104 protein-coding genes and 3 pseudogenes (1 of these 107 only partly in view) are annotated in these 110,794 nt (G+C 72.6%); 49 read left to right on the forward strand and 58 right to left on the reverse strand.

Features of this window, described 5'->3' with window-relative positions; all coding sequences use genetic code 11:
- The 4 genes from ACIBBH_RS15735 to ACIBBH_RS15750 all read right to left on the reverse strand — a co-directional run.
- Nucleotides 1-1,328 carry the 5' portion of a phytoene desaturase family protein gene (locus ACIBBH_RS15735; RefSeq protein WP_399404796.1) on the reverse strand. The gene continues 262 nt to the left of window position 1, outside the view, so only the first 1,328 of its 1,590 coding nucleotides appear in the window; its start codon is at nt 1,326-1,328; the stop codon falls past the left edge of the window.
- A gap of 275 nt (nt 1,329-1,603) precedes the next feature.
- Nucleotides 1,604-3,820, reverse strand: a complete 2,217-nt coding sequence (locus ACIBBH_RS15740) for a tetratricopeptide repeat protein (protein WP_399404797.1) — start codon at nt 3,818-3,820, stop codon at nt 1,604-1,606.
- Between the two features lie 121 nt (nt 3,821-3,941).
- On the reverse strand, nt 3,942-4,739 hold the full coding sequence (locus ACIBBH_RS15745; protein ID WP_399405112.1) for an oxygenase MpaB family protein: 798 nt from the start codon (nt 4,737-4,739) through the stop codon (nt 3,942-3,944).
- Nucleotides 4,740-5,082: 343 nt separating this feature from the next.
- Nucleotides 5,083-6,267 (reverse strand): PucR family transcriptional regulator, encoded by a 1,185-nt coding sequence (locus tag ACIBBH_RS15750; RefSeq protein ID WP_399404798.1) that lies wholly within the window; start codon nt 6,265-6,267, stop codon nt 5,083-5,085.
- A 206-nt stretch (nt 6,268-6,473) separates the two neighbouring features.
- On the opposite strand from ACIBBH_RS15750, the gene ACIBBH_RS15755 reads away from it, so the two are divergent.
- From ACIBBH_RS15755 to ACIBBH_RS15765, 3 genes are read left to right on the forward strand one after another with little or no spacing between them, the layout of a single operon-like run.
- Entirely contained in the window at nt 6,474-7,055 is a 582-nt protein-coding gene (locus ACIBBH_RS15755) for an SDR family NAD(P)-dependent oxidoreductase (RefSeq protein WP_399404799.1), read from the forward strand.
- Nucleotides 6,965-8,065 carry an SDR family oxidoreductase gene (locus tag ACIBBH_RS15760; RefSeq protein WP_399404800.1) on the forward strand — a complete coding sequence of 367 codons (1,101 nt, stop codon included), beginning with the start codon at nt 6,965-6,967 and terminating at the stop codon, nt 8,063-8,065. Before ACIBBH_RS15755 ends, ACIBBH_RS15760 begins: the two co-directional genes overlap by 91 nt.
- 4 nt (nt 8,066-8,069) lie before the next feature.
- A complete protein-coding gene (locus ACIBBH_RS15765) occupies nt 8,070-8,879 on the forward strand; it encodes an SDR family NAD(P)-dependent oxidoreductase (protein ID WP_399404801.1) in 810 nt (269 codons plus the stop codon).
- Nucleotides 8,880-8,946: 67 nt separating this feature from the next.
- Here ACIBBH_RS15765 and ACIBBH_RS15770 read toward each other — a convergent pair whose 3' ends face one another.
- Nucleotides 8,947-10,125, reverse strand: coding sequence for an acyl-CoA dehydrogenase family protein (locus tag ACIBBH_RS15770; protein ID WP_399404802.1), 1,179 nt, complete (start codon nt 10,123-10,125; stop codon nt 8,947-8,949).
- 381 nt (nt 10,126-10,506) lie between these two features.
- On the reverse strand, nt 10,507-10,884 hold the full coding sequence (locus ACIBBH_RS15775) for a four-helix bundle copper-binding protein (RefSeq protein ID WP_399404803.1): 378 nt from the start codon (nt 10,882-10,884) through the stop codon (nt 10,507-10,509).
- 129 nt (nt 10,885-11,013) lie between these two features.
- Here ACIBBH_RS15775 and ACIBBH_RS15780 point away from each other — a divergent pair, with 129 nt between their 5' ends.
- From ACIBBH_RS15780 to ACIBBH_RS15790, 3 genes are all read left to right on the forward strand, one after another.
- Nucleotides 11,014-11,379, forward strand: a complete 366-nt coding sequence (locus ACIBBH_RS15780) for a DUF6479 family protein (protein ID WP_399404804.1) — start codon at nt 11,014-11,016, stop codon at nt 11,377-11,379.
- Between the two features lie 62 nt (nt 11,380-11,441).
- A complete protein-coding gene (locus tag ACIBBH_RS15785) occupies nt 11,442-11,792 on the forward strand; it encodes a hypothetical protein (protein ID WP_399404805.1) in 351 nt (116 codons plus the stop codon).
- A 45-nt stretch (nt 11,793-11,837) separates the two neighbouring features.
- Complete coding sequence (locus tag ACIBBH_RS15790; RefSeq protein WP_399404807.1) at nt 11,838-13,313, forward strand: cytochrome bc complex cytochrome b subunit; 1,476 nt, start codon at nt 11,838-11,840, stop codon at nt 13,311-13,313.
- On the opposite strand, the gene ACIBBH_RS15795 is transcribed toward ACIBBH_RS15790, so the two are convergent.
- Genes ACIBBH_RS15795 through ACIBBH_RS15805 form a run of 3 tightly spaced genes read right to left on the reverse strand, consistent with a single transcriptional unit; the run spans nt 13,265 to nt 15,872 of the window.
- Nucleotides 13,265-13,699: a cytochrome c oxidase subunit 4 gene (locus tag ACIBBH_RS15795; protein WP_399404809.1), complete on the reverse strand. Its 435-nt coding sequence runs from the start codon at nt 13,697-13,699 to the stop codon at nt 13,265-13,267. The genes ACIBBH_RS15790 and ACIBBH_RS15795 overlap by 49 nt on opposite strands.
- Complete coding sequence (gene ctaD / locus ACIBBH_RS15800) at nt 13,699-15,360, reverse strand: cytochrome c oxidase subunit I (protein ID WP_399404811.1); 1,662 nt, start codon at nt 15,358-15,360, stop codon at nt 13,699-13,701. Before ctaD ends, ACIBBH_RS15795 begins: the two co-directional genes overlap by 1 nt.
- A gap of 44 nt (nt 15,361-15,404) precedes the next feature.
- Entirely contained in the window at nt 15,405-15,872 is a 468-nt protein-coding gene (locus ACIBBH_RS15805) for an RpiB/LacA/LacB family sugar-phosphate isomerase (protein ID WP_399404813.1), read from the reverse strand.
- 366 nt (nt 15,873-16,238) lie between these two features.
- Here ACIBBH_RS15805 and dhaK point away from each other — a divergent pair, with 366 nt between their 5' ends.
- From dhaK to ACIBBH_RS15820, 3 genes are read left to right on the forward strand one after another with little or no spacing between them, the layout of a single operon-like run.
- Entirely contained in the window at nt 16,239-17,231 is a 993-nt protein-coding gene (gene dhaK, locus ACIBBH_RS15810; RefSeq protein WP_399404815.1) for a dihydroxyacetone kinase subunit DhaK, read from the forward strand.
- Nucleotides 17,232-17,278: 47 nt separating this feature from the next.
- Nucleotides 17,279-17,878 carry a dihydroxyacetone kinase subunit DhaL gene (gene dhaL, locus ACIBBH_RS15815; RefSeq protein ID WP_399404817.1) on the forward strand — a complete coding sequence of 200 codons (600 nt, stop codon included), beginning with the start codon at nt 17,279-17,281 and terminating at the stop codon, nt 17,876-17,878.
- Nucleotides 17,871-18,281 carry a PTS-dependent dihydroxyacetone kinase phosphotransferase subunit DhaM gene (locus ACIBBH_RS15820; RefSeq protein WP_399404819.1) on the forward strand — a complete coding sequence of 137 codons (411 nt, stop codon included), beginning with the start codon at nt 17,871-17,873 and terminating at the stop codon, nt 18,279-18,281. The genes dhaL and ACIBBH_RS15820 overlap by 8 nt, the downstream gene beginning before the upstream one ends.
- A 281-nt stretch (nt 18,282-18,562) precedes the next feature.
- Here the strand turns inward: ACIBBH_RS15820 and ACIBBH_RS15825 are convergent, their stop codons facing one another.
- Nucleotides 18,563-19,267, reverse strand: a complete 705-nt coding sequence (locus ACIBBH_RS15825) for a glycoside hydrolase family 75 protein (protein ID WP_399405114.1) — start codon at nt 19,265-19,267, stop codon at nt 18,563-18,565.
- 327 nt (nt 19,268-19,594) lie between these two features.
- On the opposite strand from ACIBBH_RS15825, the gene ACIBBH_RS15830 reads away from it, so the two are divergent.
- A complete protein-coding gene (locus tag ACIBBH_RS15830) occupies nt 19,595-20,572 on the forward strand; it encodes a fibronectin type III domain-containing protein (RefSeq protein ID WP_399404821.1) in 978 nt (325 codons plus the stop codon).
- A 180-nt stretch (nt 20,573-20,752) separates the two neighbouring features.
- Complete coding sequence (locus ACIBBH_RS15835) at nt 20,753-21,292, forward strand: hypothetical protein (RefSeq protein ID WP_399404823.1); 540 nt, start codon at nt 20,753-20,755, stop codon at nt 21,290-21,292.
- A 30-nt stretch (nt 21,293-21,322) separates the two neighbouring features.
- On the opposite strand, the gene ACIBBH_RS15840 is transcribed toward ACIBBH_RS15835, so the two are convergent.
- The 4 genes from ACIBBH_RS15840 to ACIBBH_RS15855 all read right to left on the reverse strand — a co-directional run bounded on the left by ACIBBH_RS15840 (nt 21,323) and on the right by ACIBBH_RS15855 (nt 25,588).
- The gene (locus tag ACIBBH_RS15840) at nt 21,323-21,886 is read right to left on the reverse strand and encodes a PadR family transcriptional regulator (protein WP_399404825.1); all 564 of its coding nucleotides are present in this window, start codon (nt 21,884-21,886) and stop codon (nt 21,323-21,325) included.
- A gap of 30 nt (nt 21,887-21,916) precedes the next feature.
- A complete protein-coding gene (locus ACIBBH_RS15845) occupies nt 21,917-23,932 on the reverse strand; it encodes an FAD-dependent oxidoreductase (protein WP_399404827.1) in 2,016 nt (671 codons plus the stop codon).
- A gap of 299 nt (nt 23,933-24,231) precedes the next feature.
- Nucleotides 24,232-24,606, reverse strand: a complete 375-nt coding sequence (locus ACIBBH_RS15850) for a hypothetical protein (RefSeq protein ID WP_399404829.1) — start codon at nt 24,604-24,606, stop codon at nt 24,232-24,234.
- 97 nt (nt 24,607-24,703) lie between these two features.
- Nucleotides 24,704-25,588: a hypothetical protein gene (locus ACIBBH_RS15855; RefSeq protein WP_399405115.1), complete on the reverse strand. Its 885-nt coding sequence runs from the start codon at nt 25,586-25,588 to the stop codon at nt 24,704-24,706.
- A 302-nt stretch (nt 25,589-25,890) separates the two neighbouring features.
- On the opposite strand from ACIBBH_RS15855, the gene ACIBBH_RS15860 reads away from it, so the two are divergent.
- Nucleotides 25,891-27,969: a SpoIIE family protein phosphatase gene (locus tag ACIBBH_RS15860; protein ID WP_399404831.1), complete on the forward strand. Its 2,079-nt coding sequence runs from the start codon at nt 25,891-25,893 to the stop codon at nt 27,967-27,969.
- 122 nt (nt 27,970-28,091) lie between these two features.
- Nucleotides 28,092-28,778, forward strand: coding sequence for a hypothetical protein (locus tag ACIBBH_RS15865; protein WP_399404833.1), 687 nt, complete (start codon nt 28,092-28,094; stop codon nt 28,776-28,778).
- A 74-nt stretch (nt 28,779-28,852) separates the two neighbouring features.
- On the opposite strand, the gene ACIBBH_RS15870 is transcribed toward ACIBBH_RS15865, so the two are convergent.
- Entirely contained in the window at nt 28,853-29,629 is a 777-nt protein-coding gene (locus ACIBBH_RS15870; RefSeq protein ID WP_399404835.1) for a putative protein N(5)-glutamine methyltransferase, read from the reverse strand.
- A gap of 305 nt (nt 29,630-29,934) precedes the next feature.
- Between ACIBBH_RS15870 and ACIBBH_RS15875 the strand changes: the two genes are divergently transcribed.
- A complete protein-coding gene (locus ACIBBH_RS15875) occupies nt 29,935-30,336 on the forward strand; it encodes a MarR family winged helix-turn-helix transcriptional regulator (protein WP_399405117.1) in 402 nt (133 codons plus the stop codon).
- A gap of 12 nt (nt 30,337-30,348) precedes the next feature.
- Here ACIBBH_RS15875 and ACIBBH_RS15880 read toward each other — a convergent pair whose 3' ends face one another.
- Nucleotides 30,349-31,074 (reverse strand): GNAT family N-acetyltransferase, encoded by a 726-nt coding sequence (locus ACIBBH_RS15880; RefSeq protein WP_399404837.1) that lies wholly within the window; start codon nt 31,072-31,074, stop codon nt 30,349-30,351.
- A 321-nt stretch (nt 31,075-31,395) separates the two neighbouring features.
- On the opposite strand from ACIBBH_RS15880, the gene ACIBBH_RS15885 reads away from it, so the two are divergent.
- The gene (locus ACIBBH_RS15885) at nt 31,396-32,001 is read left to right on the forward strand and encodes a sulfite oxidase-like oxidoreductase (protein ID WP_399404839.1); all 606 of its coding nucleotides are present in this window, start codon (nt 31,396-31,398) and stop codon (nt 31,999-32,001) included.
- On the forward strand, nt 31,994-32,749 hold the full coding sequence (locus ACIBBH_RS15890; RefSeq protein ID WP_399404841.1) for a ferredoxin reductase: 756 nt from the start codon (nt 31,994-31,996) through the stop codon (nt 32,747-32,749). The genes ACIBBH_RS15885 and ACIBBH_RS15890 overlap by 8 nt, the downstream gene beginning before the upstream one ends.
- Nucleotides 32,750-32,777: 28 nt before the next feature.
- Here ACIBBH_RS15890 and ACIBBH_RS15895 read toward each other — a convergent pair.
- Nucleotides 32,778-35,135: pseudogene (locus ACIBBH_RS15895) on the reverse strand (phosphoketolase); the annotation flags it as partial.
- Nucleotides 35,136-35,299: 164 nt separating this feature from the next.
- Between ACIBBH_RS15895 and ACIBBH_RS15900 the strand changes: the two are divergent.
- From ACIBBH_RS15900 to ACIBBH_RS15920, 5 genes are all read left to right on the forward strand, one after another.
- Complete coding sequence (locus ACIBBH_RS15900) at nt 35,300-36,037, forward strand: hypothetical protein (protein WP_399404843.1); 738 nt, start codon at nt 35,300-35,302, stop codon at nt 36,035-36,037.
- Between the two features lie 251 nt (nt 36,038-36,288).
- The gene (locus ACIBBH_RS15905) at nt 36,289-37,257 is read left to right on the forward strand and encodes an acetylxylan esterase (RefSeq protein WP_399404844.1); all 969 of its coding nucleotides are present in this window, start codon (nt 36,289-36,291) and stop codon (nt 37,255-37,257) included.
- A gap of 31 nt (nt 37,258-37,288) precedes the next feature.
- The gene (locus ACIBBH_RS15910; RefSeq protein ID WP_399404846.1) at nt 37,289-37,549 is read left to right on the forward strand and encodes a nuclear transport factor 2 family protein; all 261 of its coding nucleotides are present in this window, start codon (nt 37,289-37,291) and stop codon (nt 37,547-37,549) included.
- Between the two features lie 247 nt (nt 37,550-37,796).
- Nucleotides 37,797-38,972 (forward strand): serine hydrolase domain-containing protein, encoded by a 1,176-nt coding sequence (locus ACIBBH_RS15915; protein WP_399404848.1) that lies wholly within the window; start codon nt 37,797-37,799, stop codon nt 38,970-38,972.
- 130 nt (nt 38,973-39,102) lie between these two features.
- A complete protein-coding gene (locus tag ACIBBH_RS15920; protein WP_399404850.1) occupies nt 39,103-39,864 on the forward strand; it encodes a GntR family transcriptional regulator in 762 nt (253 codons plus the stop codon).
- Here the strand turns inward: ACIBBH_RS15920 and ACIBBH_RS15925 are convergent.
- Nucleotides 39,842-40,585: a class I SAM-dependent methyltransferase gene (locus ACIBBH_RS15925; RefSeq protein WP_399404852.1), complete on the reverse strand. Its 744-nt coding sequence runs from the start codon at nt 40,583-40,585 to the stop codon at nt 39,842-39,844. The two genes, ACIBBH_RS15920 and ACIBBH_RS15925, sit on opposite strands and share 23 nt — an antisense overlap.
- A gap of 78 nt (nt 40,586-40,663) precedes the next feature.
- Between ACIBBH_RS15925 and ACIBBH_RS15930 the strand changes: the two genes are divergently transcribed.
- Nucleotides 40,664-41,062: a nuclear transport factor 2 family protein gene (locus ACIBBH_RS15930; protein ID WP_399404855.1), complete on the forward strand. Its 399-nt coding sequence runs from the start codon at nt 40,664-40,666 to the stop codon at nt 41,060-41,062.
- 21 nt (nt 41,063-41,083) lie between these two features.
- On the opposite strand, the gene ACIBBH_RS15935 is transcribed toward ACIBBH_RS15930, so the two are convergent.
- Nucleotides 41,084-41,404, reverse strand: a complete 321-nt coding sequence (locus ACIBBH_RS15935; RefSeq protein ID WP_399404857.1) for a histidinol dehydrogenase — start codon at nt 41,402-41,404, stop codon at nt 41,084-41,086.
- A 35-nt stretch (nt 41,405-41,439) separates the two neighbouring features.
- On the opposite strand from ACIBBH_RS15935, the gene ACIBBH_RS15940 reads away from it, so the two are divergent.
- On the forward strand, nt 41,440-41,655 hold the full coding sequence (locus ACIBBH_RS15940; protein WP_399404859.1) for an SDR family oxidoreductase: 216 nt from the start codon (nt 41,440-41,442) through the stop codon (nt 41,653-41,655).
- Here ACIBBH_RS15940 and ACIBBH_RS15945 read toward each other — a convergent pair.
- Complete coding sequence (locus tag ACIBBH_RS15945; protein ID WP_399404861.1) at nt 41,645-42,547, reverse strand: hypothetical protein; 903 nt, start codon at nt 42,545-42,547, stop codon at nt 41,645-41,647. The genes ACIBBH_RS15940 and ACIBBH_RS15945 overlap by 11 nt on opposite strands.
- Nucleotides 42,548-43,573: 1,026 nt before the next feature.
- On the opposite strand from ACIBBH_RS15945, the gene rho reads away from it, so the two are divergent.
- Together rho and ACIBBH_RS15955 are read left to right on the forward strand one after the other, a co-directional pair.
- The gene (rho, locus tag ACIBBH_RS15950) at nt 43,574-44,722 is read left to right on the forward strand and encodes a transcription termination factor Rho (RefSeq protein ID WP_399404863.1); all 1,149 of its coding nucleotides are present in this window, start codon (nt 43,574-43,576) and stop codon (nt 44,720-44,722) included.
- An 86-nt stretch (nt 44,723-44,808) separates the two neighbouring features.
- Complete coding sequence (locus ACIBBH_RS15955; protein ID WP_399404865.1) at nt 44,809-45,972, forward strand: D-alanyl-D-alanine carboxypeptidase family protein; 1,164 nt, start codon at nt 44,809-44,811, stop codon at nt 45,970-45,972.
- A 53-nt stretch (nt 45,973-46,025) separates the two neighbouring features.
- Here ACIBBH_RS15955 and ACIBBH_RS15960 read toward each other — a convergent pair whose 3' ends face one another.
- From ACIBBH_RS15960 to ACIBBH_RS16010, 11 genes and pseudogenes are all read right to left on the reverse strand, one after another.
- On the reverse strand, nt 46,026-46,955 hold the full coding sequence (locus ACIBBH_RS15960; RefSeq protein WP_399404867.1) for a glutaminase: 930 nt from the start codon (nt 46,953-46,955) through the stop codon (nt 46,026-46,028).
- A 59-nt stretch (nt 46,956-47,014) separates the two neighbouring features.
- A complete protein-coding gene (gene aspA / locus ACIBBH_RS15965) occupies nt 47,015-48,427 on the reverse strand; it encodes an aspartate ammonia-lyase (protein ID WP_399404868.1) in 1,413 nt (470 codons plus the stop codon).
- Nucleotides 48,428-48,947: 520 nt separating this feature from the next.
- A complete protein-coding gene (locus ACIBBH_RS15970) occupies nt 48,948-49,964 on the reverse strand; it encodes an asparaginase (protein ID WP_399404870.1) in 1,017 nt (338 codons plus the stop codon).
- Nucleotides 49,965-50,093: 129 nt separating this feature from the next.
- Nucleotides 50,094-50,771 carry a FadR/GntR family transcriptional regulator gene (locus ACIBBH_RS15975; RefSeq protein ID WP_399405119.1) on the reverse strand — a complete coding sequence of 226 codons (678 nt, stop codon included), beginning with the start codon at nt 50,769-50,771 and terminating at the stop codon, nt 50,094-50,096.
- A gap of 168 nt (nt 50,772-50,939) precedes the next feature.
- Complete coding sequence (locus ACIBBH_RS15980; RefSeq protein WP_399404872.1) at nt 50,940-51,776, reverse strand: undecaprenyl-diphosphate phosphatase; 837 nt, start codon at nt 51,774-51,776, stop codon at nt 50,940-50,942.
- A 76-nt stretch (nt 51,777-51,852) separates the two neighbouring features.
- The gene (gene crcB / locus ACIBBH_RS15985; RefSeq protein WP_399404874.1) at nt 51,853-52,218 is read right to left on the reverse strand and encodes a fluoride efflux transporter CrcB; all 366 of its coding nucleotides are present in this window, start codon (nt 52,216-52,218) and stop codon (nt 51,853-51,855) included.
- Nucleotides 52,215-52,583 carry a DUF190 domain-containing protein gene (locus ACIBBH_RS15990; RefSeq protein WP_399404876.1) on the reverse strand — a complete coding sequence of 123 codons (369 nt, stop codon included), beginning with the start codon at nt 52,581-52,583 and terminating at the stop codon, nt 52,215-52,217. Before ACIBBH_RS15990 ends, crcB (ACIBBH_RS15985) begins: the two co-directional genes overlap by 4 nt.
- Nucleotides 52,580-53,041: a fluoride efflux transporter CrcB gene (crcB, locus tag ACIBBH_RS15995; RefSeq protein WP_399404878.1), complete on the reverse strand. Its 462-nt coding sequence runs from the start codon at nt 53,039-53,041 to the stop codon at nt 52,580-52,582. Before crcB (ACIBBH_RS15995) ends, ACIBBH_RS15990 begins: the two co-directional genes overlap by 4 nt.
- Nucleotides 53,042-53,135: 94 nt before the next feature.
- Nucleotides 53,136-54,098 carry an SMP-30/gluconolactonase/LRE family protein gene (locus tag ACIBBH_RS16000; protein WP_399404880.1) on the reverse strand — a complete coding sequence of 321 codons (963 nt, stop codon included), beginning with the start codon at nt 54,096-54,098 and terminating at the stop codon, nt 53,136-53,138.
- Nucleotides 54,099-54,142: 44 nt separating this feature from the next.
- On the reverse strand, nt 54,143-54,448 hold the full coding sequence (locus tag ACIBBH_RS16005) for an ArsR family transcriptional regulator (protein ID WP_399404882.1): 306 nt from the start codon (nt 54,446-54,448) through the stop codon (nt 54,143-54,145).
- A gap of 195 nt (nt 54,449-54,643) precedes the next feature.
- Nucleotides 54,644-55,076: pseudogene (locus ACIBBH_RS16010) on the reverse strand (beta-galactosidase); the annotation flags it as partial.
- A 151-nt stretch (nt 55,077-55,227) separates the two neighbouring features.
- On the opposite strand from ACIBBH_RS16010, the gene ACIBBH_RS16015 reads away from it, so the two are divergent.
- Nucleotides 55,228-55,626, forward strand: coding sequence for a MarR family winged helix-turn-helix transcriptional regulator (locus tag ACIBBH_RS16015; protein ID WP_399404884.1), 399 nt, complete (start codon nt 55,228-55,230; stop codon nt 55,624-55,626).
- Here ACIBBH_RS16015 and ACIBBH_RS16020 read toward each other — a convergent pair.
- The 7 genes from ACIBBH_RS16020 to ACIBBH_RS16050 form a co-directional block, all read right to left on the reverse strand.
- A complete protein-coding gene (locus ACIBBH_RS16020) occupies nt 55,623-56,540 on the reverse strand; it encodes an MBL fold metallo-hydrolase (protein ID WP_399404886.1) in 918 nt (305 codons plus the stop codon). The two genes, ACIBBH_RS16015 and ACIBBH_RS16020, sit on opposite strands and share 4 nt — an antisense overlap.
- Nucleotides 56,482-56,889 (reverse strand): SseB family protein, encoded by a 408-nt coding sequence (locus tag ACIBBH_RS16025; protein WP_399404888.1) that lies wholly within the window; start codon nt 56,887-56,889, stop codon nt 56,482-56,484. The genes ACIBBH_RS16020 and ACIBBH_RS16025 overlap by 59 nt, the downstream gene beginning before the upstream one ends.
- A 373-nt stretch (nt 56,890-57,262) precedes the next feature.
- A complete protein-coding gene (locus ACIBBH_RS16030) occupies nt 57,263-58,231 on the reverse strand; it encodes a pyridoxal-phosphate dependent enzyme (RefSeq protein ID WP_399404890.1) in 969 nt (322 codons plus the stop codon).
- Nucleotides 58,232-58,404: 173 nt separating this feature from the next.
- Nucleotides 58,405-58,881 (reverse strand): SRPBCC family protein, encoded by a 477-nt coding sequence (locus ACIBBH_RS16035; RefSeq protein WP_399404892.1) that lies wholly within the window; start codon nt 58,879-58,881, stop codon nt 58,405-58,407.
- Between the two features lie 67 nt (nt 58,882-58,948).
- On the reverse strand, nt 58,949-59,281 hold the full coding sequence (locus tag ACIBBH_RS16040) for a hypothetical protein (RefSeq protein WP_399404893.1): 333 nt from the start codon (nt 59,279-59,281) through the stop codon (nt 58,949-58,951).
- Nucleotides 59,282-59,346: 65 nt separating this feature from the next.
- Nucleotides 59,347-59,664, reverse strand: a complete 318-nt coding sequence (locus ACIBBH_RS16045) for a DUF2795 domain-containing protein (protein ID WP_399404895.1) — start codon at nt 59,662-59,664, stop codon at nt 59,347-59,349.
- Nucleotides 59,665-59,745: 81 nt separating this feature from the next.
- Entirely contained in the window at nt 59,746-60,291 is a 546-nt protein-coding gene (locus ACIBBH_RS16050; RefSeq protein ID WP_399404897.1) for a hypothetical protein, read from the reverse strand.
- Nucleotides 60,292-60,792: 501 nt separating this feature from the next.
- On the opposite strand from ACIBBH_RS16050, the gene ACIBBH_RS16055 reads away from it, so the two are divergent.
- Together ACIBBH_RS16055 and ACIBBH_RS16060 are read left to right on the forward strand one after the other, a co-directional pair.
- Nucleotides 60,793-60,987, forward strand: coding sequence for a DUF2795 domain-containing protein (locus ACIBBH_RS16055; protein ID WP_399404899.1), 195 nt, complete (start codon nt 60,793-60,795; stop codon nt 60,985-60,987).
- A 233-nt stretch (nt 60,988-61,220) separates the two neighbouring features.
- A complete protein-coding gene (locus tag ACIBBH_RS16060) occupies nt 61,221-61,406 on the forward strand; it encodes a hypothetical protein (RefSeq protein ID WP_399404901.1) in 186 nt (61 codons plus the stop codon).
- 28 nt (nt 61,407-61,434) lie between these two features.
- On the opposite strand, the gene ACIBBH_RS16065 is transcribed toward ACIBBH_RS16060, so the two are convergent.
- The 3 genes from ACIBBH_RS16065 to ACIBBH_RS16075 form a co-directional block, all read right to left on the reverse strand.
- The gene (locus ACIBBH_RS16065; RefSeq protein WP_399404903.1) at nt 61,435-61,890 is read right to left on the reverse strand and encodes a (2Fe-2S)-binding protein; all 456 of its coding nucleotides are present in this window, start codon (nt 61,888-61,890) and stop codon (nt 61,435-61,437) included.
- A gap of 30 nt (nt 61,891-61,920) precedes the next feature.
- Nucleotides 61,921-64,011 (reverse strand): molybdopterin cofactor-binding domain-containing protein, encoded by a 2,091-nt coding sequence (locus ACIBBH_RS16070; RefSeq protein ID WP_399405122.1) that lies wholly within the window; start codon nt 64,009-64,011, stop codon nt 61,921-61,923.
- 156 nt (nt 64,012-64,167) lie between these two features.
- On the reverse strand, nt 64,168-64,758 hold the full coding sequence (locus ACIBBH_RS16075; RefSeq protein WP_399404905.1) for a TetR/AcrR family transcriptional regulator: 591 nt from the start codon (nt 64,756-64,758) through the stop codon (nt 64,168-64,170).
- A gap of 69 nt (nt 64,759-64,827) precedes the next feature.
- On the opposite strand from ACIBBH_RS16075, the gene ACIBBH_RS16080 reads away from it, so the two are divergent.
- Both ACIBBH_RS16080 and ACIBBH_RS16085 read left to right on the forward strand, forming a co-directional pair.
- Nucleotides 64,828-65,205: a hypothetical protein gene (locus ACIBBH_RS16080; protein ID WP_399404907.1), complete on the forward strand. Its 378-nt coding sequence runs from the start codon at nt 64,828-64,830 to the stop codon at nt 65,203-65,205.
- A 226-nt stretch (nt 65,206-65,431) separates the two neighbouring features.
- A complete protein-coding gene (locus tag ACIBBH_RS16085; RefSeq protein WP_399404909.1) occupies nt 65,432-65,599 on the forward strand; it encodes a hypothetical protein in 168 nt (55 codons plus the stop codon).
- A 97-nt stretch (nt 65,600-65,696) separates the two neighbouring features.
- On the opposite strand, the gene ACIBBH_RS16090 is transcribed toward ACIBBH_RS16085, so the two are convergent.
- Both ACIBBH_RS16090 and ACIBBH_RS16095 read right to left on the reverse strand, forming a co-directional pair.
- Complete coding sequence (locus ACIBBH_RS16090) at nt 65,697-66,788, reverse strand: sugar ABC transporter substrate-binding protein (RefSeq protein WP_399404911.1); 1,092 nt, start codon at nt 66,786-66,788, stop codon at nt 65,697-65,699.
- The gene (locus ACIBBH_RS16095) at nt 66,785-69,310 is read right to left on the reverse strand and encodes a SpoIIE family protein phosphatase (protein ID WP_399404913.1); all 2,526 of its coding nucleotides are present in this window, start codon (nt 69,308-69,310) and stop codon (nt 66,785-66,787) included. Before ACIBBH_RS16095 ends, ACIBBH_RS16090 begins: the two co-directional genes overlap by 4 nt.
- A 323-nt stretch (nt 69,311-69,633) precedes the next feature.
- On the opposite strand from ACIBBH_RS16095, the gene ACIBBH_RS16100 reads away from it, so the two are divergent.
- The 4 genes from ACIBBH_RS16100 to ACIBBH_RS16115 all read left to right on the forward strand — a co-directional run bounded on the left by ACIBBH_RS16100 (nt 69,634) and on the right by ACIBBH_RS16115 (nt 73,351).
- On the forward strand, nt 69,634-70,719 hold the full coding sequence (locus ACIBBH_RS16100; protein ID WP_399404915.1) for a sugar ABC transporter substrate-binding protein: 1,086 nt from the start codon (nt 69,634-69,636) through the stop codon (nt 70,717-70,719).
- Between the two features lie 61 nt (nt 70,720-70,780).
- On the forward strand, nt 70,781-71,554 hold the full coding sequence (locus tag ACIBBH_RS16105; RefSeq protein WP_399404917.1) for an ATP-binding cassette domain-containing protein: 774 nt from the start codon (nt 70,781-70,783) through the stop codon (nt 71,552-71,554).
- A gap of 5 nt (nt 71,555-71,559) precedes the next feature.
- Complete coding sequence (locus ACIBBH_RS16110; protein WP_399404919.1) at nt 71,560-72,831, forward strand: sugar ABC transporter permease; 1,272 nt, start codon at nt 71,560-71,562, stop codon at nt 72,829-72,831.
- Nucleotides 72,832-73,252: 421 nt separating this feature from the next.
- Entirely contained in the window at nt 73,253-73,351 is a 99-nt protein-coding gene (locus ACIBBH_RS16115; RefSeq protein WP_399404921.1) for an AraC family transcriptional regulator, read from the forward strand.
- A 259-nt stretch (nt 73,352-73,610) separates the two neighbouring features.
- On the opposite strand, the gene ACIBBH_RS16120 is transcribed toward ACIBBH_RS16115, so the two are convergent.
- The 6 genes from ACIBBH_RS16120 to ACIBBH_RS16145 all read right to left on the reverse strand — a co-directional run bounded on the left by ACIBBH_RS16120 (nt 73,611) and on the right by ACIBBH_RS16145 (nt 81,975).
- Nucleotides 73,611-75,848 (reverse strand): S9 family peptidase, encoded by a 2,238-nt coding sequence (locus ACIBBH_RS16120; protein WP_399404923.1) that lies wholly within the window; start codon nt 75,846-75,848, stop codon nt 73,611-73,613.
- Nucleotides 75,845-77,629, reverse strand: coding sequence for an N-acetylglutaminylglutamine amidotransferase (locus ACIBBH_RS16125; RefSeq protein ID WP_399404925.1), 1,785 nt, complete (start codon nt 77,627-77,629; stop codon nt 75,845-75,847). Before ACIBBH_RS16125 ends, ACIBBH_RS16120 begins: the two co-directional genes overlap by 4 nt.
- 240 nt (nt 77,630-77,869) lie before the next feature.
- The gene (locus ACIBBH_RS16130) at nt 77,870-79,057 is read right to left on the reverse strand and encodes a glutamate--cysteine ligase (protein WP_399405124.1); all 1,188 of its coding nucleotides are present in this window, start codon (nt 79,055-79,057) and stop codon (nt 77,870-77,872) included.
- A gap of 207 nt (nt 79,058-79,264) precedes the next feature.
- Nucleotides 79,265-80,302, reverse strand: a complete 1,038-nt coding sequence (locus ACIBBH_RS16135; RefSeq protein WP_399404927.1) for an NAD(P)/FAD-dependent oxidoreductase — start codon at nt 80,300-80,302, stop codon at nt 79,265-79,267.
- Nucleotides 80,299-80,814, reverse strand: coding sequence for an isoprenylcysteine carboxyl methyltransferase family protein (locus ACIBBH_RS16140; protein ID WP_399404929.1), 516 nt, complete (start codon nt 80,812-80,814; stop codon nt 80,299-80,301). The genes ACIBBH_RS16135 and ACIBBH_RS16140 overlap by 4 nt, the downstream gene beginning before the upstream one ends.
- Nucleotides 80,815-80,823: 9 nt before the next feature.
- Complete coding sequence (locus tag ACIBBH_RS16145) at nt 80,824-81,975, reverse strand: type III polyketide synthase (protein ID WP_399404931.1); 1,152 nt, start codon at nt 81,973-81,975, stop codon at nt 80,824-80,826.
- 37 nt (nt 81,976-82,012) lie between these two features.
- On the opposite strand from ACIBBH_RS16145, the gene ACIBBH_RS16150 reads away from it, so the two are divergent.
- Together ACIBBH_RS16150 and ACIBBH_RS16155 are read left to right on the forward strand one after the other, a co-directional pair.
- A complete protein-coding gene (locus tag ACIBBH_RS16150) occupies nt 82,013-82,873 on the forward strand; it encodes a UbiA family prenyltransferase (protein ID WP_399404933.1) in 861 nt (286 codons plus the stop codon).
- An 84-nt stretch (nt 82,874-82,957) separates the two neighbouring features.
- Nucleotides 82,958-83,233, forward strand: a complete 276-nt coding sequence (locus ACIBBH_RS16155; RefSeq protein WP_399404935.1) for a hypothetical protein — start codon at nt 82,958-82,960, stop codon at nt 83,231-83,233.
- A 62-nt stretch (nt 83,234-83,295) separates the two neighbouring features.
- Here the strand turns inward: ACIBBH_RS16155 and ACIBBH_RS16160 are convergent, their stop codons facing one another.
- Entirely contained in the window at nt 83,296-83,766 is a 471-nt protein-coding gene (locus ACIBBH_RS16160; protein ID WP_399404937.1) for an SPW repeat protein, read from the reverse strand.
- Nucleotides 83,767-84,071: 305 nt separating this feature from the next.
- Here ACIBBH_RS16160 and ACIBBH_RS16165 point away from each other — a divergent pair, with 305 nt between their 5' ends.
- The 5 genes from ACIBBH_RS16165 to ACIBBH_RS16185 all read left to right on the forward strand — a co-directional run bounded on the left by ACIBBH_RS16165 (nt 84,072) and on the right by ACIBBH_RS16185 (nt 89,567).
- Nucleotides 84,072-84,554 carry a TauD/TfdA family dioxygenase gene (locus ACIBBH_RS16165; RefSeq protein ID WP_399404939.1) on the forward strand — a complete coding sequence of 161 codons (483 nt, stop codon included), beginning with the start codon at nt 84,072-84,074 and terminating at the stop codon, nt 84,552-84,554.
- A 739-nt stretch (nt 84,555-85,293) separates the two neighbouring features.
- Nucleotides 85,294-85,497 carry a hypothetical protein gene (locus tag ACIBBH_RS16170; RefSeq protein WP_399404941.1) on the forward strand — a complete coding sequence of 68 codons (204 nt, stop codon included), beginning with the start codon at nt 85,294-85,296 and terminating at the stop codon, nt 85,495-85,497.
- A complete protein-coding gene (locus ACIBBH_RS16175) occupies nt 85,494-85,685 on the forward strand; it encodes a hypothetical protein (protein WP_399404943.1) in 192 nt (63 codons plus the stop codon). The genes ACIBBH_RS16170 and ACIBBH_RS16175 overlap by 4 nt, the downstream gene beginning before the upstream one ends.
- A gap of 941 nt (nt 85,686-86,626) precedes the next feature.
- Entirely contained in the window at nt 86,627-87,874 is a 1,248-nt protein-coding gene (locus ACIBBH_RS16180; protein ID WP_399404945.1) for a choice-of-anchor Q domain-containing protein, read from the forward strand.
- Between the two features lie 70 nt (nt 87,875-87,944).
- Complete coding sequence (locus ACIBBH_RS16185; RefSeq protein ID WP_399404947.1) at nt 87,945-89,567, forward strand: carboxylesterase/lipase family protein; 1,623 nt, start codon at nt 87,945-87,947, stop codon at nt 89,565-89,567.
- Between the two features lie 292 nt (nt 89,568-89,859).
- Here ACIBBH_RS16185 and ACIBBH_RS16190 read toward each other — a convergent pair whose 3' ends face one another.
- Entirely contained in the window at nt 89,860-90,519 is a 660-nt protein-coding gene (locus ACIBBH_RS16190) for a TetR/AcrR family transcriptional regulator (RefSeq protein WP_399404949.1), read from the reverse strand.
- Between the two features lie 251 nt (nt 90,520-90,770).
- Between ACIBBH_RS16190 and ACIBBH_RS16195 the strand changes: the two genes are divergently transcribed.
- Nucleotides 90,771-93,653, forward strand: a complete 2,883-nt coding sequence (locus ACIBBH_RS16195; RefSeq protein ID WP_399404951.1) for a helix-turn-helix transcriptional regulator — start codon at nt 90,771-90,773, stop codon at nt 93,651-93,653.
- A gap of 14 nt (nt 93,654-93,667) precedes the next feature.
- Here the strand turns inward: ACIBBH_RS16195 and ACIBBH_RS16200 are convergent, their stop codons facing one another.
- On the reverse strand, nt 93,668-93,958 hold the full coding sequence (locus tag ACIBBH_RS16200) for a hypothetical protein (RefSeq protein ID WP_399404953.1): 291 nt from the start codon (nt 93,956-93,958) through the stop codon (nt 93,668-93,670).
- A gap of 288 nt (nt 93,959-94,246) precedes the next feature.
- Here ACIBBH_RS16200 and ACIBBH_RS16205 point away from each other — a divergent pair, with 288 nt between their 5' ends.
- The 3 genes from ACIBBH_RS16205 to ACIBBH_RS16215 are packed head-to-tail and all read left to right on the forward strand — an operon-like array spanning nt 94,247 to nt 99,457.
- Nucleotides 94,247-95,026 (forward strand): hypothetical protein, encoded by a 780-nt coding sequence (locus ACIBBH_RS16205; protein WP_399404955.1) that lies wholly within the window; start codon nt 94,247-94,249, stop codon nt 95,024-95,026.
- A complete protein-coding gene (locus ACIBBH_RS16210) occupies nt 95,026-97,278 on the forward strand; it encodes a bifunctional serine/threonine-protein kinase/ABC transporter substrate-binding protein (RefSeq protein WP_399404957.1) in 2,253 nt (750 codons plus the stop codon). The genes ACIBBH_RS16205 and ACIBBH_RS16210 overlap by 1 nt, the downstream gene beginning before the upstream one ends.
- A 10-nt stretch (nt 97,279-97,288) precedes the next feature.
- Nucleotides 97,289-99,457 carry a bifunctional serine/threonine-protein kinase/ABC transporter substrate-binding protein gene (locus tag ACIBBH_RS16215; RefSeq protein WP_399404959.1) on the forward strand — a complete coding sequence of 723 codons (2,169 nt, stop codon included), beginning with the start codon at nt 97,289-97,291 and terminating at the stop codon, nt 99,455-99,457.
- A 41-nt stretch (nt 99,458-99,498) separates the two neighbouring features.
- Here the strand turns inward: ACIBBH_RS16215 and ACIBBH_RS16220 are convergent, their stop codons facing one another.
- On the reverse strand, nt 99,499-99,999 hold the full coding sequence (locus ACIBBH_RS16220) for a hypothetical protein (RefSeq protein WP_399404961.1): 501 nt from the start codon (nt 99,997-99,999) through the stop codon (nt 99,499-99,501).
- Nucleotides 100,000-100,126: 127 nt separating this feature from the next.
- Entirely contained in the window at nt 100,127-100,570 is a 444-nt protein-coding gene (locus tag ACIBBH_RS16225) for a hypothetical protein (protein WP_399404963.1), read from the reverse strand.
- A 41-nt stretch (nt 100,571-100,611) separates the two neighbouring features.
- Here ACIBBH_RS16225 and ACIBBH_RS16230 point away from each other — a divergent pair, with 41 nt between their 5' ends.
- From ACIBBH_RS16230 to ACIBBH_RS16245, 4 genes and pseudogenes are all read left to right on the forward strand, one after another.
- Nucleotides 100,612-101,742 (forward strand): saccharopine dehydrogenase NADP-binding domain-containing protein, encoded by a 1,131-nt coding sequence (locus tag ACIBBH_RS16230; RefSeq protein ID WP_399404965.1) that lies wholly within the window; start codon nt 100,612-100,614, stop codon nt 101,740-101,742.
- A 394-nt stretch (nt 101,743-102,136) separates the two neighbouring features.
- Nucleotides 102,137-102,516: pseudogene (locus ACIBBH_RS16235) on the forward strand (hypothetical protein).
- Between the two features lie 24 nt (nt 102,517-102,540).
- Nucleotides 102,541-103,593, forward strand: a complete 1,053-nt coding sequence (locus ACIBBH_RS16240; RefSeq protein WP_399404967.1) for an alcohol dehydrogenase catalytic domain-containing protein — start codon at nt 102,541-102,543, stop codon at nt 103,591-103,593.
- 604 nt (nt 103,594-104,197) lie between these two features.
- Complete coding sequence (locus tag ACIBBH_RS16245) at nt 104,198-105,586, forward strand: MFS transporter (protein ID WP_399404969.1); 1,389 nt, start codon at nt 104,198-104,200, stop codon at nt 105,584-105,586.
- A gap of 44 nt (nt 105,587-105,630) precedes the next feature.
- Here ACIBBH_RS16245 and ACIBBH_RS16250 read toward each other — a convergent pair whose 3' ends face one another.
- The 4 genes from ACIBBH_RS16250 to lnt all read right to left on the reverse strand — a co-directional run bounded on the left by ACIBBH_RS16250 (nt 105,631) and on the right by lnt (nt 110,700).
- A complete protein-coding gene (locus ACIBBH_RS16250) occupies nt 105,631-107,577 on the reverse strand; it encodes a helix-turn-helix domain-containing protein (RefSeq protein ID WP_399404971.1) in 1,947 nt (648 codons plus the stop codon).
- A 76-nt stretch (nt 107,578-107,653) separates the two neighbouring features.
- Nucleotides 107,654-108,457, reverse strand: coding sequence for a 3-hydroxybutyrate dehydrogenase (locus tag ACIBBH_RS16255; RefSeq protein ID WP_399404973.1), 804 nt, complete (start codon nt 108,455-108,457; stop codon nt 107,654-107,656).
- A gap of 54 nt (nt 108,458-108,511) precedes the next feature.
- A complete protein-coding gene (locus tag ACIBBH_RS16260; RefSeq protein ID WP_399404975.1) occupies nt 108,512-109,021 on the reverse strand; it encodes an NUDIX hydrolase in 510 nt (169 codons plus the stop codon).
- A 68-nt stretch (nt 109,022-109,089) separates the two neighbouring features.
- The gene (lnt, locus tag ACIBBH_RS16265; protein WP_399404977.1) at nt 109,090-110,700 is read right to left on the reverse strand and encodes an apolipoprotein N-acyltransferase; all 1,611 of its coding nucleotides are present in this window, start codon (nt 110,698-110,700) and stop codon (nt 109,090-109,092) included.
- Nucleotides 110,701-110,794 lie beyond the last annotated feature (94 nt).

A 110,794-nucleotide genomic window follows, 5' to 3' on the forward strand; every position in this document is an offset into this window, starting at 1 on the left:
CGGCCGTCCGCGTCGGTCGCCAGGCAGTCGGTGAGGGGCTCGGCGAGGTGGGCGTCGAGCTGGGCCAGGGTCGACTTCAGCAACTCGTCGCGGACGGCGTCGTTGTCCCGGGCGAAGAGCCGGGCGGGGGTGTGCAGGCCGAAGAGGGTGAGGGTCTGGTAGCCGCGTTCGACCAGCTCGGTCCCGAGGATGGTGGGGTCGGTGAGGGAGTGGCAGTAGATCTCCGAGGGGGGTGCGGCGGGGAGGCGGCCGGACGCGGCCTGGGCGTGGGCGGTGGCGAGTTGCTCGTAGCCCTCGGCGATGTGGAAGGTGCCGGCGAAGGCCTCGCGTGGGTCGACATCGGCGTCGCGCAGCCTCGGCAGCCGCTTGAGCAGCATGTTCACCTTCAGCTGAGCGCCCTCGGCGGGGGCCGGGGCCGGGTCGCCCATGAGGGCCGCGAGCTCCTGCGGGGAGGCGCCCACGAGGACGTGGCGTGCGGCGACGGTGCCCTCGGCATCGGCCGTGCGGTAGGTGACCTCGGCCCAGTGCCCGTCGGTGTCGATGCGGACCGCCTCATGTCCGGTGGCAAGCACCGCGCCCGCCTGGCGCGCGGCGGTGGCCAGCGCGTCGGTCAGGGCGCCCATGCCGCCGACGGGCACGTCCCAGGCGCCGGTGCCGCCGCCGATGACGTGGTAGAGGAAGCAGCGGTTCTGGGCCAGGGAGGGGTCGTGGGCGTCGGCGAAGGTGCCGATGAGGGCGTCGGTGAGGACGACGCCCCGCACCAGGTCGTCGCCGAAGTTCTCCTCGATCGCCACCCCGATCGGTTCCTCGAACAGGGCCCGCCAGGCGGCCTCGTCGTCGACGCGGCCGCGCAGCTCCTCGCGGGTGGGCAGGGGTTCGGTGAGCGTGGGGAAGACCCGCTGGGCGACGTGGCCGGTCATGCCGTAGAAGCGCTGCCACGCCTCGTACTCACGCGTTCCGCCGGTCAGCCGGGCGAAGGCCTCCCGGGTGCGCCGATCGCCGCCGCCGACGAGCAGTCCGGTGGGCCGCCCGGACCGCTCGACGGGGGTGTACGACGAGATGGTGCGCCCCCGGACGCGGAAGTTCAGGCCCAGGTCGCGCACGATCTTCTTCGGCAGCAGGCTGACCAGGTAGGAGTAGCGCGACAGACGGGCGTCGACCCCGGCGAACGGACGCGTGGACACGGCCGCGCCGCCCGTGCGGTGCAGCCGCTCCAGCACCAGCACCGACCGGCCGGCCCGGGCCAGGTAGGCGGCGGCGACCAGGCCGTTGTGGCCGCCGCCGACGATGACGGCGTCGTAGGTGCGGTGTTCCTCGCTTGCAGGCATGGTTCTTCGTAACACGCGATGATCTACGTCGGCCAGAGGCGTGCCGGGCGCTCCGCGCGGGTCGCCGGGCCGGGTCACCTCACCCGCGGCGCCGGACCACGCCGGACCGGGATCGGTGCGGGCCGGACGGCAGCCCGCCATGCCCGCCCGGCCCGGCGACCGCCGGACGCACACCTGTGGCGCGGCACCGCCACCGCCGGCACGGCTCGACGCCCGACGCGCCTGCTCCGCCGTGCCGGGCCGCACGGTGCCGTGCCGCACGGCACCGTGCCCGCTCAGCGGCCGCCCGACGCCCGCTGCTGCCGCAGCACCGCCACCCTCCGGTACAGCTCGACGGCCTCCGTACCCCGGCCCAGTTGTTCCAGGCAGTGGGCCTCGTCGTTGCGGCTGGCGAGGGTGTCGGGGTGGCCGGCGCCGAGGACGCGCTCGCGGGCGGCGGCGACGCGCTGGTACTCGGCCAGCGCGTCGGACCAGCGGCCGAGCCAGCCCAGACCGACGGCGACCTCGCGGCGGCTGACGAGGGTGTCGGGGTGGTCGGGGCCGAGGACGCGCTCGCGGAGGGCGCACACGTCGCGGGACTCGGCGAGGGCCTCCTCCCAGCGGCCGAGGCGGCCGAGGTTCACGCCGAGGCCGTGCCGGGCGCGCAGGGTCTCGGGGTGGGCCGGGCCCTGGACGCGGGTGCGGTCGTCGATCAGGTCGCGGTAGAGCCGGAGGGCTTCGGCACTGCGGCCGAGTCGGCCCAGGCTGATGCCGACCTCGTAGCGGGCGGCGAGGGTGTCGGGGTGGTCGGGGCCGAGGGCCTTCGCGCGTGCCTCGGCGACCTCGCGGTAGGTCCGCAGGGCCTCCTCCCAGCGACCCGACTGGCCGAGTGCGTAGGCGACTTCGTACCGGGTGACCAGGGTGTCGGGGTGGTGGGGGCCGAGGACGCGGGCGCGGGCGGCGGCCACCTCGCAGGCCATGCGGTAGGAGTCGTCGAGGCGGCCGAGCCGGCTGAGGTTGAAGGCGAGGTTGTGGCGGCAGCGCAGGGTGTCGGGGTGGTCGGCGCCCATGGTGCGCTCCCGGGCGGCCAGTACGGACGTGTAGGCCTGGTGGGCGTCGAAGTGGCGGTCCAACTGACCGAGGACGTACGCCACTTCCTGGCGGGCGGCGAGGGTGTCGGGGTGGTCGGCGCCCAGCAGGCGCTCTCTCGCCCGGGCGACCTCCGTGTACGCGCGCAGCGCGTCGGCGGTGCGGCCGGTGCGGCTCAGGGTGAAGGCAAGTTCGTAGCGGCTGGCCAGGGTGTCGGGGTGGTCCGGGCCGAGCAGCCGCGCGCGTTCCGCGGCGACCGCCCGGTGCTCGTCGCCCGCCTCCGCCCAGCGCCCGAGCCGGCCCAGGCCGAGGGCCGCGTGGTGCCGTCCGGCGAGCGCGGCGACGGCCTCCGGAGGCGGGCCGGAGGGAACCCGCGCCTGCGGGAGCACGGTGACCCGGCGGGCGATCCACTCGCCGGTGAGTGCCGCCCCGGGGTCCGGGGGCGGGCCGGACAGCCCGGCGCCGGCCGCCTTGTGGCCGGTGGTCATCCCCCGGGTCCAGGACGGCAGGAGTGCCTCGCGGGAGGCCGGCTCGGCTTCCCGGGGCTGCGGGCCGACCACGGTCGGCACGTACCCGGCCCGGCCGGCGATGATCCGGCGGCCCAGCTCGCGGGCGTCGCGGGGCCGCTGCTCGGGCCGCTTGGCCAGCAGGTCCAGGATGATCCTCTCCAGGTAGACCGGCAGCTCGGCGCGGTGGCCGCGCGGCGGCCGGGGCGGGGTGTCCCGGTGGCCGACCAGGATCGCCCAGGCGTCCTCCAGGTCGAACGGCGGTACCCCGGTGGCGATCTCGTACAGCACGCAGCCCAGCGAGTACAGGTCGCTGCGCTGGTCGACCTCGTCGCCGCCGATCTGCTCCGGGGACATGTAGTGCGGGGTGCCCATGGCGATGCCGGTGCCGGTCAGCCGGGAGGTGAAGCCGATGTCGTGGCCGAGACGGGCTATGCCGAAGTCGCAGATCTTCACCGTGCCGTCGGTCAGCCGCACGATGTTCGCCGGCTTCAGGTCCCGGTGGACGATGCCCTGCTGGTGGGTGCAGGCGAGGGCGGCGGCGACCTGCTCGGCGATGTCGACGACGTCGGCGACCGGCAGCGGATGGTGTTTGTTGTCCTCCAGGAACTGGCTGAGGTTGCGGCCCTGGAGCAGCTCCATCACCAGGTAGAGGAAGCCGTCGGACTCGCCGAAGTCGTGGACGACGGTGACCCCGCGGTGCGAGAGCGCGGCGGCCACCCGGGCCTCGCGGCGGAACCGCTCCCTGAGGACGCGGGTGAAGGCGTGGTCGTGCTGCGGGCCGAGCGGCTTGAGGCACTTCACGGCGACCTGCCGGCCCAGGGACTCGTCCCGGGCGCGCCACACCTCGCCCATCCCGCCCCGCCCGATCAGGTCCAGCAGTCGGTACCGGCCCTGGATCAGCCTGGAGTCCGCCATCGCGCGCCGTCGCCCCCGTCGCTGTTCGCCCAGCCCCTCCCCCAGGGGGATGGCGTCAAGGTGCGGCCGCGCGCAGCCGGCCCGGTCCGTGACACATCCCCCGCTCGTCCAGTATGGCGGCCTATCGCCCGACTTTGTACGGTGCCGGGCGCGCGCCCAGTCCGAGCCTCGCCATGGCGCGCAGGATGTGTTTGGGCGGGAGTTGCCAGCGCAGACGTGCGGGAACGCGGCGCAGCAGGGTGCCCGTGGCGCGCAGCCGCCGGGTGACGGTGGCGGGTGCGGGGGCCGGTCTGCCGTACAGCTCGTGGGCGTACGGCGGCAGGGAGGCGTACGCCAGGTGCGCCACGCGCCGCCACAGCACCTCGCGCACCGGGACCAGCAGGGGGTGCGCCGGGGGGCGGAGCAGGAAGTCGTCCACGGCGCGTGCCTCGGCTCCCGCGGCCAGCTGCGGCCGGACCTGCTCGAAGTACGCGGCCATCTCGGCTCTGTCGGTGGGTACGGTCCCGGCATCGAGGCCCACCAGGCGGGCGCTGACCCGGTGTTCGGCCATGTACCGGTCGGCCTGGGCGTCGGTGAGGGGGAAGCCGGAGCGGCGCAGCACGTGCAGGTAGGAGTCGATCTCCGCGCAGTGCACCCACAGCAGCAGCCCGGGCTCGTCGACGCCGTACCGCTCCCCCGTCTCGGGATCGGTCGCCTTCAGCATCGCGTGGATCTTCCGCACCCGGGCGCCGGCCCGCTCGGCGGCCTCGGTCGTCCCGTACGTCGTCGTCCCGACGAAGTCGGCGGTACGCAGCAGCCGCCCCCAGGCATCGCGCCGGAAGTCGGAGTTCTGCAGGACACCGCGCACCGCGCGCGGGTGCAGCGCCTGGAGGTAGAGCGCGCGGATCCCGGCGACCCACATCATGGGGTCGCCGTGCATCTGCCAGGTCACGGAGGACGGTGTGAACAGCCCCGGATCGCCTGCCCCTGATATCTCCACATCGGCAGGGTAGGCCCTGTCCGCGAATTCCCGCCCGCGCTGCACCCCTGACCCGACACCCACCGCGGCCATGGGGCACGGCGGCCCTCGTCCGTACCCCGGTCGGTGATGAATCGGCGGAACTCGCCCTCGTCCATTGCCGGGGCCGCCGCCCGCGACGAGCTTTCGGCGCCCGCTGTCTCGCGCACGTCCTTGTGGTTTCCCTCCCGGAACGTGAACGCCGATACAAGGCTGACGGCGCACAGGGCGCTGACGTATCAGGGGAAAAACCTGACAGATGGCGTCAGTCCAGCGGCGGGTGCGGTGACGGAGGCGCCGACCGCAGCTCGCGTGCCGCCAGCGCCCAGCTGATCTCAACTGTCGTATCCGGCGAGTCGAGGCGGACGCCGGTCAGTTCCTCGAAACGCCGGAGACGGTAGCGGACCGTGTTGGCATGCACGTGCGAGATCCGCGCGACCTCGCCGATACGCCGTCCTGTCTCCAGGTACAGCCGCACCGACTGCTCGATGAGCGTGCCGAACTCCCCTTCCGCGTCAAGTGGTTGCAGATAGCGGGCAAGGAGCGTTCTGGAGAGTTCCGGCTCGGCGACGACCGCCGCTCGCCAGGACAGATCGCCCAGGTCGTACACGCCGCTCAGGCCGTAGGCACCGGCCGCGTCGAGCAAGCGGCCGGCGGTCCGGAACGACCGGTGGACCTCACCCAGTTCCGTCGGCGGGCCGAGCCCCGCGGTCACCTCCAGTTCACCGATGACGGGTCTGGCCTCCACGACTCCCGCGATCGTCTCGTCCAGCACGGCGAGCATCGCGGTGCGGCCGTGCGGACGGCACAGCGTCTCCAGTGCCCGCTCCAGCCGGTCAAGGCCGAGACCGCCTCTCGGCAAGGCTCTGATGGCCTGGTAGCGCTGCGACGGGTCCAGCCCGTAGATCGCGGCACCGCTGTGGATCTCCACCGCACTGAGCGTCCCGTAGAGCAGGCCGCGCAGAAAGTCCGCGCGGCGACGGGCATCGAACAGGGCGGCGGCGACTTCCGCCTGGCGATGCACCGAGGCGATCTGCAGGCTTTCGGTGTCGGCGAGCTCCCACAAGGCCTTGGTGCGTTCGACAATCAGGAGGGGGTCGAGTCCGTGACGGGCCGCTTCCGAGATGAACAGATCGCGTATCGCTCCCAGCGCCCCTCTGAAGGCGCGCAGACCGTCGCCGAGCGGCACCCCTCGAGCCGCCCGGTCCCGGGCAACGTCCGCCTCGTCGATGTCCTCGGGCGCGGGCACCCAGCCGTCGCGCAGCACTGCGAGCGCACGCCTGAAGTGCCGGGACCACACCTCCTCGATCAGCTCGCGAGGTACGGCGCGGTAGGACGGAATGCGGTCGGCCAGGCTCGTGTGCAGCCGGTCGCCGACCTCGTCCGCCTGGGCGCGCATGGCGTCTATCACCGCGTCCAGGGCCTCTTCGGCGGCCTGCTGTCCGGCCATGGGCCTCACCTCTGACATCACACGTGCGTTGTAGGAGCGAACAATATGCCCCCCGTCAGCCTTTGCCGAAGAGCCATCGACAGTGCGCCCGCGGGACCCGCACAGTGACGTGACCGGCGGAACGTGGTCGGCAGGCGGAACGCGGTGCCGCGGGCAAAGGAGACGCTGTGGAAGAGGCAACAGGGTCCGAGGACCAGGTCGCTGTCGTGACTGGCGCCGGCTCACGGGGCGACGGCATCGGGAACGGCCGTGCCGCGGCAGTGTTGCCGGCACGCCGCGGCGCGCGGGTCGCGCTGGTCGACAGCGTGCCGGACCACGCCCGGCCAACCCGGTCCATGATCGAGGCCGAAGGCGGCACATGCCGCGTCATCGAAGCCGACGTGACGGACCCGCGGTCCTGCGCCGCGGCTGCGGAGCATGTCGCCGGAGTCCGGGGCGGGGTGGATGTACCCGTCAACAACGGCGGGGCCGGCGGCCCTGCGGGCGATGTGGTGGAGGTCGATCCGCGCGCCTGGGAGGAGTGCCACAGCGTCAACGTCACGTCCGTGATGCTGATGTCCAAGCACTGCGTACCGTATATGCGGCGGGCGGGCGCCGGTTCCATCGTCCACGTGTCGTCCGTGGCCGGGCTGATCGGTGGACACCCCGACATCTCCTGTCCGGTCACCAAGGCGCGATCATCCAGCTCACCCGCGGCATGGCGGCGCGGCACGGACGCGAGGGAATCCGGGTCAACGCCGTCGCGCCGGGCATGGCCTGCACCCCGATGGCCGCCACCGAGCAGATGACGGACGAGGTACGCGAGATCCGCCGCGAGCGGTCATCGCTCGGCACCGAAGGCACCGGCTGGGACGTCGGCGAGGCGGTCGCCTTCCTCGCCGGGCGCCGTGCCCGCTGGATCACCGGGGTGGTGCTTCCCGTCGACGCGGGCACGACCGCAGGCCGTGAGCCCTCGCCGAATCTGGTGCGGGACAGCACCCGCGTACGAGGGAAGTGCCACCGGTGGCGCACAGGGCATGACGTGCAGACACCGGGCGGCGAAAGCGCCGGCACGCCTCGGACAGGGCCCCGTCAAGGAGCCGGCCGGGACTTCGCTCAGCAGATATTTCCCGCTTTTTCTGAAGTGAACGGTATGGAGGTTGCCATGACCACGGAAGACAACGCGTTGCGCGGTGGTGCCGCCGGGGCCGGCCCCCGTCTCACCCCGCTGGCCGAGGACGACTGGGACTCCCGGACCCGCCAGCTGCTCTCCCTGGCCTCACGGGATGCGGGAGGCCGGGTCCCCAACGTCTTCACCACCCTCGTACGCCATCCCGATCTCTACGAGCGGTTCATGCCCTTCGGCGGTTATCTGCTGCGCAGCGGCCGGCTGCCGGGCCGGGTGCGTGAACTGCTGATCCTGCGTACCGCGTACCACACCCGGGCCTCGTACGAATGGGGGCGGCACGTCCCACTGGCGAAGGCGGCCGGCGTCACCGAGGCCGAGATCGAACGCATTCTCCAAGGGCCGGACGCCGACGGATGGGCGGAGCCCGAAAGCCACCTGCTGCGCGCCGCCGACGAACTCCACCGCGAAGCACGGCTCTCCGATGCCACCTGGAAGGTCCTCTCCGCCCACTATGACGATGCCGGCCTGGTGGAAATCACCATGCTGGTGGGCCAGTACCACATGGTGGCGTTCTTCTTGAACTCTGCCGGTACAGAACTCGATCCCGGTTTCGGCCCGGCGGCTTTCCCCGCATCCGCCGAGGGCACCACGGGGACCTCGAACCCGGCACACTCCACCGAAGGGATATGAGGGCATGAGCGACGTGCAGCAACCACAAACCACTGCCGCTCGCCGCTTGGCCGGCCGCAGGGTGCTGGTCATCGGCGCGGGCACCCGGCCCGGCGACGACCCGGAGGCTCCCGTGGGCAACGGCCGGGCCATTGCTGTCCTCGCCGCACGCGAGGGCGCGGCCGTCGCCTGCGCCGACATATCCTCCGACGCCGCCGCGGCCACCGCCGGGCTCGCCTGCGCGGAGGGCGCCGACGCCATCACCGTCGTGGGTGATGCCACGGACCCGAAACAGTCCTCCGAGATGGTCGCCGAGGCACGCCGCCGCCTCGGCGGCCTGGACGCCATCGTGGTCAACGTCGGCGACGGTCTGGGCTCCGGTCTGGCGAACACCTCGCCCCAGGACTGGGAACGCGTGATATCGCTCAACCTGGGTGCTCCCTTCCTGGCGGCCAAGTACGGCCTGCCCGAACTCGCCGACGGCGGCGCGATCGTCCTGATCGGCTCGGTCGCCGGACTTCGCGCGGCCACCAACTCCCCCGCGTACGACAGTTCCAAGGCGGCGCTGTTCGGTCTCATCCGTCATGTCGCCAAAGAAGGCGCACCACGCGCCATCCGTGCCAATCTGGTCATCCCTGGTCTGATCGACACTCCGATGGGCCGAAGCGCCTCCGCACGGCGGGCCTCGAGGACCGCCTCGTTCGAACGGATCCCGCTCGGCCGCCAGGGCACAGCCTGGGAAGTGGCCGAGGCCGTCACCTTCCTGCTCTCCGACCGAGCCTCCTACATCACGGGGCAGAGTCTGGTGGTGGACGGTGGGCTGAGCGCGGTCTGACGCAGTCCGCCCGCGTGGTCGATGACGCCGAGGACGTGCATGTGATCGGTCTCGTCCCCCCTGGGCGCTAACGCCGTACCCGCGGCATCCCCAGACCGATCCACGAGATGATCTCGCGCTGGATCTCGTTGTTGCCGCCGCCGAAGGTGAAGATCACCGCCGAGCGGTAGCCGCGTTCCAGTTCGCCGTGCAGGACCGCGCCCGCCGAGCCCTCCTTCAGCGGGCCGGCGGCGGCGAGGATCTCCAGGAGCCAGGCGTAGGCGTCCCGGCGGGCCTCGGACCCGTAGACCTTGACCGCGGAGGCGTCCTGGGGGGTGAGCGTGCCTTCCTGGACGGCGGTGACCATCTGCCAGTTGAGGAGCTTCAGGGCGTCGAGGCGGGTGTGGGTCCGGGCGAGCAGGCGGCGCACCCAGGGCAGGTCGACGACGCGGCGCCCGTCGACGAGTTTGGTCTCCATCGCCCAGCGCTGGACGTCGTGCAGGGCGCGGATCGCCATGGTGCCGTGGGCGGCGAGGGTGACGCGTTCGTGGTTGAGCTGGTTGGTGATCAGCCGCCAGCCCTGGTTCTCGGCGCCGACCCGGCGGGAGACCGGGACGCGGACGTTCTCGTAGTAGCTGGCGGTGGTGTCGTGCGAGGCGAGGGTGTTGATGACGGTGCAGGAGTAGCCGGGGTCGGAGGTCGGCACCAGCAGCATGGTGATGCCCTTGTGCGGCGGGGCGTCGGGATCGGTGCGCACCGCCAGCCACACCCAGTCGGCGGTGTCGCCGTTGGTCGTCCAGATCTTCTGGCCGTTGACGACGTATCCGTCGCCGTCCCGTACCGCGCGGGTCTTCAAGGCTGCCAGGTCAGTGCCCGCGTCGGGCTCGCTGTAGCCGATCGCGAAATCGATCTCCCCGGAGAGGATGCGCGGCAGGAAGTACGCCTTCTGCTCCTCGGTGCCGAACTGCATGATCGTCGGGCCGACCGTGTTCAGCGCCATCAGGGGCAGGGGGACGCCTGCCTGCGCGGCCTCGTCGAAGAAGATGAACTGCTCCATGGGCGTCAGACCGCGCCCGCCGTACTCCTTCGGCCAGCCCACGCCGAGCCGGCCGTCGGCGCCGAGCCGGCGGATGGTGTCGCGGTAGAAGCGCTTCTGGGTGGCCGGGTCGGTGTAGCGGGCGTAGGCGTTGTCCGGTACCAGGTCGGCGAAGTAGGCGCGCAGTTCGGTGCGCAGCCGCTGCTGCTCGGGCGTGTGGTCGAGGTGCACGGCGCCTCCAGGCTCCCAAGGCCGGTCGGTCCTGACGGCGCACACCGTAGAACGTGTTTCAGAAATTGGGAATGGGCTGCCTCGGGGAAGTCGAGCAGGGGCCTGTCCGGCGGATCAAGTCGCGGGAAATCGGCGGTGCCTCGTCGACGCAGGTGAGCGGGGCGAATGGGGGTGCCCCGCGCGAGCCGGTTCGGGCGTGCGGGAGCGTCCAGCCGCAGGGGCGGAGGAGGGGGTCGACGCGGAGTATCGGCGACCGACGACAACGCCGGCGGGGGCGCCGCCCGCTCGAAGCCGAGAGTGGGGGAGGGCATGCCAAGCCCCGGTGTCCGCGGCATGATCCGCCGGACAGGCCCTGGTCAGCCGGACCACGTCATCCGTACCTCAGCGCAGCGTCGCGATGAACTCCGTGCAGGCCCGCGCGCACGCCCGGCAGGCCGCCGCGCTCTCCTCCGCGCCGGGCTGCGCGTCGAAGGCGTGCGCGCACTCCAGGCAGACGGTCCGGCACAGCTCCAGCTGGACGCGGATGCCGGTCTCGTCCAGGCAGTTGTGCTCGGACAGCACACGGCAGGTCGCGTCGCACACCTCGGCGCACATGATGCCCCGGCGCCGCGCCTGCTCCTGCCCCTCGGTTCCGCCCGGGTCCAGGAGGCTCGCGCGCAGCGCACACGCCCGGGCGCACTCCGTACACGCCTGCGCACACGCGAAGCGGTCCTCCAGGAACCGGTAGAGCTCCTGTTGGGAAGTCGTCGTCGGTGTCACATTGGCCGGGTAGCCGGGGCCCGCCGGGTCAAACACGGCCGTCGGTACCGTGGCGGCCGTCGCCGAGCGTCGAAGCACAGTCACCGAAGGTGTCCGGTTCGCCCTGTTCTGGAGGGGTATTCACCTGGTATGAGTTCCGCATCGATGCAGATGGCCGCCGCGAGCGGCCTGATGAGTCTGGTTCTCTTCGTGGTGGCCGTTGCCGTGCTGGCGATACTGGGCGGGGGCTTCTGGCTGACCTCCCGCATCAAGTACAGCGAGTCGCCCCGGCCTCGCCCCGAGGAACAGCCGCACCTGCCGCCCGACGGCGCGGTGCACGAGGTCCGGCAGAACCGGGAGCCCGACGAGGTGCCCCGGACACCGAAGGGCGGTCGTCCCCTCACGCCGTACGAGCTGACCAACATGCACACCCGGCCCAGCGAGTCGAAGGACCGGCCGCGCTGGAGCAAGGGGTCGAGCGGTTCGTTCGGCGGTGGCGGGCTGGGCGCCCACTGACAGCTCCGGCACACACATACGCAACATCGCCGCGCACTCCCCGTACGAAGGAAGTGAGATACATGGCGGGCTCAGGCCACAGCGCCCTGCCCCTGCCCGACTACGACCAGCTGCCGATCGGCGGTCTGGAGAGCCGCGTGCGGTCGCTGAGCGCCGAGGAGGTCGAGGAGTTGCTCGCGCACGAGCGGACCCACGCCGACCGGCCCCAGGTGACCGAGCTGCTGGAACACCGGCTCGAGCAGCTGCAGGCGGGCGCCGCGCCCACGTCCGGTGATCCGCAGGGTCTGCGCCCCGAGCACGGCGAGGCCCGCGCGGGCTCCCCGGTCGGTCCGGCGACCTCGTCTCAGCCCCTCAGCCCGCCCCCGCACGGCACGCCGGACCAGCGGGGCAAGCCCAAGGGCGACCGTACGTAGGGCCGGCCGTGTTTTCCGGGGCGGGGCGGTGGGCACCCGTGCGCCGTGCTGCTGAGGAGATGGGGACCAGGTGCCCGGCGCGCCGCCGGCCGGCTGGACGCCCGCCTCCCTCTGTCCGAGGGGGGCGGCCTGCTGCGCAAGGCCTTCCCCGACCACTGGTCGTTCTTCCTGGGCGAGCTCGCCCTCTACAGCTTCGTCGTCCTGCTGGTGACCGGCGTCTGGCTCACCCTCTTCTTCCATCCGTCGATGACCGAGGTCGTCTACGACGGCTCGTACCGCCCGCTGGACGGAGTGCGGGTGTCGGAGGCGTACCGCTCGACGCTGCACATCAGCTTCGACGTGCGCGGCGGCCTGCTGATCCGCCAGCTGCACCACTGGGCGGCCCTGGTCTTCCTCGCCGCGATCGGCACGCACCTGCTGCGGGTCTTCTTCACCGGCGCCTTCCGCCGTCCCCGTGAGCTCAACTGGATGATCGGCGTGACGCTGTTCCTGCTGGCGCTCGCCGAGGGCTTCGCCGGCTACTCACTGCCGGACGACCTGCTGTCGGGCACGGGCCTCAGGATCGCGCAGGGCATCATGCTGTCGGTCCCGGTGGTGGGGACGTATGTGAGCATGTTCGCGTTCGGTGGCGAGTTCCCCGGGCACGACCTGATCCCCCGGCTGTACGCGCTGCACATCCTGCTGCTGCCCGGGTTGCTGCTCGCGCTGGTCAGCCTCCATCTGATCCTGGTCTTCCATCTCAAGCACACGCAGTGGGCGGGCCGGGGGCCCACCGAGCGCAATGTCGTGGGCAAGCCCATGGTGCCGCAGTTCACGGCGCGTTCGGGCGGCCTGTTCTTCATGGTGTGCGGGGTGCTGACACTGCTCGCCGGGCTCGCGCAGATCAACCCGGTCTGGGTGTACGGCCCCTACCGGCCGGACACCGTCTCGACGGGGTCGCAGCCCGACTGGTACGTCGGCTTCCTGGAGGGCGCGCTGCGGCTCGTGCCGCCGTGGGAGACGGCGGTCGCCGGGCACACCGTGATGTGGAACGTCCTGCTGCCCGCCGTGGTGCTGCCGCTGGCACTGTTCGCGGTGCTGTACGCGTATCCGTTCCTGGAGGCCCGCTTCACCGCGGATCGCGGGGAGCACCATCTGTGCGACCGGCCGCGTGACGTGCCGGTGCGGACGGGGCTCGGGACGGCGGCGATCTGCTTCTACGGCGTCCTCCTCGCGGCGGGCGGCAACGACGTCATCGCGCACACCTTCCGGATCTCGCTGAACGCGCTGACCTGGTTCTTCCGGATCGCCCTGCTGGTCCTTCCGCCGCTCGCCCTCCTCGTGACCCGGGCGGTGTGCCTGGCGCTGCGCGAGGCGGACCTGGAACGGCTGACGGAGGGCGAGGAGACGGGCGAGATACGGCAGACCATCACCGGCGGCTACGAGGAGCCGAGTCTGCCGCTGGACGACGAGCGGCGGTACGTGCTGAAGGCCTACGGGGTGCTGTCCGAGCGGGACTCCGCGGACGGCCCGGAGGACTGAGCGTCCCGGTCGGCGTACTGCAGGACCATGCCGACGACCCCGGATCCGAGCACGCCCAGGCCGATCAGGGCCAGCCACAGGCCGAAGACGACGCCGAGGGCGAGCAGGACGGCCCCGAGCGCGATGGTGACGGGCCAGGGGCTGTGCGGCGGGAAGAAGGCGACGGGCCCGGCGGTCTCCACGACCTCGGCGTCGGGGCGGTCCTGCGCCCGCTCGCCGTGCCGGCGGTGCTGGACGTGCAGGAAGAACGCGACCAGCCCGGCCATCACGCAGGCCAGGGCGAGGGCGGCGGTGCCGGCGGGTTCGGCGGAGCGCCGGCCGTAGCCGACGGCGGTGACGGCGAAGAACGCCGCCACACCGGTGAAAAGGCGGGCCTCGGTGCGCATCACGCCTCCTTCGGTATCTCCGGGTGATGCAGGTCGAACGCGGGGGACTCGGAGCGGATGCGGGGCAGGGCGGTGAAGTTGTGGCGCGGGGGCGGGCAGGAGGTGGCCCACTCCAGTGAGCGGCCGTAGCCCCAGGGGTCGTCGCCGTCCGCCCGGCGGCCGTGGTGGGCGGTGCGCCAGACGTTGTAGAGGAACGGCAGCGTGGACACGCCCAGCAGGAAGGCGCCGGCCGAGCTGATGGTGTTCAGGAGCGTGAAGCCGTCGGCGGGCAGGTAGTCGGCGTAGCGGCGGGGCATACCTGCCTCGCCGAGCCAGTGCTGGACGAGGAAGGTGGTCTGGAAGCCGGTGAACAGCGTCCAGAAGTGGATCTTTCCGAGGCGTTCGTCGAGCAGCCGCCCGGTGAGTTTCGGCCACCAGAAGTAGAAGCCCGCGAACATCGCGAAGACGACCGTGCCGAACAGCACGTAGTGCAGGTGCGCCACGACGAAGTACGAGTCGGTCAGGTGGAAGTCGAGCGGCGGCGAGGCGATCAGGACACCGCTCATGCCGCCGAGCAGGAACGTGACCAGGAAGCCGCAGGACCAGAGCATCGGCGTCTCGAAGGACAGCGAACCGCGCCACATGGTGCCGATCCAGTTGAAGAACTTCACGCCGGTCGGCACCGCGATGAGGAACGACATCAGCGAGAAGAACGGCAGCAGCACGGCGCCCGTGGCGAACATGTGGTGGGCCCACACCACCGAGGAGAGCATGGTGATCGCGATGGTGGCGCCGATCAGGCTGAAGTAACCGAAGACGGGCTTGCGGCTGAACACCGGGATGATCTCGGTGACGATGCCGAAGAACGGCAGCGCCACGATGTAGACCTCGGGATGGCCGAAGAACCAGAACAGGTGCTGCCACAGCAGCGCACCGCCGCTCGCCGCGTCGTAGATGTGCGCGCCGAACTTCCGGTCCGCCTCCAGGGCGAGCAGGGCGGCGGTGAGCACCGGGAACGCGGGCAGGACGAGGATCGAGGTGAACAGCACGTTCCAGGTGAAGACCGGCATCCGGAACATGGTCATGCCGGGGGCGCGCAGGCACAGGATCGTGGTGATGAAGTTGACCGCGCCGAGGGTCGTGGAGACGCCGGTCACCACCAGGCCCATGGTCCACAGATCGCCGCCCGAACCGGGGCTGTGCACGGCGCTGTTGAGCGGCGCGTAGGCGAACCAGCCGAACCCCGCCGCTCCCCCGGGCACCAGGAAGCCCGAGATCACCATCAGGCCGCCGAAGAGGTACAGCCAGTACGACAGGGCGTTCAGGCGCGGGAACGCCACGTCCGGAGCGCCGATCTGCAACGGCATGACCGCGTTGGCGAACCCGGCGAACATCGGCGTCGCGAACAGCAGCATCATGACCGTGCCGTGGATCGTGAACAGCTGGTCGTACTGGCTCTCCGTGACCAACTGCAGGCCCGGCCGGGCGAGTTCGGCCCTCATGAGCAGGGCCAGGACGCCGCCGAAGAGGAAGAAGGAGAAGGCGGTCGTGAGGTAGAGGTTGCCGATGACCTTGTGATCGGTCGTGGTCACCCAGCGCAGCAGCGCGCGGCCCAGCGGCGAGCGCCGCACCGGCCGCGGCGGCACCGGACGCGACCGGGCCGACGTGTTGTCCACCACCATGCGCCGCCGGGTACCCCGGGTGTTGCGCCCCCATGTGGGCCCGGTCAGGGAGTGCCGCGGTCCCCGTCGCGGTCGCCGTCCAGCCACGTCACATGGGCGACGTTCTGCCGGTCTTCGGTGTCCTCGCTGGGCCGGGCGGCGAACCACGCGTCGAGGATCTCCTTCAGGACCGCCTCGGAGGTCAGACGCAGGCTCAGGGCCAGCACGTTGGCGTCGTTCCAGCGGCGGGCGCCCTCCGCGGTGTACGCGTCCGTGCACAGGGCGGCCCGCACGCCGGGCACCTTGTTCGCGGCGATCGAGGCGCCCGTCCCCGTCCAGCAGCACACCACGGCCTGGTCCGCGGCCCCTGCGGCCACGTCCCTGGCGGCGGCCTCCGAGCAGACCGCCCACTGCGGGTCGGCGCCGGACTCCAGGGCACCGTACGCGCGCACCTCGTGACCGCGCCGGCGCAGTTCCCCGACGAGGATGCGGGCGACGGGTTCGTCCATGTCGGAGGAGACGGAGATCCGCATGCTTCCGAGCCTAACGTGCCATATCCGGGTGAAGCCCTCGCCGCCGAACGGGCACGATGTGCGGATGGCCCCCTCCGCGACATCGTCTTCGACTCCCCCCGGCCACGACGGCCCGCCTCCGGGCAGCGGCCCCGGACGGCTACGCAGTCGCTCCCTGCGCTCCCTGGGCTTCGTCTGCCAGGAGGGACGACCCCGCCGTTCTGCCTGATTCCGCTGGGGTGACCCCCGGGGCAGCGCTCGGCCGATCCCCGTCCCCCTTCCCGGGACGATCCCCGAAGGGTCCGCGCACGTGACCTTCGTCTCCCGAAGGCAGATACTTCCCAGTGAGGGACCGCCATGACCGCGCAGGCTCGCCAGGAGGTAGCCATGAAGATGCTCATCAACGTCCCGGAGACCGTGGTAGCGGACGCGCTGCGGGGTATGGCGGCCGCTCATCCCGAGCTGACCGTCGACGTCGAGAACCGGGTGATCGTGCGGCGGGACGCCCCCGTGTCCGGGCAGGTGGCGCTGGTCTCCGGCGGCGGGTCGGGGCACGAGCCGCTGCACGGCGGATTCGTGGGCCACGGGATGCTGTCGGCGGCCTGCCCGGGTGAGGTGTTCACCTCGCCGGTGCCGGACCAGATGGCGCGGGCGGCGGCCGCCGTGGACAGCGGGGCCGGCGTGCTGTTCGTCGTGAAGAACTACACCGGTGACGTGCTCAACTTCGACATGGCGGCCGAGCTCGCCGAGGACGAGGGCATCCAGGTCGCGAAGGTGCTGGTCAACGACGACGTGGCGGTCACCGACAGCCTCTACACGGCCGGCCGGCGCGGTACCGGCGCGACGCTGTTCGTGGAGAAGATCGCGGGCGCCGCCGCGGCCGAGGGACAGCCGCTGGAACGGGTGGAGTCCATCGGCCGCCAGGTGAACGAGAACTCCCGCAGCTTCGGCGTGGCGCTCAGCGCCTGCACCACCCCGGCCAAGGGCAGCCCCACCTTCGACCTGCCGCCCGGCGAGCTGGAGCTGGGCATCGGCATCCACGGCGAGCCGGGCCGCGAGCGGCGCGCGATGATGACCTCCGGCGAGATCGCCGACTTCGCGGTCCACGCGATCCTGGAGGATCTCAGCCCGCGCAGCCCCGTGCTCCTGCTGGTCAACGGCATGGGCGCGACCCCGCTCCTGGAGCTGTACGGCTTCAACGCCGAGGTGCAGCGGGTGCTCGGCGAGCGCGGCGTGGCCGTGGCCCGCACGCTCGTCGGCAACTACGTCACCTCGCTGGACATGGCGGGCGCCTCCGTCACGCTGTGCCAGGCCGACGAGGAACTGCTCAGGCTGTGGGACGCGCCGGTGCGGACGCCGGCCCTGCGCTGGGGGATGTGACACGGCGGACGAAGCGACCGACACCCCCCACCACGCAAGGAGATCCAGTGCTCGACGCCGACTTCTTCCGCCGTTGGATGACGGCGACCGCCGCGTCCGTCGACCGCGAGGCGGAACGGCTCACCGCCCTCGACTCGCCCATCGGGGACGCCGACCACGGCAGCAATCTGCAGCGCGGGTTCACCGCCGTCAGGGCCGCGCTGGAGAAGGAGGCGCCCGGCACGCCGGGTGCCGTCCTCACCCTGGCCGGGCGTCAGCTGATCTCGACGGTGGGCGGCGCGGCCGGGCCGCTGTACGGCACGCTGCTGCGCCGTACGGGCAAGGCGCTCGGGGACGCCGCCGAGGTGAGCGAGGAGCAGCTGGCCGAGGCACTGCGGGCGGGCGTGGACGGGGTGATGGCACTCGGCGGTGCCGCCCCCGGGGACAAGACCATGATCGACGCCCTGGTTCCGGCCGTCGACGCCCTCCGCGACGGCTTCGCCGCGGCCGGGGCCGCCGCCGAGGAGGGCGCCCGGGCGACCACCCCGCTGCAGGCCCGCAAGGGCAGGGCGAGCTACCTCGGGGAGCGCAGCATCGGCCACCAGGACCCGGGCGCCACCTCGTCGGCGCTGCTCGTCGCGGCACTCGCGGAGGCGGCGGGTGAGTGACGACAGGCGGGTCGGGATCGTGCTGGTGTCGCACAGCGCCGAGGTGGCCGCCTCCGTCGCCGAGCTGGCCAAGGGCCTCGCGGGGGGCGCCACGGAGGTGCCCGTCGCGCCCGCCGGCGGTACCGAGGGCGGTGGGCTGGGGACCAGCGCCGAGCTGATCTCGGCGGCAGCCGCGTCCGTGGACCGGGGCGCCGGGGTCGCCCTGCTCACCGACCTGGGCAGCGCGGTACTCACCGTGAAGGCGCTGCTGGCCGAGGGGGACGAACTGCCGGACAACTCCCGGCTGGTGGACGCCCCGTTCGTGGAGGGCGCGGTGGCCGCGGTCGTCACGGCGGCGACGGGCGCCGGCCTGGACGCGGTGGAGGCGGCGGCCGTGGAGGCGTACACCTACCGGAAGGTGTGACGCGGAAGGCCGGCCCTCGCCGTCATGGTGGCCGGACGGGAAGGATTCTCATGTCAGCCCCGCCGCGCGCGGGGCCGCGTCGAACATCGCCGCCCGGATGGTCGGACGCGGATCGTCGGGGGGCAGTCCGGCGAGTCGGCGAGGGCGCGGCGAACCGGCTCGGCCTCGTCGGGCCCGTACGTCGGCACCGTGGGCCGGGTCGCCGTGCCCGAGGAGCAGGCCGCCGCGAGCGTGTTCCTGACCTCGTGACAGCGGCGGCACACGGCGATCGGGGGCGCCGGTCAGTCGTCCCCGACGAACCGCCGCGCCAGCCGCTCCCCGGTCGCCACTGTGGCGGCGTGGTCCTCGATGGACTTGACCCGGGAGTTCTTGAAGACGATGTAGGTGACGCCGGAGGGCACCCCGCCGGTGCGCGGGTCGGGGTCGATGCCGAGGGCCTGGGCGGTGGCGTACGAGGCCTCGCCGATGATGTCGCGGGGGCCGGTGTCGCCGACGACCGCGTAGCGCACCGTGTCCCGGTAGACGACGGCGGCCACCGAGCCGCCGCGCACGCCGTGCGCGCGCGGGTCCCAGACGCGGCTCGGCCCGGGCACGACGATGTAGGGCAGCCGCTCGGCGTTCACGTGGCGGCCGTCGGACTGCTGGTAGGCGGTGGCGGCGTAGAAGAGCGGGTCGGTCCGGCGGTTGCAGCGGGCAGTGGGCCGCCCGTCGCAGTCGATGTCCATGTCGGCCTTCCAGAACACGGCGTCCCGGGTGCCGCAGACCCGGACGCCGGCTGCGGCTCCGGCGTCGGTGCGGTAGCGGCCGCGGGAGACCGGCACACAGTCACGCGTCTTGGTCAGCAGGCCCGCGGCCCGGACCAGGCCTTCGCTGCGGGGCACGGACGCCTCGCCCGGACGCAGGGCGACGGCGGCTTCGGTCAGCGAGGTCGGGACAAGCAGGGCGGCGGCGCCGGCCGCGGCCAGCGTCAGTGACTGGGCACGCACCATCAGGGACCCTCTCATGGGGGACGCGAATCCGGCATAATGTGGCATATCCGACACCGCATCAGACAGTCACGGGGGCCGGGGACCTGAGCTCGTGTCGCCCCAGGACGCCCCGGCCGCCCGCGCGGGCGCGGGATCAGCGACGACAGCGTTCCGCGCCACAGGCGTGAACTCCCCTGCCCTCCAGGGCAGTTCAGCCGTGAGGTATCTCAGCATACGTAACCCGGCCGGGCCGTCGTCCATGCAGGCCATCTTGAAGCGATCACGTCAGGCAGGCCATATTGGTACGTACCATTACCCCTGACGGCGTACCCGGGAGGCAGAGCCGTGCGACGCGTTCCCCTCCCGCCCGTCCTCGCCTGCGGCGCTCTGGCGCTGGTCGCGTCCTGCGGATGGGGCGGGGCGGCCGGTGACGAGGGCCGGATGCCCGGCGCGCCGGCAGGTGTCACCGCCGCGGCCGGGAGCGCCACCACGGTGCACGTCATGTGGAACGCGGTGACCGGCGGCGCCGGCGTCCGCGCCTACGAGGTATACCGGGGCACCACGAAAGTCACGGAAGTACCGGGTTCGGAGCACATGGTGGACGTCACCAGGCTCAGGCCGTCCACCGTGTATGTCTTCACCGTCCGGGCCCGGGACACGGCCGGGCGCACCGGCCCGCCCAGCCGTGAGGTCCGGGCGAGGACACCGGCCTCCGGGGCGGACGACCGCTCGGCGCCCAGCCGCCCCGGGCACCCCGAGGGGCGGGCGGTCGGCAGCCGGGCCGTCCAGCTGTCCTGGGGCACGTCGGCGGACGACCGCGGTGTGGCCTCGTACGACGTCTGTCAGGGCGGGACGAAGATCCACAGCGTCGGCGGCGGGCAGACCGCGACCGTGGTCACGGGGCTGCGCCCGGGCACCCGCTACGTCTTCACCGTCCGCGCCCGCGACGCGGCCGACAACCTCTCGCCCGCGAGTGCCCCCGTCCGGCTCACGACGCCGGGCATCGACGACGGCCGGGACACCGCCCCGACCGGTTTCCGCGCGGCGACCCACCGCGCCCGGGGGGCGTACTACATCGACCTGTCCTGGGTGCCGCCGCGCACCGGCGGTGTGGTCACGGAGTACCAGATCCAGCTGGACGGCCGACCGGCCACCTCCCTGGTATGGGGCGGGAGTGCGCCGCGCGCCCGGGCGACGTACAGCTTCTACGCGGGCCGGCTCGCCGGCGAGACCCACCGGGTGCGGATGCGGGCCCGGCTGCCGGACGGCACCTGGGGCGGGTTCTCGGCGGAGCGAACGGTGAGGACGGGCGGGGACGGCTGAGCACGGCGCGACAGAGTGCCGGTTTTCCCCCGCGCGCAGTACGCCCCTCACCCGCCCGGCTGCGGTCCGCATGCGGGACGGCCCCGGCGCGCGTTGGCTGGCCCCGAGGCAGCACGGACGTTTCCGACCCCCGGCGGCGCATGGGACGTACCGCCAACCGTGCCGCCGGAGGGCAGCCCAATGCGCACTACTCGACGTCTCCTCCGCTCCGGCCTCACCGCGGCGGCCGCCGCCGCGCTCCCGATCGGGCTCGCCGGGCCGGCCGGCGCGGTCTCGGGGATCTCCGTCAGCACCACCGGGTCCACGGTGTCGGTCACGACCAGCGCCTGCACACAGAACAACGGCAGCTGGGGCAACGCCTCCCTGCTCGCCGGCAGCCAGACGAACTTCGCACAGGGACGTCAGGTGGCCTTGGCGGGCACCACCATCAGCCAGTCCGCCGCCTGGTCGGGGGTGAGACCGGGGACGTACACCGTCGTGGTCGTCTGCTCCAACGGCATCACCGCGGGCAGCCAGTCGGTCATCGTCGCGCCTCCGTCGGTCCCGACGATCTCGGCCACGTCCAGCCCGTCGCCGTCGCGCGGCGTCATGGGCGGCCTGGGCGGCGCCGCCCGGGACTACGGCCCGGTCACCCTGGGGGTGGGCGCGGCACTGGTGGGCACCGGTGTCATCGCCACGGGCTGGTTCCTGCGCCGCCGCTCGAAGCCGTACCGGCTGTGAAGGGCCGTACCGGCTCCGAACGCGGCCGCGTCAGGCGCCTTCCTCGGCGGGCGCGCTCTCCGGCAGCTCGCCGAACTCCGCCAGCGCGTGGGTGAGCCACCGCGTCCAGAAGGTCTCCAGGTCGATGCCCGCCCGCAGCACCAGATGGCGCAACCGGTCCTGCGCGCTGTCCCGGTCCGGCGGGAAGTCGCGCCGCTCGATCTCCTCGTACTCGGCCAACTGCCGCCGGTGCAGCTCCAGATGGCGGCGCAGGTCGGCCTCCAGGCCGGCCGTGCCGACCACCGCCGCCGCCCGCAGCCGCAGCAGCAGCACGTCGCGGTGCGGCTTGGGGTCCTGGGACTCGGCGGTCCAGCGGGCCAGATCCGCGCGGCCCGCGGGCAGGACCTCGTAACTCTTCTTCTGCCCGCGGGCCGGCTGCTCGGCCGGCAGGGTGCGGATGAAACCCTCGGCCTCCAGCTTTCCCAGCTCCCGGTAGATCTGCTGGTGCGTCGCCGACCAGAAGTAGCCGATCGACCTGTCGAACCGGCGAGTCAGCTCCAGCCCCGACGACGGCTTCTCGAGCAGGGCGGTGAGGATCGCGTGCGGGAGTGACATGGGGTCATCCTAGGGACGCGCCGCGGGGCCCTACAGGGCCGCCGCCAGCTCGGTGCCCTGCTTGATGGCGCGCTTGGCGTCCAGCTCGGCGGCGAGGTCGGCACCGCCGATGAGGTGGGCCTTCCGGCCGGCGGCGACCAGCTTCTCGTACAGGTCGCGGCGCGGCTCCTGGCCGGTGCACAGCACGATGGTGTCGACCTCGAGGACCGTGCTCTCCTCGCCGACGGTGATGTGCAGTCCGGCGTCGTCGATCCGGTCGTAGCGCACGCCCGGGACCATGGTGACGCCGCGGTGCTTGAGCTCGGTGCGGTGGATCCAGCCGGTGGTCTTGCCGAGGCCGGCGCCGACCTTGGTGGTCTTGCGCTGCAGCAGGTGGACGGTGCGGGGCGGGGCGGGGCGCTCGGGCGCGGCAAGGCCGCCGGGCGTGCGGTAGTCCATGTCGACGCCCCAGTGGCGGAAGTACGTCGCCGGGTCCTCGCTCGCCTTGTCGCCGCCGTCGGTGAGGAACTCGGCGACGTCGAAGCCTATGCCGCCCGCGCCGAGGATCGCGACCCGGTCGCCGACGGGGGCGCCGTCGCGCAGCACGTCGAGGTAGCCCACCACGCGCGGGTGGTCGACGCCGGGGATGCCGGGGGTGCGCGGGGTGACGCCGGTGGCGACGACGACCTCGTCGTAGCCGGCCACGTCCTCGGCGTCGACGGGCGTGTTCAGCCGCACGTCCACGCCGTGCGCGTCGAGCTGGTGGCGGAAGTAGCGCAGCGTCTCGTCGAACTCCTGCTTGCCGGGGACCTTGCGGGCCACGTTGAGCTGGCCGCCGATCTCGCTCGCGGCGTCGAAGAGGGTGACCTGGTGGCCGCGTTCGGCGGCGCTCACGGCACAGGCGAGCCCGGCGGGACCCGCCCCGACGACGGCGACGCGCTTGCGCAGCCGGGTCGGCGAGAGGACCAGCTCGGTCTCGTGGCAGGCGCGCGGGTTGACCAGGCAGGAGGTGATCTGCCCGCTGAAGGTGTGGTCCAGGCAGGCCTGGTTGCAGCCGATGCAGGTGTTGATCGCCTCGGGCTGCCCGGCGGCGGCCTTGGCGACGAAGTCGGGGTCGGCGAGCATCGGGCGGGCCACGGACACCATGTCGGCGCAGCCGTCGGCGAGCAACTGCTCGGCGAGTTCGGGGGTGTTGATACGGTTGGTGGTCACCAGCGGGACGGACACCTCGCCCATGAGCTTCTTGGTGACCCAGGTGTAGGCGCCGCGCGGCACGGAGGTGGCGATGGTGGGGATGCGGGCCTCGTGCCAGCCGATGCCGGTGTTGATGATCGTCGCCCCTGCGGCCTCGACGGCCTTGGCGAGGGTGACGACCTCCTCGAACGAGGAGCCGCCCGGGACCAGGTCCAGCATGGACAGCCGGTAGATGATGATGAAGTCGTCGCCCACGGCCGCGCGCACGCGCCGGACGATCTCCACGGGGAAGCGCATGCGGTTCTCGTACGAACCGCCCCAGCGGTCGGTGCGCTGGTTGGTCCGGGCGGCGATGAACTCGTTGATCAGATAGCCCTCGGAGCCCATGATCTCGACGCCGTCGTAGCCGGCCTGCCGGGCGAGGCGGGCGGCGCGGGCGTAGTCGTCGATGGTCCGCTCGACGTCCTCGTCGGTCAGCGCCCGGGGCGGGAAGGGGCTGATCGGCGCCTGGAGGGGGCTGGGGGCCACCAGGTCCTTGTGGTAGGCGTACCGCCCGAAGTGCAGGATCTGCATCGCGATCCGCCCGCCCTCGCGGTGCACGGCGGCGGTGATGGCGGCGTGCTGCTCGGCCTCCGCCTCGGTGGTGAGCTTGGCACCGCCCTCGGCCGGGCGCCCCTCCTCGTTCGGCGCGATGCCGCCGGTGACGATGAGACCCACTCCCCCGCGCGCGCGGGCCGCGTAGAACTCCGCCATCCGCTCGAACCCGCGCTCGGCCTCCTCCAGGCCCACGTGCATGGAGCCCATGAGCACGCGGTTGGGCAGCGTGGTGAAGCCCAGGTCGAGCGGGTTCAGCAGGTGCGGGTAACGGCTCATCGGGGCCCTCCGTACGCGGTGTAGTCGCCTGTAGTTGTAGAGGAAGGGCGAGACCTTTTGCAACTAGTTGCATAACCTCGCCGCAGTGACCCCGGCCACTCTGTACCTACTAGTATGTACAATCCGGTCTGCCGGCGGTCGCCGAACTCGCGCACGCCCGCGCGGACACCGAGCCGCGCAACATGTTCGTCACCGTCACGGAGAACGAGCCGGTCGACTGGTCCTTCGGCGACCGCGAGGCGCAGTACGCCCCGGCCGCCGGTGGGGCGGCCGGGGCGTCTTGGCAGCCGGAATCCCGGTCACCTGCTTTCGAGGCGCAGGTGCAGGTCCCTCTCCTGGTCGCCGGAGGCCGTGCAGGTCTCGTGCACGTCGAACATCGAGGCCAGGGTGGACCGGAACCGGTCGACGGCCCAGTAGCCGCCCTGGACGTCCGCGACGACGGGCGAGGAGAGGTGTACCTGCGGGCAGGCCTCCTCGCTGGCGTCCGCGACGTCGTAGGTGCCGAGCCAGACCATGGGACGGGTCTCATGGAGCTGCTGCGGCACCTCGTCGGCGCCCCGGTCGGAGCTGAAGCAGTGACCCAGGGCGTCGAAGACGATCCGGGCGTCCTCTTTGGAGCACCCGCTGATCTCCACCGAGACGGTTTCCGGATGCGACCGCTCCGCGTTCCTCATGATCGCTCCTTTCGTGGCCGCGCTGCGGTGGAACGGGGTACCCCGCCGAACCGCGTCCATCCTCAGGAAAGCACCACTGCCTCCGGAGCACTACCGGTCAGCCGCGCGTGAACCTGTACGTCTTGCTGTCGGTCAGCACGCAGAAGCCCGGGGACACCACGATCACGCGCAGCGTGCCGGTACGGCGGTCGTAGTCGATGCCCTCGGCCTCGAAGGTGCCGGAACAGGCGCTGCGCAGCGGCAGCTGGCGCAGCGCCGTGACGTGCCCGGAGACGTCCGCCGTGCCGTTCGGCGCGGCCGACAGGTCCACCTGGAGGAGCGGCTTGGTGACGCCGAAGAGCGTGCCCTCGGGGTCGTCGGAGGAGCACAGCAGCGTCGTCGGGCCGGAGAAGTCGCAGCCCTGGACGTCGCGCACGGCGTGGTCGAGGTTGACGGTGGAGGCCTGCGGGAGGTTGGCCGAGGGCGAGGTGGCCGGGTTGACGCCCGGGGTCGGGAAGACCAGGAAGCGGCTCATCGTGCCGTACTCTCCGGCCAGCATCCACTGGCCGTCCGGGGAGACGGCGACCCAGGAGTTGTTCAGCGCCTCCCCGGTGCCGAGCGTGTGGACGTACTCCGACCGGGCGCCGCCGGGCGCCCGCACCCGGAACATCTTCGAGTTGCCGGAGTCCCGCTGGTACGGCTCGATGTAGTAGCCGCCGTACGAGGCGTCGGGGTCGCCGACGTGGTTCCAGCCACGGCCTCTCACGTCGGAAGGGATGGTGCCGATGCCGGTGTACTGGTTGGGGCTGCCGACCGGGACCTCGACCGAGGTCAGGCCCTGGCTCTCGGTGAGCGGATCGGCGCGGTCGGAGCCGGTCTCGGTCCAGGTGTCGACAGCGGAGGCGGGCGCGGCGGAGACGGTGAGCAACACAGCGATGGCGGTGGCGAGGACGACCAACGCGCTCGGGGTCGTGTGACAACGTTGCCGGACGGACGCGGGCAGGGGCGCGGGCATGGCCGACTCCTCGGACGGGGGGTGGGGACACTCGGTCGGCCGACAGTCTGGCCCGCCCCCGTAGTCATGTACAGACCAAATGGGCAACGGAGGTGTGAACTCCGGCGGCCCGGTCGCCTTCGCACCGCCCGGCACCGCCGTGTGGTCTTCGGCGCGCACCCGCCGCCGTGTCGAGGGTTGGTGGAGAAAGTCGGCGGCGGCGGCGGAGAGTCTGGTGTGAGCGCGGTACAACAAGGGGAGGCGGCACTGGGGAAGGCGTGCCGTGCGGACGGCAAGAGGCGGTGCGTGGCATGAGTGCAGCCGAGGCTCCCGTGGGCGGGGGCGGGGAGCCCCTCCGCGGACCCGTGCGCCCGAGCGGGCTGCTCGACGTCCTGGGCGTGGCCTCGGTGGTGCTGGACTCCGACGGGCGCATCGTGCTGTGGAGCCCCCAGGCCGAGGAGCTGTTCGGCTACTCGGCACAGGAGGCCCTCGGGCAGTACGCGGCCCGCATCATGGTCCACGAAGAGCACATCCAGCTGGTCGGCAAGCTCTTCGCCGACGTGCTGCGGACCGGCCAGAGCTGGTCCGGGGGCTTTCCCGTCCGGCACAAGGACGGCAGCACACGCCTGGTGGAGTTCCGCAACATGCGGTTGCTGGACGACCGGGGCGACGTGTACGCGCTGGGCCTGGCCGCCGACCAGTCGACGGTCCGCCGGATGGAGCAGGACCTGGCGCTGTCCGAGCGGATGGTGCAGCAGTCGCCGATCGGGCTGGCCGTGCTGGACACGCGGCTGCGGTACGTCTCGGTCAACCCGGCGCTGGAAAAGATCAACGGCGTGCCCGCCGAGGAGCACGTCGGGCGGACCATGCGCGAGGTGGTGCCGCTGCTGGACGCCGACGCGCTGGAGTCCGCGGCCCGCCGGGTCCTGGAGTCCGGGTCGCCCCTCGTCGACCAGCCCACCATGGGCCGCACCCCGGCCGACCCGGACGAGGACCACGCCTGGTCGGTGTCGATGTACCGGCTGGAGGACGCCGTGGGCACGGTGCTGGGGGTGGCCGCGTCCATGGTGGACATCACCGAGCAGTACCGGGCGGGCGTCGAGGCGGAGGCCGCGCGGCGCCGCCTGGCCGTGATCGCCGACGCCTCGACCCGGATCGGCACCACCCTTGACCTGGACCGCACCGCCCGCGAACTGGCCGACGTCGCCGTGCCGGAACTCGCCGACGTGGCCGCCGTGGACCTGCTGGAGGCGGTCGTCGAGGGCCGCCGCAGCACGCTCGGGCCGTCCGAACCGGCGGTGATCCGCGCCCTGGCCGTCCGGTCGGAGGACGGGACGGACGCCCTGCGGGCCGCCGACCCGCCCGGGCAGATCGCCCGGTACGCGCCCGACCGTCTGGTCACCGAGTGCGTACGGACCGGCAGCCCGGTCCTGGTGGCGCAGGTGAAGGACGAGGACCTCCCGCGCATCGCCCGCTCACCCGAAGCGGCCGTCCTGCTCGGCCGGGCCGGCATCCACTCATATCTTGCCGTGCCGCTGATCGCGCGCGGCGAGGTGCTCGGCGCCCTCGACCTCAAACGGACGCGGAACCCGGAGCCCTTCGGCGAGGACGACCTGCTGCTCGCCCGGGAGCTGGCCGCCCGCGCGGCCGTGCAGATCGACAACGCCCGCTGGTACCAGAACGCCCGCACCACCGCGCTCACCCTGCAGCGCAGCCTGCTGCCCAGCCATCCGCCGGTGACCACCGGCCTGGAAGTGGCCTCGCGCTACCAGCCGGCCGGGGCCACGACCGAGGTCGGGGGCGACTGGTTCGACGTCATCCCGCTGGAGGACGGCAAGACGGCGCTCGTCGTGGGCGACGTGATGGGCAGCGGCATCAGCGCGGCCGCGACCATGGGCCGGCTGCGGACGGCGACGACCACGCTGGCCTCCCTCGACCTGGATCCCGCGCTGCTCCTGGAACACCTCGACAAGATCACCCTCGGGCTCGACCATTCCATCGCGACCTGCGTGTACGCCGTCCACGACCCCCATCTGCGCCAGTGCCGGATCGCCAACGCGGGGCACCTGCCCCCGGCACGCGTACGCCCCGGCCGCGCGCCGGAGCTGCTCGACCTGCCCACCGGGGTGCCGCTGGGCGTGGGGGGCGTCGGCTTCTCCACCACCACCGTCGACTTCGCGCCGGGCGACGAGCTCGTGTTCTACACCGACGGCCTGGTCGAAACGCGCCGGCACTCACTCGACGAACGCCTGGACGTCCTGCTGTCCCTCCTCGACGACCCGGCCCGCCCGCTGGAGGAGGTCTGCGACCTGCTCCTGCGGACGATGCACCACCCCGACAACCACGACGACGTGGCGCTCCTCATCGCGCGGGCGCAGGAACTGGCGTAGGGATCCACGGGCGCGGGGATTCACAGCGACTTGTTATCGCGCCCTTATCGTCCCCGTCCGAGAATCACAGAGAGGCATGCAAGCGCCCTGCCGCGTGTCGTGGCCGATGGGAGCGAGCTGTGATGCATGAACCGAACCAGGAGCGCCGGCCTTCGGGCGCGGAGTGGGAAGTGCTCACCGGACCGGGCGGCGACCGTGACCCAAGGGGGTCCCTCCCCGCCCGGTGGCGGCGGCAGCCGGCCCGCGTGCGGGCGGTGACCGTGGCGGTCGCGGTCGGGGCGCTGGCCCTCGGCGGCACGGTCGCGTACGCCGCCGCCTCCGGCCACTCCGCCGGCGACGCCGTCCCGGCGGCCGCCGGGTCGTCCGCGCCGGCGTCACCGAGCGGGCACGGGCACGGGCCGTGGTTCGGCCTGGGCGGTGACGCCGTACACGGCGAGGCGACCGTCAAGGACCGCGACAGCGGCAAGTGGGTCGTACGGATCTGGCAGCGGGGCACCGTCGAGAAGGCGGACGGTGACCAGGTCACCGTGAAGAGCGAGGACGGCGCCGCGTGGACCTGGACCGTGGGCTCGGACGTCACGGTCCGCGGGGACGGCGTGCCGGATGCGGGGGCCGGCGCGCTGAAGAAGGGCGACGCGGCCTTCCTGATCGGCACTCGCTCCACCGAAGGCACCCGGACCGCCGCGGTCGCCTTCACGGGCACCTTCGCCGACTGGGGTCTGAGGGGCTTCCGCGGCCACGGCGGTCCCTGGGGCCGCCCCGACCGCGGCCCGTCGCCGAGTCCGTCGGGAAGCGGTGCGACGACGTGACGCCGGGGCGGCGGCAGGGCCCGCAGACCGGCCACACGCCGCCCCGGTCACCCGCCGCCGTGCGGGCCCGCGCGTCACGTCCGCACGCCGATCACCACGTTGGCGTACAACTCCTCCGACACCGCCAGGCGCGTGCTCAGCCCGGCTCGGCTGAAGGCCTCGACGGCCGTCGGGGACTGGCGTTCGCTCGTCTCGACCAGCAGGCAGCCGCCGGGGGCGAGCCAGTCGGAGGCCGAAGTGACGACGCGGCGCAGGACGTCGAGGCCGTCGAGGCCGCCGTCGAGGGCGACCAGGGGTTCGTGTTCGCGTGCCTCCGCCGGCAGCAGGCCCACCTCGCCGGTGGGGACGTACGGCACGTTGGCCGCGAGGAGGCCGACCCGGCCGCGCAGGTCGCCGGGGAGCGCCTCGAACAGGTCTCCCGCGTGGACGTGACCGCCGTAGGGGGCGATGTTGCGGCGGGCGCAGCGCACCGCGGCGGGGTCGATGTCGGCGGCGTGCAGTTCGACCGGGCCGAGGGCGGCGGCCAGCGCCGCGCCGACCGCGCCGGAGCCGCAGCACAGGTCGATGACGACGGACGCGTCCGGGGCCTGGGCGAGGGCCTGGTCGACGAGGAACCCGGTACGGCGGCGGGGCACGAAGACGCCGGGCTCCAGGGCGATGCGCAACCCGTGGAAGTCGGCCCAGCCGAGGACGTGTTCGAGGGGAAGACCGGCGACGCGCCGGTCCACCATCTCGGACAGTTCCTCCGGGGTGCGGGCGGTGGCGAGGAGCAACTCCGCCTCGTCCTCGGCGAAGACGCAGCCGGCGGCGCGCAACGCCGTGACGACGGCGGTGGGGGAAAGTGGGGGCATGGAAGCCGGGAGCCTTTCGACAAGCCTGGGGCCGAAGGGCGCTCTCGCGGTCACCTAATGCCGGTGATCCGCGCCGTTGCGAGGAGAGAGCACCCGTCCTGACACAGCGGTGATGGGTCTCACCTCCTCAGCGACTCCCGGCCGGGATCGTCCCTGACCGAAGGGCTACCCTACCCCAACGGCCGGACGCTGACGGCCTCTTCGCGATGCCGGTGATCCCTTGCAAGTTGTACTATGCAACCAGGGGCGGAGGAGGTACACCCGTGACAGCAGCGCAGACGGCCATCGAAACCATCCAGCGCGAGATGACGATCTTCGCCCGCCGGGCCCGGGCCTCGGCGGGACGCATGCACCCCGAGCTGTCGCTGGTGTCGTACACGCTGCTCGGGCATCTGGAGGAGGCCGGCGGCTGCCGGGCCACCGACCTGGCCGCGCACCACGCCCTCGACAAGTCCACGGTCAGCCGCCAGGTGACCGCGCTGGAGCGGGCCCACCTGATCGAGCGGCGCCTGGACCCGGAGGACCACCGGGTCCAGTTGCTGCACCTGACGCCGGCCGGCCGGGAGATCCTCGCCCAGGTCACCCGGCGCCGCCGGGCCGCCTTCCGGGAGCGGCTCGCGGACTGGCCGGAGGAGGACCTGACGCGGTTCGCGGCCTACCTGGAGCGCTACAACGCCAAGCCTCCGCAGGTCACCGAGCCGGAGTGAGCGGATCGCCGGTCAGCCCACCGGCGCGGCCACCCGGCCGTCCGTCAGCCGCCCGGGCGCCCGGGCCGCGAGGAAGGCGGTCCTGCGCCGGAGCCGGAAGCCCAGCGACTCGTACAGCCGGATGGCGCCCGTGTTCCCCGCCCCGGTGTGCAGGAACGGGAGCTCGCCGCGTTCCCGGATGCCGTGCGCGACGGCGCGGATCAGCCGGCTCGCCAGACCCTCGCCGCGGAAGCCGGGGTCGGTGCAGACCGCGCTGATCTCGGTCCAGCCCGGCGGACGCAGCCGCTCTCCCGCCATCGCGATCAGGGCGCCCTCGCGCCGGATGCCCAGGTAGGTGCCGAGCTCGATGGTGCGGGGCAGGAAGGGGCCGGGCCTGGTGCGTGCGACCAGGTCGAGCATCTCCGGTACGTCGGCGGTGCCGAGGCGGACCGCCTCCGCGTCCGGGGCGGCGGCCAGGCCGTCGTCCACGAGCTGTACGCCCTCGATCCGGAAGGTGATCTCCCAGCCGTCCGGGACCTGTCCCCGGAAGCCGGGCAGCGGCACCTCGGCGCCCGGCCCGGCCAGCGCCGCCAGGTCCGCCCAGTCGTCGGCGTCGGGCTCGTCGGGCAGGGCGAGCCACGGAGTTACGTCGACCGGATAGCGCAGGACCCGGCCGCGCCGCTCGGCGAAGCCGGCGTGCGGGCCGGTCAGTGAGGCGAGCGCGGGGTTGTCGAGGACGTGCCGGGTCACGGTGCTCATCGGGCGACCTCGATCACGATCTTGCCGCGGCGTGTCCGTCCTCGACGGCGCGCAGGGTCTCTCCGCCCCGTTCCAGCAGGAAGGTCCGGGCGACGTGCGGGTGCAGGTCGCCCCTGACCACCAGTCCGGAAGACGTACGCCTTGGGCATCTGCTTCCTCACTCTCCTCGCGCCGCGGTCACCGGGGCGCCGGTGCCGGCACTCAGGGCCAAGGAGCGGCCGGGGAGGGTTGTTCCCGGACCCGCGCAGAGTTCGTACGGCCGCAACAATCGGGGCACTGACCAGGGACGGAGCACCGGTGAGGACAACGTACGGTTGAACCATGAACGTCACCCGAGGTTTCACCGGGCGCCCGCGCGTCCACAACGCGGGACTGCCGCCAGGCCAGTACGACGCGGGCGACGACTGGCCCGTGCTGTCCGCCGAGGTCACCCCCGACCTCGCGCCCGCCGAGTGGACCTTCCGCATCGACGGACTGGTGGCCGAGCCCCGCACCTGGGACTGGGACCAGGCCCACGCGCTGCCCGCGTCCGCCTACGAGGGCGACATCCACTGCGTGACGAGCTGGTCGAAGTCCGGGGTGCGGTTCGGGGGCGTGTCGCTGGACGCGTTCCTTGAGGTGGTCCGCCCCCACGGGTCCGCCACCCATGCCGTCGCCTACTCGCACACCGGCTACACCACCAACCTGCCGCTGGCCGACCTCACCGGCGGACGGGCCTGGATCGCCTGGGAGTACGACGGGGAGCCGCTCGCCCCCGAGCACGGCGGGCCGGCGCGGCTGCTGGTGCCGCACCTGTACTTCTGGAAGAGCGCCAAGTGGATCGCGGGCCTCACGCTCCTCGACCACGACGAGCCGGGCTTCTGGGAGCAGAACGGCTACCACGCCCGGGGCAACCCCTGGGAGGAGCAGCGGTACTCCGGTGACTGAGACCTTCACTCCCCCCACGCGCTTCGCCGTGCCCGGGCGCATCGAGGTCGGCAGCCGGGCCGCGTCGGTGTGGCAGACGGCCACACTCACCGGGATCCGTCGGGAGACGCCCCGCGCCGCCACCTTCCGGTTCGCCGTGCCGGCCTGGGCGGGACACCTGCCCGGACAGCACCTGATGCTGCGGCTCACCGCCGAGGACGGCTATGTGGCGCAGCGCCACTACTCCCTCGCGTCCGCGCCGGACGACTCCGGGCACATCGAACTGACCCTGGACCACATCGAGGGCGGCGAGGTCTCCGGGTGGTTCCACACGGTGGCCCGGCCCGGTGACACGGTCGAGGTGCGCGGGCCGCTGAGCGGCTTCTTCGCCTGGCCCGGCGACCGGCCCGCGCTGCTGGTCGGCGCCGGCTCCGGGGTCGTACCGCTGATGTCGATGGTGCGGCACCACCGGGCGCGGGGCCTGTCCGTACCGCTGCGGCTGCTGGTGTCCGCGCGCGCTCCCGAGGAGCTGATCTACGCGCGGGAGCTGGGCGCGGAGACCACAGCCGTGTTCACGCGCCGGGCGCCGGAGGGTGTCCCGGTGGGACGTGTGGCGGCCGCACATGTGGCGCCGCTCCTGGCCGAGCAGCCTCCCGGTGGGTGGGAGGCCTATGTGTGCGGCTCCAACGGCTTCGCCGAGCACGCCTCTCGGCTGCTCGTCGCGGCGGGGCAGCCGGTCGACCGGATCCGCATCGAGCGTTTCGGCTGACCGGCGGCTGCCGTCGTACGCCGGGCGGTCAGCCCGTCCAGGACCACTCCGCCACCTCCGGCAGGTCGGTGCCGTGGTCGCGGATCCAGGCGTGGTGGCGGGTGCGCACGTCGGCCATCTGCTGGCGCAGGGCCGCCGCGCGGACGGCGAGGCCGGGCACGCGGTCGATGACGTCCATCACCAGCCGGTAGCGGTCGAGGTCGTTGTTCACCACCATGTCGAACGGCGTGGTCGTGGTGCCCGCCTCCTTGTAGCCGCGGACGTGCAGGTGGTCGTGGCCGAAGCGGCGGTAGGCGAGCCGGTGGATCAGCCAGGGGTAGCCGTGGTAGGCGAAGATCACCGGCCGGTCCGCGGTGAACAGCGCGTCGTACTCGGAGTCGGGCATGCCGTGCGGGTGCTCCTCGCGCGGCAGCAGCCGGGTCATGTCGACCACGTTCACCACCCGCACCGCCAGCCCGGGCAGATGGCGGCGCAGCAGCTGCGCGGCGGCCAGTACCTCCTGGGTGGGTACGTCCCCGGCGCAGGCCAGCACCACGTCCGGCTCGCCGTCGTTCTCGGTGCCGGCCCACTCCCAGATGCCGGCGCCGCGTGCGCAGTGGGCGCGGGCCTGGTCGAGGGTCAGCCAGTCGAAGCACGGCTGCTTGCCGGCGACGACCACGTTGACGTGGTCCCGGGTGTGCAGCACGTGGTCGGCCACCACGAGCAGCGTGTTCGCGTCCGGCGGCAGGTAGACGCGGACGATCTCGGGGCTCTTGTTGAGGACGTGGTCGACGAAGCCGGGGTCCTGGTGCGAGAAGCCGTTGTGGTCCTGGCGCCACACGTGTGAGGTCAGCAGGTAGTTGAGCGAGGCGACCGGCGCCCGCCACGGCAGCCTCCGGGATGTCTTCAGCCACTTGATGTGCTGGTTCACCATGGAGTCGACGATGTGCACGAACGCCTCGTACGACGAGAAGAGTCCGTGCCGGCCGGTCAGCAGGTAGCCCTCCAGCCAGCCCTGGCAGAGGTGTTCGGAGAGGACCTCCATGGTGCGGCCGTCGCGGGCCAGGTGTTCGTCGACGGGGGTGATCTCCTCCTGCCAGGCCCGCCCGGTCACCGAGTGGAGGGCGGACAGCCGGTTGGAGTCCAGCTCGTCCGGGCAGAGCACGCGGAAGTCGCGGCGGTGCGCCGTGTCGGCCATGACCATGGCGAGCAGCTGGCCGAGTACCCGGGTGGGCTCGTGCAGGGTGGCGCCCGGTTTGTCGACGGAGACGGCGAAGTCCTCCAGCCGGGGCAGCGGCAGGGACCTGAGCAGCACCCCGCCGTTGGCGTGCGGGTTGGCGCCCAGGCGCCGGTCGCCGTCGGGGACGTGTTCGAGGACCGGCGGCCTGGGGCGGCCCTGGTCGTCGAACAGCTCCTCCGGACGGTACGAGCGCAGCCAGGTCTCCAACTGGGCCAGGTGCTCGGGGTTCTCCCGGACCCCGGCGAGCGGCACCTGGTGGGAACGCCAGGTGCCCTCGACGGGGTGGCCGTCCACCTCGGCCGGCCCGGTCCAGCCCTTCGGGGTGCGCAGCACGATGACGGGCCAGCGGGGACGGCCCCCGGCGCGTCCGTCCCGCGCCTCGCGCTGGATGCCGGCGATCCGGTCGAGCGCCGCGTCCAGGGCGTGCGCGAGGTCCCGGTGGACGGTGCGGGGGTCGCTGCCGGAGACGTACAGCGGTTCATGGCCGTATCCGGTCAGGAGCGCGTCGAGCTCGGAGCGCGGGATCCGGGAAAGCAGGGTCGGGTTGGCGATCTTGTAGCCGTTGAGGTGCAGGATCGGCAGGACGGCGCCGTCGTGCACCGGGTCGAGGAACTTGTTCGAGTGCCAGGAGGCCGCCAGCGGCCCGGTCTCCGCCTCGCCGTCGCCGATCACACAGGCGACCAGCAGACCGGGATTGTCGTAGGCGGCCCCGTAGGCATGCGCCAGCGAGTAACCGAGCTCGCCGCCCTCGTGGATCGAGCCCGGCGTTTCGGGGGCCACGTGGCTGGGCACTCCGCCGGGGAACGAGAACTGCCGGAACAGCCGTGCCATCCCGGCCGCGTCCCGCGTGACGTCCGGATAGGTCTCGCTGTAGCTGCCCTCGAGCCAGGAGTTCGCGAGCACGGCGGGACCGCCGTGGCCGGGGCCCCACACGCAGATGGCGTCCATGTCACGTTCCTTGATCACCCGGTTGAGGTGGGTGTGGACGAGGTTCAGGCCGGGTGTGGTGCCCCAGTGGCCGAGGAGCCGGGGCTTGATGTCCTCCGGCACCAGGGGCTCGCGCAGCAGCGGGTTCGCCAGCAGGTAGATCTGCCCCGCGGCCAGGTAATTGGCGGCACGCCAGTGCGCGTCCAGCGCCGCTGTGGGGTCCTTTGCCATGGTCGGCTCCTCTGCGGTGTGGGGCGTCCCGCTCCGCTGCGGGGGCGTGCGGGACGGGTTCCACGGGTGGTGGGGATCAGTCGTCCGGCGCCGTCGTGCGCGGGGCTCGTCCGGTGGTGCGCGCGGTGCTTCCTCCAGTGGTGCGTCGGGGGGCTCATGTGGTGGTTCGCGAAGTGAGCGAGCTGCTCCGTACGGGGTACGAGAGCGGTGTGGACGCTCGCATACGTGCGACGTGCGCGAGGAGGGGCGGACCGGCCCCGGCAGGGGCCGAGCGGCCCTCCGGCTCGGGTGACGGCGAGCCCTCCGGCTCGGGTGACGGCGAGGAGGTCGAGATGCGGACCCGGGTGCGCGGCTGGCGGTGGCGGCGCAATCCGCTGCGGCGCCGGTCGGATGTCGTGGAGGCGTGGGCGGCGCTGGCCGTCGCCGTCCTGCTGTTCCTGGGCGCGCCGGTGGCCGGGGCGCTGGCGGGCCTGTGGGCCCATGACGAGGCGCGGGCGGTCGCCGTGGCACAGCGGGCGGAACGCCGTTCCGTCCGTGCCGAGGTGATCGGCGACGCACCCGAGCGGCTGCCCTCGGTGGGCGACCGGCACGCCTACCGGACGACGGTGCGCTGGACGGAGCCGGGCAAGGGCACGCGTACGGCGTCGGCGCGGGTCCCGGCGGGGGCGCGGCACGGTGACGTGGTGGACGTGTGGTTCGACTCCCGGGGCCGCAACGTGGCCCCGCCGCCGGACGACGTCGCGGTGTGGCAGCACACTGTCAGCATCGGCGTATGCGTGGCCGGCGGCACGGCGGCCGTGGTCCTCCTCGGCCACGGCATCGTCCGCCGGGTCTCGCTGCGGCACCGCCTGGAGGAGTGGGAGCGGGAGTGGGCCCGCACGGGGCCGGACTGGACACAGCGAAGGGCCTGACCACCGTAAGGGCCTCCGGCGCGGTGCCGGAGGTGCGCACCGAGGTGACCCGACCACCCGTCACGGCGTCCCGGCCGCCCCGTGTGACCCGCTCGCGCTCCACGGCGAGCAGCTCGGCTCCTTGACCAGCAGATCAGCGGCAGACGGCGTGTGCCCATCGCGGGCGCGGAGCTTCGCAGGGCCTGGCGAGTCCTCCGACCACATACGTACGGTGTGATCATCCGCACGCTCTCACTCAAAGGCGGTTGTTGATGGCCCTGTTCGATCTTCCCCTCGACGAGCTCCGCGCGTACCGCAGTGAGTCGGCCGAGCCCGAGGACTTCGACGCCTTCTGGTCCAAGACACTCCAGGAAGCCCGCGAGCACGACCTGGACGCCCGCTTCGAACCGGTGGACACGGGGCTGTCGACGGTGTCGGTGCACGACGTGACGTTCGCCGGGTTCGGCGGTCACCCGGTGAAGGGCTGGCTGACCCTGCCCGCCGGCGCGGCGGAACCGCTGCCGCTGGTGATGGAGTTCGTGGGCTACGGCGGCGGGCGCGGTCTGCCCCACGAGCACCTGCTGTGGGCGTCGACGGGCCGGGCGCACTTCGTCATGGACACCCGCGGTCAGGGCAGCGCCTCGGGCGGCGGGGGCGGCACCGCCGACCCGGTGGGCGGCTCGCCGGCGTACCCCGGCTTCATGACGCGGGGCGTCGACGCGCCCGAGAACTACTACTACCGCCGGGTGTTCACGGACGCGGTGCGTGCCGTCGAGGCGGCCCGCTCGCACCCGCTGACCGACGCGGCGCGGACCGTGGCGACCGGTGGCAGCCAGGGCGGCGGCATCAGCCTCGCGGTGGGCGGGCTGGTCCCGGACCTGGTGGCGGTCGCCCCGGACGTGCCGTTCCTGTGCGACTTCCCGCGTGCCGCGGTTCTGACCGACCGTCACCCGTACCGGGAGATCGGCCTCTACCTCAAGACACACCGCGGTCGCACGGAGGACGTCCTGCGCACGCTGTCCTACTTCGACGGCGTTCACTTCGCGGCCCGCGGCCGGGCGCCCGCCCTGTTCTCGACGGCTCTGGAGGACCAGACCTGCCCGCCGTCGACGATCTTCGCGGCGTTCAACGCCTGGGCGCACGACGACAAGAAGATCGAGGTGTACGACTTCAACGACCACGAGGGCGGCGGCCCCTACCAGGAGGCGGCGAAGCTGCGCTGGCTGCGGTCGTACGCCTGAGAGGCACGGAGGGGACTGGAGGGACAGGCGCGTGGACACGCGTGAGGCCGCGGAGCGGTTCGTCCGGGTCTGGGAGCGGGCCTGGGCCGCGCACGACGTGGCGGCGCTGCTGGAGCTGTACGCCGAGGACCGCGTGCACCGGTCGATGCCGTTCCGCGAGCCGCACCGGGGGCGGGAGGCGCTGGGGGCGTACCTGCGCCGGTCGTTCGCCGGGGAGCGGGTGACCGACGTGCGGTTCTCGGCGCCGGTCGCCGCCGGGGGCGGGATCGCGGTGGCGGAGTGCCGGGTCTAGGCGGCGGAGGACGGCGTGCCGTCCACGCTCGCGGGCTGCGTCCTCGTCCGCGCGGTGGAGACCCGGGACTACTGGCACACGGCGGACGGTCACCGGGAGCCTGCCGGCGAGCTGTTCTTCCGCTGACCTGCCTCTGCCCTGCCCCGCCCTGCCCCGCCCTTCCCTCCAGTCCGACCAGTCGGTACGTTCGGGGATGCCCGGGTCGCAGCGTCGCGGCCCGGGTTTCCCGACGGACGACGGAGGGCGCATGCCGGAAGACCAGGCACAGGACACACAGGTGCACGGCCACTGCGACGCGCGCTTCACGGCGGTGCGGCAGGCGTTCGAGGAGAACTTCCGGGAACGGGGGGAGCTGGGCGCCGCGGTGGCGGTGACGGTCGGCGGCGAGACGGTGGTCGACCTGTGGTGCGGCTGGGCGGACCCGGCCCGCACCCGCCCGTGGGAGCGGGACACCCTGGTCAACGTGTGGTCGACGTCCAAGGGCCCGGTGGCACTCTGCGCACACATCCTCGCCGACCGGGGGCTGCTGGACCTCGACGCGCCGGTGGCCGACTACTGGCCCGAGTTCGCGGCGGCGGGCAAGGACAAGGTCCTCGTACGGCATCTGCTGTCGCACCGCGCCGGGCTGTCCGGCCTGCGCGAGCCGCACTCGCTGGAGCAGCTGTGCGACTGGGAGCTGACGACCACGCGGCTCGCGGCGACGCAGCCCTGGTGGGAGCCGGGGACGCGGTCCGGGTATCACGCGCTGACGTACGGCTTCCTGGTCGGCGAGGTGGTCCGGCGGGTCTCGGGGCTGCTGCCCGGGGCCTTCCTGGAGCGGGAGGTGACGGGACCGCTGGGGATCGACTTCCGTATCGGCCTGCCGGAGACGGAGACCGGCCGGGCGGCCGAACTGGACCGTCCGCCGGCCGCGACGCGGAGCGAACAGGCCGCGATCTTCGGCCAGTTGCCGCCCGCGGTGATCGCGACGGTGGCCAACCCGGCGGTGGACGCGAGGGAGGCCAACACGCCCGAGTGGCGGGCCGCCGAGATCCCGGCCGCGAACGGGCACGGCACGGCACGGGCCGTCGCGGCGCTGTACGGCGTCTTCGCCGGGCGCGGGACGTACGGCGGCCGGCGGATCCTGTCCCCCGAGGCGGCCGAGCGGGTGCGCGAGGGGCAGGGCCGCTGCCGTGACCTGGTGCTCGGGGCGGCCCTGGCGGCGGAGACGGAGATCGGGCTCGGCCTGTGGCTGAGCGGCCCGAACGGCTCGTACGGCCCGAACCCGCGCGCTTTCGGACACGACGGCTTCGGCGGTTCCTGCGGGCTCGCGGACCCGGAGGCCGGAGTGTCCCTGGGCTACGTGATGAACCGGATGGGGCCGCACATCGCCGACGACCCGCGCAAGACGGCGCTGGTGAACGCCCTCTACCGGGCGTTGTGACCGCCGGCCCGCGCGGTCCGGTTTCGGCCGAACCGGCAGACCACCCTTCCCTGCTGGTGTAGACCAATGCTAGATGTGGTCGCGCAATGAGCCCGAACGGCTACGTCTTGTCACCAACAGGAGGCGCGGCATGGCCCGCACCACCCCGCACGACCACCCGCAGACCGACGACCACCCGGAAACCGGTGACCAGCCGCTGTACTGGCGGATCGCGACGCAGTTACTCGGCGAGCTGCGCGACGGGACGATTCCACCGGGTGAACGGCTCCCGGGCGAGCGGCAGTTGGCCGGGCACTTCGGGGTCAGCCGGGAGACCGTCCGGCAGGCGCTGGAGGTGCTGCGCCGCGATGGTCTGGTGACCACCGACCGGCGGGGCAGCCACGCGACCCTGCCCGGCCTGCCGGTGGAGGACCCGGTGTCGCTCACCTTCCCGGTGGGCGCCCGCAGCGCGGACCCGGGCGCGGCCGACCGGGCCACGGTGACCTGGGAGACGCCCCCGCCGGAGCACGCCGCCGCGCTCGGCCTCGCCCCGCACCGGCCGACGCTGGTGCACCGCTACCAGTCCGCCACGCCCGACGGCCGCGCCGTGCGGACCGCGCTGACATCCTTCTCCGCCGTGGCCCTGTCCGAGGTGGCGGAGCTGGGCCGCTACCGCGACCGGGCCGACGGCGCCGCCGCCGCGCAGTTGAGGCGGGCCTACGACTGGATGCGCAAGGCGGGCCTGACCCTGCACCACCGGGACTCCATCAGCCAGGTCGCCGACGCCTCCTCGGTCCGCGTGACCCGGCGCGTGCACGACCAGTACGCCCGGCCGCTGGAGATCACCGATCTCGTGGTGGACGCCCAACAGGACGCGCTGGTCTACGAGTTCACGGTGCCGGCGGCGGGGTGACGCCCCTGCGGGCCACGACGAGCCGCGCGCGGGGGCTGCCGTCGCGCCGCCGCCCGAACTCGGGCAGGGCGTACAGGTCCACGGCGAAGCCCGCGCGCGTCAGCTCCCGCAGGACGTCGCCGAACCGGAAGGCTCGGTAGTACATGACGAACGGCGGCCGCCACACGGCGTTGCGCACCCGCATCACCGCGTCGAAGCCGAGCAGCATCCAGTACGCCGGGCCGGACGGCCGGGGCGGGGCGAGCACGGGGAACGCGAAACGGCCGCCCGGCCGCAGCACCGAGTGCACCTGGCCGAACAGGCCGGGCAGTTCACGGGGCAGGAAGTGGCCGAGCGCGCCGAAGCTGACCACCAGATCGAAGGCGGCCGCGAACGGCAGCGCGCGGGCGTCACCGCGCACCCAGGCCACGCGGGGCCCGGCGGGAGGGGTGCGCTCCCGGGCGACGGCGAGCATCCCGGCGCTGAAGTCGACGCCCGTGACGCTCTCCCTGCACACCCTCGCCAGCACCTGCGTCCCCGCACCGGTACCGCAGCACAGATCGAGTCCGTCCGCGGCGGGGCCGAGCCGGGCGAGCAACGCCGCCACCGACTCAAGCACCTCGTCCGGCGTCCGGAAGGGAGTGTGGTCGAACTTTGGCGCGAGCAGGTCGTAGCCGCGCTCGACGGACGACAGCGCCTGGACGGCGAGCTCGCGGAGACTGGGTCCTTCGGGGCTGAACATCCGGGTCAGCCTAGGGGAAACACACGCTTGATTATGCTCATCGGCACCTGCTCAACCTACTGATCATGAGGTGATCCGATGCGCGCGTTCCGCGAGGCGGTCGAGGCCGGCGATCTCGATGCCGTCGAGGCGCTGCTGGCCGAGGACGTCGTCTTCACCAGCCCGGTGGTGTTCAAGCCGTATGCCGGGAAGGCGATCACGGCGGCGATCCTGCGCGGGGCCGCCAGGGTCTTCGAGGACTTCCGCTACGAGCGTGAACTCGCCGGCGACGACGGCCGGGACCACGCGCTAGTGTTCGCGGCGCGGGTGGGCGACCGCACGGTCCAGGGCTGCGACTTCATCCACCTGGACGAGGACGGTCTGATCGACGGGATCACGGTCATGGTGCGGCCTCTGTCGGGCGCCCAGGCGCTGGCGGAGGCCATGGGCGCGCAGTTCGGCCGGATCGCCGAGGAGGCGGAGGCGCGGTCCGCGTGAGCGCCGCGCCTCCGCCGGTTCTCACGCCCTGTGAGGGTGAGGGCGCCGGTGCAGGTGGTGGGCGGACGCGGTGAGCGGGCAGCGGACGCCGGGGAGGTACGCACCGGCCGCCCGCACGGGGATGTGCTCCTGGCCGAGCGGCACGCCCGGCAGCGTCTCCACCTCGAACTCCCGCAGCGAGTCGAGCCGGTGGCGGGCGAAGCCGACGGTCTTCCCGACCTCCTCGTCGCTCAGCCGGAAGGAGTCCAGGCTCCACTTGCCGAACTTCTCGGAGTACTCGGACACGGCCTTGTCACCGCGCTCGCGGATGTCCGCGATGACGCCGGCGACAGTCTCGCGCACCTGGCCGAGGCCGGCGGTACATCGAGACGCCCCTGATGGAGTCCGCGAACCCGGTGTTCGTGCGGGCCCGCCTCGACCTGACCCCGCAGGGCCGTCCCGGCACCGTCGACGAGGTGGCGCCCCTCATCGTCCACCTGCTGTCCGACGAGGCGTCGTACGGCAACGGCGCGGAGATCACCGTCGACGGCGGCTACGCGGCGCACGGCGGGGGCAAGGCCATCACGAGCGCGCCGGACCCGGTCAGTCCCTGAGGTTCTCCAGCGTGGACTTCGTGTCCGACTTCAGCCAGTCGGTCACCTCGTCGAGCTGCGGCGGGTCCTTGTCGTCGTCGTACGAGGACAGGTAGGCGCTGTAGCTCATGCTGTACGTCATCCAGCCGTCCCGCACGGCGAGCGTGGCGTAGCGGGAACCGCTGGAGGAGCCACTGGTGGTGTCCTCGGTGACGAGGTAGGCCTCGTCACCGATGCCCGTGACCTTCTCCACGTCGTAACCGGAGTGGCTGTCGTCGTAGTTCTTCCAGGTGGCCGTGAACTCCGGCGCCGGGTCGGTCTTCTTGTGCAGGTCCAGCTGGATGGAGAGGTAGGCGTCCGCGTAGCTGGAACCGGTCTTCTTCAGGCTGAGGCTGCAGGAACCCTCGTCGAGGGCGGCGTCCTTCAGCGTGTTGTGCGTCGGGGAACTGTCGTTCTCGGGGTACTCGTCCTTGAAGGAGGAGTAGTCCGCGCCGGAGCAGAGGTTCGACGGCGAAGAGTAACCGCGCAGGTCCGCGCTGTCCTTGCCGCCGACCACGAAGACGCCGACCGCCCAGGCCGCGGACGCGACCACCGCGCCGACCACGGCCCACAGGACCGCCCGCCCGGCCCCGCGGTTGCCGCCGGGCGGCGGGACGGGCACGGGGCCGTACGGGCCCTGCTGCACGTACGGGTTGCCCGGCTGGGGCGGCTGACCCGGCTGCGGCTGGACCGGCTGGCCGACCAGTGTGGGATGGGCGTAGAAGCTCTGCTGGGCCGGGACGGCCGGGGACGCCGGCGGCGGGAAGCCGGTCGGCCCGCCGGGCGGCGGAGACTGCGGATTCGGGTAGGGATACGCGGTCGGCTGGGCGGGCGCGTCCGACGGCTGGTCGGGCTGCTGCGGCGGCGTGGACATGACGTGAAGATAATGCACGTGGGCGGTCAAGTCCCCCGACGTCCGGGATCGTTATGGTCTGGGGACATCTGGTGCGGGCCGGTGACATACACAGGAGGCCGGGGTGAACACCCCGGCCTCCTCGGTGCCGTAGCGCCTCACGCGGACGCGGCCTGCCCGGCGGATTCGTCGGCCCCGGCGGTCGCACGCGCCGTGTCCCGCGCACGAGCGGCAGGGTGAGGATGTCGAGCCCGCCGAAGGCCTCGGTCCCGGCCCGATCCACTGTGCGCCGGTCTCGGTGGACAGGTCGACGGGCGCGAGGGAGCCCATGACTCCGCCGGACTTCTCGACGTGTTCCACGGTTTCCGCCGCGCTCTTCTCGGCCGAAGTCGCAGCCGAATACGCGGGCCCCCTCTGCTGCGACCAGTTGTGCCGCGGCCCGCCCTGTTCCGGCCCCCGTCCCACTGATGGAAGCGATCTTCCCGGCCCGTCGACCCATGATTGCCAAGTCCCTTGTCCTGTGCCGCCCGAGTGCGGTGGTGGCAGCGTCGGGAGGGGTTGGCCGGAACAAGAAATGCGTCGGGGAAGGCCATCGGGGTTCGTGTGGCTGGAATGCGGGTCAGGACCCGCCGCCGTCGGCCGCGGTGGTTACCACGACACCGGCGGCGTCGAAGTCGATCACCCCTCCCGGCTCCGCGTGCTGTGCCTCTCGCCTGAGGGAGCACGTGGAACGGCGCGGGAACAGGGTCGGGCCACGCCATGTTGACGGACTCGGGGTCACTGGTACAGTGCGACCAGCACTTGTGTACGCCCCCGTTTCGGGCTCCGGTGCCGGTTCCCCTTCGTTCAGCTGACCACCGCGTCGCGCACAGACCCGGTGCACAGCTTCCCCACACACCTCGTGAGCAGGACGTTCGTGCCGTAGGTGCGTCGTAGCCGAGGTGCTGTTCCGCCGCCCGGAGGCGTGTTCGTACACCCTCCCCGCGCGCCTCTTCCCCACCCCTTCCTCATGCCTTCCGACCCTGACAGTCCGTGAAAGGACTTCCCATGACCACCACACTCGAACACCCTCCCGTACAGCAGCGGCCCGCGGCCCCCCAGCTCGTCACCGGTGTCCTCGACATCGACGCGCACGGGAAGGGGCATCTGCGCGCCGAGAGCTGCCTGCCCTCGCCCGCCGACCCCCAGGTCTCCCCCGCGCTGATCCGCCGTCACGGCCTGCGCAGGGGCGACCTCGTCGAAGGCGTCCGCGGCGAGCGGCGCACGCCGGCCGACGTGACGCGCGTCAACGGGCGCACGCCCGAGGCGCTGCGCGGGCGCCGCCACTTCCATGACCTCACCCCGCTGCACCCGCGCGAGCGGATCCGGCTCGAACACCGGGCCTCCGGGCTCGCCGGACGCGTCGCCGACCTGTTCACGCCCGTCGGCAAGGGCCAGCGCGGGCTCATCGTGGCCCCGCCGAAGAGCGGCAAGACCGTGCTGCTCCAGCAGATCGCCGCCGCCGTCGCCGGCAACCACCCCGAGTGCCACCTGATGGTGGTGCTGCTCGACGAGCGGCCCGAGGAGGTCACCGACATGCGGCGCTCCGTGCGCGGCGAGGTGTACGCCTCGACCTTCGACCGAGCGCCCAAGGACCACATCGCCCTCGCGGAACTCGTGATCGAACGCGCCAAGCGACTCGTCGAGGACGGCGAGGACGTCGTCATCCTGCTGGACTCCCTGACCCGGCTGTGCCGGGCCCACAACAACGCGGCCGCCGCCGGCGGCCGCACCCTCAGCGGCGGCGTCGACGCCGGCGCCCTGATCGGGCCCAAGCGGTTCTTCGGCGCCGCCCGGCACGCCGAGGAGGGCGGCTCGCTCACCATCCTCGCCACCGCGCTGGTGGACACCGGTTCCCGGGCCGACGGCCTGTTCTTCGAGGAGCTGAAGAGCACCGGCAACATGGAACTCCGCCTGGACCGGGAGCTCGCCTCCCGCCGGCTGTTCCCGGCCGTCGACCTCGACCCGTCCGGCACCCGTCGCGAGGAACTCCTGCTCTCCCCGGCCGAATTGACCGCCGTACGAGGCCTGCGCCGCGCCCTGCGCTCCCGGGACGGCGGCCCGGCGAACCTGGACACCCTGCTGCGCCGCATGCGCGAGACCCCCGACAACGCGACGTTCCTGCGGCAGGTCCAGCCGACGCTGCCGGCGGACTGATCCGCGTGCGGCATCCGGGTTGCTCCCGGGTGCCCTCCGGCCCGGGCAGCGTGCTCCACGGCACCTCCGTTTCTACGTTGATTCATATGATGATCGGATTCTCTTCCCGGGTGGCCGCGTCGACCTGCGCCCTGTGTGTGGCGGGTGTGCTCGCGCTCGTGCCGGCCGCGGCGGACCCCGCCCCGCCCGGCCGGCCGAGGGCGGCGGTCCCGCAGCCGTCGCTCCTCTACCGCTCCGGCACACAGGTCCGGCCGCACCCCGGGGCGCCCGAGGTCCCGGCCGTCTCCGCGCTGTCGTGGCTGGTGGCCGACGCCCGCGGGGGCGAGGTACTGGCCGCTTCCGACGCGCACCGCAGGCTGCCGCCCGCCAGCACGCTGAAGACGCTGTTCGCCCTGACCGTGCTGCCGACCCTGCCCGGCGGCGTCCGGCACACCGTCGACACCAGGGAACTGCAGGACGTCGGCGAGGGCAGCAGCCTGGTCGGAGTCGTCGAGGGGCAGACGTACCGCGTCGCCGACCTGTGGCGGGGTGTCTTCCTCAGCTCCGGCAACGACGCCGTCCACGTCCTGGCCTCGCTCAGCGGCGGCTGGCGGGCCACGGCGGCCCGGATGCAGGCCAGGGCCCGCGCCCTGGGCGCGGTGGACACCCACGTCGTCTCACCCGACGGTTACGACATGCCCGGCCAGGTGTCGTCGGCGTACGACCTGGCCGTCTTCGGCCGCGCCGGGCTGCGCAACCCCGATTTCGCCCGGTACTGCTCCACCGCCGAGGCCCGCTTCCCCGGCGAGGACGGGGGGTGGTACGGCATCGAGAACACCAACCGGCTGCTGACCGGCGAGGACGGCGTGGAGCCGTACCCCGGACTGATCGGCATCAAGAACGGCTACACCAGCGATGCGGGCAACACCCTCGTCGCCGCCGCGCGCCGGGGCGGGCGCACGCTCGTGGTGACGGTGATGAACCCGCAGGAAGGCGGCGGCTTCGCCGTGTACGAGGAGGCGCGCGCGCTGCTGGACTGGGGCTTCGCCGCGTCCGGGCGCGTCGATCCGGTGGGTTCGCTGGACGCCCTGGCCCCCCGCCGGCCCCATTCGAGCGCGTCCCCGGCGCCCGTGGCCGCGGCGGCGCCGCTCGCCCCGGACGGCGGATCGGACTGGCCGGACACCGGCATCATCGCGGGCGCCGCCGGTCTGGGCACGGCGGCCGTGGCACTGGCGCTGCGGGCCAAGGGCAGCCGGAAGGCGGACGGTTGACCGGCCGGCAGGCCGAGCAGCGGGCCGAGCGTGATCCCCGTGTCCCCGGTGGGTCAGAACACCGACAGTCCGGTGAGGGTCGTGAACCGGTCGAGGGCCGCCACCCCCGCCACGGAGTTGCCGCGCTCGTCGAGCCCCGGGCTCCACACGCACAGCGTGCACCGGCCCGGTACGACCGCGATGATGCCGCCGCCCACCCCGCTCTTGCCGGGCAGGCCGACGCGGTAGGCGAAGTCTCCGGCTGCGTCGTACGTCCCGCAGGTCAACATCACCGCGTTGACCTGCTTGGCCTGGCTGCGGGTGAGCAGCCGGGTGCCGTCGGCGCGGATGCCGTGCCGGGCCAGGAACGTGGTCGCGAGGGCCAGGTCGGCGCAGGAGGCGGCGATGGAACACTGCCGGAAGTACTGGTCGAGCAGGACCGGCACCGGATTGTCGATGTTGCGGTAGGACGCCATGAAGTGGGCGAGGGCGGCGTTGCGGTCGCCGTGGGCGGCCTCGGAGGCGGCGATCTCCCTGTCGAAGTCCAGGGCGGCGTTGCCGCTCTCGGCGCGCAGGAAGGCCAGCAGTTCCCCGGCCGCGTCGCCGGTACGGGTCTGGAGACGGTCGGTGACGACGAGGGCACCCGCGTTGATGAAAGGATTCCGCGGGATGCCGTGCTCGTACTCCAGCTGGACCAGCGAGTTGAAGGGGTTGCCGGAGGGCTCGCGGCCCACGTGCTCCCAGAGTGCGTCGCCCTCGCGGGCCAGGTCGAGGGCGAGCGTGAAGACCTTGGTGATGGACTGCGCCGAGAACGGCTGCCGCCAGTCCCCCACCCCGTACACCGTGCCGTCCAGCTCGGCGACGGCCATGCCGAAGCGGCGGGGGTCGCAGGCCGCGAGCGCCGGGATGTAGTCGGCGGGACGCCCGCGGCCGGGGGTGCGCTCCATCTCCTCGGCGATGCGCTCCAGAACCGGCAGGAAGGTGAGGGACGACGTCGTTGCCATGATCACTATTGTGCCTCCGGGCCGGTCCTGGTGCGTAGTCGCGGCTGCGGCGCCGCAGGTCAGGCGAGAGGTGCCGCGCTGCCCGCGACGATCTCGGGGCGCAGCAGGCCGGCGAGCGTCTCGGCGGGCAACAGGCCCTTCTCCAGGACGAGTTCGGCCACGCCGCGGCCGGTGACGAGGGCTTCCTTGGCGATGGCGGTGGCGGCGGTGTACCCGATGTGCGGGTTCAGGGCGGTCACCAGTCCGATGGAGTTCTCCACGGTGGCGCGCAGCGCCTCGGTGTTGGCGGTGATGCCGTTCACGCAGCGCTCGGCGAGCGTGAGACAGGCGCTTCGCAGGTGCGTGATGCTCTCCGACAGGGAGTGCAGGATGAGCGGCTCGAAGGCGTTGAGCTGGAGCTGTCCGGCCTCGGCCGCCATGGTGATGGCGACGTCGTTGCCGATCACCTCGAAGGCGACCTGGTTGACGACCTCGGGGATCACCGGGTTGACCTTGCCCGGCATGATGCTCGAACCCGCCTGCACCGGCGGCAGGTTGATCTCGCAGAGACCCGCGCGCGGGCCGGAGGACAGCAGGCGCAGGTCGTTGCAGCTCTTGGAGAGCTTGACCGCGATGCGCTTGAGCACGCCGGACATCTGGACGAACGCGCCGCAGTCCTGGGTGGCCTCGACCAGGTTGGCGGCGGTGACGAGGGGCAGGCCGGTGATGGCGGCCAGGTGACGGCGGGCGGACTCGGCGTAACCGGCCGGGGCGTTGAGCCCGGTCCCGATCGCCGTGGCCCCCAGGTTGATCTCGTGGATCAGCTCGACGGCCTCGGCGAGCCGGCTGCGGTCCTCGTCGAGCATCACGGCGTACGCCGAGAACTCCTGCCCCAGCGTCATGGGTACGGCGTCCTGGAGCTGCGTACGCCCCATCTTCAGCACGTCCCGGAACTCGACGGCCTTGCGGGCGAAGGAGTCCTGGAGGACGGCCATCGCCTTGAGCAGGCCCCGCACGGCGAAGACGGTCGCGATCTTCACGGCGGTCGGGTAGACGTCGTTGGTGGACTGCCCGAGGTTGACGTCCTCGTTGGGGTGCAGGTGCGCGTACTGCCCCTTGGCGTACCCCAGCAGCTCCAGCGCCCGGTTCGCCACGACCTCGTTGGCGTTCATGTTGGTCGATGTGCCCGCGCCGCCCTGGATGACGTCCACGACGAACTGGTCATGCAGCTTGCCGTCCCGGATCTCCCGGCACGCCTCGACGATGGCGGCCGCCTTCCCCGGCTCCAGAAGCCCGAGCTCCTCGTTCGCCAGCGCGGCCGCCTCCTTGACGGCGGCCAGGGCGTCGATCAGGTGCGGGTAGGCGGAGATGGGGGTGCCGGTGATGGGGAAGTTCTCCGTGGCGCGCAGGGTGTGGACACCCCAGTACGCGTCGGCGGGGACGTCCCGGTCGCCGAGCAGGTCGTGTTCGGTGCGGCTGGCGGCGGCGGTCATGAGAGGGCGGGTCCTCTTTCGGGGTTCGGGGTGGGGGCGAGGGCGGGATGGTGGGGCGGGGTGCCGTGCGGGTCTGCGCCTGTTCGGTGCGGGCGAGGTGCCGGGGAGCCGATTGCCCGTGCGGGGGAACGGTCGGCGCGACAGGACCGGGCGCTGGGGGTGAGGGCGGGAGCCCTGGCCGTACGACCTTGGCGCTGGCGCCCTTGCCGGACGCATCACGCACGCCGGAGCCCGAGGCCAGGCCCGCCCCCACGCGCATCCATCGGCGCGCACGTCCGGCCGAGCCGGCACGGCAACACCCACGCACGCCCACCGGCGACGCCACCACCGCGCCACCCGCAGACCCACGCCCATCCGCAGCACCACGCCCGGTCCCACGGACACCGCCGGACCGAACCGCGCCACGGACACCGCCCCGCCGGCCGGGGCGATCCGGCATCGGACACCCGGCCCGTCGGCCGACCGCATCCGCTTCGCGGACACCGGCACCGCCCCCCCCGGCCGAAACCGAGCGTCGCGGCTATGCGCAGGCCGGCAGCGCCAACGGATCGAGCGCGCGGACCGGCTGTACGCAGCCCACGGGCTCCCCGCCGCCGAGCAGCGGCTCACCCGCGAACTCCGTGAGGAGGCCGGGGTCGACGCCGGCGCGGGCGAGGGCGGCGGCGGCGACCGGGACGCGGGCCCGGTTGGCGCCGTCGGCGATCTTGACGGCGACGGCGCGGCCGTCCGGGAGGGCGGCGACCTGGACGCCCTCGAAGCCGTCCTTGGCCAGCAGGCCGGGCACGGCCCGCATCAGGGCGGCCACGTCACGGCCGGAGCCGGAGGCCATCTCGGCGTGCTCGCGCACCGCGTCGGCGACCTGGGCCTCGGGGGTGTCGCGTGCCGCGGTGGTGATGCGGGCGGCGGCGCGGGCCAGGCCGTGCAGCGAGACGGAGAACAGCGGGGCACCGCAGCCGTCGACCGTCACCCGGGCCACACGCTGACCGGTGAGGTCCTCCACCGTGCCGGCGATCGCCTGCTGCAGGGGGTGCGCAGGGTCCAGGTAGTCCTTCAGGGACCAGCCGTTCAGCTTCGCGGTCCACAGCATCGCCGCGTGCTTGCCGGAGCAGTTCTGGGCGAGCCGGAAGGGCAGCCGGCCCTCCCGGACCCAGGCGTCGCGCACGACGGGGTCGAAGGGCAGGTCGGGGACATTGCGCAGGTCGTCCTCGGCGAGCCCGGCGAGCTCCAGGATCCGCCGGGTCCCGGCGAGGTGGTACTCCTCGCCGGAGTGGCTCGCCGCTGCCAGGGACAGCAGGGCGCCGTCGAGCGGCAGCCCGAGCCGCACCATGGCGACGGCCTGGACGGGTTTGAGGGCCGAACGGGGGTAGAAGGCGGCCTCGATGTCGCCGAGCTGGAGCCGGACCCGGCCGTCGGCGTCGAGGACGACGACGGAGCCGTAGTGGACGCCCTCGACGATCCCGCCGCGTATGAGGTGGGCGACGGGAGCGTGGAGCGGCTCGCGGACGGGGGGTGCCTCCGCGGGGAAACTGCTGTACATCACTGCCTGCATCACTGGTGGTGGGTGGAGTGGACCCGCGCGCGGTTCACGCGTCGGCCCGGCGGTCTGGCGCGCCTTGCGACCGCGGACGGGTGGAGGAGCGTGTCTCGTCCTTGAGGTGCTGCTCGCTCACGCCTCGGGTCCGCCTTCCGTGGGGGTGTCCGTGCGCGGGGAGCGCACGATGTCGGTGAGGGTTGTCTCCACGCGGTCGAGGTGGTGGGACATGGCCGCCACCGCGTCGTGCCCGGAACCGTCGACCAGCGCCTCGACGATCGCCCGGTGCTCGCGGTTGGACTGCTCCCGGCGGCCGCCCAGCTCGTTGAGGAAGGCCGACTGACGCGCCAGTGCGTCGCGGATCTCCTCGATGACCCGGCGGAAGACCGGGTTCTGGGCGGCCTCGGCCACGGCGAGGTGGAAGAGGGTGTCCATCGCGACCCAGGCGGTGGTGTCCGTCTCCCGCTCCATGCGGTCGAGCAGGTGGGCGAGGTGGTCGAGGTTCTCGGGGGTGCGGCGGGCCGCCGCGTACCCGGCGACCGGGATCTCGATGTGCCGGCGCACCTCCAGCAGGTCGCTGGCCGTGAAGTCGCCGAAGGTGGGGTCCTCGACGGCGTTCGCCACGACGAAGGTGCCCTTGCCGGTCTTGGAGACGGTCAGGCCCATCGTCTGCAGGGCGCGCAGGGCCTCACGGAGCACGGGCCGGGAGACCTCGAGGGTTCGGCAGAGCTCCGCCTCGGAGGGGAGTTTCTCCCCGATGGCGTACTCGCCGCGCTCGATGGCACCGCGGAGGTGGGCGAGGACCGCTTCCATCGCGCTGACGCGCTGCGGCCCCCGGCCACCTGTCTGGCTGTCTGACAGGTTCACGGAGCGATCCTGCGGGTTGCGGGACGGCACTGTCAAGGCGCGGGGGGAAAGGAAACATTCACGGGGCGTGACGCATGAAACTCTGCATCACGCCCCGTGCGGTCAGGACACCGGTCAGCTGTCGAGCACTCCGGCGCCCAGCAGGCCGAACAGCGCCAGGCCGACGACGATCCGGTACAGGACGAAGGCGTTGAACGAGTGCTTGGCGACGAACTTCAGCAGCCAGGCGATGGAGGCGTAGGCGACCACGAAGGAGACGATCGTGCCGACCGCCAGCGGGGCCGCGCCCACGCCCGCGCCCAGGGCGTCCTTCAGCTCGTACAGGCCGGCGCCGGTCAGGGCCGGGATGCCGAGGAAGAAGGAGAGGCGGGTGGCGGCGACGCGGTCCAGGTCGAGGATGAGCGCGGTGGACATGGTGGCGCCGGAGCGGGAGAAGCCGGGGAAGAGCAGGGCGAGGATCTGGGAGCAGCCGACCAGCATCGCGTCCTTGAACGAGGTGTCGTCCTCGCCGCGCTTGTGCCGGCCCATCTGGTCCGCCGCCCACATCACGCCGGAGCCGACGATCAGTGAGCCCGCGACCACCCAGAGCGAGGCGAGGGGGCCGTCGATCAGCGGCTTGGCGGCCAGGCCCACCGCGACGATCGGGATGGTCGCGTAGATCACCCACCAGGCGAACTTGTAGTCGTGGTGGTAGCGCTCCTGCTTGTTGCGGATCCCTCGGCCCCACGCGGAGACGATCCGCACGATGTCCTTGAAGAAGTACACGAGCACGGCGGCGATGGCGCCGACCTGGATGACCGCCGAGAACCCGACGACGGACTTGTCGTCGACGGGGATCCCCATGAGCCCCTCGGTGATCTTGAGGTGGCCGGTCGAGGACACGGGGAGGAATTCGGTCACCCCCTCGACGACTCCGAGGACGACGGCCTGACCGACGGAGATGGCGCTCATGGGATCCAGTTCTGAGGAGTTGGTTGGTCGACAGTGCTGTAGACAGTCTTACTGTGCCCGGGTGTGAGGCCCGTGCCTACGCCCACACCGCCTGGGCGAGCGACACGCCGGCGAAGGCCGCACCGAGGCCCGCCGCCACGCTCGCGACGGCGTTGGCGGCAGCGTAGAGCCCCGCACCGGTCTCGGTCAGCCTGAGGGTCTCGTACGAGAAGGTCGAGTACGTCGTCAGCGCCCCGCACAGCCCGGTGCCCAGCAGCAGCCGCAGGTGCGGATCGGCGGCAGGGGCCCCGGTCAGCAGGCCCAGGACCAGGCAGCCGGTGACGTTCACCACGAAGGTGCCCCAGGGGAAGAGCGAGTCGTGCCGGGACTGCACGGCGCGGTCGGTCAGGTAGCGAAGGGGAGCACCGACCATGGCCCCGAGGGCCACCGGCAGCCAGTTCACAACGACTTCTTACCCTTCGCGTCCGTTTCGCCCCGGCCGGCATACCGGATGACCTCGCAGTCGTCGAGGATCACCAGTCCCTCGGTGACCAGTTCGTCGAGCTGCGGCAGGAAGGCCCGTACCCGCTCCTCGGTGTCGACGATGACGACGGCAACAGGCAGGTCCTCACTCAGGGACAGCAGCCGCGAGGTGTGGATCAGGGAGGAGGCGCCGAAGCCCTCGATGCCGCGGAAGACGCTGGCCCCCGCCAGGCCGGCCGCGTGGGCCCGGTGCACGATCTCGCTGTACAGGGGCTTGTGACGGTAGGTGTCGTTCTCGCCGACGAAGACGGTCACGCGCAGCGCGCTGCCGGTCAGCCTGGTCATGGCTGCCTCCACTTCAGGACGCGGCGGGTCGCCGTGGCGGCGAGCCACACCGCCGCGAGGGCCGCGATCAGGGTCGCGGCGAGGTAGACCAGCCCCGTGCGGGGGTGGCCGGCGTCGAGGAGCTGCTGGATGTCGACGGCGTAGGTGGAGAAGGTGGTGTACCCGCCGAGCACGCCGGTGCCGAAGAAGGGGCGTACGAGGCGGTGGGCGGCCCCCGCCTCGGTGATGACCACCATGAACACGCCGATCACGGCGCAGCCGGTGACATTCGTCCAGAAGGTCGCCCAGGGGAAGCCGCCCGGCTGGGTGGGCCAGGCCAGGGACAGTGCGTAGCGGGCCGTCGCGCCGAGTGCGCCGCCGAGCGACACCACGGCGACGACGGGTGCCTGGGCGCGCCAGGCCGGTTGCCGCGCGGGGCGGGGCCGGACGCGGAGGCTCTCGGCTTCCGGGGCTGTCATGGTCGTGGCTCTCCTGTTCGGCCCCATCACCTGGATCAGACCGGGATTCCGGATCACGGCCGGGCCTCAGGGTACCGCCGGGCGAAGCCGGGGGTCACTTCGCGGTGGGCGCCTCGCAGACCGCCACTCCGCGTTCCCAGAGGCTGCCCAGGACCAGGTGACCGCCGGTCGCGCAGACGCTGGTGATCATGCGGAAGCCGGAGTGGCGGCGGGTGAGGTGGTGGACGGTGGTGCCGTCGTCGTCGAGGGCCAGGACGCCGGCGAAGCCCGTCGGGCGGAAGGGCGCGTGCGCGGCGGCCCGGGCGGCGGTGCGGCGCACGGCGGGCGGGGTGCGGTGCAGGAGGTCCAGCGGGGGGACGGGCGGGCCGGCTAGGGCCACCCAGATCGGGCCGGTCCTCCCGGCGCGCCAGATGTTGTCGGGCATACCCGGGAGGTCGTCGGCGAAGGGCTCGGCGGTGCCGGCGCGCGGGCCGGTGAGCCGGCAGCGGATCAGGCGCCGGGCGCCGGTCTCCGCCACGACCAGGAAGGACTCGTCCGCGCTCGGTGCGACGCCGTTGGCGAACTGCAGCCCCTCCAGCAGCACCTCGGGTTCCCCGCCGCCGGGCGGGAGGCGCAGCAGGCGTCCCGTAGCGGTGTGTTCGACCAGGTCGGCCATCCAGTGCCGCAGGGGGTGACGGCGACTGGAGACGGTGACGTACACGCTGCCGTCGGACAGGGCCACCGCGTTGCTGCAGAACCGCAGCGGCTCCCCCGCCACCGAGTCGGCCAGGACGCGGACGGTGCCGTCGTCGAGGGCGACGCGCAGCAGGCCGCGTTCGGCGTCGCACACCAGCAGGTCGCCGTCCGGGAGGAGTTCGAGGCCGAGGGGCCGGCCGCCGGTCTCGGCGAGCACCTCGACGCGGGCCGTGTCCGGGTCCGCGAGACCGTCGAGGCGCAGGATGCGGCCGTCCTCGACGCCGGTCAGGACGCGGCCGCGGGCGTCGGCCACCACGTCCTCGGGGCCCCGGGCGCCGATGGCCACGTAGTGCCGGGGAACGAGTGCCGTGGGACGGTCCATGTGCGCCCTGCCCTTCGTGGTCGAAACAGGCCGTGGCCGGAGGGTCATGGTCGCAGGTGCCCCTGCCAGCCCTTCTCGAACATCCGGGCCACCTCGGCGATCCGGACCTCGTCCCGCCGGTAGTAGGTGCGGCGCCGGATCCGCTTGGCGCGCAGCAGGCCGATGCTGGTCAACAGGCCGAGGTGGGTGTCGGCGACCCGGCGGGAGACACCGAGCTTGGCGGCGACGGCGCGCGCGGTGACGCCGTCCTCGGCCGGGTCGGCGTGGCGCTCCCGTGGGAAGTGCGCGGCCGGATCCTTGAGCCACTCCAGGATGTCCAGGCGCGTCTCACCCGCGGGAGTCCTCAGCATCGCGTCGCCTCCGTCCAAGCCTCCTCCTGTCCTGTCTTCCCACTGTCGCGTAGCCGATGCCGCCACGCCCGGGACTCGACGGCCCTTGTCCGGTACCGAACGGCCCTGTCGCGCAAGGGAGTTCACCCACTCCCCCAGGAAGGAAGCCGAAGCATCCGGCCGCCCCCCACACGGCCCGGGCCCGTCAGCGCGGGCTCAGCGGTGGCTGAACCACGACACGGAGGACAGCGCCGTGTCGTCGTAGCCGAACAGGGCCTGGTTCTCCCCTCCGTTGCCGGAGGCGGCGTCGGTCGGGTCCCAGCAGTTGCCGCTGACGGCGGTCCAGGTGGCCTCCCAGTAGAAGACGCAGGCCGAGGCGGGGACGCCGTACTCGTTGTGCACGTGCCACATCGCCGGGCCGGGCGGTCGCCGTAGCGCCGGCGAGTCTGGTGGTGATGTTCGCGGCGGCGGCGCGGCAGTCGGCGTTGCTGTGGCAGATCGCCCGGCGCGAGCCGAATTCGTGGCGCAGGCCCTCGGCGGTGACCGGCCGGCCGAAGTCGTACACCCCGGGTGAGGGCTCCAGCAGGGCCCAGGAGAAGATCGCGGTACTCACCATCGTGACACCGGCCTCCCGCCTCAGCCGGATGTCCCTGCCGACGGAACTGGTGCGGCGCGGGTCGACGTGACGGTGCCGGGGACAGCACCCTGTGCCGGGGGTGGGGGCGGCGCCTCGGAGAACTGCTTGCGCCCACACTAGTTGCACAGTCAACGATCGGCCGAATCGGTGCTACGGTGCGGGTATGGCAGTGGAGACGGCCGAGGCACGGCTCGAGGAACGGTGGCGGGACATCCTGTCGGTGCACGCGCGCACGATGTGCGAGATCGACCGGGCGCTGCATCCGTACGGGCTGGGCGCGAGCGACTTCGAGGTGCTCGACATCCTCGCCGCCGAGTCGCCCGGGGAGGGCGACCAGTGCCGGGTGCAGAACCTGGTGGGGCGGGTGCACCTCAGTCAGAGCGCGCTGTCCCGCCTGATCGGGCGGCTGGAGAAGGACGGCCTGGTGGAGCGCTCGGTGTGCGCGGAGGACCGGCGCGGCGTCTGGGTCGCGCTCACCCGCAAGGGCCGCGAGCTGCACGCGGAAGTGCTGCCGCTGCAGCGGTCGGTGCTGGGGCGCATGCTCGAGGAGCCGGCGGGCTAAAGCGTGAACGCGGCCCCGTCCGGCAGGACTTCGACCCCGTTTTCGGCCACCTGCTCCCGGGCCCGTGAGGCGGGGTCGAGCAGCGGGTTCGTGTTGTCGAGGTGGGTGTAGATCCGGCGCGGCCGGGGATGGCGGCCCAGGGCGGCGAGGCTTCCGTGCGGGCCGGTGACCGGAAGGTGCCCCATGGCCGCCTGCCCGCTGCCGGGCCGTACCGCCGTGCCCATCTCGTCGGCCGCGAAGAAGGTGCCGTCCAGCAGCACGCAGTCGGCAGTCGCGCACAACGCGTCCAGCACCGGGCTCCAGGCGGCCACACAGGGCGCGTACACCAGCACTCCCCCGGTGGCCAGGTCCTCGACGCGGTACGCCGTCACCCACCGGTCGTTCGGGCCGACCTCGACCGGGCCGCCGGTCCACCGGCCGGCGGGCGGGATGGCCCCGCCGGGGAAGTCGCGCGGGCCGGTCCACAGGACGGGGACGGCGTCGCAGCGGCGGCGCAGGGCGTAGACGATCGCCTCGTAGTGCGCAGCACCAGGCGGGCCTCCGGCGGGGCGCCGCGCGGGGCCAGGGCGAGTTGCAGGGCGGCCGCGTCCATGACGGCGACCGGGCCGACCAGCCAGCTGCGGTGCGGGCTCGGGGAGCGGAAGGTCAGCAGGATCGGGTAGGTGGAGTGGCTCTCGCCCATGTCCGAGGCCAGCCGCTCCCAGGCCCGGTACAGCTCCCGCGGGGGACCACGAGGGTGCGCAGGACGCTGCTGAGGACCAGTGCCAGAACCAGCCCTCCGGCCACGCCGGAGATCCATTCCGTGCGGTCATCGTGGCGGCACCGACCGTCCGGGACGGCGCGGACCGGCTCCGCTCAGCCCGTCGGCCGGGCCAGCAGGGTGCGCACCCCCTCGGAGGTGAGGGTGAGTCCATGTGCGGAGCTGCCGTCGATGGCGAGCGAGAGGTCGTCGGCCGGCCACTGGGAGGCGAGCGCGCCCAGGGGGACCAGACGGTAGCGGGAGACGGAGGGCAGCAGGTCGGCCATCGTCATCTCCGAGGTGAACACGGGCACCACCGGGTTGTTCCCGGGGCGTTCCAGGACCGGCAGGGCCACCACCGAGGGGTCGGTGGCTTCCTCGGCGGCTGCGTCGTCCGGTACGGGGACCAGCACGTCGCTGCTCGCGAGCGTGTCCAGCGCGGCCGGGTCCTCGGCGTTCTCGGCCAGCGTGTCCAGCGCCCGCTGGGCCGGTGTCGGCATGTCGTCGTACGCGGGTGTCTCCATGGCAGATCCCCTGCTAGCGGCGGTCGTACGGCGTGCCCGAAGCCGCTCGGCCCCGGACGCGGTCCTGGGCGCGTACCCCGTCGGACGCGCCGTATGCCGGTGAGCCGAAGGTGATGGTCAGCCGGAAGTGGCCGGGCCGAGTCCGGCGGAGTGCGCGGCGAAGCGCCGTCGGCCGCCCGGCCGGTCCGCGGGCGTGCCGAGGAACCAGTCCCGCGGCCAAGCCGCAGAGCAGGGGCGAGACGATGACGCCGAGGAGAGTCGCGGCCGGGGACGTACGCCGAGTGCTGGCTGATGTCCCCGTCGACGGCGGCCACCGGTGCGCTCGCGCGCGGCAGGCGACGGTCCGGGACCGCTGGGACCGGCTGCGGAACCGTCAGCCGCCGAGGAGTTCGGCGAACCGCCGGGCGCCGATGTTCCCGCCGGAGAGGATGACGCCGATCCGACGGGGCAGCGGCTCGACGCGGTGGGCCAGCAGCGCGGCCAGGGCGCTCGCGCCGCTCGGTTCGACGACGGTCTTCAGGCGCTCGAAGGCGAACCGCATGCCCTCGCGGATCTGGTCGTCGCTGACGAGGCTGATGCCGTCGAGCAGGCGCCGGTTGATCGAGAAGGTGAGCTCACCGGGGATGTCCGCGGCCTGGCCGTCGGCGATCGTGCGGGGTACGGGGACGGAGACGCGCCGGCCCGCGTCCAGGGACCGCTTGGTGTCGTCCCCGGCCTCCGGCTCCACGCCGATCACCCGGATGTCCGGCAGCAGCCCCTTGGCGGCGGTGGCGCTCCCGGCGATCAGCCCGCCGCCGCCGACCGGCACGACGAGGGCGTCCAGGTCGCCGGCCTCCTCGAGCAGCTCCAGGGCCGCCGTGCCCTGTCCGGCGATGACATGGGGGTGCTCGTACGGCGGGATCAGGGACAGACCGCGGTCGGCGGCAAGGGCCTCACCGATCGCGACCCGGTCGCCGGTGTAGCGGTCGTAGGTGACGATCTCGGCGCCGTATCCGGCGGTCGCCTCCAGCTTGGCGCGGGGCGTGTCCTCCGGCATCAGGATCACGGCCGTGGTGCCGAGCTCGCGGGCGGTCAGGGCGACGGCCTGGGCGTGGTTGCCGGAGGAGTAGGCGGCGATGCCCTTGGCCAGGTGGCCGGGGCCGAGCCGGGACGCGGCGTTGTAGGCGCCGCGGAACTTGAAGGCGCCGACGCGCTGGAGGTTCTCGCACTTGACGAACACCTCTGCGCCCACCCGCTCGTCCAGCGTCCGCGAGCGCAGCACCGGCGTCCGGTGGGCGATTCCCTTGATCCGCGCGGCGGCGTCCTGGATGTCGTGCAGGCTGACGGGCGGGATGTCGGACATGGGCCGTACTCCGTTCTGGGCGCTGCCGGGCGCCGCGGTCACCGGATGCCGGGACATCCTGGCCGGACTGGAATCATAGTCCAGCACATAGACGGAAAGTCCAGATTCCGGCTGCGGCTACGGCAGCGCCCAGTGCGAGCACGTCCTGCGGGGACTCAGAGCACCTGGGGGACTCAGAGCACCTGGCCGGGATCACCGGGCTTGATGCGGCCGCGCCAGGCGCCGGTCTCGCCGCCGCGGTGCTCGATGTAGTCCTTGAACCGGCGCATGTCGCCCTTGACCCGCCGGTCGATCATCCCCAGCGCGTCCGCGCCCTTCTCCGCGACACCCTCGGGCTCGATGTCCATGACGAGCTCCACACGGGTGTGCGTGTCGTCCAGGCGCTGGAAGCGGACGGTTCCCTTCTGCTGGGTCTCACCGCCGACGGTGCGCCAGGTGATCCGCTCGTCGGGGAGCTGGTCGACGATCTCGGTGTCGAACTCCCGCTTGATTCCACCGATCTTGGTGGTCCAGTGGTTGTGGCGGTCGTCGAGCTGCCTGACCTCTTCCACTCCCTCCATGAACTGCGGGAACTGCTCGAACTGCGTCCACTGGTTGTAGGCGGTGTGGACGGGGACCTCGACCTCAACCGCTTCCTTGACCGTGCTCATGCGTGCTTCCTCCTTCATTGGTCGGCTTTCGTCGGCCGGCGTCCGGGTACCCCCGTGGGCGGCCTGTTCACAGCGATCCGCGCAGATCGGCGCGATGGCGTCGTCCGCGCATGTCCTCCGGCGAGCGGATGTCCGCCACCGTGATCACCTGGCCGTGCTGTCGGTCCTGGTCGTGATCCACGGCGCGGTCCGTGATCGGGGCCGTGCGCGGCTCGTCCGGGCGCGGTCGGTGGCCGAGGCCGCCCAGCAGGTCCTGACGGGGCCGCTGCCGCTGTCCGTCGGCCCGCCGAGGACCGCGGCCCTCGTTCCCTCCGGCGCGCTGGACGGAGACCGGCCCCGGGGCGCTCATGGCCACGTCCCCCGCGACGTCCCGGCCCGCACCGGGGGCCGCCTGGACCACGCCGCCGTTCTCCGCACGCCCGACGTCGAGCGCCGGCGCGGCCGGATCGTGGGGCCGGGGAACCGTCAGCGGTCCAGCTCCTCCTGGATCGGTGTCCTCGGCTCCTCCCGCAGATGCTGGGAGAGCCCGGGCTTGCCGCCCTCGCGGGCCTGCTCCGCGCGCTGCGTGGCGTTGTACCCGAGGTCGGAGTCCGGGTCCACCCGGACCGACCGGGCCACGTCCTCACGACTCGTGTACTGCTCCGGCGGGATGCCGCGCAACGCCTTGACGACCTCTTCGGAGGCGCCCGCCGAACGCGCCGCCGTGACCAGCCGGTCCTTGTCGGCCGGGAAGTCGACGTCCTTGATCGCGCCCAGCACCTCCGGAACGCTGGTGTGTGCCATCGCGAACCTCCTTGCCCTGCCAGTCGTCGTGCCTGCCGGTTTCTGACGGCGAGTACCCGGGACATGCCGGGGGACACGGGATCACCCGTGAGCGCGGAACACCTCCTGCGCCTTGCGCAGGCGGAGGTCCTCCAGCGTGCGCAGCTGCCGTTCGGCCCGTTCGAGCAGCTCGTCGATCCGGCGCGGGTCGAGGCGCCCGTCCGCGTCCGCCAGCGGACGCAGCGTCCGCCAGCCGGCCGCCTTGCCCTCCACGCCGAGCCGGAGGAACTCGAGTTCCAGGACCGTGCTCAGCGGAGACCGGTTGACGACGCGCCCGTTGGGTTTGAACCGCCCCGCCCACTCGGCCGCGACCGCCGCGCCGACCTTGTAGCGGCGCGCCGGGACCCCGAGCCGGTGCATGACGCCCAGCAGGCTTCTGCGGTCCTCAGCGATCTCCCGTGCGAGCGGTTCCAGCACCTCGCCGAGCGGGGTGCCGCGGTGTGCCCGGGCCACGTACCCGGCGCGGCGGGTGCCGACGGTCGCCCCCGCCAGGTGGTCGTTGAGGTAGATGCCGAGCAGGCCCACCGTGAGCGAGCCGGCCGGTTTCGTACTCGTCGCGTTTGCGCCTGGGACGTCACTCCTGCTCATCGCGGCCTCCTCGTCGAACCGAGCCCTCTGGGTTGACCGAAGCCCCGGGTACCCATCCGGTGCCGGCTTTTCAGGCGATGCCCGGTTCGCGGGGAAACGGGAGGCAACCCGCGACGGACCGACCCCGGGGGTGCTGTTCGCCGTCTGCGCGGTCTCCGGCACCATCCGCAGCTTCGAGATGGGTCCGCTGTGGCCGGGACCGGCGCGGTGGCGCCGGCCGGCATCGCCGTTGTGCACGCGGACGCGCCGGGACTCTTCCACGGGCCGCGGCCTTCCTGCGGAGCTGGGGCGTCGCCCAGTACCCCCTGATGTGCCCCCGTCGGTCACCGCCGGCGACAGCGCCTCCACGACCTCCGTCCTCGGCGCGAGCCCGGTGGCGCCGGCGGTCGGCCACGGAAAACCGGAATCGCCCCGCCGGGGCGTGGGTACCTGAGCAGTCCGGTGCCACGTCCGGCGCCGTGTCACACAGAACACTGGAACATCTCAACGCCTGGAGGAGCCATGGCGGCTGTCAGGCCCACCGATCTGCAGAAAGCCCTGTCCGGCGCGGAGTACCCGGCCGACCGGGACCAGCTCCGGAAGGTCGCGGAGAAGAACCACGCTCCGAAGGAGATCACCGAGCGCATCTCCCACCTCGGGAAGAAGGAGTTCCAGAACCCGGCCGAGGTCAGCAAGGCCGTGTTCGACAAGGAGTGACACAGACGACGGTCCGTCCCCCACCGGGGTTCCGGCGGGGGACGGACCATGTCAGGTCGCGGGCCGGCGTGGGGTCACGGAACGCGTGGGCGCGGAATACAGGGCCACGTCACTCGCCCGGGGCGAGGGTGCCCGCGAGGACGCGTGCCGCGTCGGCGATCAGTGCGTTGTGCACCGGCGCGTCCTTGACCGTCTTCGACGACAGCACGGCCAGTCGCGCGGACACGCTCCGGTTGATCGGCAAGACCGGAATCTTCCTCCACCCGCGCCATGAGATCGGCGTGGTGGAGGCCGAGTCCGGCGACCGCGTGGCAGTCGCCGCGCTCACCCGCTGCGACCGGCGGGCCGACCTGGCACCGGACATCGACCTCGCGATCGGCGCCGGCGCCCGGCAGGTCTTCGCGGCGCTGCGCCGCTGAAGCGACCCGGGTGCCCCGGCGGGGGCCGTCAGCCGTTCGCCGAGGCCTTCTTGATCGCCTCGCGGATCCGGGAGTACGTGCCGCAGCGGCACACGTTCTCGATCCGGTCGATGTCGGCGTCGGTCGGCTGGGCCGTCTTCTTCAGCAGGGCCGCCGCGGCCATGATCTGGCCCGGCTGGCAGAAGCCGCACTGCGCGACGTCGCAGTCGATCCAGGCCTGTTGCACGGGGTGCAGTGTGCCGCCGTGGGCCAGGCCCTCGATCGTGGTGACCTTCCGGTCCGCGCAGTCGGCGACCGGCACGACACAGGGCTGGATCTCCTCGCCGTCGAGGTGACTCGTACAGGCACGGCAGACGCCCACGCCACAGCCGTACTTGGGACCGGTGACGTTCAGCAGGTCCCGCAGCACCCACAGCAGCGGCATGTCGGCCGGTGCCTCGACGGTGACCGGCTTCCCGTTGAGGACGAAGGAGTAGGACGGCATCGGCACCTTCTCAGAAGCTGTCAGAGGTTGTCAGAAGTTGATGGGGAAGCGGCGCGGCTTGGTAGCGGTCGCCCGGGCGTAGGCGTTGGCGACGGCGCCGGCCGCGGCCGGGACACCGAGTTCGCCGGCGCCGCCCGGTTCCCGGCGGGAGGGCAGGATGTGCGCCTCGAAGCGGAGCGGGGCGTGCCGCTGGCGGGCGTAGTGGAAGTCGGCGTAGCTGCTCTCGCGGACGGCGCCCCGGTCGATGTGCAGGCCGGCCTGGAGGACGGTGGAGATGCCGTCGATCGCGGTACCCATGAGCTGGGCCTGGAGGCCACGCGGATTGACGGCCGTTCCGACGTCGGCCGCCATCACCACCTTGGTCACCCGGGGGTTCTTCGGGTCGGTGGCGTCGATCTCGGCCAGGCAGGCGACGCACGAGCCGTACTCCTCGTGGACGGCGACGCCCTGCCCGTGGCCGGCCGGCAGGGTCCGGCCCCAGTCCCCGGCGTCCGCGACCTTGGCGAGTACGGCTTTGACGGCCTTGTTCCTGAGCGTGGTGCGCCGGAAGGCGACCGGGTCCTTGCCCAGGGCCGCGGCCACCTCGTCGACGACGATCTCCTCCGCGGTCCGCATCGTCCCGGAGTCCACCGACCGCCAGGCGCCGAGCGGGATCGCCAGTTCCACCGAGCCCCAATCCCCGGAGATGCGGCCGAAGTTGTACAGGCCGCTGTCGCTGGGCAGCGGACCGGCGGCCGGTGCGACGGCCGGTTTCACCCCGCCCTGCGCGGACAGTCCCTGCCCCTCGTACGACTCGCTCACCGAGGCCATCGCGTGGGCGAAGGCGACCACCCTGCCCCGTGCGTGACTGGCCCGGATCCGGTGGTGACTGGCCGGGCGCATCCGGCCGTGCCGGATGTCGTCGGCGCGGCTCCACATCAGCTTGACCGGCCGGCGTGCCGCCTTCGAGATCAGGGCCGCCTCGATCGCGGCGTCGTGGTTCAGCCGCCGGCCGAACGAGCCGCCGCCCCGTATGACATGGACCCGTACCTTCGACTTGGGCAGCCCGACCGCCGCGGCGATGCTCTCCCGGGCGTCCATCGGTGTCTGGGAGGAGAACCAGACCTCGGCACGGCCGGCGCGGACGTCCGCCACCGCGGTCAGCACCTCCATCGGCGCATGGCTGACGAAGGCGAACTCGAACTCGCCCTCCGTCTGCGCCGATCCGCGCGGCGCACTGCCGAGCCGTGGCACGGCGGCCCGCAGCCGCGCGCGGATCGCGGCGTCGGACAGCGAGGCGAGCGGCCCCGGCTTCCAGGTGATCCGCAGGGCGTCCCTGGCCTTGAAGGCGTGGTGGAAGGAGTCCGCCACGACCGCGACCCCACCGGCGACCTCGACAACGGCGTGGACGCCCGGCATCGAGCGGGCCACCCGGTCGTCGACGGAGACGACCTTGCCGCCGAGCGTCGGCGGCCGGGCCACCACGGTCGGCTTCGCTCCGGCCACCGCCAGGTCTCCGGCGTACTCGGCCTTGCCGGTGACGATGTCCCGGGCGTCGATCCGGGTCGTCGGCCGCCCGATCACCCGGTGCCGTGACGCCGGCCTGGGCCTGCCCGGCACGGCCGGCCGCTGGATCCGGGCGGCGCTCGCGGACAGGGACCCGAAGGTGGCCGTACGCCCGTCCGGCGCGATCACCTTCGTGTCCCGGGTCCGCAGGGACCGCGCGGGGAGGTGCCAGCGCCTGGCCGCCGCGGTCACCAGCTTGGCGCGCGCCGTGGCGGCCAGCTCGCGGGCCGGACCGTACAGCGAACTGACCGAGCTCGAACCGCCCGTGTACTGGTTGCCCTTGGCCCGGGCGTCGGCGAGGGGGATGTCGACATCGACGAGCCGGGCGTCCAGCTCCTCGGCGATCATCATGGCGACCGCGGTGGTGACGCCCTGGCCGACCTCGACACGCGGCAGTCGTACGACCACCTTGTTGGCCTCGGTGACCTCCAGGACCAGCATCTCCTCGTCGGTACCGGTCACCAGGACGTCCGACGGTCTCCGGGCGGGTTCGGCGCCTTCCGCCCGCGCCGACGACGTGTCGCAGCCGAGGGGTGCCGCGACGGTCAGGGTGGACGCCGCGAGCGAGTAGACCACGAACCTGCGGCGGGACAGCTGACGGGCCACCAGGCGCTCCTCTCCACGTTCCGGACTGGTTCGACTGGTAGGAGGGGTCAGCGCTCGTCAGGGTTGCCTGCGCAGGCCGGCCGGCGAGATCGCCCGCCGGGTGCTCGCCCGTGCGGCCCGACCGGGCTATGCGCGCCGGAGCAGGGCGTCCATCGTCTCCTCCAGGTACGCGGGGAACTCCTCGCGCGAGGGCAGCGCGGACGGCACGGCATGGCCGAGCTGGGTGTGCCCCAGATAGAAGCTGTACGCCATCAGCCCGCGCCGGCGCGCCTCGTCCTCGGGGAAGCCGAGTTCGGCGAAGAGCCCGGCCAGGTAGCCGATCCGGCGCTCGGTGACCTGCCGCAGCGCGGCGGCGACCTGGGGGTGGTCGGTGCTGGCGAGCAGCGAGACCTCCAGCGGATCGGCGGTGGCCGGCTTGATGACCTCGGTGAACAGCCGGCGCAGACGCCTCTCCGGGTCCGGCTCGGTCTCGGCCCCCGCGATGATCTCCTCGGTGTCCGCCTCGACCCAGCGGGCGAGCGCGGCCCCGATCAGTGCCTCGCGGTTGTCGAAGTGCCAGTAGAAGCTGCCCTTCGTGGCACCGAGGCGGGCGGCGAGCGGTTCGACCGCCACCGCCGCGAGGCCGCCGCCCTCCCCGATGGCGGCGAGCGCGGCATCCGCCCAGTCGCGGGCGGTGAGCCTGGCCTTCCTGGTCTGTTGCCGTTGCACCATGTCCATACGCTACCGTATGGTCTCCATACGCCAGCGTATGGAGGTACGCGAATGCTCAAGGACAGGCCCGTAACGGTGGGTTTCCCCCAAGGCGCCCGGCTGATCAGGACAGCCGTGGACCGGCCCGACTACCAGGACGCGTACGCCATGGAGCTGCGGCCCGGAATGCCGCGCGATCCGGCCGCCTGGACGGGCATCCTGCGTGACGCCTTCCCGATCGCGGCGCAGCAGGACGGCGAGGCGCTCATGGACGTGAGCACGGCCGGTCTCGACGCCTGGGCCTCGATCGTCGTCGACGACAAGTACGTCACCCTCTGCAGCTCGGTGAAGACGAACGCGTGGCGTTCCAGGCTGTATTGGGGCCTGGTGAAAAGGGTTCATCCCTTCATGGCCCGCGCGATGATGGTCCGCACCCACCGCAAGCTCGCTCTCGCCGCGCACGAGGCCGCGTAGGATTCCGTGGCGAGCACGTGCGGATGTCGTGGCCGCCGGCCTCGCAGTGGTGGCGTACAGGTCTGTCAGTACTGATTCGGGCCGCCGGACTGTCCGCCGAGCCCCTGCCAAAAGGCCTTCCCGGAGTCGGCGGGCGATGAGCCGCTCGCCTCCGCCGGTCGTGCGAAGGAGTTCCACGGCCCATGGTCCGGCTGATGGCCACCTCACCGGCAGGGCGGAGAATCTCATGACCGCGACGGTGGATCCGGATCGCTCGGCGTGCGACGTGATCGCCCTCGGGGGCGCGGCGGCGGGTGAGAACGCCGCCCAGTACGCGAGCCAGTTCTCCGGACTGTCCTCGGTGCTCGCGGAGAACGACTGCTCGGCGACGAGTGCCCGAGCGGGCCTGGCATGAGCGCGTCCCAGGACGCGATCGGCTGCCCGACCGCCTGACCGGGCCCGACGCCCGGCTCAGCCACGCGGGGGCAGGGCCGTCCGGCCCGGGGGCCTGGCTACCTCTGGGCCCGGCCGAGGCCGGCCTTGGCACAGGCGGGCCGGAGCTCCCGGGTGCATATCTGGTTGATGGTGTACACGCCGCCCGTGACGAGCGTCCCCCTGATGTTACCGACGGTCACCGCGTGCGGAGTGAGCAGGACGGACGGGATGTGCTTGGTGGTGGGACTGTCGGTCGTCGTCGTGGCGACGTCTCGGGGACTCCCGCCGCGCCCTGCGGCGACGGCCATGGCGGCGGCCGCGTCGGCTTCCGCCCTGAAGGGCTTGTACACCGTCATGTACTGCTCACCCTTGACGATGCGCCGCACGGCGTCGAGGTCGGCGTCCTGGCCGGTGACGGGGGGAAGTTCCCTGACCCGGGCGCTCTTGAGAGCGGAGATGACGCCCGCGGCAATGGCGTCGTTGGCCGCCAGGACGCCGCCGATCCGGTCCGGGCCCAGGGCCGCGATGGCGGCGGACATGTTGGCGTTGGCGTTCTCGGTGCTCCAGCCCTGGGTGTCGTACGATCTGCCGATCTTCACCTTGCCGGTCAGGACGGACATCGCGCCCCTCCTGTACCACGCCGCGTTCGGGCTGGCCGGGTCGCCGTTCATCATGACGACGTCCTCGCTGCGCGTCCTGTCGCCCATGGCCTTGAGGAGCGCCTCACCCTGGAGCCGGCCGACCTGCGCGCCGTCGAAACTGACATAGCCCGAGATCGGGCCTTCGGCGAGCCGGTCGTAGGCGACGACGGGGACACCCGCCTTGCGCGCCTCCTGGACCGAGGAGCGGACCGCCCTGGTGTCGACGGCGTCCAGGATCAGGACTCCTGCCCCCTTGGTGATCATGGAGATCATCTGCTGGCTCTGCCGCGTCGCGTCGTTCTCGGCGTTGGCGTACTCCACAACGCAGCGGGGACACAGATCCTTCAGCCGCTTCTCGATCAGCGGCTTGTCGAAGTGTTCCCAGCGGGGGAGCATGCGGCTCGGGAGCAGCAGGCCGACGGTGAAGCTGTCCGAGTTCGCCCCTTCCTCTCCCCCGCAGGCGGCCAGCGGCATCGTCATGAGCCCCGCGACCAGCGCCGCGACGACATGCCGCGTACCGGTTCTCATGGCGGACCCCCCTGGTTGGCGCGGGGCCCCGTGCCCGTGCCGGCCGGCTCGCGCCGCGGCACGGCGATCTCGCTCCAGACCTGCTTGCCGCGGGCGACCGGCACCGAGCCGAAGGAATCCGACATCGCTTCGACCAGCAGCAGCCCTCGTCCGCCGGTCGACTCCCAGTCCACGATCACCGGCTTGGCGGGCGCGCGCGCGGACGAGTCGCTCACGCAGACGCGCACCCGGTCCCCGCGGAGCATCAGGTCGACGTGGACCGGCCCCTGGGTGTGCACCAGGGCGTTGGTGACGAGTTCGGACACGACCAGCAGTACCGGGTCGGCCACTTCTTCGACCTGCCACCGGCGCAGTGTGCGCGCGGTGAACCGACGGGCGTGCATGACGGCGTCCGGCAGCCGCCACACCGCCCATCCGGCCCGGATCGGCCGGGTCTTCATGCCGTCGTAGCGCAGCAGCAGCAGCGCCACGTCGTCCTCGCGACGGCCGGCGTCGCCCAGCAGTTCGTCGGCCACCCGCCCGGGATCCGACGGATCGGCCGCGGCGAGCGCGGTGCGCGTCCGGTGCATGCCCTCGTCCAGGGGCAGGTCGGCGGCCTCGACCAGGCCGTCGGTGACCAGGGCGAGCAGCGTGCCGGGGGCCAGTGCCACCGCGGTCATGGGAAACTCCGCCTCCGCGGAGATGCCCAGCGGCAGCGCGCCCTCGACCTGCACCTCCTCCGTCCTGCCGTCGGGATGGCGGACCAGCGGTGCGAGGTGTCCGGCCCGGACGAAGAGGGTGGTGCCCTCCTCCATGTCCAGTTCGGCATAGCAGCAGGTGGCGAACAGATCGGTCTCCATGCCGACGAGGAGCCGGTTGGCGTGGGAGACGACCACGTCGGGTGGGTGTCCCTCCACGGCGTACGCCCGGACCGCGGTACGCATCTGCCCCATGATCGTGGCGGCTCCGGCACTGTGCCCCTGCACGTCACCGATGACCAGCGCCACCCGGTCCTCGGAGAGGGCGATGACGTCGTACCAGTCGCCGCCCACCTGCAACCCCCGCCGGGCGGGCAGATAGCGGGCGACGGCCGTCCCCCCGGGCAGTTCGGGCAGGCGCCGGGGCAGCAGGCTGCGCTGCAGCATCGTCGCCAGCTCCTGCTCCGCGTCGTATGCGTGGGCGCGCTTGAGGGCCTGGCCGACCAGCGCCGCGGTGGCGGTCAGCAGGGACCGCTCCTCGGGAGCGAACCCGTGCGGCTCGTCCCAGCCGATCAGGCACACGCCGGCGACCCGGTCCCTGGCGGGGAGCGGCAGGACGGCCAGCCCTCCGGGGCCGATACCGGCGAGTCCGGGTTCGAGGGGCGTGCCGGCGGGCCACAGACCCATGCGTCCGTCCCGCAGAGCCGACCGCAGGGTGGGCAGGGCGCTGACCGGTGCGTCGGGCCACTCCGAACGCCACTCGGGGCGCCACGCCTCCGGCCAGACGGCGGGCTGCGGCGGGTCGAGCACGGTCACCATGAGCCGGTCGTCCTGCAGCTCGGCGAGGGCGATCCGGTCGGCGCGCAACGGCTCCCGCAGCGCGGTGACCACCACTTGGCTGACGTCGGCGACCGTGGTGGCGTCGTCGAGCGCGGCGGTCAGCCACTGGATCCTGGAGACGTCGTCGCCGCTGCGGGGCAGGACCGAGGTCGCCGTCACCACGCCCAGTACCTGACCCGGCCGGTCGTCGGTGCCCGCCTCCACCCGGCAGCTCAGGCTCAGCCAGCGCATCTCGCCACTGGGGCAGCGGACCCGGAACTCCAGCTTCCGACTGCCGAACGCCTGGGGGGGCGGTTCCAGTACCGACATCAGTGCGTGCATGTCCTCCGGGAGGGCGTGCGCGAGCAGGGTGTCCGCCTTGCCGTCGAAGTCGCCCGGCCTGATGCCGACCAGCTCGAGCAGGGTCTCGTCCGCCTCGATCAGGCCGGTGTCCGGCACCAGGACGAAGGAGCCGGCGTGCAGACCCCGCAGGGCGGGACCCAGCAGCGGGGGCGACACCGGTCCCCCGGCCCGGAGCAGGCCGGCGACCGCCTCGGCGTACCGCTCCAGGAAGCGCTGTTGCTCGGCCTCGAAGCCGTCCGCGGCACCCACGACGACGAGGCAGCCCAGCCGCCCGCCCTCCGCCCCCAGGGGCAGCGCGCCGAGCGACGCGTCCGCTCGCGGCGGCGCCGGGCCGCCCTCGGCGAAGGAGGCGAGCGCCGCGGGATGCAGCCACAGCGACCGGCCGGTACGGAAGGCTTCTGCCGCGGGTGAGCCACCGGACAGGGTCAAGCGCTCCGGCAGTCCGTAGGCGGAGCCTGCCCGTCCGGCGGTTTCCACCAGCCGGAGCTCTTCGTGCCCGGCGTCGGGCACATAGACCGCGGCCAGCGCCGCTCCGGCGAACGCCAGGGCGCACACCGTCGCGGCGGCGTCGGCCACCGGAGGCGGTGCGCCGGTGTCGGCGGCGCCGGCCTCGGATGCCCGCAGCTGCGAGACTCCGGCCCGGGCACTGCCGTCATGAGGCATCCGCAACCCACCTCCCGTCCAGGCCGAGATTCCGGCAGGTGGAGATCAGGGCACCCCCACACCAGAATCGCATATACGAGCTAACCGGACAGATCGGCTTTAAAGCCACCCCTGGTGGGCCGGCCACCGGGGGGTCGTCCCGGGTTCGCAGATCACCACAGCCGGTGTCACACTGACGACGTGGTCGTTTTCCCACGCCCACATGGTCGGAGCGGGCTTTTCGGCGTCGGCGCCGTGGCCGTCCGCCGGGTCTGGGCTTCCCACGTGACCCGGCCGATGAGCCGGTTGCCGGCCACCCGGCGTCGACGAGGGAGGTCTCCCTCATGAAGGCCTTCATACGGAACGCGGTCATGGTCACGGCCGCGTCGACGACCGTTGCTCTCGGAGCCTGCGGGACGGACCCCGGGGGCACCTCCGACGGTGGGAACGCGCCGAGGATCGGTCTGCTGCTGCCGGACGCCACCACCGCTCGTTGGGAGTCACAGGACAGGCCCTTGCTCGAGAAGAGGATCAGGGAGCTGTGCGACACGTGCACGGTCGAGCACGCCAACGCCAAGGGCGATGTGGCCATCCAGCAGGAACAGATGGACTCGTTGATCACCAAGGGGGTCGACGCCATCGTGCTCGTGGCCGTGGACGCCAGGTCGCTCGGCGCCACGGTCAGGAGGGCGCACGAGGCGGGTGTCCCGGTGATCGCCTACGACCGGCTCGCCGAAGGCCCGATCTCGGGATACGTCTCCTTCGACGGCCAGGAGATCGGCAGACTCCAGGGCAGGGCCCTGCTGAAGGCCATGGGTGACAGGGTGCCCGGCGGCCGGATCGTCATGATGAACGGCGATCCCAGCGACCCCAACGCGGTGGCGTTCAAGCAGGGCGCGCTGGCCGTACTCCAGGGGAAAGTGAAGATCGCCAAGGCGTACGACACTCTCCAGTGGCGGGCGGAGGCAGCGCACGTGAACATGTCCAACGCCATCTCCACCCTCGGCGCCGGCAGCATCGACGGGGTCTACGCCGCCAACGACGGCCTCGCCGCCGGCAGTATCTCGGCCATGAAGGCGAACAAGGTCGCTCCGCTGCCCCCCGTCACCGGCCAGGACGCCGAACTCGCGGCCGTGCGCCGAATCGTCGGGGGCGATCAGTACATGACGGTGTACAAGCCCTTCGGGCCGGAGGCTTCCGCCGGCGGCGCCATGGCCGTGGCCGTGGCCCGCGGTGACAGCCTCGACCGGATCGCCGCGGGCAAGGTGCGGCCCCGCGGCGGGACGGCGGTTCCGGCCGTCCTGCTCACCCCGGTGTCCGTGACCGCCGGCAACATCAGGAGCACCCTGGTGAAGGACGGCGTGTACACGATCCGGCAGATCTGCACCCCCCAACTCGGGGCCGCCTGTGACAAGGCCGGTCTGACCTGACGCGCCGGTTCGCCGCCGGTTCCCGACCAGGCCCGGGTCCCGGGGAAGGAGATGGTTTCTCGTGCCGACTCTCCCCCTGCTGGCGCTGCACGGCGTGTGCAAGCGCTTCGGCGTCGTCGAGGTGCTCAAGGACATCGAGCTGGAGATCCACGCCGGCCAGGTCCTCGCTCTCATGGGCGACAACGGGGCCGGCAAGTCCACCCTGGTCAAAGTGATCTCCGGCGTCGCCCCCGCCGACAGGGGCGCCATCGAGTGGGAGGGCCGGCCGGTCCACATCAGGCGCCCCCACGACGCCCGCGACCTCGGCATCGCCACCGTCTACCAGGACCTCGCACTGTGCGGGAACCTCGACGTCGTCGGCAATCTCTTCCTCGGACGGGAGATCCGCAGGTTCGGGTTGCTCGACGAGGTCGAGATGGAACGCCGCACCCGGCAGCTCCTGGAACGCCTGACCAGGGGCATACCCGATCTGCGCGGCCCCGTCGTCTCGCTGTCCAGCGGCCAGCGGCAGACCGTCGCCATCGCCCGCTCCCTCCTCGGTGACCCGCGGGTACTCCTCCTGGACGAACCGACCGCGGCTCTGGGATTCGAGCAGACCGCCGAGGTCCTCGACCTCGTCGACCGGCTGCGGGACCGCGGCCTTGGAGTCCTGCTCATCAGCCACAACCTGGGCGACGTGAAAGCCCTCGCGGACCGGGCCGCCGTGCTGCGGCTCGGTCGCAACAACGGCTACTTCGACGTGAGCACCGCGTCCCAGGAACAGATCATCTCCTCCATCACGGGTGCCACGGAGAACGTGCCCCGCCGGACGGCCCACCGGGAGACGGGGTGGTGAAAGGGATGCACGGCATGGCGGACAACTCGCGGACCGAACCCGTCCCGCCCGGCACCCGGGCCCGTCGGCCGCGCCCCGTGCGGGCCGTCGCCGGTGCCGTGGAGGGCTGTGCCGCCGTCTTCCGGCACAAGCTGCGCGCGGGCGAACTGGGCTCGCTCCCCGTCATCCTGGTCCTCGCCGTGGTCTGGATCATCTTCCAGTCCCTCAACGACAACTTCCTCTCCCCCCGGAACCTGTCCAATCTCAGCGTGGACATCGTGGGTACGGGTCTGATCGCGGTCGGCATCGTCTTCGTGCTGCTGCTCGGGGAGCTCGACCTGTCGGTCGGCTCGATCAGCGGCCTCGCGGCGGCGGTCTTCGCCGTCCTGAACGTCAACAACGGCGTGCCGGAATGGCTTGCCCTCATCGTCGCGGTGCTCACGGGCACCGCGGCGGGAACCGTCCAGGGCTTCTCCTTCGCCAGGACCCGGGTGCCGGCGTTCGTCGTCACCCTCGCGGGACTGCTGACCTGGAACGGCGTCATGCTCTCCGTCCTCGGGACGAGCGGCACCGTCAACCTCGACGAGGACGGGCTCGTCGCCAAGCTGACCAGCTACTACTTCACCGGCCACGGCACCGCCTACGCACTGGCGGCGGTCGGCACCGGCATGGTCCTCCTCGCCTCCTGCCTCGACAGGCGGCGCCGCATGGCCGTCGGCATGCCGCACCGCTCGCTCCGGGGCATCGCGGTGCGCACGGCAGGACTCGCGGTGATCACGTTCGCTGCCGCATATCTGCTCAACCGGTTCCAGGGTCTGCCGCTCGCCCTCCTGATCTTCCTCGTGGTGGTGGCCGGCCTCGACATCGTCCTGCGGCGCACCCACTACGGACGGCAGGTGTACGCACTCGGCGGCAGCGTCGAGGCGGCCCGTCGCGCCAGCCTCAGCGTGACCCGGGTACAGACCGCGGTGCTCGCGGCCTCGGGCACCATGGCCGCGGTCGGCGGCCTGTTCCTGGCCTCGCGCATCACCTCGGTGAGCCAGACCTCCGGCTCGGGCGTCCTGCTGCTCAACGCCGTCGCGGCGGCCGTCATCGGGGGCACCAGTCTGTTCGGAGGACGCGGTACGACCTGGTCAGCGGTGCTCGGCATGCTGGTCATCCAGTCCATCGCCTCGGGCATGGCCCTCACGGACACCCCCACCGCGGTCCAGCTCGTGATCACGGGCGGGGTGCTCTTCGCCGCGGTGGTCATCGACGCGCTGTCGCGACGCTCGCAGGAGGCCCATGGACGGGCCTGACACGTCCGCTCCCCGTCGGTGATCGTTTCCTCGCCGGCCCGGATGCGGTGGATGGCAGGCAAGATGTGGGCCACTGCCCCGGCGGTGCGGCGGGCAAGGGTGGTGTACGCGTGACAGGAGAACACCCCCGTGGCCGAACCGCTCAGGGATGTTCCCCGCACGTCCGGCGCGGGCGTCGTGACCGAGGCCCCGGCATGGCGGCTGGACCCAGCGGCGTGCACCCGTCCGAACCCGGTGTGTCCCCGGTCGGCCGGCAGGCGGAGATCGCGCGCATCCTGCGGGTCGTCGAGGGCCGCGGCGAACCACAAGCTCTTCCAGAACGACGGCGCCACCCTGAGCCAGTGGGTGCGGCAGCGCAGGCTTGATTTCCCGCCGGCAGGATCTGGGCCGTACGGCATACCGGCGACTGACCGTGGCCGCCGTGGCACGCCGCTGGGGATTCCGCAGCCGGTGGCATTTCAGCCGGGTGTTCCGCGACGCCTACGGCATGTCTCCCAGCGGATGGCGGACACGCGCGTAGGGGGACCGCCCCGGCATCCGGCCCGGCCCGCTCACCAGGGGGTGCGGGCGTACGGCGCACACCGTGTGGGCGCCCGGCTCACCCGCTGGGGTGGCCGCTTGGCATGACGGCCTGCAGCCGCTGGTGCCCGCTCCCGTCCATCTCGACCTGCCGCGGCAGGTGCGGGAGCGGCTGGTCGCCGATCCGCCCACGGCCGTCCCGGGCCACGGGTGGCCGCGACCGCACAGCGCCGACCGGCGGCCACGCGACGTACGCGGGTTCACATGTGGAGGTGCCGTTCCATCCAGTCCGCGGCGGTCCGGCGGAACAGCCGCCGGTTGTCCGCACGCAGGAAGTCGTGGCCCTCGTCGCGCAGGGTCAGCAGCGCGGCCGGGATGCCCCGTTCACGCGCGGCCCGTACGAACTGCTGGGACTCCCCGGGCGGCACGTTGGTGTCGTGTTCGCCGTGGACGGCGAGCAGTGGGACACGCAGCGCGTCGATGCGGCTCATCGGCGACAGGGCACGCAGCAGCTCGCGGTCGCGCTCCGGGTGGCCGTACTTGTGCGCCGCCGACTCCGCGATCCAGGGCTCGGTACCGGCGAAGAACGTCAGGAAGTCAGACATGCCGCAGACGGCCACTCCGGTGCGGAACAGATCCGGGTGCCATACGAGGGAGGCGAACGTCAGATACCCGCCGTAGGACCGCCCCATGACCGCCAGCCGCGTCGGATCGGCGGGTCCCGCCGTCACCGCGTGGGCCGCGCAGTCCGCGACGTCGTCCAACGCGGCGAAGCGGCCCGCGCCCAGGTCGGCGTCGACGAACGACCGGCCGTGCCCCGAGGAACCGCGGACATCGGGGGCGAAGACGTCCAGGCCACGCCCGACCAGCTCGTGGTAGAGCGGGCTGAGGACCGGGCGTTCCTGCTCCTCCGGACCGCCGTGCAGGTGGATCACACAGGGCGCCGGTTCGTCCGGGGCACGCCCCGGCGCCCTGTAGTACCAGCCGCTCAGAGGCAGCCCGTCCCTCGCTGTGAGCCGCATGGGGACGGGCCGCACGGGCGGGCGCCCCGGCGGGACGGCGTCCTCGTCCTGGGACGACCAAGGGGTGCGGAGCAGGGACACGCCTTCATGGGCCCACCACACACCCGGTCGGCGTTGCGACCCGGACAGCGCGAGCAGCAGTCGCCCCGGGCCGGCCGCCGCGATGCGCGTGACGACCTCGTGGGGCAGGGGAAGGGGCCTGGTCGGACCCGTGCCGTCCGGGGCCTGCCGGGTCGGGAAGGTCTCGACGAGTTCGAGCTCGCTCGCGCCCTGCACGTTCCACGCCAGCGCGGCCGTACGGCCGTCATGAGCCAACGCCAGGAGTTCGAGATCGCTGCCCTCACGTTCCGCCACGACGGACGTCCCGCACGGGTCGCCGTCGGCGCCCAGAGCGACCGCGAAGAGCGCCGCGTACTCCCGGTCGGCGTTGCTGCGCAGCCACAGCGTCCGCCCGTCGGGGGAGAACCGGCCGATCCACGGGTCGCCGTCGGCGACCGGCATCGCGAATGCCGTCGCCGAGTCGGCCGTGCGCCGGACGACCGCCTCCCGTCGTCCGCGCGGCCCCCGGCGCAGCAGCGCCAGGCCGCCGTCATGGCTGAGGTCGCACACACGCAGGGTGGCGGCGTGCCTTTCCGTGGTGAGCAGAACGGGCGATGCCAGACCGTCGGGGTCGATCAGGTAGACCGACAGGCCGCCATCGGGCCGGACCGCCGGTGCGGCCGCAGCCGTGGCGTCGGCCGGCCTTCCGGTCGGTTCCGTCCCCGGTCCGGCGTCGTACGGGACGGGACCGAGGAGCGTCGCATGACCGTCCCGGTCCGCCCAGTCGGCGGGCAGGCGGGAGCCGCCGGGGTGACCGTCGGCCCGGCCGGGGGCCGAAAGCGTCTGCCCGGTGACGTCCCCGTACGTGTGGGCGGCCGGTGCGGCGACGGTGACGGCGACGGACGAGCCGTCGTGCCCCCAGCAGCCCAGATAGGCGGAACTGGCCGGGTCGGCCCCGGCCAGGATGCGGCGGCCGGTGCCGTCGGGCCGCACGCACAGCACCCGCGAGTGCTCACCACCGCCCGGTGCGGTGGTGTAGGCGATCCAGCGGCCGTCCGGTGCCCAGGACACCTCTTTGACGGGATCCGGCGAGGAGTCGAGCAGCCGCACCTCGTCGCCGTCCACGGGTCCGGCCCACAGTTGGGGAACGCCGCCTCGGTCGCAGATGAAGGCCACCTCGGTGCCGTCGGGGTTGGCGGAGGGATACCAGCAGCCGTGCGCCCGCAGCCGTGTCACGGCGTCTCGCGGGCCACCCGCCTCGGGCAGGGGCACCGGCGCCGGGGCGGCGGCGCTGGCACCACCGTGCACGTCCGCAGACCCGATGTCCGAAGGCTGCGCAGCCGCCGGGGCCGCGCCGGGTGTCCCGGGGTGGGCGACGACGGGCTGCCGGGCCGGCGCCGGGCCGTGCGGGGCCCGCACTCCCCGGTCGTCCGTCACTTGATTCCGTGCGTCTGCAGCCATATCTCCAGCAAAGCTATCTGCCACAGGGCGTTGGCTTCGCGCTTGGTCCGGTGCTCGTCGGGCGCCGCGAGGAGTTCGGCCACGTACGACTCCTGGAAGAGGCCGCGTTGCCTCGCCTCGGGCGCCTGGAGCGCCTCGCGCACTCGCTGCAGGACGGGACCCGCCATGTGCCGGATGGCCGGAACCGGGAAATAGCCCTTGGGGCGGTCGACGACCTCGCGGGGCAAGAGCTTGCGGCCTGCCTCCTTCAGCACGCCCTTGCCGCCGTCGGCCAGTTTGAGTTCCGGCGGGCAGGCCGCGGCCAGCTCCACCAGTTCGTGGTCGAGGAACGGCACCCGCGCCTCCAGGCCCCAGGCCATGGTCATGTTGTCGACGCGCTTGACCGGGTCGTCGACGAGCATGACGTGCGTGTCCAGCCGCAGAGCCGCGTCCAGCGCGGTCTCCGCCCCCGGTACCGCCATGTGCTCCCGGACGAAGCGGCCCGAGACGTCGTCGTGGGGCAGCATGTGGGGCCGCAGGATCCGGGCGAGGTCGGCATGCGGCCGATCGAAGTACGTCGTGGCGTACCGCTCCGGTTCGTCCTCACGTGCGACCGCGGCCAGCTGCGGGTACCAGTGATAGCCGGCGAACACCTCGTCGGCGCCCTGCCCGCTCTGCACGACCTTCACCTCCTTGGACACCTGCTCGGACAGCAGGTAGAAGGCGACCACGTCGTGGCTGGTCATCGGCTCGCTCATCGCCGCGACCGCCCCGTCCAGGGCCGTCGACACCCGGTCGGAGGGAACCATCAGCCGGCGGTGGTCGGTGGCGAACTCCCGGGCCACCAGGTCCGAGTACCGGAACTCGTCGCCCTCCTCGCCGCCCTCCGACTCGAACCCGACGCTGAACGTCATCAGGTCACGCTGGCCCTCGTCGGCCAGCAGCGCGACGATCAGACTGGAGTCCAGGCCTCCGGAGAGAAGGACACCGACCTGTACGTCGGAGACCATCCGACGGCGCACGGCCGTGCGCAGGGCGTCCAGCACCGCGTCACGCCATTCGTCCGCGCCCATGCCGGCGTACTCGGCCCGGCGCGTGTAGGACGGCTGCCAGTAGCAGTGATCCCGGTGGGTGCCGTCCGGTTCGACGACCCGCACGGTGGCCGGGGGGAGCTTGCGCACCCCGTTGAGGACGGTGCGCGGCGCGGCGACCGTGGCATGCCAGCTCAGGTACTGGTGGACGGCCACCGGATCGAGCGAGGTGTCCGCGTCTCCGGCGGCGAGGAGGGCGGGCAGCGACGAGGCGAACCGCAGCCGGCCCGGCGTCCGCGCCAGGTACAGGGGCTTGATCCCGAGCCGGTCACGGGCCAGCACCACGCGGCCGGTCCGGTGCTCGACGAGAGCGAAGGCGAACATACCGCGGAAATGCTCGACGCAGGCTGTTCCCCACTGCTGGTAGGACTTGAGCACCACCTCCGTGTCGGACGTCGACTCGAAGCGGTGGCCAAGACTCCGCAGCTCTTCGCGCAGCTCCTGATAGTTGTACACGCAGCCGTTGAAGACGCCGGTGACCTCACCCCGGGCATCGGTCATCGGCTGTGCCCCGAGGTCCGACAGGTCGATGATCTTCAGTCGTCGGTGTCCCAGCGCGACCGCGCCCCGCGTCCAGATTCCCTGCCCGTCGGGCCCACGGGCGGCGAGCCGGTCGCTCATGCGTCCGACGGCCGCCAGGTCGGGTCGCCGGCCGTCGAAGCGGATCTCCCCGCTCAGACCGCACATGACGAGCCGCCTCCCTTCCGCACACCGTCGTCGACGCGCCGGGACGGGAGTACCGGGTCGCGCCCGCCGGTCACGAGCTGGGCGGTGCTGCTGGACATGACGAAACCCTTTCTGAACACATGGGTGAGGGATGCGCGTCGTACGGGCGTACCGTGCGCGGACGGGGCGACAGCCGCCGGCCGGCGCGGTTCACCGGCGATGCCGGACAGGTGCGCCCGCCTCATGACGTTCACCGGCACGTCAGCGGCCGACGGCCTCCGGGGACCCGGGGCCGGCAGAGGAGTGGGAGCCGCTCGCGGCGACGGACGGGGTGAACGCGCGGCCGAGCGGTGCCGAGCAGCGGTGTCCGCGTTCGCCTCGGGTCTCGGCGATCAGCATGTCGACACAGGCCAGCAGATCCTCTTCCTGGGCCGCACGCCGCATGCGCTGGGCGGCGCTTCCGTCGGCGAGCGCCGCCTCCGTCAGCGCCCGGACGGTCTGCCAGTCTCCGTGGGCCTCCAGCGCTGGACGCAGTCGGACGAGCAGCTTCCGTACCACCTGCGGCGCAGGTGCCTCCCGGTGGGTCTCGGGGTCCACCAGTGTGCCTTCGAGGCCGGACCGGGCGGCACGCCACGTGGCTCCCCGGAGCCACTCGTGCCGGCCGGCGCAGCCGGGCGCACCGCGGGTGCGCAGCCGCTCGCGGGCCTCGGTCACCAGGGCGCGGAAGAGTCCGGCGATGAGCACGACGGTCTCCGCGCGCGGGCAGGCGTCGCAGATCCGCAGTTCCAGCGTCGGCAGATGGGCGGAGGGCCGTACGTCGTAGTAGATCATCCCCGCGTCGCTGATGATCCCGGCCCGCACGAGGTCGTTCACCTGGGCGTCGTACTCGGCCGCGCTCGAGAAGCAGCCGGCCGGGCCCGCGGTGGGCCAGCGCTGCCACAGCAGAGTGCGCCAGCTCGCGTACCCCGTGTCGGACCCCTGCCAGAACGGTGAGCTGGCGGAGATCGCCAGGAGTACGGGCAGCCAGGGCGAGACCACGCACATGGCCCGCACGGCCGTGTCCCGGTCGGGCACGTCCACATGGACCTGGGCGCCGCAGATGAGCTGCTCGTCGGCGACCTTGCGGTATTCCTCGGCCATGTGGCGGTAGCGTGCGTCGGCGGTGGGGTGCGCCGACTCGGCGGGTGCCAGGGGCGCCGTACCGGCGGCCACCACGGCCAGCCCCAGTGAGGAGGCAGCCGTGTCGAGCCGCCGTCTCGTGCTGGTGAGGTCGGTGTACAGGTCGTGCAGGGACGTGTGCACTTCGCTGTTCGACTCCACTGTGGACTGGTGCAGTTCGGTCGTGAAGGTCCGCCTGGGGAGCCGCCGCAGCACCGCACCGGCGCGCGGCACGAGCAGCCCGCTCTCCACCTCCAGGACGTGGAACTCTTCCTCCACTCCCATACGAATGGTCACGGTCGCTCCTCGGGTGGTACCTGAACGCCTGCCCGCTCCGGGGTACGGCCCCGCACCGGGCGGATGCGGCGGCTTGCGTTGGGTTCCAAGTTCCCAGGACACCGGCGCGTAAGCCCAGTAGCGCGCGTTTGACGCACCAGTCGCACGGATGAGCAGGAGTCCCTGCGCCTACTGCCTCTGCCCGCCGGTAGCCGCAAAGGCTCATGCCAGTGCGTTCACCGCTGCCGCGAAGAGGCGTGGCAGGCGTTCGGCCGTGGGCATGACGCGAGAGGCGAGCGCGGGCTGCTGACGGGCGCTGACCAGGAGTTCGGTCAGGATCCGGTGACGGCGGGTCGCACGGCGCCAGTCGGTCTCGTAGCGGTTCGGTGTGCCGCGGCGCACGTTGGCGACCAGGGCTTCGGCGCCGGTGAGGGCGAGGGAGACGCCCTCACCGGTCAGCGCGTCGATGTATCCGGCGGCGTCGCCGACGAGCAGTACCCGCCCGTGGACGCGGGTACGGGCTCGCTGGCGCAGCGGTCCGGCGCCTCGGACCGCGGTGACGGCCGCTTGCGGAGGGAGCCGGGCCGCCAGTTCGGGGAAGCTCTGCAGCTGCGTGGTGAACGAGGCTCGCCGGGCCGTCAGCAGGGCGACGCCGACGAGTGCGGGGCCGAGCGGGGTGACGTACGCCTCCGCGTGCGCTCCCCAGTGCACCTCGACGTAAGGCGACCAGGGGGGCACCGCGTAGTGCCGGCGCAGCCCGTACCGGGGTGCCCCCGCCCCCCGCGTCTTCATCCCCAGGCCGAGGCAACGGCGCACGGGTGAGTGCAGGCCGTCCGCGGCGACCAGCCACCGGGCGCGCAGCCCCGTGCCCGGGACGGTCACGCCCGTGGTGTCCTGCCGTACGTCCTCCACCCGCAGGGGAAGTACGGGTACCCCGGCGTCCAGGACGGCCCGGTGCAGGGCGCCGTGCAGGTCGGTGCGGCGCGCACCGAGGCCGGGGCCGCGGCGGAACGCGGCCTGGACCTGGCGGGGTCCCTGGATGTAGCGGATGCCGGCGATGGGATGGCCGGGCACCTCCAGGCCGAGGGCGGCGAGTGCGCGGACGGCGCCGGGCATCAGGCCCTCGCCGCAGGCCTTGTCGACCGGCGCCTGGCGTGGCTCGGCGATGACGGTGTCGAGACCGGCGCGCGCGGCGTGCAGGGCGGTGGCGAGGCCGGCGGGTCCGCCTCCGGCGATCAGCAGGTCGTGGCCGCCGCTCACGCCGGCACCGCCTGGGTGAGGGCCGCGTTCTCGCAGCGGACGCGGACCGTGAGGAGCACCGCGTTGGCGACGGTGAACACCGTGGCGGTCAGCCATGCGGAGTGCACCAGGGGCAGGGCGGCGACCTCCACGACGACCGCGACGTAGTTGGGGTGGCGCAGGAAACGGTAGGGTCCCGCGCCGACCAGTCGCGCTCCGGGAACGACGATGACCCGGGTGTTCCAGTAGGACCCGAGTGTGGTGATGCACCACCAGCGCAGGGCCTGGGCCAGTACGGCGAGGGCCAGCATGGGCCATCCCAGGGCGGGCAGGAACGGCCGGTCGGCGAGCGCGGGTTCGCACAGACAGCACGCGAGCAGGCCCGTGTGCAGGGCGACCATGACCGGGTAGTGGCCACGGCCGTGCTCCACACCGGCGCGGGCGAGGGTCCAGGCCGCGTTGCGCCGGGCGACGACGAGTTCGGCGACGCGTTCGGCGGCGACGGCGAGGACGACAAGCGTGTACCACGGCATGAGGACCACTCACCACCGCAGCAGGACGAGTTCGGAACAGAATCCCGGGCCCATCGCCAGAAGCAGTCCCCACGTGCCCGGCTCCGGCCGGCGGGATTCCCGGATGCTCTGCAGGATGTGCAGTACGGAGACGGAGGACATGTTCCCCACCGTGGCGAGGGAGCGCCGCGCGGAGTCCAGGGCATCGCCGGGCAGGCCGAGGGTGTCGCTCACGGCGGAGAGGACCTTGGGGCCTCCCGGATGGCACACCCAGGTCCCGATGTCGCCGGTGGTGAGGCCGTGCTCGGCCAGGAAGGCACGCAGGTGCCGGCCGAAGTGGCCGCGCACGATGCCGGGAACACCGGCGTCGATGACGACGCGGAATCCTCCGGCGCCGATGTCCCAGCCCAGGAGCCGTTCGGTGTCCGGATACAGGCGGCTGCGTGTGGCGACCACCGAGGGCCCGGCCGCCTCGGGCGCGGCGCTGCCGCCGTCGCTGCCGCGTGCGACGAGCGCGGCCGCGCCGTCGCCGAACAGTGCGCCGGCGACGAGGTTGGCGCGCGAGTCGTCGCGCTGCTGGAGCGTCAGCGAGCACAGTTCGACGGTGAGCAGCACCGCGGTGTCGCCGGGGTGCCCGCGCAGGTAGTCGTGCACCCGGGCGAGGCCGGCGGCGCCCGCCACGCAGCCCAGGCCGAACACCGGAAGCCTTTTGACGTCGGGCCGCAGCCCGATGCGCCCGGCCAGCCGGGCGTCGAGCGACGGGGCGGCGACTCCGGTGATGGAGGCGCACACCAGCAGGTCGACGTCGGCCGGCCCGAGCCCGGCCTGTTTCAGCGCGTGGGTGAGGGCTTCCGCGCCCAGTTCCAGGCCCGCCGCCAGCCACGCGTCGTTGCTCTGCCCGAAGTCGCCGAGACCGGCGTACCGCTCGATCGGCAGGGCGAGGTGACGCGTGCGCACCCCGGCGGACGCGTGCAGGCGGCGCAGCAGGGCACGGTCCGCCCCCGGGGGCAGGCACAGGTCGCCGATCGGTTCGGTGAGGTCCTCCTGGGCGTAACGGTGAGGCGGCAGCGCGGTGTGCACGGCGGCGATCGCGGTCGCCGCGGCTGGCACGGCCGTGCGGCGCGCCGCGGTGGGCGGGAAAGGGGCATGCTCGACGATCACGGGGACACGCATGTCGCTCATGCCTTCCTCACCCGCGACTCCCGATTACCTTGCGTACGTGTCTCTCCACCCGTCTGGGGTTCTCTCGCGTACGACACACCGTGTCCCGGTGCTGCTGCGCGCCTGCCATCCGGAGCCGGCGGTCGCCGTGACGGTGTTCGTGACCGCCCTCGCCGTGGCGGCGGGCCGCGGGGTGGCGGGGTCGGCGGCGGTGGCCACGGCCGTGCTGGCCGGTCAGCTCTCGGTGGGCTGGTGCAACGACGCGACCGACGCGCAGCGCGACATGACCTGCGGGCGCGACGACAAACCGGTGGCCTGCGGCGAACTCCCGCGCCGGGCGGCGGCCGTCGCGGCGGCGACCGCCCTGGGACTGTGCGTGCCGCTGTCACTGCTGAGCGGCGTCGCCGCGGGAGCGGCCCACCTCGGGGGCGTGGCCGCCGGCTGGGCCTACAACCTGCGGTTGAAGCACACGGTGCTCTCACCGCTGCCCTATGCCGCGGGCTTCGGCTCACTGCCGGCCTTCGTCACCCTCGGTCTGGCGTCACCGTCCTGGCCGGCCTGGTGGGCGGTCACAGCGGGGGCGCTCCTGGGCATGGGGGCACACCTGGTGAACGTCCTTCCCGACATCGAGAACGATCTAGCGACCGGCGTGCACGGACTGCCCCAGCGGCTGGGCCGTCCCGCCTGCCGGTGGCTGGCCCCGTTCGTGATGCTGACGGCCCTGGGCGTGGTCGTCGCAGGGCCGCCCGGGGCGATGGGGATCTCGGACCGGGTACTCGCGGCGACGGCCGGCATCGTCGCCGTCGCGGGCACGGCTGTGCCGTCGGAGGCCGGAAGCCGGTGGCCGTTCCGCGTGGCGATCGTGGTGGCCGGCCTGGCGGTGGCAGAGCTCCTGCTACGCGGCTCGGACATCTGCTGAACCGCCGAGACCGAGCGCGTCACGGGCGTGGCGTTCGGTGACTCGTGCCGGATTGTGCACCGGTGCCTGGCTGTCCGTCCTGCCGTGACGAGCGGCCGGTCAGCGGCGCGTTCGCTGCTGGGCCGGTTGTGCTCGTGGCTCGCGTTCGCCGAGCCGACGGGGACGGGCTCCCTGCCCCTCCGGCAGGAGGAGAGCCTCGAGATCGCCATCTACGCGCACAGCGCTCCCGGACTCACCCCGGGCACCGCCCTGGCCGCGACCCGCCGCGCCGCTCACCGGGGGTTCCCGGGCGGGCCGTCGACCCACGTCATGATCGGCTCACTCACGGAGTGGTCGTGCTGCTGCATCCGCAGGCCGTGACGGCCACCGCAGGGCACGCGGTCGCCGTCACGTCGAGAGCCTGGCCGGCTCGCAGCGCCGCGTCAGCGAGCCATCCGGGCCGAGCGGCCCCGGCCGCCCCTGTCGGTGCCACGCGCCGCCGAGCCGGCCGCGAGCGCGAGCAGCAGGGCGACGACGCCGACGACGATGTTGCTGACGATGGTGCGTGTGGTGTCCACGTTCCCGGCCACCACCCACGGCGCGATGATGGTCCAGACGCCGATCATGGCGGCAGCCCACGCGCGGGCGTGGGTGCGCTCGTAGGCTTGCCCGAAGCCACTCAGGAGCAGCGCGTAGGCGACTCCGGTGATCAGGTTGTTCACGGCCAGGGTCGTGAAGCCGTTGAAGCCCGCGATCCAGGGGGATGCGGCCAGGTACAGGCCGGCGACGAGAGCCAGGGCCTCGACGGCCTGTCCCTGCTGGGTCGTCACGGCTCGCTCGGCCCGGGTGTGGCGCTCCCGCATCTCCAGGATGTCCGGGTGCGACTCCATCGTCGTATGGGTCCGGTCGGTCATGATCGCCTCCTGGTTCAGCGGTGCGCGGTCCGTGTGTCCCGGCGCATGCCCGAGTACCCACCGGACGGCCACGGTCCCGGGCCAGCGCCGTTCGGGGTACGGGCGGCCGGAGGGCTCGGTGTGCCTGGCGGGCCGAGCCCTCAGCTGCCAAGCCCTCGGCTGCCGAGCCGCAGCCGACCAGGCAGGCATTCGCCGCAGGGGCGATCTCGACCAGGTCGCCGCCGTAGTTCCCACATCGCGCGGCATGGGGGCCACACGCACACCCCACTCCCGAACTATGGTGTCCCGCCATATGTGCTCGTGACGTGCGCGTCCTGTTCTGCCTGCGGCCTGCGGCAGAAGGCGGCGAAGTGCTGCTGGCCGACGGACGTGACGTCCTGGCGAGCCTGGTCACGGAGGCCCGAGAAGCAGCCATCTTGCTCGCCAAGGCCAGAACCGCCTACTTCGGTGCTGGTGCCGGATACCCCAGCCAGGTGTTCACGGTCCATGTCGACGGCCGTATTCCGGTCCGGCTGCGTCAAGATGGCCTCGCGCGGTGGAGTCCGCTCGTCCCTCCGCACCTGCCCGCACTGCGCCGGGCCATCGCAGGCTGCCAGCTTCGCTTCCGCCTCGAACCGGGCCAGGGTTACCTGCTGGACAACCACCGCTGGCTCCACGCCCGTACCCGGTTCACAGGCCATCGCCTCTGCCTGCGTGCCTTGGGGGAGCCCCGCGTTCCCATGCCGCCGGGTTTCGCTCGGGACGCGTTCAGTGCCCGCCCTCCGACAACCCGCGATGCCACCTGCTGACGTGGACACCCCGCCTGTTCTGCCGCCGCGCCAAGCGGACCCCCGATCTGTGAGCACGACGACGGCTCAGAACGAGGTGCTTTCTCCTCACCAAGCCCCGGGAGAACCGGATGACTGCCCTCACAGCCCCACCAAGATTGACTGTTGCGACATTGCCGACAACTCCGCATGTCTTCGAGGCCGCCTTCGCCCCGGAGAAAGCCTGCGCTCAGCGAGCCCGCCGGAGGCCGCGGTCCCCAGCGACGGTCCCCGCCCCCACGCCAACCCGGCCGGGGACCGGACCGCGCAGGAGAGGGGGTCAGTCCCCGAGACCGACCCGGCACCCGGCAGCAGCACGGTCCCCACATCCGGGGACCGTGAGGCGGGGACCGCGAGCACACAAGCTGGGACGGAAGCGTCTGAGCCGGGGACCGACAGGTCCCTCGACAGCAACGAGGGGACCGGCCAACAGGTGCACGAAGTGCCTGCTCAAACCGCCGGGGACCGGGGACCGAGCGGCGCTGAGTCGGGGACCGATCCGACCGGGGACCGGGGACTGACCGACACCGACACGGGGACCGACCCCACCGGGGACCGGGGACCAATTGACACCGACACGGGAACCGACCCCACCGGGGACCGGGGACACAAAGTCCCTCTTCGGCGAAAGCCGACCAGGAAGCCCAAGAGCAAAGGCAGGCGGGGTGGCCGGTCGCGCAGCCCGCAGACGCAGCGCCCATCGCACGAGCTGGAGCAGTCCGTGGACCAGTTCGTCCAGCAGGTCCGCCCCCACGTCCGCGCCTTGCTCGCACGGGACGGCAACGAGGCCATCACCCGGGTCCAGCTAAGGGAGATCATCCGGCGCGAGGGCCTGACAGGCGGCCGCAACGAGCGACTCGGCCTCGTCCTCCAGCGACTGCGGAGCGAGGAAAGCATCACGACAGTAAGGAGCACCACCCGATGAAGACCTGCAAGCAGTTCGCGGCCCTCCGTAATGAGTACGAGCGGGAGATCGGCTACCTGAGTGCCCACTCCGAGCGGCATGCCGGCAAGCCGGCAGCGAAGTCCAGCGCCACGACCGCCGCGTCGACGAAGGCACGGATGGCCAGGGCGCTCAGCGGCCACGTCGGGCGCTGCCCCGAGTGCGGCTGATCGCAAAGCGGCAGCCCGAAGCCCAGATCGGCTTCGGGTGGCCCGGCTGTGGGCCGGGCCACCGCCCGTCTAGGAGAACCCCTTGATCCCCCGTACCGCTCGCTCGTCAACGCCCACAGTCGCCGAGGCCGGCGCCTGGGCGGAAGTCCTGGTCCGCCGACGGCTCCTGTACGCCGCAGTCCTCACGCCAACCGGCCAGTGGCCTGTCCAGCACGAGCCCAATGGGCCCGTCCGCGTCCTCGCACGACCAGCCGACGTCGTAGAGCTGGCCGCCGCCATCCAGCACCGCATCCGCTTGACGAGGCCCGGAACCCGATGACGAACCCGAACGAGAACGGCACCGCCCCGGAACCTGCTCCTGACCTCAACTCGGTCTCGGGGCGAGCCAGTTGATGGAACCCCAGCCGTCTTCCCAAGGCCCTGCTGCCGCTGCCGCGCGACATGGCCGGCCGGATCGTCGGAGCGCCGGCGTCGGGCCGGGAGGCAATGGGTGTCCTCCCGGCGGGGTTCCTCACCCGGCTGACCGCGGACACCGCCGCGTTCCAGCCTGCCGACCGGCCCCGGCTGCGCACGGTCCTGGTCGACCTGGTCGCCGCGTTCTTCGCCCACCTGATCGAGGCCGGCGACAGCCTTCCCCCAGAGACCCACCGACGGGCCCTCACCCTGCGCAGCCGCTTCCACTCCCTACAAGATGCCGTCTCTATCCGGTCATTCCCCTGCCGCTCAGTAGACACGGAAGTCAGTGAATGGAACGCTCCCTACAGAGCATGGACGGTTCACACGCCGTTCGCAGCCCACCAGTCCCTGCTCCGGCCCGCCTCGCCGCTCGAGCGCCACACCCGAAGGCGCCCGGCCGCGTTTCTCACACGAGCCGCATCTCAACCAGCAGGAAGTCCCCGCATCAGCCGAGTCCTCCCCTTCTCGCCGAGAGGAGTGCACTGATGAACGTCCGAACCAGCCCGGCGGCACTCGTCGTCGTCCTCACCACGGCCGTAGCACTCGCCGCACCCACAGCCCGGGCTGCCGCGACACCCGCAGCCGTCGGACCGACGGAGTTCACTGTGGACACCACGTCCGACGCGGTCGATGCCGACCCGTCGGACGGCCTCTGCCGCACCGCGTCGGGCGCCTGCGGCCTGCGCGCCGCGGTGATGGCCGCCAACGCCCGCCAGGGCAGCACCATCACACTGCCTCCGGGCAGCTACCAGCTGACCATCCCACCCGATCCCCGCCTGATCATCGGAGACCACCCCGACCCGACCACGGGTGACCTGAACGTCACCGCGCCCACCACGATCCGCGGCTCCGGCGCACGGACCACCGTCATCGACGCCAGTCACCTGGACCGCGCTTTCCGCATGCAGGCGGACACCCGGCTTTCCGATCTGACCATCACTGGAGGTGTGGCCAAGGAGCGCGAACTGCCCATCACCGACACCGGTGGTGGCGGCATCGCCAACGGACACCGCATGACGCTGCGCCGGGTCGCCGTGACCGGGAACTCCGCGGGCTACGGCGGTGGCATCTTCAACATCCCCGGTTCGCACCTGGATCTGATCGACAGCACCGTCAGCGGGAACGTCGCGGGAGAGGCCGGGGGCATCAGGTTCGACGACACCGGCACCGTGACCAACTCGACGGTCGCCGACAACCGCGTGACGGACCCGGGCGACCGCCCCGGCAGCCTCGCCGGCTACGGCGGCGGGATCGACATCCGTGGCCTGGGACCCGTGGAGATCCTCAACTCGACTATCTTCGGAAATAGCTCGAGCGACGGCGGAGGCGGAATCAACATCGCCCCCGCCTACCTCGACAGCCTGCCCGCCCCGATCCCCGACGTCGTCGATCTGCCGCTGGGGCGACTGACGTTGCGCAACTCCGTCGTCGCCGGCAACACGGTCGACGGCAAGGCCGCCAACTGCAAGAAGGCCTTCGCCACCATCGCCTCGGAGGGCCACAACATCGACGGTGACGGCAGTTGCCGACTCACCGCCGCGGGCGACCTGCCCAGCCGTGCGCCGCTGATCGGCCCGCTCGCCGACAACGGCGGTCCCACGGACACCGCCGCGCTGCTGCCGGGAAGCCCCGCCATGGACGCGGCGGCCGACTGCCCGGCCACCGATCAGCGCGGTGTCGCCCGCCCCCAGGGCGCCGCCTGCGACATCGGCGCCTACGAGCACACGCCATGACGACACCGCTCGTACCGGCATCAGGAGATGCGATGAGATCGCCGAACTGTGCAACACCCTGGCCCGCACCATGATCGCGATTCTGGCCCTGCTGCTGTCCTCCCTCGCCGTTCCCCCGCCCACGGCCCGGGCCAATGCCGCTCACGACTCCCTGGTCGTGCACACCGACCACGGCTGGGTGCGTGGCGCCGCCCAGCGCGACGGCGGCCGGGTCTTCCAGGGCATCCCCTTCGCCGCCCCGCCGACGGGCGAACTGCGCTGGCGCCCCCCACAGCCGGCCGAGCGATGGCCCGGCGTGCGGGACGCCACCGTACCCGCCCGGCCCTGCCCCCAACTGCCGCTGACGCTGCTCCCCGACGGCGGCCCCGTCCTGCCCGGCGAGTCCAACCACACCGGCAGCACGACGGAGGACTGCCTGTACCTCAATGTGTGGACACCCGCCCGCACCGGCGGCCGGCCCCTGCCGGTGCTGGTGTGGCTGCACGGCGGCAGCAACGCCTACGGCGCCGGCAGCGACTACGACGGTTCGCTGCTGACCGCGCGCGGCGTGATCGTGGCGACCGTCAACTACCGCCTGGGAGCCCTGGGGTTCCTCGCCCACCCCGCCCTGTCGGCGGAGAGCGAGGACCACGCCTCCGGCGACTACGGCTTGATGGATCAGCAGGCCGCGCTGCGCTGGGTTCGGCACAACATCGGCGCCTTCGGGGGCGACCACAACCGAGTGACCCTGGGCGGCCAGTCCGCCGGATCGGTGGACACCTGCGCCCAGATCGCCTCCCCGACCGCCGAAGGCCTGTTCCAGCGGGCGATTCAGCAGAGCGGGAGCTGCGCCTCGGACGGCGGTCTGACACCGCTCACGCTCGGCGCCGCCGAGCGGGGAGGCAGCGACTTCGCGGCCTCGGTCGGCTGCGCGGACCCGACGACCGCGGCGACCTGCCTGCGCGCCGTGACCACCACCGAGCTCCTTCGCGCCGCCGGGACCGGGACAGCCTCCTTGTGGGGCCCGAACACCGGGACACGTGTCCTCCCGCGTGCTCCGCGCAGGGCATGGGCCGAGGGACGAGTGAACGCCGTCCCGGCACTGAGCGGCAACACCCATGACGAGTACCGGTACTTCACGGCGCTGTACCTGGATCTGCTCGGCGGCGGCCCCCTGTCCACGGCCTCTTACGCCGCCCTTGTCGGGGTCCAGAACGGCGGCCGCGCAGCGGCAGTCCTGCACACGTATCCGGCCTCGGCGTATCCCTCCCCGAACCTGGCCTATTCCGCCGTCAACACCGACCAGCGGTTCGCCTGCCCGGCACGGGCCGACAGCCGGCTGTACGGCACCCGGGCGCCCGTCTACGCCTACGAGTTCAACGACCCCCAGGCACCACCGTTCATCCCGGCACCGCACACGCCGCAGGGCGCATTCCACGCCTCCGAACTGGCCTATCTCTTTCCCATGGACTCCCTGCACCTGACGCCCGCCCGGCGGCGGCTGTCCGCCACGATGACCGCCTACTGGGCACGGTTCGTGGCCACCGGCGACCCCAACGGCTCCCGTGTCCCCGCCTGGCCTCGCTACACGGCCGAAGGGGACCGCATCCAGGTGCTGGCGCCGGACCGGGTCACATCCACCACCGGCTTCGCGACCGACCACCACTGCGCGTTCTGGCTCCCCTCCCCCACTTCCCGGGGAGCCGTGCGATGACGTCGACGCACCTGCGGCCGCAACGAGCCCCCGCCCTGGAATCGGCTGCCTGCGCGAATGGCCCCGCGGTCAAGATCCATGGCCGTGCGGCCGACCTGATGTCCTTGCCGTGAAGGGGACGACGGCACGGTCCGTATGGTGCCGGAGGGCTTCGAGACCGTTGTGGTGAGCACGAACATCGACCTGTTCCAGATCGTCCAGGCGTCGCCCACACTGTGAACCTGAGGTTCCGGCCCGCTGAGGGTCGAACGCGCCTGTGAACCGCCCGATCCCGGGGCGGCACACCCAGTCGTCATTCCCGGTCCGTGACGTCATGCGGCAGGGCGCCCTCGCCCGAGGTAGCGCGCACCAGAACGTCGTGGTGAGCCGCGAGCGCCAGCAAGGCGACGTGCAACGGCCCGGTCTCCAGGACGGCGCCCGGTTCGAACCAGCGGGCGACTGCGGTGCCACTCGCCATCCTGAGTGTGAAGCGCGCCAGTTCGTCCGCCACCTCGGGGCGGTCACTCAGCCCGAAGACGGCGCTCAGCGCATCCTGAGCCCAGGCCACCAGCGCGTCGCGGTAGTGGTGCACCTCGGCCACGGCCGCCGCGCTGGCGTCCTCCTGGACCATGCCCAGCCCCAGCAGCAGTTTCAGACCGTGCGGGTGGCGCCGGAAAGCGTCCTCGACCTCCGCGAGGAAGGCGTCCAGGCGCTGCGCGAGGTCGGCGCCCGCCACCTCGGCCGGGGGCAGGGCTGCCAGCAGCGCGGTCCTGGCGCGCTCCAGCACCGCGACGTAGATCCCGTCCTTGCTGCCGAAGTGCCAGTAGATGGAGCTGGCCGGCAGGCCGCACTCGGCGGAGATCATGGAAATCGACGTGGCGGCGTAGCCGTACCGCGACATCAGTTCGCCGGCGGTGTCGAGAATCGCGTCACGGGACCGCGCGCCGCGGTCCTGGGCCGATGCCTCCGTCATACACCGACTCCAGGCGAGAAGCTGGTGTGCGCTCAGCCTCGCACCGCTTCTCGGCATTGCATCCGGCCGCGTCCGGCGGCTGCAGCATGTTTTCGTCAGGGTCGACAGCTCTCGGCGTACCCTTCTCGCTCCGCCCTGCGACGCACCTGTCCCCAAGCACCCGGGTGCCGGCTGTGCGGCCCCTTAAAATGAGCTGTGGGGAACGAAGATCGACGCGGGTGAGCAGGTCACCGGCCGGGGGGGACGAGAGCGTGGCAGGACTGGTGGGCAGATTGTCGGAACTCGCGCGGCTGGACAGCCTGTTGGCAGGCCTGGGCCGGTCCGGCCTGCCGGAGGTCGTCGACATCGTCGGTGAACCCGGCATCGGCAAAAGCAGGTTGCTCGACGAACTGTGCGCGCGCGCCGGCAGGGCCGGGTTCACCGTACTGCGCGGCCGGGCCACGGAGTACGAACAATACGTCCCCTACCAGCTGTTCACCGACGCGTTCGCCGACACCGACCCCGGCACTCGGGACGCCGGCCCCGCCCTCACCGAAATACGCTCGGTGCTGCACGACATCCGGAGGGTGCCGGGCGACGGTTCCCCCGAAGGTGCCGCCGCCCGGTTCGAGCTGCATCGTGCGATCGCCGCGTTCCTGACGCACCTGGGTGAGCAGGGTCTGGTGCTGGCACTGGACGACCTGCACTGGGCGGATCCCGCCTCACGCGAGCTCGTGGACCACCTGATCCGGCACCCTGCGCGCGGACGCGTCCTCCTGGCGGTTGCCCGGCGGGGCCGGCAGACGCCGACGTCCCTGACCGCGGCGCTGACGCGGGGCGCAGCCGGCGGAACCGTGCTCCAGCTCGCCCTGGAGCCGCTCTCCGAGCAGGAATCCGTCCTGGCGCTGGCTCCCGACGTGCCCGAAGACCGGGCCAGACAGCTGCACGCCGCCAGCGAGGGCAACCCCTTGTACCTGTTCGCCCTGGTACACGCGTACCGCACAGGGGTGTCACCGCACGGCCTCACGCCCGACGCACACGGCGACGCCATGGACCCGGCGGGCCTGCCCGGTGGACTTGCGGCACTGCTGCTCGACGAGTTGGCCACGCTCACCGGGCCGCAGCGCCGGCTTGTCGAGGCGGTGGCGGCGCTCGGCGACCACGCGACGCCCGGCATGCTGACCGTGGCGACCGGGCTGTCCCCCCAGGACGTCGAGAACGAGACCGGTGCCCTGGTGGTGCGGGATCTGCTGCGCGCCGGGCCGGGCGGCCGGTGGGCGCTGCGCCATCCCCTGATCCGGGCCCTGGTCTACGAGGGAACCGCGCTCGGGCGGCGCGCCGAGGTCCACCGCCGTGCCGCGCGCGAACTGGCCCGTGGCGGAGCTCCCGTCACCGAGCGGGCCCGCCACGTCGAACGGTCGCTGACCGGCTGGGACCCCCAGGCCGCGGAGGTGCTCATCGAGGCCGCCGCACAGTTCGCCTCGACCGCGCCGGCCACGGCCGCCCATCTGCTGGATGTCGTCCTCACCCATATGCCGGACAGTCCCGACCGCTTCAGGCAACGCGGCGAACTGGTCCTGGCACGTGCCCGCGCGCTCGGTGTCAGCGGGAGCCTCCAGGAGAGCCGGGACCTGCTGCACACCCTGATCGAGACGTCCGGCAAGGACCATCCCGAACTGCGTACGCAGGCCGTCGCCCTGTGCGCCGTGATGGAGCGGCACCTCGGCCACTCCCCCGAGGCCACCGCGCTGCTGCGCCGGGAGCTGTCCCGCGCTCCGGGCCCGTCCCCCGCCCAGGCGGTCTCCCTGCGGCTGGCCCTCGGCATGTCCGCCCTGCTGACCGCGTCCTATCCGGATGCACGCGAGGACGTCGCGCAGGCCGTCGTCGTCGCGCGTGCCGACGACGACCCCACCGGTGAGGCGGCGGCGTTGGCCCTGGCAGCCCTGGGCGAGGCGTACGAGGGGGAGACGGAGGCGGCGGCCCGTTTCACCGACGCCGCAGGTTCACTCGCGGACGCGCTGACCGATCCCGGTCTCGCGGATCTGTGCGAGGCGCTGGTCTGGCTGGCCTGGGCGGAAACCCTGCTGGAACGCTACGGCGACGCCGAGCGGCACGTCGCCCGAGGGCTCCGCATCGCCCGCCGCACCGGACAGCTCCACGTCCTGCCGCACCTGCTGACGAGCAGGGCCTTCGTCCATCTCACCACATGCCGTCTGCCGTCCGCGCTGGAGGCCGCCGAGGAGGCGGAGTTCATCGCCCGGGCCGCGGGCAGCGAGGACCTTCTGGGCTTCACCCTGGCCATCAAGGCGCTGGTGCTGTTGCTGGTGCGTCCGCTGGGGGACGGCAGCGCCCTGTCCACCGGTGAGGAGGCCACCGCCGCGGCGGGCCGGAGCAGGGGCTGGTGGTCGTCCCTGGCCTGGTGCATGCTCGGGCACGCGATGTACGTGAGCGGTGACCCTCACCGCGCACAGGAGGCCATCACGACGGCAGGCGGCGGCCCTGAACTGCCCCTGCTGCAACCCTCGATCCGCCCGGGCCAGCTCGACACCCTCGCGGCCGCGGCTCTCGCCGCAGGCGACGTCGACGCGGCCGGCCGCTGGGTCGCCCAGGCGACGCGCGAGGCCGACCGGCTCGGCCTCGACGGTCAGCGCGCGGCCGCCCTGCGCGCCCAGGCCACGCTGGCCGAGCACCACGGCGAAACCGGCAGGGCCGTACGGCTCCTCGACGCGGCGGCACAGGAATACGTCCGCTGCGGCCAATCCCTGTGGGAGGCGTACTCCCTGCTGCGGGCGGCGCCCTTGGTGCAGCGCACGGGGCAGGGAGCGCGCGCCGCCGCGATGTGGCGCCGGGCCCACCGGATCGCCGTCGGCGGCGGCGCACGCCTGCTGGTGGACCTCGCCGAACTGATCCGCCCCCAGGTGATGGCAAAGACGCCGACGGTTCCGGCGCAGCTCGCGGAGCTGACGGCCCGTGAGCTGGAGGTGGCGGAGCTGGTGGCGCAGGGGCTGAGCAACCAGGGCATCGCCGCTCGGCTCCACCTCAGCCGACGCACCGTCGAAACCCACCTGTCCTCCATCTACCGGAAGGCGTCAGTGCCGTCCCGCGCGGCCCTGGCCGGACTCATGACCCGCGTCGGGCTGGGAGCAGGCTCATGAGCCAGGCCCGGTGATCAGTTGTGGGCGCAGGTCTCGGCCGCCCGAAGCTGCGGCGCCAGGATCACCACGACGGCGACCGCGACCGGCACCAGCATCCATGGCATGCTCTGCCCCAGTGCGGCAGCACGGTACTGATCGCTGACCTGCGGGTCGTCAGCCCAGTAGAACCGCATGAACGCCCCGCACACGGCGGTCACGACCACCAGAACGGCCAGTGCGTGCGCCGGGACCCTGGCGCGGGACGCGCCCGGGAAGGACGCGGGCCAGAGGGTTCCTCGCACCTCTTCACCGGTCATCGGCTTCACGGATGCTCACCTTTCGTCGTGTGCGGTCCGGCGGGGGCCCCTGCCCGCCGCCGGCTCGCACCCCACGTCAGTGTGCCGGGGCCGCGTGCGCGGGCACATCCGTGAAACCACGCACTCCACCCCCGCCTTCGGGCCGGACACCGGGGACGTGGCAGAACACGTAGGGGTTTACGTGTTTCCACTGAGGCCGCTCCCCTCACGGCCGTCTACGTTCGGCAGTCGGACGACTCGAGCGGGTGCAGAGGGGACTGCGTGAAAGGCAACACCCGAGGTGTGCAGGGAAGTTGGATGACGCTCGTGGTGGCGGGCAGTCTGCTGGCCGGGTGTTCGGCACAGGGGGCGAACGGCGGACCCCGGCGGACCGGGTCGTCCGCGCACACCGCCTCACCCGGAGCTGCGGTGTCCCCGTCGGGCGGCTCGACCGCCACTCCCGTCTTCACGCCGGACGCCGGCCTCGTCCCGAGGACCTCGAGGGACGGGCAACGCCTGGTGGACTCGGTGGTGTTCGCTCCGGGCGACTGGGGCCGGGGTTTCGTCGCGCAGGACCCGGCCGAGAGCACCCCGGGCACCTGGGCCGTGCTGGACGACAGCTGCCGCTGGGCGCGCGAAAAAGCCCCTCGGGGGGTACTGGCCGGCTTGTCCCGGTACAGCCTGCTGCCGGCAGGCGGCGGCAAGGGTGCCGTCAAGGTGACGGCCGCGGCCACCGCGCACTCTTCGGTCCTCGGCGCCGACGAGCAGCTGAGCACCACTCTGGAGGAAGTCCTGCGCTGCCCGGAGCAACAGCCGCGGGCCGACGAGCGGATCACGGGTCTGAACTCGCTCGGCACCCCCTTCGGCACCCGCGAGCAGGACTACGCCGACGACTCCGTCCTGGAGGCCGGTCAGTACGTCGAGAAGGGCGGCGCCGCCCAACCGTACGAGTGGATGGTCGCCCGGCTGGGCAAGGTCGTCGTGGCCGTCTCCGTGACGGGCGGGAAGGGGCACACCGAGCACGAACTCCAACAACTGGGTGCCACCGCCCTGGGCCGGATGCTGGGGCGCGTTCAGCAGCGCTTGAAGGAGAAGTAATGGAGCCGCTGCGTAGTTCGGATCCGTCCAGGCTGGCGGGCCATCGGCTGCTCGGACGGCTCGGTGCGGGCGGGATGGGCGTGGTGTACCTGGCCCGCTCGGCCGGCGGTTCACTGGTCGCGCTGAAGGTGATCCAGGCCGAGTACGCCGAGGACGCCGGCTTCCGGGAGCGGTTCCGGCGGGAGGCGGAGACGGCCCGCCGGATGACGAGCCCTTGGGTGGCGTCCCTGGTCGACGCCGACCCGGAGGCGCCGCAGCCCTGGCTGGCCACGGACTTCGTGCCGGGACCCTCGCTCGGTGAGGCCGTCGCGGCGCACGGACCGTTGCCCGTGCGGAGCCTGCGCGTGCTGGGGGCGCGGCTCGCCCAGGCGCTGCGGGACCTCCACGGGGTCGGTCTCGTGCACCGGGACGTCAAGCCGGGCAATGTGCTGCTGGCGCTCGACGGACCACGGCTGATCGACTTCGGTGTGGCCCGCGATCCGCAGGACACCGCGCTCACGTCGACCGGTGTCGTGGTCGGCACGCCCGGCTTCCTGGCACCGGAACAAGCCGGGGGCGGGCGCGAGCTGGGTCCGGCCGGCGACGTCTTCTCGCTGGGCTGCGTGCTGGCCCACGCGGCCACCGGCCGCCCTCCCTTCGGTACCGGCTCACTCGACGCGCTGCTGTACCGCACGGTGCATGACGCCCCGGACCTGGAAGGGGTTCCGCAGGAGCTCGCCGAGGTGGTACGCGGCTGCCTGGAGAAGGACCCGCAACTGCGGCCCACCGCCGAGGGGTTGTCGGAGGTCCTCACGGCCACCACGCCTGCTGCCCCTCCCGACCCACGGGAGGCCCTGCGGGCGGGACCCCGGCCGGCGCCCGAGGGGCAGGAACCCGGCGCCCAGGCCTGGTTGCCCGAGCCGTTGATCCGGCTGATCGCCGAACGGTCGGCCGCCGGGCTAGGGCTGCCCGCCATCGACGAGACCGAGGTCGACTCCGTGTCCGCCGACACCACCACGGAGGACGACACTGCCGGACAGCCATCGAGCCGTGCCGTCGGCAGGCGCCGTTTCCTCGCCCTGACCGGTGGCGCGGTGGCCGTCGCAGCCGGCGGCGGTGTGGCCGCCTGGGCCGCGCTCTTTGGTGACGGCAAGGGAAACGGCTCCACCGGCGCCCCGACGGCGAGCGGGCCCGTGCACACCATCGGCCTGCACGCCGATCTGAGCGGTGACCACCAAGCGGTGGGCCGGGCTCAGGAGCGGGGCCTGCGGCTCGCCGTCGACGAGTTCAACTCCCGTGAGGACAGGCCCTTCACGCTCGCCGCGCGGGCCGTGGACGACGGTGGCGATCCGGCCAGGGCGCCCGCCGTGGCCAAGCAACTCGTCGCCGACCGTAACGTGCTGGCCGTGATCGGCCCCACCACGGACGACACCGCCCTGGCCGCGCTGGCCACGTACGACGCCGCCTCGCTTCCCCTGATCGCGGTGTCGCCCGGCGCCACGGTGCTGTTGGTGACGGGCAGCCGGTCCTTCCTCCACGCCCGCGTGCCGGACACGATCCTGCCGTTCTACCTCAGCGCCTATCTGCGCGGCACCGCGAAGTCGCGCACGGTCGGCATCGTCGACGACCGGGCGGCGGACGCGTACGCCTGGGAGATCAGCAGTTCACTCAGCCGGGTGCTTCGGGACGCCCGGCAGCCGGCCGTCCCGAAGGTGGTCAGCGCGTTGCGGACGGACTTCGGGCCGACCCTCGACGCCCTGCTCGACGGCGGCGCGGACTCCGTGGTCTTCGCCGGCTACCACGACCGGGCCGCGCTGCTGGCCCGGGAACTGAAGAACCGTGGCTTCCCGGGCGCACGGGCCGCCGCCCAGGGGGTGCTCGACCCCCGGTTCCTGTCCGCCGCCGGGGACGCGGCCGACGGCTGGGTGATCGTCGCCCCCGTCATGGACGCCTCCGTGGCACCCGAGGCCAAGGCGTTCGCGGCCGCGTACCGCAAGCGTTTCGGCGCCGAGCCGGAACGGTATGCCGCCGAGGCGTACGACGTCGCCCGGTTGACGGTGCGCAGTCTGAGCTCGCCGGCCGCCGGGCGCGTCACCCGGGAGAGGCTCACGACGGCGCTGCGGGCGACCTCGTACAAGGGGATCACGAAGAACTTCGCCTTCGACAAGAAGACCGGGGCCCTGGTCGTCGACGGGCGCGGGGTCTACCTGTGGAAGGCCGACACCGGCCGGTTCCGGTACCAGGGTGCGGCGTCGTTCCGGGTGTCGACCTGATGGGGCGCTGATGGAGCCGTTGCGCGGCGCCGCCCCGGCCAGGATCGCGGGCTACCGGCTGCTGCGCCGGCTGGGCGCGGGCGGCATGGGCGTGGTGTACCTGGCGCGTTCCGGCGGAGGCGCGCTGGCCGCGGTGAAGGTCATCCGCGCCGCACACGCGGACGACCCGGGCTTCCGGGCCCGTTTCCGCCGTGAGGTGGAGACGGCGGGCCGGGTCGCGAGCCCCTGGGTCGTACCGCTGCTCGACGCGGACCCGGACGCGGAGTCCCCTTGGCTCGCCACGGCGTTCGTGCCGGGCCCCTCACTGGCGGAGGCGATCGAGGAGCGCGGGCCGCTGCCGTACGGCTCGGTGCGGTTCCTGGGGGCCCGCCTCGCGGAGGCGCTGGCGGCCGTGCACGCGGCGGGTCTGGTGCACCGGGACGTCAAGCCGGGCAATGTGCTGCTCGCGGTCGACGGGCCGCGGATGATCGACTTCGGCATCGCCCGCATGCCGGAGGACACCGCGCTCACTGCCAGCGGGATGGTGGTCGGCTCCCCCGGGTTCCTCTCCCCCGAACAGGCCCAGGGGCGGGGCCGGGAGATCGGACCGGCCAGCGACGTCTTCTCGCTCGGCTGTCTGCTGGCGTTCGCGGTGACGGGCGAACGCCCCTTCGGCCGGGGCTCCGCGGCCGAGGTGCTGGTGCGTACCGTCCACGACGAACCGGACCTGGAGGGCGTACCGGCGCCGTTGCTGCCGCTGCTGCGGGACTGCCTGGGGAAGGAGCCCGTCGCCCGCCCCACCGTGACCGAGGTGCGGGAGGCTCTGGATGGTGGGAGCGAGGCCGGGGGCTGGTTGCCGGAGTCGCTCACCGGGCTGATCGCGCGACGTTCGGCCGCCGCGCTCGCGCTGCCAGCGGTTGAGTCGACGCAGGTGTCCGGCGCTCCGGCAGACGTCGCCACGGTGCCGGCCGCGCAGGGAACGCCGAAGGGCGCCACACGACGCCGTTTCCTGGTGCTGGGCTCGGCCGCCGGAGTCGTGGCGGCGGGTGCCACGGCGGCCTGGTGGACGGCGGATCGACCCGGCCGCTCCTCGACGCGAGGTGCCGGCACACGGCTGCCGCGGCTGGTGGTCGCCCTGCACGCCGATCTGACGGGAGATCAGAAGGCGTCCGGACTGGCGCAGAGGAACGGTGTCCGGCTGGCCGTCGACCACGTCAACTCCCGTGCCGGACGCGGCTTCGACGTCGCCCTCCAGGTGCACGACGACGAGGGCAGCACGACCCGGGCGCGACAGGTCGCGCGGCAGCTGGCGGCCGACGACCGGGTCCGCGCCGTGATCGGGCCGACCACCGACGCCTGCGCCAAGGCCGTCCTCAAGGAGTATCACCATGCGCTGCTCCCCATGGTCTCCGTCTCGGTCGGGCTCGACGAGGTGTCCGCCCTCACGTACCCGACGTACGCGGCCACCCGGCCCCCCGACCGCAACCTGGCCGCACCGCTGGTCGCCTACCTGGTCCGCACCGTCCGGGCACGCCGTACGGTGCTGATCGACGACGCGGCCGAGGGCGACTTCAGCTGGCAGATCTGTGCGGGCGTCGCCGAGGCGGTCGGATCGGGACAGTCCACCACGACCCGGCGCACCCTCGCCGCCAGGGACGACGGGGCCGACGCCTTCCGTGCCCTCGCCCAGTCGGTGACCGCTGCGGACGCGGACGCGGTGCTGTTCGCCGGAGGACACGCACGCGCGGCGCAACTGGCGCGTGCGCTGCGCGCCGCCGGCTACTCCGGGGCGCGGCTGGCCACCCAACGCGCCCTCGATCCACGCTTTCTCACCTCGGCGGGCGACGCCGGCGAGGGGTGGGTCTTCGCCACCGCCTTCCTCGATCCGACCCGTGTGACGGCCGCGAAGTCCTTCGTCACCGCCTACCGCGAACGCTTCGGCGCCGCCCCGCCCTGGTATTCCGCGGAGGCCTACGACGCGACGCTCTTCGTGGCCCGGGCGATGACGACGCTGGGCAGCTCCCGGGCGGAACGGGGCGCGATCGTGGGGCGGCTGCGCGAGACGGACTACCGGGGGATCACCAAGCGGCTGAGCTACACGTCGTCGAGCAGGAGGTACACCATGAAGGCGCTGTACCTCTTCCAGGCGTCGGGCGGCCGCTTCCGCTTTCTCGGCCAGTACGAGGATGCCACGGCTTGAGCCGGTGCGGGGACGGGAGCCGACCGGACCGCCCGACCGCGTCACGCATCCTCGGCTGCCTGCACGTAGGTCCAGCTGTGCCGTACGCTTCCGGGTTCCCGGCAGTCGACGCGAGTGACGTCAGGCCCTCCGTTGCTGCGCGAGAGCAATCCGCTGATCAACGTGCGGTACCCGAAGAACAGCGTCGCGGCCACGGTCACGGCGAAGGCGATGCCAGGCCCGTATCCCGCGCCCGTGGCGGTGCGGGTCACGTGGAGGAAACCGTAGCCGCTGAGGACCGTCGCCAGGGCGCACACCTTCCACAACAACCCGTGCCAGCGGCGCTCACTGCGCACTTCGGCGAACGACGGGAGGGCCACCAGGAGTCGAGCGCCGCAGTGGTCGCACGTCGCGTGGGTCTCGTTCCTGCATTGCTCGAAACGCTCCAGACGGCCCGCGTCTTCGTTGGTGAGGGCGATCGTCCGCGTGTCATGGTGACCGGCCTCCTGGCTGACGATGTGCGTGATCCTGTACTCGAAGTTCCCCGACACCTCTGCCGCCACGGCTCCCGCCCCTTCCCCCTGGTCCGGTACACCCTCGATTGTCAGGCCGCCGTGGCGACGTACCGCCCGGATCGCACCATCCGGAACAACCCTGTGACGCCACGGGGAAGTACTGCCGGCGAAGGCACTACCGCCGCCCTGCGACCAGGTACCGGGCCCGCCACTGCGGCAGGCAGTCGTGGAGGTACAGCGCGAAGGGGATCCACCAGATCAGATCGTTGGTGACGAGGATGACGCCGGAGGCCAGGGGCCACTCGCCGGTGAGAGCCGGCCACAGCCAGCCGAGCGGTCCGAGGACCTTGCCGGCCAGGCCGACCGCCGCGATGGCGAAGCCCTCGGCGGGGCGGAGGGCCACGTCCAGATAGAGCAGCCCGTACAGGCCGAGCACCATGCCCAGCGTCATGAAGATCTGGGGGTGGTTCTGCGGGGGCATGTCGGCGACGCGGAACAGCCATTGCGGGTCGACGGCCGCGTAGCAGCCCCAGACGATGTTGTAGACGCCGGCCGCCGCGAAGACCCGTCGGTGCAGCCGCTCACGGGGAACGGGAGAAGTCTCACGTGATGTGAACACGGCCTTATTGTCGTGTCCACGTGCCGGTAGCATGCCACCGCATGGGGGAATCGAACATCGTCGTGGTCGGGGGCAGCGGCTTCTACGGCCGGTACGTCGTCGCCGATCTGCTGCGCCGGCCCGACGTCCGCGTCACCGTCGTCTCCCGGAGACCGCCGCATCCTCCCCTCGGGTCCGACCGGGTCCGCTGGGTCGCCGGCGACCGCGACGACCCGGAGCGGCTGGGCGACCTCCTGGGTGACGCGGTCGCGGTCGTGCACTGCGCGGGCCCGTTCCAGGCCATGGACGGCGCCGGCACCCACCCGCTCGGGCCGCTGCGGGCAGCCGTAACCGCCGGAGTCCCGTACATCGACATCTGCGAGGACCGCGCCTTTCTGCACGCGGCGGCGATGCTGGCCCGCTCGGCGACGGCTCCCGTCCTCACCGGGGCGTCCGTCGTACCGGGCCTCCAGGCACTGATCGTCCACGACCTCGCACACGGCATGGACCGTGTCGACGGCGTCCTGTGCTGTGCCGCTCCCGACACCCGGCGGCACCGCGGTCCGGCGATGTTCGAGGCGATGATGCACGGCGCCGGGCTCCCGTTCACCGCTCCTCGCGGGGGCGTACCCACCGTGGTGCACGGCTGGTCCGAGCCCGAGTGGACAGTGTTCCCGCCGCCGGTCGGCAGACGGCTGGTCCACCAGGTGTACGAGATGGCCGACCTTGACGTCCTGGCCGAACTGTGCGGCGCCGGCACGATCGCTTTCAAGGCCGGTACCGAATTCACCGCCGTCAACCGGGCTTTGGGTCTCTTCGCCGCGCTGCGGGCCCGTACCGGGCGGCCCCGTGCCACCCGGCACTGGACCCCGCTGGTGCGCGCGGTGTCGTGGCTCGTCGGCCGGGTCGGCGACGAGGCAGGCGGCTTCACGGTCGCCGTGAGCGGGGAGCACGGCGGGCGGCCGGTCACCCGCCGGCTGGGCATGACGGCCCGGCAGGACGGCGGTCGCATTCCGTCACTGCTCGCCGGCATCGCCGTCGGCCACCTGCTGGCGGGCCGGCTCCTCACCACCGGCCTCGTCCCGCTCCACTCCTGGCTGGCACCGCACGAGCTGCGTGCGGCCCTGCGCGACCGCGGGATCGGCCTGTGGCGGAGCGACGACGAGGACGGCTGGCGTCCTTGGGAGGAATGACGAGCCGTCAGGCCGCCACTTCCCGTGTCCGTATGCGTGGTGCTTCCGCTGTCCAGTCGATCGGCAATCGTCGCCGGCAAGCGCTCCAAGATCCGATATACGTAGCCCTCGGATACGCGGAGATCTTCGGCGGTGCGCGAGTGCAGCACCGGCCTGTGATCCGCTCCCCTGGCGCGTCAGGCGCGACTTGGGATACCGGGCGCGTCTGGACCGACCGCGCACATGAGCCATACCTCTCACCGGGCCCCTCTTGTCTCCGACGGCACGGCACCCGTACGCTCACCGTCCGTACCAACTGGACGGTATGCGCCGCAGGAGCGTCGCTACACGACACGACAGTCTGCCGGGCGTGCCGATCGTCGATCCAACGCGACCGTCGAAGGAGCCGCCGGGGATGAACAGAGACAACCGCCAGGTGCGCCTGGCCGCACGTCCCGTGGGAGAGCCGCGGCCCACCGACCGGAGACACCTCGAGGAGCCGACCGGGCAGCCCGACGACGGGGAATTCGTGGTGCAGGTGCTCTGTCTGTCGATCGGCCCGGAGATGCGCGGCTGGATGAACTCGGGCAGGTCCTACCGCCGGTGAGGATCGGCGAAGTGATGCGCGCCGGCGCGGTGGGAAGGGTGATCGCCTCCCGGCGGTCCGGGTTCGCGGTCGACAACCAAGTGCCGGGCTCGTTCGGCGCGCACGAGCGCGGGGTACCGGACAGGCGCGGCGTGACCAAGGTGGACCCGGCGGCCCCCTTGCCGATGGTTTTGAAGATCCCGGACTGACCGGGCTGAGTAGAGAGATATCCGGTGAAGGCACTGACCTACCACGGCCGTCACGACATCCGCTATGGGGATGTCCCCGACCCGGCCGTCACCAGCCCCACCGACGCGGTGGTGCAGGTGACCGCGGCCGGCATCTGCGGCAGCGATCTGCACATCTACCGCGGCAACCCGTTCAGCCCGGAACTGGGCTACACACCGGGGCACGAGTGCGTCGGAGTGGTCGTCGACACGGGCGGCCAGGTCACCCGCTTCAGGCCCGGCGACCGGGTTCTCGTGCCCGCCTCCGTCGGATGTGCCCACTGCCGGTCGTGCGCGGCCGGGTTCACCGCGCGGTGCGAGCGCGCCACGTCCAGCACGGAGCTCTGCTACGGAGTGAGCCCGCAGCTCCCGGGCAGCCAGGCCCAGTCCCTGGCGGTGCCCTACGCCGACGTCAATCTGGTGCACTTGCCCGAGGGCATCTCCGACGAGGCCGCAGTCGTCCTGACGGACAACGCCCCCACGGCCTGGTACGGCTGCCGCCGTGCCCGCATCCGGCCCGGTGAGACCGTCCTGGTCATCGGCCTCGGCCCGGTCGGCCTCATGGCCGCCCAGTCCGCCTTCGCGATGGGCGCCGCGCGGGTTCTGGGCGCGGACCTGGTCGCGGAGCGCCGCGCCTTCGCCGCCACCCTGGGTGTCGAGCCGGTCGAGGGCGAGGACGCGCGGACGGCCATACGGGACATGACCGGCGGACGCGGGCCGGACGCCGTGGTGGAGGCCGTGGGCTCGGACGCCACCATCGAGCTCGCCCTCAAGGCCGTACGACAGGCCGGCCGGGTCAGCGTCGTCGGGGTCAGCCAGAGCAAGGCATTCCCCTTCCACATGGGAATGGCGCAGGTCAAGGAATTGGAGTTCGCCATCGGGCTGTGCTCGGTGCACTACGAACTACCTCCCCTGATCGCCCTCGCCCGTGCCGGCCGGATCAACCCCGAGGTCGTGGTCTCGCACCGCTTCCCCCTCTCCGAAGGCCCGGCGGCGTACAAACTGTTCGCAGGCCGCTCCGACGGCGTCCGCAAGATCCTTCTCGACCCCACCCGCTGACCCTCCTGTGCAGGCCCGACTCCCCCCGCCGCTCCGAACGCACTCGGTGGCGCCCCTTCCTGATCACACGCCATGGATGTCGTGCATCATGAGGTCGCGGAGGCGAAAGTCGACGCCGGCCGCGCCGGCGCGCATCGCTCGGCGCTCCGCCGTTCGCATGACCGTGACTCCCGGGTTCACGGTGCACTGCGATGACCGATTCTGTCCGGCCACCGAGCGGGATGAGGAGAAGATCGCCGCCTGGAGGGGCGAGCAGTGGCCCGTCGCAAAAAGACGGTGGCGGACCTGGACGCCTGGCTCTGCTTCAAGGACGAAGCCGGAACGCGGGAGGGGGGAACAGGTGATGACGTGGGCCTTTAGTCAGCACCAAACCAGTACGGGAGTCAGCACCGCGCCGTCAAATCACCCCGGACTACGCGTCCCGGATGGCACTCGTCTCGACCACCTTAGAGCCCCTGAACCGCCCTTCCGTGAGCAGGCATGGTGGCGGAACGCATAGCCAACCCCCAAACTGTGTTGCCCCGCCACATGTGCGCCTGACCTGCATGTTTCTACTGTGTGCCGACACGTACCCGTCCCCACCGCACACGAGGAAGTGGCGCACATGGCCTCCGGAACCCCCGCTCCCCCACCCCCTGCCAGCCTCCCCCGCATCGTCGCCGCCAGCCTCATCGGTACCACCATCGAGTGGTACGACTTCTTCCTCTACGGCTCAGCCGCCGCGCTGGTGTTCAACAAGTTGTTCTTCCCGGACTCCGACCCGCTCGTCGGCACCCTGCTGTCGTTCCTGACGTACGCGGTCGGGTTCGCGGCGCGCCCACTGGGTGCTCTGGTGTTCGGGCACTACGGGGACCGGCTCGGGCGGAAGAAGCTGCTGGTGCTGAGTCTGGTGTTGATGGGCGGGGCCACGTTCGCGATCGGGCTGCTGCCGACGCACGCGAGTGTCGGGGCCGCCGCGCCCGTGCTGCTGACCGCGCTTCGGCTCGTCCAGGGGTTCGCGCTCGGCGGCGAGTGGGGTGGTGCGGTGCTGCTGGTGTCGGAGCACGGGGACGCGCGGCGGCGCGGGTTCTGGGCGTCGTGGCCGCAGACCGGGGCGCCGGCGGGGCAGTTGCTGGCGACCGGTGTGCTGTCGCTGCTCACCGCCGTGCTGTCGGACGACGCCTTCGGCAGCTGGGGCTGGCGGATTCCGTTCCTGCTGTCCGGCGTGCTGGTGGCCGTCGGCCTGTGGATCCGGCTGTCGGTGGACGAATCGCCCGTCTTCCGGGAGGCGTTGGAACGGGCCGAGGCCCGTAAGGCGGCTCGCGCGGAGGGCGTCGAGAAGCTGCCGCTCGTGTCCGTTCTGCGGCACCACTGGCGCGACATTCTCGTGGCGATGGGCGCGCGCATGGCGGAGAACATCAGCTACTACGTCATCACCGCGTTCATCCTCGTCTACGCCACCACGTCGGCCGGCGTCTCCCGGCAGACGGCACTGAACGCCGTGCTCATCGGCTCCGCCGTGCACTTCGCCGTCATCCCGGCCTGGGGCGCGCTGTCCGACCGCGTGGGGCGCCGGCCCGTCTACCTGCTGGGTGCTGCCGGGATCGGGCTGTGGATGTTTCCGTTCTTCTCCCTCGTCGACACCGGCACCTTCGCAAACCTGGTCCTCGCCGTGACCGTGGGCCTGGTACTGCACGGCGCGATGTACGCGCCCCAGGCCGCCTTCTTCTCCGAGATGTTCGCGACCCGGATGCGGTACTCCGGCGCTTCCATCGGCGCCCAGTTCGCCTCCGTCGCGGCCGGCGCGCCCGCACCGCTGATCGCCACGGCCCTGCTCTCGGACTACGACAGCTCGACCCCGATCGCGCTGTACGTGATCGCGGCGGCGCTGGTGACGCTGGTCGCCGTGGGAGCGGCGAAGGAGACACGGCACCGGGACCTCGCGGAGGTGGGGGACGCGGCCGGGATCGAGGCCGCCGTCCCGAGCCCGGCTGCCGGCGCCCGCACCCTCTGATCCGGTTGCGGCAACCGGCCCCCGTACGGTCTGCCGTGCGGGGGTCAGTGCCGTGCCGGTATCGCCAAACGGTGCAGGCGCAGGGCCAGTTGTATCTCCAGCGCGCGAACCGGGTCCTGCCAGTCGTCGCCGAGGAGGCGGCCCACCCGCTCCAGTCGCTGGGCGACCGTGTTCACATGGACGTGGAGTTCGTCCTTGGTGCGGGCCGGGCTCATGGCGCACGCGAAGTACGCGTCGAGGGTGCGCAGCAGTTCCGTACCGCGCCGTTCGTCGTAGGCCACCACCGGGCCGATGGTGCGCTCGACGAAGCCGGCGACGTCCCGCTCGCCCGCCAGGAGCAGGCCGAGGAAGCCGAAGTCCTCGGCGGCGGCGCCGTCCCCCGAGCGGCCGAGGAGGCGCAGCGCGTCGAGGCAGCGGCGGCCCTCGGCATAGGCGGCGGCCACCGTGTCCGGATGCGCGGCGAGGCCGGCGACGGGGGCGGAGGCGCCGACGGTGACCGGTTCGTGGACGGCCGTGCCGAGCTGGCGGGCGGTGCGGCGGGCCAGGTCCGTGGCGGTCTCGCCGGGGGCGAGGGGCAGCAGCAGCACGGTGCCGCCGTCGCGGGCGGCGGCGAGGCCCTGCCGGGTGGCGGCGAGGTGGGAGGCGGCGGCCCACAGACGGCGCCGTGCGTCGGCCTCCTGGTCGGCGCCGGCCGCCGGGCCGTCCGGGCGGGCGGCGAGGACGACCTGGGTGGCGTCGAGATCGGCGTGCAACCGGGAGGCGCGCTCGCGCAGCAGACGCGGGTCGCGGTCACGGGCGTCGAGGAGGTCGTCGAGGAGTTCACCGCGGACGCGCTGCTCGGCCTCGGCGGCGGAGCGGCGGGCGAGCAGCAGCAGCGAGGTGACCATGGCGGCGCGTTCCAGGGTGCGCTGGTCGACGGGGTCGAGGCCCGGGTGGCCGTACAGGACCAGTGCGCCGAGGAGTTCGCCGCCGGCGGCGACCGCGGCGATCCAGTCGTCCCCGTGCCGGACGGCGTGCCCTTCGGCCCGGGACGCCTCCAGTGCCTGCGGTGGTGCTGTCCGGGCCTCGGCGAACTCGACCGTTCCGTCCAGGACCTGGGAGACCGCGGCGGCCACGTCGTGGACCCCGCCGCCGCGCAAAACGAGTTCGGCCAGCCGGTCGTGGACGTCCGAGGCGCGTTCGATGACCGCGCTGCGGTCCCGGATGATCTCGTTGGCGCGCTCCAGTCCGGAGAGGGCCGCGCGGGTCTCGGTGAGCAGGTTCGCGGTGTCGATCGCGGCCGCGGCGAGGGCGGCGAAGGAGCCGAGCAGCGCGATCTGCTCCCGTTCGAAGACCCGTGCCCGCCGGTCCGCGGCGAACAGCACGCCGATGACGTGCGGGCCGAGCGTCAGCGGCACCCCGAGGATGGCGACGAGGCCCTCGTCGCGCACGCCCGCGTCGATGGCGTGCGTGTGCTGGAAGCGGTCGTCCTTGAAGTAGTCCTCGGTGACGTACGGCCGGGCCGTCTGGGCGACAAGTCCGCCGAGCCCCTCCCCCATGCCCAGCCGCAGCTGCTGGAAGCGGGCCGCGACCGAGCCCTCCGTCACCCGCATGTAGGTGCCGCCCCTGGCCGGGTCGTTGAGGCTGAGGTAGGCGACGTCCGTGCCGAGCAGGGAGCGGGCGCGCTGCACGATCGCCTGCAGGACGGCGTCCAGGTCCCTCAGGCCCGCCAGGTCGTGCGCGGTCTCGAAGAGCGCGGACAGCTCCGCCTCGCGCCGTCGCCGTCCCTCCAGTTCCGCACGGACCCGCAGCGCGAGGACCTTGGTCTCCTCCAGCGCGGCGATCCGGTCGGCCGGCTGCCCTTCGGCGCGGGCGAGCAGCACGGGCTGTTCGTACGCGTCCGCCGAGGCACCGCGGGCCAGCAGCTCGAGGAACGGCGCCTCGGGGCCGCCACCGGGGAGGGCGGCGGCGCCGGCGGGACGCTCGGCGGACTGCACGTGATCGCGGGACATGCTCACAGGATTCCGTATCGTCCGGCTGTCCCGTCAGGCCTGTGGAAAACTTCCCCGGCCGCGGGCGCCGGGCTGTTCAATGGGCCGTCCAGCCGCCGTCGAGCACGAGCGAGGTGCCGGTGACGAAGGACGCCTGTGGGCTGCACAGGTACGCCACGGCCTCGGCGACCTCTTCCGGCTCGATGAGCCGCTTCACGGCGCTGTCCTGCAGGAGCACCTCGGACAGCACGCGCTCCTCGGGAATGCCGTGCGCCCGTGCCTGGCCGGCGAGCTGCTTCTCGACCAGGGGGGTGCGCACATAGGCGGGGTTCACACAGTTGGAGGTGACACCATGGGGCGCGCCTTCCAGGGCGGCTGTCTTGGACAGTCCCTCCAGGCCGTGTTTGGCGGCCACGTACGCCGACTTGTAGGCCGAGGCGCGCAGTCCATGGACGGAGGACACGTTGACGATCCGGCCCCACCCCTGTCCGTACATGTGCGGCAGGGCGCCGCGGACGAGACGGAACGGCGCCTCCAGCATCACGGTCAGTACGGTGTGGAAGACGTCGGGCGGGAACTCCTCGATCGGGCGCACCAGTTGCAGCCCGGCGTTGTTGACCAGCACGTCCGTGCCGGCGGCGGCGAGTTCCGCGGCGTCCAGGTCGGTGAGGTCCAGCACCTGTGGTTCAACGGTGCCCGCCAGATCCCGGGCCCGCTCGGCCAGCGCGTCCAGGGCCGCCGCGTCCCGGTCGACGGCTCTCACCTTGGCCCCGGCGGCCGCCAGCCGCAGCGCGCAGGCGCGGCCGATGCCGCCGGCGGCGCCGGTGACGAGGGCGGTGCGGCCGCCGAGGTCGAGCGAGAGGGCATGGGCGGGGCCGGGCGGGGCGCTGGGCGAGGTCATGGCCTCAGCCTAGGCAGCATTGGGCGCCCGCCACATGTGGTCCCGCCACACACTTCAGCCGGAGGTCGTAGAGGCAGGGTCCATGGAGCCGGGGTCCCCGGAGTCGAACCACGTGGGTGCGTCGGACAGGGCCTGCTTGATCCGGAACAGCCCGAACTCGTTGAGCTCCGGAAGGGCGTCGACCTCGAACCAGCCCACCTCGAGCGACTCGTCGTCGTTCACCCGCGCCTCGCCGCCCACGGCCCGGCAGCGGAAGGTGATGTCCATGAACTGGCAGACATCGCCGTTGTCGTAGGTGACGGGATCCAGCGCCTGGACGAGCACCACCCGCTCGACGACGCAGCGCACCGCCGTCTCCTCGTACACCTCCCGTACGGCGCAGGCCGCCGGCTGCTCACCGGGATCCGGGATGCCGCCGATCACCGACCATCTACGGGTGTCCGACCGGCGGCCCAGCAGCACCCTGCCCTCGTCGTCGAAGACGATGGCGGAGACCCCGGGGAGCCACAGCAACTGGTGACCCGCACAAGCGCGGAGCGTATGGATGAACTCGGGAGTGGCCATGGCCCGACCCTAACGGGCCGGTTCCGGTTCCTCCGGCGCCTTCGGCGGGGCGCACGACCGGCGTACCGCTACGCGTCGGCGGCGCGCCGGCCCCGTACACCGGCCACGACCGCCCAGCCGATCCCGCCCGCGGCGACGAGTACCAGGGCGAGCTCGGGCAGGATGCCGAGCCGGGTGGCGGGCGTCTCGGAGGTGCGCAGCGGCACCTTCTGGACCAGGTAGGCGGGCACGAACATGCCGGTCCTCTTGGTGATCTTCCCGTCCGGCATGATGACCGCGCTGACGCCGCTGGTCACCGGCACGGTCACGGTCCGGCTGTGCTCGACGGCACGGACGCGGGACATCGCGAGCTGCTGGTAGGTCATCTCGCTGCGGTCGAAGGTCGCGTTGTTGCTGGGCACGGAGATCATCTGCGCGCCGTCGGTGACCTCGGACCGTACGGCCCAGTCGAAGGCGGCCTCGTAGCAGGTGACGAGACCCACCTCGGCGCCGTCGATGCCGAACACGCCGGGCTTGGTGCCCCGGCTGAAGTCCTGGCGGACCATGGTGGTCCAGTTCTTGTTGATGGCCCCGAGCAGGGACCGCAGCGGGAGGTACTCGCCGAACGGCTGGATCTGCCGCTTGTCGTACGTCTGCGTCGGTCCCTTGGCCGGGTCCCACAGGATCTGCTCGTTGAGCAGCTTGCCGTCCCTCTCGACGACGCCTCCGACCGAGACGGGGACGCCGATGTCCCGGGCCGCCTCGTCGATGACGAGGGCCGCGTCGGCGTTGGCGAAGGGGTCGATGTCGGAGGAGTTCTCCGGCCACAGGACGAAGTCCGGCTTGGCGGCCTTGCCCGCCTTGACGTCGGCGGCCAGCTTCCTGGTCTCGCGCGCGTGGTAGTCGAGGACGGCGCGCCGCTGGGCGTTGAACTCCAGACCGGAGCGCGGCACGTTGCCCTGGATGACCGCGACGGTCGCGGTGCCGTTCTCGGCCCTGTCGCTCACCAGCGGCCGGGCGGCGACCGCTCCCACGACCGGAACGGCCATGCTCAGCAGGGCCGCCGCCGTTGCCGAACGCCGCACGGCCCGGGTCCGGCGCCCCTCCACGACCAGGCGCCCCGCCTCGTACAGGCCGAAGCCGCACAGCACCACCGCGAAGCCGAGCACCGGGGTCCCGCCCACCGCTGCGAGCGGCAGGAAAACCCCGTCCGCCTGACCGAACGCGATCTTGCCCCAGGGGAAGCCACGGAAGGGCACACGCGCGCGTACCGCCTCGCCCGCTATCCATACGGCGGCCGCCCACACCGGCCGGGCGGGCAGCTTGGCGACCGCGGCGATGCCGGCACCGACCAGCGCTACGAAGACCGCCTCGATGGCGACCAGGGCGAGCCAGGGTCCCGGGCCGACCTCCACGCCGGTCCACACCAGCAGCGGCAGCAGGAAGCCCAGCCCGAAGAGGTAGCCGAGGCCCAGGGCCGCCTTCCAGCTCCGGCCGCGCAGGACCCAGGCGAAGCCCGCGAAGGCGGGAAGCGCCAGCCACCACAGGGTGCGGGGTGGGAAGCTGACGTAGAGCAGTACGCCGCAGAGCGCGGCGGTGGCGGCCGGGATCAGACGGGCCAGCCGGTTGCCGAGTCTGGTGGGCAGGGTCCGCGGCTGCAGCTGGTCGGACTGGTCCACGGAGGTTGCGGTGACGGTCACCCCGGGAGTCTACGGCGGGCGACCTTGACGCCGACAGCACGGTCCGGAGGGCGGCGCACGGCACACCTACGGTCAGGAACCGCATCTTTCCTGC

Source organism: Streptomyces sp. NPDC051636 (genome assembly GCF_044453765.1).
Taxonomy (GTDB): domain Bacteria; phylum Actinomycetota; class Actinomycetes; order Streptomycetales; family Streptomycetaceae; genus Streptomyces.

Excerpts from the sequence above, each read along its gene's own strand:
- ACIBBH_RS16160 (WP_399404937.1), bottom strand. The coding sequence starts at position 83,766 with ATGACCGACCGGACCCATACGACGATGGAGTCGCACCCGGACATCCTG.
- ACIBBH_RS15990 (WP_399404876.1), bottom strand. The coding sequence starts at position 52,583 with ATGACCAGGCTGACCGGCAGCGCGCTGCGCGTGACCGTCTTCGTCGGC.
- ACIBBH_RS15750 (WP_399404798.1), bottom strand. The coding sequence starts at position 6,267 with ATGGCCGGACAGCAGGCCGCCGAAGAGGCCCTGGACGCGGTGATAGAC.
- ACIBBH_RS15915 (WP_399404848.1), top strand. The coding sequence starts at position 37,797 with ATGCCGGAAGACCAGGCACAGGACACACAGGTGCACGGCCACTGCGAC.
- ACIBBH_RS15975 (WP_399405119.1), bottom strand. The coding sequence starts at position 50,771 with ATGGAAGCGGTCCTCGCCCACCTCCGCGGTGCCATCGAGCGCGGCGAG.
- ACIBBH_RS15940 (WP_399404859.1), top strand. The coding sequence starts at position 41,440 with ATGGAGTCCGCGAACCCGGTGTTCGTGCGGGCCCGCCTCGACCTGACC.
- ACIBBH_RS15840 (WP_399404825.1), bottom strand. The coding sequence starts at position 21,886 with ATGTCACTCCCGCACGCGATCCTCACCGCCCTGCTCGAGAAGCCGTCG.
- ACIBBH_RS16035 (WP_399404892.1), bottom strand. The coding sequence starts at position 58,881 with ATGAGCACGGTCAAGGAAGCGGTTGAGGTCGAGGTCCCCGTCCACACC.
- ACIBBH_RS15845 (WP_399404827.1), bottom strand. The coding sequence starts at position 23,932 with ATGAGCCGTTACCCGCACCTGCTGAACCCGCTCGACCTGGGCTTCACC.
- ACIBBH_RS15945 (WP_399404861.1), bottom strand. The coding sequence starts at position 42,547 with ATGTCCACGCCGCCGCAGCAGCCCGACCAGCCGTCGGACGCGCCCGCC.
- ACIBBH_RS15850 (WP_399404829.1), bottom strand. The coding sequence starts at position 24,606 with ATGAGGAACGCGGAGCGGTCGCATCCGGAAACCGTCTCGGTGGAGATC.
- ACIBBH_RS15760 (WP_399404800.1), top strand. The coding sequence starts at position 6,965 with ATGGCGGCGCGGCACGGACGCGAGGGAATCCGGGTCAACGCCGTCGCG.
- ACIBBH_RS15860 (WP_399404831.1), top strand. The coding sequence starts at position 25,891 with ATGAGTGCAGCCGAGGCTCCCGTGGGCGGGGGCGGGGAGCCCCTCCGC.
- ACIBBH_RS15970 (WP_399404870.1), bottom strand. The coding sequence starts at position 49,964 with ATGTACAGCAGTTTCCCCGCGGAGGCACCCCCCGTCCGCGAGCCGCTC.
- ACIBBH_RS16030 (WP_399404890.1), bottom strand. The coding sequence starts at position 58,231 with ATGTCCGACATCCCGCCCGTCAGCCTGCACGACATCCAGGACGCCGCC.
- ACIBBH_RS16085 (WP_399404909.1), top strand. The coding sequence starts at position 65,432 with ATGACCGCGACGGTGGATCCGGATCGCTCGGCGTGCGACGTGATCGCC.
- ACIBBH_RS16015 (WP_399404884.1), top strand. The coding sequence starts at position 55,228 with ATGGCAGTGGAGACGGCCGAGGCACGGCTCGAGGAACGGTGGCGGGAC.
- ACIBBH_RS16250 (WP_399404971.1), bottom strand. The coding sequence starts at position 107,577 with ATGTCCCGCGATCACGTGCAGTCCGCCGAGCGTCCCGCCGGCGCCGCC.
- ACIBBH_RS15960 (WP_399404867.1), bottom strand. The coding sequence starts at position 46,955 with ATGGCAACGACGTCGTCCCTCACCTTCCTGCCGGTTCTGGAGCGCATC.
- ACIBBH_RS16095 (WP_399404913.1), bottom strand. The coding sequence starts at position 69,310 with ATGCCTCATGACGGCAGTGCCCGGGCCGGAGTCTCGCAGCTGCGGGCA.
- ACIBBH_RS16045 (WP_399404895.1), bottom strand. The coding sequence starts at position 59,664 with ATGGCACACACCAGCGTTCCGGAGGTGCTGGGCGCGATCAAGGACGTC.
- ACIBBH_RS15980 (WP_399404872.1), bottom strand. The coding sequence starts at position 51,776 with ATGAGCGCCATCTCCGTCGGTCAGGCCGTCGTCCTCGGAGTCGTCGAG.
- ACIBBH_RS15780 (WP_399404804.1), top strand. The coding sequence starts at position 11,014 with ATGAGTTCCGCATCGATGCAGATGGCCGCCGCGAGCGGCCTGATGAGT.
- ACIBBH_RS15835 (WP_399404823.1), top strand. The coding sequence starts at position 20,753 with ATGCGCACTACTCGACGTCTCCTCCGCTCCGGCCTCACCGCGGCGGCC.
- ACIBBH_RS16005 (WP_399404882.1), bottom strand. The coding sequence starts at position 54,448 with ATGCTGAGGACTCCCGCGGGTGAGACGCGCCTGGACATCCTGGAGTGG.
- ACIBBH_RS15905 (WP_399404844.1), top strand. The coding sequence starts at position 36,289 with ATGGCCCTGTTCGATCTTCCCCTCGACGAGCTCCGCGCGTACCGCAGT.
- ACIBBH_RS16260 (WP_399404975.1), bottom strand. The coding sequence starts at position 109,021 with ATGGCCACTCCCGAGTTCATCCATACGCTCCGCGCTTGTGCGGGTCAC.
- ACIBBH_RS15785 (WP_399404805.1), top strand. The coding sequence starts at position 11,442 with ATGGCGGGCTCAGGCCACAGCGCCCTGCCCCTGCCCGACTACGACCAG.
- ACIBBH_RS16100 (WP_399404915.1), top strand. The coding sequence starts at position 69,634 with ATGAAGGCCTTCATACGGAACGCGGTCATGGTCACGGCCGCGTCGACG.
- ACIBBH_RS16075 (WP_399404905.1), bottom strand. The coding sequence starts at position 64,758 with ATGGACATGGTGCAACGGCAACAGACCAGGAAGGCCAGGCTCACCGCC.
- ACIBBH_RS15805 (WP_399404813.1), bottom strand. The coding sequence starts at position 15,872 with ATGCGGATCTCCGTCTCCTCCGACATGGACGAACCCGTCGCCCGCATC.
- ACIBBH_RS16180 (WP_399404945.1), top strand. The coding sequence starts at position 86,627 with ATGAACGTCCGAACCAGCCCGGCGGCACTCGTCGTCGTCCTCACCACG.
- ACIBBH_RS15795 (WP_399404809.1), bottom strand. The coding sequence starts at position 13,699 with ATGCGCACCGAGGCCCGCCTTTTCACCGGTGTGGCGGCGTTCTTCGCC.
- ACIBBH_RS15925 (WP_399404852.1), bottom strand. The coding sequence starts at position 40,585 with ATGTTCAGCCCCGAAGGACCCAGTCTCCGCGAGCTCGCCGTCCAGGCG.
- ACIBBH_RS15870 (WP_399404835.1), bottom strand. The coding sequence starts at position 29,629 with ATGCCCCCACTTTCCCCCACCGCCGTCGTCACGGCGTTGCGCGCCGCC.
- ACIBBH_RS15920 (WP_399404850.1), top strand. The coding sequence starts at position 39,103 with ATGGCCCGCACCACCCCGCACGACCACCCGCAGACCGACGACCACCCG.
- ACIBBH_RS16140 (WP_399404929.1), bottom strand. The coding sequence starts at position 80,814 with ATGCCGTGGTACACGCTTGTCGTCCTCGCCGTCGCCGCCGAACGCGTC.
- ACIBBH_RS16175 (WP_399404943.1), top strand. The coding sequence starts at position 85,494 with ATGAAGACCTGCAAGCAGTTCGCGGCCCTCCGTAATGAGTACGAGCGG.
- ctaD (WP_399404811.1), bottom strand. The coding sequence starts at position 15,360 with ATGGTGGTGGACAACACGTCGGCCCGGTCGCGTCCGGTGCCGCCGCGG.
- ACIBBH_RS16055 (WP_399404899.1), top strand. The coding sequence starts at position 60,793 with ATGGCGGCTGTCAGGCCCACCGATCTGCAGAAAGCCCTGTCCGGCGCG.
- ACIBBH_RS15740 (WP_399404797.1), bottom strand. The coding sequence starts at position 3,820 with ATGGCGGACTCCAGGCTGATCCAGGGCCGGTACCGACTGCTGGACCTG.
- ACIBBH_RS16065 (WP_399404903.1), bottom strand. The coding sequence starts at position 61,890 with ATGCCGTCCTACTCCTTCGTCCTCAACGGGAAGCCGGTCACCGTCGAG.
- ACIBBH_RS16145 (WP_399404931.1), bottom strand. The coding sequence starts at position 81,975 with ATGAGCGACATGCGTGTCCCCGTGATCGTCGAGCATGCCCCTTTCCCG.
- ACIBBH_RS16205 (WP_399404955.1), top strand. The coding sequence starts at position 94,247 with ATGACGCTCGTGGTGGCGGGCAGTCTGCTGGCCGGGTGTTCGGCACAG.
- crcB (WP_399404878.1), bottom strand. The coding sequence starts at position 53,041 with ATGACAGCCCCGGAAGCCGAGAGCCTCCGCGTCCGGCCCCGCCCCGCG.
- ACIBBH_RS16125 (WP_399404925.1), bottom strand. The coding sequence starts at position 77,629 with ATGTGCGGTCTGAGCGGGGAGATCCGCTTCGACGGCCGGCGACCCGAC.
- ACIBBH_RS15885 (WP_399404839.1), top strand. The coding sequence starts at position 31,396 with ATGAACGTCACCCGAGGTTTCACCGGGCGCCCGCGCGTCCACAACGCG.
- ACIBBH_RS15745 (WP_399405112.1), bottom strand. The coding sequence starts at position 4,739 with ATGCACGGCGACCCCATGATGTGGGTCGCCGGGATCCGCGCGCTCTAC.
- ACIBBH_RS16090 (WP_399404911.1), bottom strand. The coding sequence starts at position 66,788 with ATGAGAACCGGTACGCGGCATGTCGTCGCGGCGCTGGTCGCGGGGCTC.
- aspA (WP_399404868.1), bottom strand. The coding sequence starts at position 48,427 with ATGACCGCCGCCGCCAGCCGCACCGAACACGACCTGCTCGGCGACCGG.
- ACIBBH_RS16190 (WP_399404949.1), bottom strand. The coding sequence starts at position 90,519 with ATGACGGAGGCATCGGCCCAGGACCGCGGCGCGCGGTCCCGTGACGCG.
- ACIBBH_RS16230 (WP_399404965.1), top strand. The coding sequence starts at position 100,612 with ATGGGGGAATCGAACATCGTCGTGGTCGGGGGCAGCGGCTTCTACGGC.
- ACIBBH_RS16110 (WP_399404919.1), top strand. The coding sequence starts at position 71,560 with ATGCACGGCATGGCGGACAACTCGCGGACCGAACCCGTCCCGCCCGGC.
- dhaK (WP_399404815.1), top strand. The coding sequence starts at position 16,239 with ATGAAGATGCTCATCAACGTCCCGGAGACCGTGGTAGCGGACGCGCTG.
- ACIBBH_RS16215 (WP_399404959.1), top strand. The coding sequence starts at position 97,289 with ATGGAGCCGTTGCGCGGCGCCGCCCCGGCCAGGATCGCGGGCTACCGG.
- ACIBBH_RS16255 (WP_399404973.1), bottom strand. The coding sequence starts at position 108,457 with ATGACCTCGCCCAGCGCCCCGCCCGGCCCCGCCCATGCCCTCTCGCTC.
- ACIBBH_RS16020 (WP_399404886.1), bottom strand. The coding sequence starts at position 56,540 with ATGGACTCACCCTCACCTCCGAGGGGGTGCGCACCCTGCTGGCCCGGC.
- rho (WP_399404863.1), top strand. The coding sequence starts at position 43,574 with ATGACCACCACACTCGAACACCCTCCCGTACAGCAGCGGCCCGCGGCC.
- ACIBBH_RS16050 (WP_399404897.1), bottom strand. The coding sequence starts at position 60,291 with ATGAGCAGGAGTGACGTCCCAGGCGCAAACGCGACGAGTACGAAACCG.
- ACIBBH_RS16245 (WP_399404969.1), top strand. The coding sequence starts at position 104,198 with ATGGCCTCCGGAACCCCCGCTCCCCCACCCCCTGCCAGCCTCCCCCGC.
- ACIBBH_RS15955 (WP_399404865.1), top strand. The coding sequence starts at position 44,809 with ATGATGATCGGATTCTCTTCCCGGGTGGCCGCGTCGACCTGCGCCCTG.
- ACIBBH_RS15930 (WP_399404855.1), top strand. The coding sequence starts at position 40,664 with ATGCGCGCGTTCCGCGAGGCGGTCGAGGCCGGCGATCTCGATGCCGTC.
- ACIBBH_RS16025 (WP_399404888.1), bottom strand. The coding sequence starts at position 56,889 with ATGGAGACACCCGCGTACGACGACATGCCGACACCGGCCCAGCGGGCG.
- ACIBBH_RS15880 (WP_399404837.1), bottom strand. The coding sequence starts at position 31,074 with ATGAGCACCGTGACCCGGCACGTCCTCGACAACCCCGCGCTCGCCTCA.
- ACIBBH_RS16000 (WP_399404880.1), bottom strand. The coding sequence starts at position 54,098 with ATGGACCGTCCCACGGCACTCGTTCCCCGGCACTACGTGGCCATCGGC.
- ACIBBH_RS16185 (WP_399404947.1), top strand. The coding sequence starts at position 87,945 with ATGATCGCGATTCTGGCCCTGCTGCTGTCCTCCCTCGCCGTTCCCCCG.
- ACIBBH_RS16210 (WP_399404957.1), top strand. The coding sequence starts at position 95,026 with ATGGAGCCGCTGCGTAGTTCGGATCCGTCCAGGCTGGCGGGCCATCGG.
- ACIBBH_RS15865 (WP_399404833.1), top strand. The coding sequence starts at position 28,092 with ATGCATGAACCGAACCAGGAGCGCCGGCCTTCGGGCGCGGAGTGGGAA.
- ACIBBH_RS15765 (WP_399404801.1), top strand. The coding sequence starts at position 8,070 with ATGAGCGACGTGCAGCAACCACAAACCACTGCCGCTCGCCGCTTGGCC.
- ACIBBH_RS15875 (WP_399405117.1), top strand. The coding sequence starts at position 29,935 with ATGACGATCTTCGCCCGCCGGGCCCGGGCCTCGGCGGGACGCATGCAC.